The organism is Aquabacter cavernae, from assembly GCF_003993795.1.
GTDB classification, from domain to species: Bacteria; Pseudomonadota; Alphaproteobacteria; order Rhizobiales; family Xanthobacteraceae; genus Aquabacter; species Aquabacter cavernae.
The window spans coordinates 226,947-339,556 of the sequence record NZ_RWKV01000016.1; the positions used below are offsets into that span (position 1 = coordinate 226,947).

Consider the following 112,610-nt stretch of genomic DNA (forward strand, 5'->3'; position numbering starts at 1 on the left):
CTGGACCGCGCCGTGACCGGCTACCTGACCGCGCCCGCGCCGGCGCCTGAAAAGACCCCCGCCAAGGCGCCGGAGAACCGTTCGTGACGGCGCCCGCTATTTTCGCCCGCCTGAGCGGCTTCTTTCTGGTGTTCATGATCATGGCCCTTTCCCTGGTTACCCCGAGCGTGGCGCAATCCCAGACGACCCGGATCACCCGCGTCGTCAGCCCCGGCGGGATCGAGGCGTGGCTGGTGCGCGAGAAGACGCTGCCCCTCATCGCCATGGAATTCGCCTTCATGGGCGGCGCCGCCCAGGATCCCAAGGGCAAGCCGGGAATCGCCAGCCTCACCGCCTCGCTGCTGGATGAAGGCGCGGGCGACCTGACCGCCGCCGCCTTCCATCAGGCGGTGGCCGACAAGGCCATGGAAATCGGCTTCGACGCCAACCGGGACGATCTGCGCGGCTCGCTGCGCACCCTCTCGGAGAACAAGGACGCGGCCTTCGACCTGCTGCGCCTCGCCGTGACCCAGCCGCGCTTCGACACGGAGGCGGTGGAGCGCATCCGCGCCGCCCAGCTCGCCGCCCTGCGCCGCCGCTCCACGGACCCCAATTCCATCGCCAGCGAGACCTGGTTCGCCCGCGCCTTCCCGGACCACGCCTATGGCCGCCCGGTGGACGGCAGCCTTGCGACCGTTCCCACCATCACCCGCGAGGACCTCGCCGCCTTCGCCAAGCGCACCATGGCGCGCGACAATCTCAAGGTGGCCGTGGTGGGCGACATCAGCCCCGAGGATCTCGGCCGCGTGCTGGACCATGTGTTCGGCGCCCTGCCCGCCAAGGCCGATCTCGTCCCCATCACCGACGTGGCCCCCAAGGGCATCGGGACGGTGGACGTGGTGCCGCTGGATGTGCCCCAGTCCGTGGTGCTCATGGGCTCCACCGGCCTGAAGCGCCAGGACAAGGACTTCATCCCGGCCTATGTGCTGAACCACATCCTGGGCGGCAGCGCCTTCTCCTCGCGCCTGTTCAAGGAAGTGCGCGAGGCCCGTGGACTTGCCTATTCGGTCTATTCCTACCAGGTGGCGCTCGACCATGCGGGCCTCTGGTTCGCCGGAACCGCCACCAAGAACGAGCGAGCGGGCGAGTCGATCCGGATCATCGGCGAGGAATTCGCCAAGATCCTCGCCGAAGGCCCCACCAAGGAAGAGCTGGACGAGGCGAAGAGCTACCTGACCGGCAGCTACGCCCTGCGCTTCGACACCTCCTCGAAGGTGGCGGGGCAACTGCTCCAGATCCAGATCGACGATCTCGGCATCGACTATATCGACAAGCGCAACGCCCTCATCCAGGCGGTGACGCTGGACGATCTGAAGCGAGCCGCCAAGCGCCTCACCGATGCCAAGGATGCCCTCACCGTGGTGGTGGGCCGCCCCCAGGGGCTGTCCGGCGGCTGATCTTCGCGCCTTAACCATGCGAGACGATAGTCCCGCCGCAACGGCCTCTGCCGACTGCAGGGGCCGTTAACAGTCTGTTATACAAATCCGGCATGTCCGTCGGATTGGGAGTTCCGTCATGTGGTTGCCGTCCTCTGCGTCCTCGCTCTGCCGCGTGCTGGCGCCAGCCGCGCTGGCGGTGATGCTTGCCGGCTGCGGCGGCAATTCCCAGGGCCTGTTCGGCGCTCCGGGCGTGGATGTGGACCCCGTCACGGGCGGCCAGCGCATCTCCGATCAGGCGGTGGCGGGCGTCGGCGGTTCCGCGCCGCGCGGCCCCCAGCCGCTCACGCTGGGTTCCGGCCCGGATGCCATCGAATTCTCCTGCCCCATGGTGGATGTGCGTTCCGGCGCCTCGGCCTGGCAGGTTCCCGCCGCCGGCGGCGGCCTGCGCTACCAGGGCTCCATCAGCAATCTCGCCCGCGAATGCTCCATCGATGCGGCCAGCCGCACCATGACCATGAAGGTGGGCATCGAGGGTCGCGTGCTGCTGGGCGACAAGGGCTCGCCGGGCGCGGTCAATGTGCCGATCCGCGTGGCCGTGGTGCAGGAAGGGCCCGCGCCCAAGACCATCCTCACCAAGTTCTTCAACGTGCCGGTCAATGTTCCGGCCGATGAAGGCCAGATCACCTTCTCCGTGGTTGAGGACACCATCTCCTTCCCCGTGACCACCCCCGCCGAGATCGAGCGCTACATCGTCTATGTGGGCTTCGATCCCAAGGGCACGCCCGAGCAGCGCCCGGCGCGCCCGCGGCCGCCGCGTCCCGCAGCGCCCGCAGCAAGCGCCGCTCCGGCCGCCGCCCCGGCCCCGGCCGCGGTCGCTCCGGCCATGGCACCGCCGCCTGCCGCAGCCGCGCCCGCAGCCCCCGCCCCGGCCCCGGCTCCCGCCGCCGCGTCCGGTTCGTTCGGGCCCGCGCCCGCCGGCACGTTCGGCCCGCCGCCTTCCACGTTCGGCCCGCCCCCCGCGGCGCAATGAGCGGGCGCCCCACCGGGCGTACGCGTCTGGCACTGTTCCAATTTTAGCGGTGATCCAATGCCGCGCCGCGTTGACGCGGCGCGGCATTCTTCTATGCTCCTGCGCGTCGGAGGCTCGGCTTTGAGGCTGGGCCTGCGGCTATCGGACGATCCCTGCGGGAGAGACCGGCTGTTCCGGAAGGCTTGCCTTTCGGAATGAGGCCGGCGCCGAAGGCGCAACCGCCCCGGAACCGCTCAGGCAAAAGGGCCGCAGGGGGACGAGCCTCTGGAAAGCAGTGGCAGGGCTATGCCCTGGCGCTCACCGAAGGAGTAAGCCGGATACCGTCTTGCGGGTCCGCGTGAAATCTCTCAGGTTCCGGTGACAGAGGGGGCGCCCCCGGACCGAAAGGTCCGGTCCCTAAGGCGCGACCCAGGATGTCCCGGAATGACCGACCAAACCGTTCCCTCCCTGCGCACCGCACTGCACGACGCCCATGTGGCGCTCGGCGCACGCATGGTTCCGTTCGCCGGCTATGACATGCCGGTCCAATATCCTGACGGCATCCTGGCCGAGCACAATTGGACCCGCACCCATGCCGGCCTGTTCGATGTCTCCCATATGGGCCAGGCGCTGCTGATCGGCGCCTCCCACGCGGCCGTCGCCGCTGCCCTGGAGACCCTCATCCCCGCCGATATCCTCAACCTGAAGCTCGGCCAGCAGCGCTACAGCCAGCTGCTCACCGACGAGGGCGGGATCATCGACGACCTCATGGTCACCCGCCCGCTGGACCCGGGCCTGGACGGCACGCTGTTCCTGGTGGTGAACGCCGCCCGCAAGCAGGTGGACTACGCCCATCTGCGCGCCCGCCTGCCTGCCACGGTGCGCCTCGTGCCCAAGGACGAACTGGCGCTGATCGCCCTCCAGGGGCCCGACGCCGCCGCCGTGCTCGCGCCCCACGCGCCGGAAGCTGGGGAGTTGGGCTTCATGGGCGCCACCTCTGCCACTCTGGACGGGGTGCCCTGCCACATCTCGCGCTCGGGCTATACGGGCGAGGACGGCTTCGAGATTTCGGTCGCCTCTACCGCGGTGGAGAAGGTGTGGAGCCATCTCCTCTCCGACAGCCGCGTGAAGCCCATCGGCCTCGGCGCCCGCGACAGCCTGCGGCTGGAGGCCGGGCTCTGCCTCTACGGCCACGACATCGACACCACCACCTCGCCCATCGAGGCGCGGCTCGCCTGGTCCATCCAGAAGCGGCGCCGCCAGGAAGGTAGCTTTCCCGGCGCGGCGCGCATCCAGCGCGAGCTGGCCGAGGGGGCCGCGCGGGTGCGTGTCGGCCTGAAGCCCGAAGGCCGCGCACCCGCACGCGAGGGCGCCGAGATCGTGCATGACGGGGCCGTGGTGGGCATCGTCACGTCCGGCGGCTTCGGACCCAGCTTCGGCGGCCCGCTGGCCATGGGCTATGTGCCCGCCGCGTTGGCGGAAGTCGGCACCGTTGTTCAACTCATGGTGCGCGGCAAGCCGCTGCCCGCCACCATCTGTCACGTCCCGTTCGTGGCCCCGCGCTACGCCCGCAATTCCTGAAAGAGGGGGAAGGTATGAGCGAGATCCGTTATTCCAAGGACCATGAATATGTGCGGATCGAGGGCGACATCGCCGTCATCGGCATTTCCCACTATGCCCAGGAGCAGCTCGGCGACGTGGTCTTCGTCGAACTCCCGGGCGTTGGCGACACGGTGGCCCAGGGCAAGGAAGCGGCCGTTGTGGAGAGCGTGAAGGCCGCGAGCGAAGTGTTCGCGCCCGTCTCCGGCGAAGTGGTGGAAGTAAACGGCGCGCTGGAAGGCACGCCCGCCACGGTGAACGAGGATGCGGAAGGCGCCGGCTGGTTCCTGAAGGTGCGCCTCACCAACCCCGCCGAACTGGACGGCCTCATGAGCGCCGCCGCCTATGAGGATTTCCTCAAGACCATTTCCTGAGATCCCGGAGCCAAGCCCGCATCATGCGCTATCTCCCTTTGACCCCCGAGGACCGCGCCGAGATGCTTGCCCGCATCGGCGCGGCCGGGGTGGACGAGCTGTTCGCCGACATTCCGGCGGACAAGCGCCTCGCCGCGCTGCCCGACCTGCCGCTCCATAAGAGCGAGTTGGAGGTGGAGCGCACCCTCGCCCGCCTCGCGGCGCGCAATGTGCCGGCGGGCTCCGTGCCCTTCTTCGTGGGGGCGGGCGCCTATCGCCACCATGTGCCGGCGACCGTGGATCATCTGATCCAGCGCTCGGAATTCCTCACCTCCTACACGCCCTACCAGCCCGAGATCGCCCAGGGCACGCTGCAATATCTGTTCGAGTTCCAGACCCAGGTGGCGGAGATGACCGCCATGGAGGTGGCCAACGCCTCCATGTATGACGGCTCCACCGCCGCCGCCGAGGCCGTGCTCATGGCCCACCGCGTCACCAAGCGGAACAAGGCGGTGCTGGCGGGCAATCTGCACCCCCATTACCGCGAGACCATCGCCACGGTGTGCGCCCATGCGGAGCAGCCTCTGGTGAGCCTGCCCCCGGCGCCCCAGGGCGAAGACGATTTGCTCGGCGCCATCGACGGCACGGTGTCCTGCGTGGTGGTGCAGAGCCCGGACGTGTTCGGCAATCTGGTGGACCTGAAGCCCATCGCCGAGAAGGCCCATGCGGCGGGCGCGCTGCTCGTCGCCGTGTTCACGGAAGCGGTGTCGCTGGGCCTCGTGGAGCCGCCGGGCGCCCAGGGCGCGGACATCGTGGTGGGCGAGGGCCAGTCCATCGGCAATGCGCTGAATTTCGGCGGTCCCTATGTGGGCCTGTTCGCCACGCGCCAGAAATTCGTGCGCCAGATGCCGGGGCGCCTCGCGGGCGAGACCGTGGATGCGGAAGGGCGGCGCGGCTTCGTGCTCACCCTCTCCACCCGCGAGCAGCATATCCGCCGCGAGAAGGCCACCTCCAACATCTGCACCAATTCCGGCCTCTGCGCGCTGGCCTTCACCATCCACTTGTCGCTGCTGGGCGAAAAGGGGCTGACGCGGCTTGCCCGCCTCAACCACGCCGCCGCCTGCGACCTTGCGGACAAGCTGGCCGCGCTCGACGGCGTGGCGGTGCTCAATTCCAGCTTCTTCAACGAATTCACCATCCGCGTGCCCGGTTCGGCGGCGGACGTGGTGGAGACGCTGGCCGCCAAGGGCATCCTGGGCGGCGTCCCCTATTCCCGCCTCGCGCCCGAGGCCGGGCTCGACGATCTCATCCTCGTGGCCGCCACGGAGACCACCACGGCAGACGACCGCATGGCCTATGCCGCCGCGCTGAAGGAGGTGCTGGCATGACGGCGCCCCTCGACGCGACGCGCCCCCTCTCCCGCTTGCGGGGGAGGGAGGGGGAGCGGGCCTGCGCCCTCCCCGCCTGCGGGCCGTCATCCCTTTCGTTCCGGCCTTTCCCCCTCCCTAGCCCTCCCCCGCAAGCGGGAGAGGGAATCCGGGCGCGCGCGGACGCTGCCCTTGTCACCGCATGCCAGGAGGTTCGCCCATGAACCGCGAAGGACGTGGCGCGACGGCGCCCATGGACACCCTGTCCCCCGCCCCCACCACCTTCACCGGCAACCGGGCGCTGGACTTGGAAGAGGGCCTGCTGTTCGAGATCGGCCGCGCCGAGGTGACGGGCATCGATCTGGAGGAGCCGGAGGCCTTCTCTCCCCGCCTCGGCGGGCTGGAGCGCACCGCCCCCCTGCCCCTGCCCGGCCTCGCCGAGCCGGAGGCCATGCGCCATTATGTGCGCCTCTCGCGCATGAATTACGGGATCGACAGCGGCCTGTTCCCGCTGGGCTCCTGCACCATGAAGCACAATCCCCGCCTCAACGAGCGCATGGCGCGCCTCGCCGGGTTCGCGGACGTGCATCCCCTCCAGCCGGTCTCCACCGTGCAGGGCGCGCTGGGCGTCATCGCCGAATTGAACCGCTGGCTGCTGGAATTGACCGGCATGGCGGCCGTGGCCTTCACGCCCAAGGCGGGCGCCCATGGCGAACTCTGCGGCATGATGGCCATCAAGGCCGCCCATGCGGCCAAGGGCGAGGCGCGCTCCGTGGTGCTGGTGCCCGAGAGCGCCCACGGCACCAACCCCGCCACCGCCGCGCTGCTGGGCTATGAGGTGAGGTCCATCCCCGCCCGCACGGACGGGACCGTGGACGCCGAGGCGGTGAAGGCGGCGCTGACGCCGGACGTCGCCGCCCTCATGCTCACCAACCCCAACACCTGCGGCCTGTTCGAGCGGGACGTGGTGGCCATCGCGGCGGCGGTGCATGAGGCGGGCGCGTATTTCTACGCGGACGGCGCCAATTTCAACGCCATCCTGGGCAAGGTGCGCATCGGCGACCTGGGCGTCGATGCCATGCACATCAACCTGCACAAGACCTTCTCGACGCCCCATGGCGGCGGCGGGCCGGGCGCGGGTCCAGTGGTGCTCTCTCCCGCGCTCGCCCCCTTCGCGCCGGTTCCGGCGCTGGTGGCGGACGCGGACGGACTGCACCTGAAGGAGCAGGACGAGGGTGGTACGTCGCTCGGGCGCATGAGCGCCTTCCACGGGCAGATGGGCATGTTCGTGCGCGCCTTGTCCTGGATGCTCTCCCACGGCGCGGACGGCATGAAGCAGGCGTCGGAAGATGCGGTGCTCTCGGCCAATTACATCCGCGCCTGCCTCATGGACCTCATGAGCGCGCCTTACGCCGAACGCCCCGCCATGCACGAGGCGCTGTTCGACGATACCTGGCTGGAGGGGACGGGGCTCACCACCCTCGACTTCGCCAAGGCCATGATCGACGAGGGCTACCACCCCATGACGGTCTATTTCCCGCTGGTGGTGCACGGGGCCATGCTCATCGAGCCGACGGAGAGCGAGAGCAAGGCGTCGCTCGACCTGTTCATCGGCGCGCTGCGCGACCTCGCCATGGCCGCCAAGGCGGGGGACAAGGACCGTTTCCAGGGCGCGCCTTATTACGCGCCTCGCCGTCGCCTGGACGAGACGCGGGCCGCCCGCTCCCCCGTCCTGCGCTGGACTCGTCCCGCGCCGGTGCCACGCGCCGCGGAATAGCGTCCCCTATCCCCTGCCGCGCTTCTGGCGCGGCAGGGCGATGACCAGAAGTCCGGCCAGGATGAGGGCCATCCCCGCGATCCGCAGCGGCGGAAACTGCTCGCCCAGGACGAGGGCCGCCGTCACGGTGCCGGTCAGCGGCACCAAGAGGGAAAAGGGCGCCACGAGCCCGGCGGGATAGAGCTTCAGCAGCTTGCCCCACATGGCGAAGCCGAACAGGGTCGCCGCCACCACCAGATAAGCCAGCGTCCACAGCCCCTCGAAAGACGGGGCGAGCAGCGCCGCGCTTATGGCCGGCCAGCCTTCCACCGTCAGCGACAAGACCAGCGCCGGTAGGATGGGCACGAGGCTCAGCCACACCACCAGAGCGAACATGTCCGCGGGCGGCGCGCGGCGCACCAGCACATTGCCGATGGCCCAGCTCAGCGCCCCCAGAAGGCAGAAGCCCAGCCCCGCGAGTGTCATGTCCCCGCCGACGCTGGCACCGATGAGCAGGACGCCGAGAAAGGCGACGCCGGTGCCCGCCATCTGTCGCGCGCTCGGCTTCTCGTGCAACACGAGGGTCGCGATGAGGATGGTGAAGAAGGCCTGCGACTGAAGCGTGAGCGAGGCAAGGCCCGGCGGCATGCCGTTGGCGACGCCCCAGAACAGGAAGGCGAACTGGCCGAGGAACCAGGTGAGCCCCATGGCGAGCATGAGGCCCAGCGGAATGCGCGGGCGCGGCACGAAGAAGACCGGCAGCGCCGCCAGCAGGAAGCGCAGCGTGATCAGCAGGAGCGGGGGATAATGATCCAGCCCCTTGCGGATGACGACGAAATTCAAGCCCCAGACGATCGTCACCAGGACGGCGAGGGCGATGTGGCGGGGCGCCATGGAAGGTTCCGGCAGGCAGGACGGACCAGCGCGGCCCGCATGGGCTCTCCATAGGCCAGCGGCGCGCTGGCCTCAAACGACTTTCCGTGAACCCACCCATCGCCCCACGCGATAAGTGTTACTCAGTCCGCGCCCGGTTCCGCCAAAGGCAGGGGGATGGTGGAGGGCTGGGGCACCGGCACGGAATAATATTTCCGCTGGGTGATGGAGCCGGTGGCGAACGGTCCCGCCGAGGGGCCCGTCTCCGGCGCGTAGGACCGCCCCCCCGCGCCGTAGGATTGGCCCGGAAGCGACGACATGGGTCCCGGCGGGCGCAGCGTGTTGGGCTGCGGCACCGCGCCCGGCGGCATCAGCACCGGCTGGTTGGGATCCCCCGACGCGGGATAGCCGCGCGGCGGAGAATAAGGCGGAGCATAGGACGGGCCGCCGGAATACGGGGGCGGAGCCACGGCCTGCGGCATCTGCTGCGCGGCAGGCGCCTGGGGCGCACCCGGGACAGTGGCCTCTTCCTCATCCTCCATCCCCTGCTCGGGCGGATGGGGCATGATGTCCATGGGCGCGCCCAAAGGCGCATTGGACGGCGCGCTCACCGGCGCCGGACGGCCCATGAGCGGGGGCGGCCCGGAGGGCGGGGCGACGCCGGGGAACGGGGCCGGGCCCGAAGGCGGCGCGATGCCCGGCGGATAGGCCCCAGCGGGCTGGCGCGCCATGAGCACCGGCGGCGGCATGGGCCGGGGCGCCGGCTGGCAGATGACCGGCCGCTTGGCACGGCGCATCAGGTCCACATGGATATGGTCGTAATGGTAGATGTTGGAGCCCGGCGCCAAAGTGGTGGTGAACACCTCGCAGGCGCCCGCCTGCACCTGCAGCAGGAAGCCGCGCGCATCCTGCGGTCCGCGCCAATTCTCCTTGATGGTGATGGTGCGCCCGTCGGCGAAGGTGAAGGAGCCGATGTCCAGGGCATTGCCGAAGGCATGCTCGGAAATCCGCGCGGTGGCGCTGCCGTTCATGCCGCGGCAGGAATAGGACGACATCTGCTTGATGCCCACCACCGGCTGGCCCATCCAGGCCATGGCGGCGGGCTGCACCACATTCTCCAGCCAAATATTAAGGTCGCGGATCACCGGGCAGGCGAGCGTCGCGCGCGGCGACACTTCCACCGTGCCCTCGCCCAAAGCCGTCACGCGGAAGGGATGCTCCATGCCGCAGGCGCCGCGCCCGTCAATGGCGCTCATGGGCTCCACATAAGCGGAAACGGTCACGCCTTTTTCGGCGAGGCACTTCTCCTCCGCCTCGGCGCGCCAGGGCTCCCGTCGGTCGAACATATCGAAACGACAGCCCGACAACAGGAGCCCCACGCAGACGAGCGGGGCTACGAGATACCTGAATACACCGCGCGTCATGCCCTCAGCATGGGCGGGGGTGGTTGAGATGGGGTTAAGGACGATCGCCTTCCGGGGATGTGGCCCTTATTTCCGCGCCGGCTGTCTTGCGCACGGCGAAGCGAGCCGATATAGAGCGACCTCCCGGCGGATGGGCGCGTAGCTCAGCGGGAGAGCACTACGTTGACATCGTAGGGGTCACAGGTTCGATCCCTGTCGCGCCCACCATCCGCACCCTTCCCGGCAGCCTGCATTGGCAGAGCGCCCTCAGATGAGGACGCCCGAGCCTGCCGCGCTGGTGAAGTCGAGCTGGACCACGAGATCGTTATAGTCCTGGTCCCCGCCGCCATAGAGGTCTTCCCACCCCCAGGTGTTGAGGCCGTAATTCCACAGATGCGCCACCTGCTGCCCGTCCACCGTCTCATTGGCGGCGGCGAAGGCGTAATAGGTATGGGCGGTGCCGCCCGTGGGAGCATTGGTGAGGATCATGGCGATGATGTCGCCCTGGTCCACATCCAGCAAAGTGGACTGGGCATATTGGCCGAAGCCGGGACCGTGGAGTTGCGTGCCGCCGTCCGCCAGTTCATAGGCCCGGCCCAAAGCGAGGGCGCCGTAGCCCGCCTCCCCAGGCCGCACCCCGCCGATGATGCCGCCGAGATCGTCCACCTTGTAGAAGGTGACCGAGAGGCCGTCGCTGGCCCCGCTCTGGCGCACGCGCACCACCGCCTCCGCATCGTCCAGCCCGCCCGCATTGGCCGCGATGGCCACGGGGCGCGCCAGTTCCATGGCGCTGGTGCCCGATGAGGTGACAAGGTCCACGAAGCCGTAATCCAGGCTGAGGCTGGACTGGGGCGCCGTGGTGCCGAGCCCTCCGATGACCGCAGACAGGGACGCGCCGACCCCGGCCCACGCTTCCTGGGGCCGGGCCTGGGACAGGCCGTCGAACAAGGTGACGAGGCCGGGATCGAAATCGTCCTGCAAAACCTGCTGGGCGAACTGGCGCGACCAGGCTTCCGGCGCGGCGAAGACGCCCGTGGCGGAATAGGTCTGCAGTCCGATGGTGACATCATAAGAACCCGTGCCCGCAAAGACGGGCTGGAGCAGCAGCGCCTGCTCCGCCCCGCTCTGGAGCCCGCCGACACCATCGGAGACCGCGAGCGCGGGTGCGTCCGACCAGATCTGGGCATGGGTGATGGCGGAAAGCGCGCGCGCCAGCAGCACGCCGTTGGGCGTGCCGAGGCCCGATACGAGGTCGTAGCCCGGGCCCGCCGAATAGCCGATGCCCAGCGGGGTGATGTCGTCCGTGCCGCCGTCGCCGTCGGGCGTGTGGATGTCGCCGCCATAGACGAAGGTGCTGGTATTGTTGCCCACCCGCACATCGTTGAAGGCGGCGGGCGCGATCACGGCCGCGTTGTAGAGCAGGTCCGTCATGTAGCCGAGGGAATAGGGCAGCCCCTGGTCAGCCAGGATGGCGTTGATCTGGAGCCCCAGAGAGGCCCAGAGCGGCGTCGCGGCGCTGGTGCCGAAGCCGCCCTGCTCGAAGGTCTCCATGTCACTGCTGGGCAGGTTGTAGAACATGTTGCCGCCGGCCAGCGCCGACACGTCCGGCGAGCCGCGCCCCGTGCCGGAGGAGGCGCCCAGCCCCTGCGGGTTCAGCCCGAACGCCTGCTGGTAGGACGGCACGCCTTGCGTGATATCCACGCCCCCGCCCGTGGTCTCGTTGGTGACATAGCCGGGATCGAGATGGGCGCCGGAGAGCCGATACTGGTTCCAGACCGTCTCCATGAAAACCGAGAGGTCGGCCGCATCGGTGGGCAGGGTCTTCAGCCCGCCCGCCACCAGGGCCGCCAGGGTGGTCTTGTCCAGCGCGCGGGCGGAGGCGACATAGTCCGCGAGGGTCGCGTCCGCCTGGGCCGAGACCGGCGTGCTCAGCGAACTGCCGCCCACCACCACCACATAGGGGCTGGTATTGTTCTGCCAGACATTGGTGAGGCCGTTGCCGATCTGGGCACTGGAGCCGCCGTCGGAGGCGTCGTTGAACATGGTGATGCCGCGCAGCGCGGCGTCCACGAACAATTCCCGGTAGGCCACATAGAAAGGCGAGCCGGGCGCGGGGGACATCTCGTCGGTCCAGGACGAGGAGAGCACGGCGGGATTGTTGACCGTGTCCCAGATCGCCCCCTGATAGCCGGTGAAATTGCTCTGGTTCGCAAGGCCGGGCCCGCTATAGAGCGCCATGTCCGCACTGGGATTGACCGCCGCCGCCACGCCCACGTCCAGCGAGCGCTCGCCCGCCCGGTCCCAGGAATCCGCCCAGGGTGCCGAATTGCCCACCTGGAAGACGCTGCCGCCAGAGGTGAACCCGGCCCCGAGCCGGAACTGGTCCAGGAGGGTCTGGAAATCGGCGGTGGCATCGAGCGGCAGCGCCGCCCCCACGGACGGCTCCACCAGCCCCAGAAGCCCCAGGGACAAGGTCGTGTCGCCGGAAAGCGGGAAATTATAGAGGTCGGCGATGGTGTTGGCGTAGTAGCTGACGGCCTCGTAATCGAGGCTCGTGGCATTGCCCGGGCTTTGCGGGCCCTGGCCCAGCGTCACGCCCGTGCCCGTGCCGGTCTGGCTGGGGATGTTGAAGACATCCACCCACAGGCCCTTCACGAGGTCGCCCCAGGCATCCGGCAGATTGAGATTGCCCTGCCAATAGACAGCCCAGGGATCGTCCGCCGTGCCGCCGACCCAATGCAGGCGCTGGCCCGTGAGATCGAAGAATTCCTGTGGTGTCAGGCTGACCCAGACGGTGCGGGCTTCCGCCGTGTTCACATAGCCGCTGCCCGTGCCTTCCGGCGTGATGCCCCGATCGGCGAGGCCGTTCACCACCGCATTGTAATGGTCCTGCCGCCCGCCATAGAGGTCCCAGAGGGTTCCATCGGCATTCAACTCCGCCAAAGCCTGCTGGCGGCCGGCCCAGTCCAGCGCGAGGAGCGCCGCCGGATTGCTCGCCCGGTCGATCACCAAGGCGAGGTTCAGGGTGATGTCGGCGGCGAGGCCGTATTCATGGCCGGTATCGAACCCGAAGGCCTCCGGCACGGTCTCCGCGTTGTTGTACCGCCAGGCAACGAAGTTCAGATAGGAGGAGTTGGCGATCTCGACCATGTCTCATCTCCCGCTTCTGGGGCAATCCATCGAAGCGTGTACGCAATATGCGCGGCAGACAAGCACGGATCCGGCGGGAAACCAATGGATGGCCGGCACAGTGTCCCCGTGCGGGGAGATGCGCACCGCCGAAAGCTGAAGCTCAAGACTTCAGATAGGCGTCGAACTCATCGCGATAGTCGGGATGCCAGCGCGAGAGCGGCGGACGGTTATGGGCGAGATCCCCCGCTGCCCACAGGATGCGCTTCTCGTCCATGGCGCGCGTCACGTCATTGTCCGGGCACAGCACATAGAAGTCGCCCGCATCCACCCGGCCGAGCATGAAGTCCACGGTCTCGTCCGCCGTCCAGGCTCCGGCGGGCTTCTCGGTGCGCCCGCGCACCGCCAGGGGCGTGAAGACGAAGCCGGGGATGAACAGATGCGCGCGCACCTGGCAGTCCGGCCGGTTGCGCAGGTCGTGCTCAAGCGCCTCGGTGAACACCTTCACCCCGGCCTTGGAGACATTGTAAGCCGGGTCGCCGGGCGGCGTGGTGATGCCCTGCTTGGAGCCGGTATTGATGACGAGCGCCGGCGACCCTTGAGCGATCATGCCGGGCAGGAACACCTGGGTCCCCTCGATCACCCCGAACAGGTTCACGTCGAGGATACGGCGCCAGTCCGCCCCGTCGGACAGGACGGCGGAGCCGGGCTGGATGCCCGCATTGTTCATCAGCACGTCGATGCGCGAAAAACGCGCGCGCACCGCGCGCTCCAGCCGCTCCAGGTCCGCGCGGCGGCTCACATCCGCGTCAATGGCGAGCACGTCACCGCCGATGAGGTCCGCGGCCGCCTGGAGCCGGTCGGCGCCACGGTCGGCGATGCACACCTTCATGCCGAGCGCGGCAAAACGCTGCGCGGCCGCAAGTCCGAGCCCCGAGGCACCGCCCGTCACCACCGCCACGCGGTCCTGGGAAAGGGCGGGATGGGCATAGGGCGATGTCATGGGCGCGCTCCGGTCGGGGTCGGTGCGAACAAGAGCGCCCTTGCGCCCGCCGCGCAAGGACGGGATAGAGTCCCCCGCACACAAGCACGGCACCGCCCGGCGGGCGAGGGCCGCACCAGTCCCGGAGAGCCCCATGTTCATCGCCATGAACCGCTTCAAGGTGAAGCCCGGATCGGAAGCCGAGTTCGAGCGCATCTGGCGCGAACGGGACAGCCATCTCTCCAGCGTCCCCGGCTTCGTCGCCTTCGACCTCCTGAAGGGCCCGACGAAGGAGGACCATGTGCTCTACGCCTCCCATACCCTGTGGCAGAGCAAGGCGGACTTCGAGGCCTGGACCCGCTCCGACGCCTTCCGCGCCGCCCATCGCAATGCCGGGGGGACCAAGGTGAGTTATCTCGGCCATCCCGAATTCGAGGGCTTCGAGAGCATCCTCTCCCAGACCGCCGGCTGAGGGGCGCATGCCGCAATCCCCCTCCACTCCCGCAGCGCTTCCGCCCGAGCATCCCAAGGCCCCGTTCGGGCGGATTGGCGTGCTGCTGGTCAATCTCGGCACGCCCGAGGCGACCGACTACTGGTCCATGCGCGCCTATCTGAAGGAATTCCTCTCCGACCGGCGCGTGATCGAGGCCAATCGCGTGGTCTGGTGGCTGGTGCTGAACCTCATCGTCCTCACCAAGCGGCCGGGGCCGAAGGGCAAGGACTACGACACCATCTGGAACAAGCAGCGCAATGAGGGGCCGCTGAAGACCATCACCCGCGCCCAGGCGGAGAAGCTGTTCGCCGCCATCGGCCCCGGCGATGACCGTATCGTGGTGGACTGGGCCATGCGCTACGGCAAGCCGCCCATCGCCGAACGCCTCGCCGCCCTCCAGCAGCAGGGGTGCGAGCGCATCCTCATCGTGCCGCTCTATCCGCAATATTCCGCCGCCACCTCGGCCACCGTGTGTGACAAGGCGTTCGACGCGCTGAAGACCATGCGCTGGCAGCCCAGCATCCGCGTGGCGCCGCCCTGGCATGACGACCCGGTCTATATCGAGGCGGCTTGCGCGTCCCTCAAAGGCCATCTGGCGGCGCTGGATTTCGAGCCCGAGGTGATCCTCGCCTCGTTCCACGGCGTGCCCCAGTCCTACCTTCGGAAGGGCGACCCCTATCACTGCCAGTGCGTGAAGACCGCCCGGCTCATGCGCGAGCATCTGGGCTTCAGCGAGGAGCGCTTCCGCCTCACCTTCCAGTCGCGCTTCGGCAGCGAGGAATGGCTCCAGCCCTATACGGACAAAACCGTGGAGGCCCTGGCCAGGAGCGGCGTGAAGCGGCTCGCCATCGTCAATCCCGGCTTCACGGCGGACTGCCTGGAGACGCTGGAGGAGATCGGCGGCGAGAACCGGGAAATCTTCCTGCATGCCGGCGGCGAGAAATTCGCGGCCATCCCCTGCCTCAACGACACGCCCGACGGCATGCGGGTGATCGAGGCTGTGGTGCGGCGGGAGCTGATGGGCTGGGTGGGATAAAAGCGCCCCGTCACCCCGCAATCCCCTCCCCCGCACGCGGGAGAGGGGCGCACGGCGGACCAGAAGCTCACAGGTCCAGGTCCACCCGCACCAGGGTCGGGTCATCGCTGCCCGCGCGCACCGTGAAGCCGAGATCCTCCGCCACGCGCAGCATGGCCTGGTTCTCGCGCAGCACGTCGCCATAGACCTTCTTCATGCCCTGCTGGCGGGCATAGTCCAGGATCTGCGTCATCAGGCCGAAGCCGAGGCCCCGCCCCTTCTGGTCCGAGCGCACCATGATGGCGTATTCGGCGACCTCGTTGTCCGGGTCGGCGATGACATGCACCGCGCCCACGATCTCCCGCTCGTCATTGACCGCCACCAGCGCCATTTCCCGGTGATAGTCGATCTGCGACAGGCGGGCCGCCATGAGATGGGGAAAGTCCTTCAGCGCACCGAGGAACCGCATGCGCACGTCGGCGGGCGCGGAACGCCGCACCATCTCCACGAGGCCGGGCTCATCCTCCGGCCGGATCGGCCGCAGCTCCAGCGACTGCCCGTCCGAGACCGTGATGCGACCCACAAGGCGCGTGGGATAGGGCCGGATGGCGAAGCGCCGCGTGCCGACGCCGTCGGATTCGTGGGCGACGATGCGCGCATCCAGTGCGATCACCCCGCTCGCGTCCGCCAGCAGCGGATTGATGTCCAGCTCCGTGATCTCCGGGATGTCGCCCAGCAGGTCGGAGATCTTCACCAGCGTGGCCTCGATGGCCTCGAAATCCGCCGGGGGCCGGTCGCGATAGCCCGCGAGGCGCTTGGCGACACGGGTGCGCTCGATCATCTCGCGCGCCAGACGCCGGTTGAGCGGCGGCAGCGCCACCGCCCGGTCCGCGATCACCTCCACCGCCACCCCGCCCTCGCCGAACAGGATGACAGGGCCGAAGGTGGCGTCGTTGGAGATGCCGACGATGAGTTCCTGGGCCTGCGGTCGGTGGATCATCTCCTGCACCGTGAAGCCCTCGATGCGGGCGTCCGGCCGGCGCTGGGCCACGGTCTCCAGCATGGTGCGGGCCGCCTCCTCCACCGCCTCGGGCGAGCGCAGGTCCAGCCGCACGCCGCCCACATCGGTCTTGTGGGAGATGTCGTGGGAGAGGATCTTGAGCGCCACCGGGCGGCCGATCTCGGCGGCCTGACGGGCGGCATCCTCCGGGGACGTGGCCCGGCGGGTCGCCACCACCGGAATGTCATAGGCCGCGAGCACGCCCTTGGCCTCGAACTCGGTGAGGGTGGTTCGCCCGGCCGCCACCGCCGCCTGCACGATCTCCCGCGCCTTGGAGCGGTCCGGCTCCTCGAAGCCGCGCGCGGGCGGGGTTTCCATGAGCAGCGTCTGGTTGCGCCGGTAGGAGGCCAGATGCACGAACGCCTGCACCGCCTCGTCGGGCGTCTCGTAGGTGGGAATGCGCTTGGCCGCGAACCGGCGGCGCGCCTCGGCCACCGCCGTCTCGCCCAGCCAGCAGGTGAGCACGGGCGCGCCGGGGCGCTGCGCCAGCGTATTGATGACCGCGTCCGCCACCTCGGTGGAATCCGCCACCGCCGTGGGGCAGTTCAGCACCAGCACGGCGTCCGAGCCGGGATCGGACAAGAGGACGGACAGGCTGTCCGCGTAGCGCTTGCCCGGCGCGTCGCCGATAATGTCCACGGGGTTGCCCCGCGACCAGGTGGAGGGCAGCACCTTGTCCAGCGCCTCCACCGTGGCGGGCGCGAGGCTCGCGATCTGAACCGGCGTGCCTTCCAGCGCGTCGGTGGCCAGAACGCCAGCCCCACCGCCATTGGTGAGGATGGAGAGCCGTTCGCCCTTCAGGCGCAGGCCGGATGAGAGCGTGGTGACCGCCTCGAACAGCTCGCGCAGCTCATAGACCCGCAGCATGCCCGCGCGCCGGAAGGCGGCGTCATAGACGATGTCGGAACCGGCAAGCGCGCCGGTATGGGAGAGCGCCGCCTTGGCACCCGCGGCGCTGCGGCCGGACTTGATGACGATGACCGGCTTGGTGCGCGCCGCGATGCGCCCGGCCGACATGAACTTCCGGGCGTCCGTGATGCTCTCCACATAGAGCAGGATGGCCTTGGTCTGGCTGTCGAGGGCGAGATAGTCCAGCAGGTCGCCGAAATCCACGTCCGCCATGTCGCCCAGCGAGGCGATGTGGGAGAAGCCGAAGCCGCGCGCATGGGCCCAGTCCAGAACGGCGGTGGCCATGGCGCCGGACTGGGTGACGAAGGCCACGTCCCCCTGCTTGGGCATCACATGGGCGAAGGACGCGTTGATGCGCGGCTTGGTGGAGATGAAGCCGATGCAATTGGGGCCGACAATGCGCAGCAGATGGGGCTTCGCCGCATCCAGCATCTGCTGGCGCAACTCCCGGCCTTCCACCTTGTCGCCCTCGCCGAACCCGGCGGTGATGACCACCGCCGCCCGACACCCCTTCGCGCCCAGTTCCGCGATCACGCCGGGAATGGCATCGGGGGGCGTGGCGATAACCGCGAGATCCACCGGGATGGGGAGATCCGCGACGCTGGCATAGTTCAGGGAGGAGCGGATCGCCCGCTCCTTGGGGTTCACGGTGAGGATCGGCCCGTCGAAGCCCGCCTCGAACAGGTTGCGGGCGATGACCGAGCCCACGGAGCCGGGCCGGTTGCTGGCGCCGATGAGGGCGATGGAGGACGGGTGGAACAGCGCGTCGAGATTACGGGTCGTCATGTGCGACTTACCTTCCTCGCTTCGCCCGCCGGGGGCTGCCTCGCTTCGCCCGCCGGGGGCTGCCTCGCTTCGCCCGCCGGGGGCTGCCTCGCTTCGCCCGCCGCGGGCTGCCTGGCTTGCCCCCTGCCGGGGCCTGTGCCTCTGCGTGCCTCCTCCGGCCGCGTGCCGCTTTGATGCGGCGCAACATGAGCCGGCTCAAATCTCCTTCATACGGATGAACGCCATCCCGCCGGTCAGTGCTTGAAGTGGCGCACGCCGGTGAACACCATGGCGAGGCCCGCCGCGTCGGCGGCCGCGATCACCTCATGGTCGCGCATGGAGCCGCCCGGCTGGATCACCGCCGTCGCTCCCGCCTCCACAGCCGCCAGCAGGCCGTCGGCGAAGGGGAAGAAGGCGTCGGACGCCACCACGGAGCCGTTGGTGAGCGGCTCGGAGAGGCCCGCCGCCTCGGCGGCGTCCATGGCCTTGCGGGCGGCGATGCGGGCGCTGTCCACCCGGCTCATCTGCCCCGCGCCCACGCCCACGGTGGCAAGGTCACGCGCATAGACGATGGTGTTGGACTTCACATGCTTCGCCACGCGGAAGGCGAAGCGCATGTCCGCCAGTTCGCGATCGCTGGGCGCGCGCTTGGTCACCACCTTCAGCTGCATCTCGTCCACGCTGGCCGCATCGCGGGACTGCACCAGCAGGCCCCCGGCGACGCTGCGGATATTGAGGCCCGGCGCCTTGGGATCGGGCAGGCCGCCGGTGAGCAGGAGGCGCAGATTCTTCTTCGCGGCGATGATGGCGATGGCCTCCTCGCTGGCGTCCGGGGCGATGATCACCTCGGTGAAGATCTCCGTCATGGCCCGCGCCGCTTCGGCATCCAGCAGGCGGTTCACGGCGATGATGCCGCCGAAGGCCGAGACGGGGTCGCAGGCCAGCGCCTTCTTGTAGGCCTCTTCCAGCGAGCCCCCCTCGGCCACGCCGCAGGGATTGGCATGCTTCACGATCACCACGGCGGCGGTGCGCGCCGGGGCGAACTCAGCCACGCACTCGAAGGCGGCGTCCGTGTCGTTGATGTTGTTGAAGGAGAGCTGCTTGCCCTGCACCTGCCGGGCGGTGGAGACACCCGCGCGCTGTTCCGAGGTGGTGTAGAAGGCCGCCGTCTGGTGCGGGTTCTCGCCGTAGCGCAGTTCTTCCTGCAGCTTGCCCCCCACGGCGCGGTAGGCGGGCGCGGTCAGCTTCAGCTGGTCGGCGAACCAATTGGAGATGGCCGCGTCATAGGCGGCGGTGCGGGCATAGGCGGTCTGGGCGAGGCGGCGGCGCAGCGCGCCCGTGGTGCCGCCATGCAGCTCGATGTCGTGGATCACCGCGTCATAATCTGCCGTGTCCACCACAACGGCCACGTCGTGATGGTTCTTGGCCGCGCCCCGGATCATGGAGGGGCCGCCAATGTCGATATTCTCGATGGCGGTCTCGAAATCAGCGCCGCGCGCGATGGTGGCCTCGAACGGATAGAGGTTCACCACCACCAGATCGATGGGGACGATGCCGTGCTCGGCCATGGAGGCCTGGTGGCCCGCATCGGCGCGGATGGCGAGGATGCCACCATGTACCTTGGGGTGCAGCGTCTTCACGCGCCCGTCCATCATCTCGGGAAAGCCGGTCAGCTCGGACACGTCCATCACGTCGAGGCCGGCCTCGGCGATCGCCTTCGCGGTGCCGCCCGTGGAAATGAGCTGCACGCCATGGCGCACCAGCGCCTGCGCGAAGGGAATGAGGCCGCTCTTGTCGGACACCGAGATCAGGGCACGGGTGACAGGACGGACATCGACGGGCATCGGGCTGAACTCCTCAAAAAGGCTGGCCCGGCCTATCACGGCGCGCGGCGCGCGTCACCCGGCGCGGCGCGCGCTCCGCCCATGCCCCGGGCGCGGCTCTTCGCTGTCGCGGGTGCGCACCAGCGTCCAGAGGAGTCGCGGGGCCTCGGGGAGCGCGGCCGTCACGGACAGCTGGAGCGTGCGGCGCGGCCCGTCCGGGGCGGCGAGATAGACGCTCTCCTCAATCTGCACCGTCTGGCCGGGAGCGACGAACGCCCAGGTCTCCCCGCCCGGCACCAAGATGAGCATGGTGGAGGGATCGTCCAGCCGCTCCACCTCGATGGCGGGGTGCAGGTGGAAGCGGGCCGTATAATTCACTTTCTGCAGCGTCTCCCGGCCGGGCGCGGGGGAGAACAGGTCTTCCCCGTCCAGCCGCGCACCGTCCGGCGCGAGCCGCCAGGAGCGCTGGTGCAGCACGCCGAAGGGCTCGGCATAGCCATCCTGCCGCGCGCGCACCAGGATGGCGCCGTCCCGCCCGCCCCGTTGCACGCTCACCTGTCGCGGGCCGGAGACGATGGGCGTGCCCACCGCCTTGGAGAGCCGCCCTGCCTGGAGGAAGCGGCAGGAGGAGGTTTCGCCCACCACCACCGTGGAATGGGCGGCCGTCGCCCGCGCCGCCTGCCGCCAGCGGTCGCGGTTCACATCCGTCATGCCGCAATTGACGATGATGCGGTGCCGGCCGCTGGACATCTCGAAGGCGAGGCAGGAGGCATGGGCCTCCCCCGAAACGGAAAGCGGCGGGGGCGTGCCGGTATCGGCGATTACCACCGTGCCCTTGGCCTCCAGGCGCTGGAAACCCGCATGGGGGGCATTGGCCACGGGCGCGCCGCGCGCATCGTCATAGGCGAGGATGGTGGCGAGCTGGTCCGCCGCCGTATGGCTCATGCCGTGGAACAGCGCGAAGGCGCCGTCGCCGTGCCGGAAGAAGCGCAGCATGGGCATCATGCGGTCGATGGCGTTCATGAGCGCGGGCGGCGCGGGCTGGTTGCGCGCGGCATAGGCATGGCGCAGCGGCAGCAGGTCGAGCAGCAGCGCGATCAGCATGCCGGGGCTGCGGCTCAGCGGCCCGCCATCGGGCAGGATCTGCCGGTCCAATTCCTCCACGAGGCGCTTCTGGGCGGCCCGCAGCAGGCGCGACTGGTCGGACATGCACAGGCCCGCAAAGACCAGCGCCACCAAAGCGAGAAGGCGCGGATAGCCGTCCGGCGCGTCCGACACCGCCCGGCGCAGCGCGCGCACCTGCCGGGCCAGGGAGCGCATGAAGCGCTTGTAGAAATCGTGGTCGGCGTCCTGGAGCACGAAGGGCGCCTGGGTGAGCCAGGAGATGATGCGCCGGGCCGACACGTCCGAGCGCGCCGCCACCTGCCGCGCCACGCCGGGATCGCGCATCCAGTCGCCCACCAAGGCGCGGGCATTGGCGCGGGCGATGGTGGTGCCCGCCGCGCGCATGTGGCGCAGCCAGCCGAAGCCGTGCAGCACCTCGGCCCATTCCTCGGAGGGCGGCTCCAGCTCGAAGGGGCTCTTGCCCTCCAGCATGGCGATCTTGCCCGCGAAGGCGAACCGCCCCGCATAGATCTCGCTCGCGCGGGTGGGATCGCCGGTGCGCAGATCCTGGGGGGCGATGACCAGCCGCTCGGGCACCGGGACGGTGACATTGCCGAGCGTGAGCGGCGGGGCGGGCGTGCGGGAGAGCAGCGAACGCAAAGAGCGCCCCGCGAGAAAGGCCGCGAGGCGCAAGCGTTCTGCCATGGCTCCCCGGGTCATTCCGAGTTGACCGCCCTCAATTGCGTTTGCGCAGGCGGGCCGCGAAGAAGCCATCCAGGCCGGACCGTTCCGGCTCCCCACGCACCCAGTCACAGGGCAGAGTGCGCAAATCACCTTGAGGAGTGATGAACGCCGCAAGCGCGGCATCATCTTTCTCACCGAGCGGCAGGCGTTCCATGTCGGAATTGCGCGCCAGCAGGGCCTCTATTTGCCCTTCGCCCTCCTCCGGCTCCAGGGAGCAGGTGGAATAGACCAGGGTGCCGCCGGGCCGCAGCAGGCTCACCGCCCGGTCCAGCAGACGCGCCTGGAGGAGCGTGAGCGAGGCGATGTCGCCCGGCCCCTTGGTCCAGGCGATGTCGGGATGGCGCCGCAGCGTGCCGGTGGCCGAGCAGGGCGCGTCCAGCAACACCGCGTCGAACGGGCCGCCATCGTACAGCGTGGCATCCGCCTCAGCCACCTCGGCGGTCAGCCTCAGGCGGACCAGATTCTCCCTCAGCCGCCGCAGGCGCGGGCCGGAGCGGTCCACCGCCACCACAGCGGCCCCGGCCTGCGCGAGCTGAGCGGTCTTTCCGCCCGGCGCCGCGCACAGGTCCGCTACCCTCAGGCACCGCACATCGCCCAACAGCCGGGCGGGCAGCGCGGCGGCCGCATCCTGCACCCACCAGTCGCCGTCGTCGAAGCCCGGCAGCGCACGCACTTGCCCTGCTTCCAGAATGCGGACGCTGCCGGTGGGCAGCACTTCGCCCGAGAGGCGTTGCGCCCAGCCTTCGGGATCACTCTTCACCGTCACGTCCAGGGCCGGCTGGTGCGCATTGGCGGCGGCGATGGCGCGGGCCTTCTCCTCCCCATAAGCGGCGATCCAGCGCGCGCGCAGCCAGTCGGGCGTGTCGGTGAGGAAGGGGTCGAGGGCGGCGAGGCGCTCCTTCCCTTCCCGCGCGAGGCGGCGCAGCACCGCATTCACCAGCCCGGCGAAGCCGCCCGTGGTGCGGTCATGGCGGGCGATCTCCACGCTGAGGCCCACGGCGGCATGGTCCGGCACGTCCATGAACAGGATCTGCGCGCCACCCGCCAGCAGCAAAGCCTCCAGCTTGGGGGCCGACTTGGGCAGGCCACGCTCCAGGAGCTGCCCGATCACCGCGCGCAGCGAGCCGAGGCGCCGCAAGGCTGTGGCGAGGATGTTGAAGGCCAGCGCCCGGTCCCGAGGCTCCAGGCCCGGCACGTCCTGCAACGCCTCGTCGAGGGGCACGCCCCCGCGCAGCACGCGGTCAAGCGCATCGGCGGCGAGCAGACGGGGCATGAAGCCCGGCGGCTCGGCGGAGGCGCGGGGACGGGACGCGGAGCCGGGCGCGGAGCCGGGCTTTCCTGGGCGGCGGGGCGTAGTCATCCCACGCAGGTAAGGCCCCGCGCGGATTTAGGCAACCGCTTCCCCTTCCAGCAGCCCCGCGAAGCCGCTCCGCGCCTCAGCCCCAGGGGCCCCGGCGCCGGTCGCTATCGGCCCCCTGCCAGGGTCCGCGTGGCGGCGTCGGTTGCGCGTTGGGCATGGCGTAACCCGGGGCGCGCCCCATGGTCTGGGCCAAGGCCTGCAAGGCGGCGATGCGGTTCTCGGTGGCGGGGTGGGTGGAGAAGAGATTGTCCATCCTCTGCCCCGACAGGGGGTTGATGATGAACATGTGCGCGGTGGCGGGGTTGGCCTCCGCCTCGTAATTCTGCACCTGATGGGTCGCGCCGGAAATCTTCGCCAGAGCCGAGGCGAGCGCCAGCGGCTGGCCGCAGATTTCCGCGCCGGTTCGGTCCGCCACATATTCGCGCGAGCGCGAGATGGCCATCTGCACCACCATGGCCGCGAGCGGCGCCAGGAACACCATGAGGATGGTGCCGATGGCCCCGAACGGCGAGCCGTTATTCTCCCGGTTCCCGCCGCCGCCGAAGAACAGGCCGAAATTGGCCAGCATGGAGATGGCGCCCGCAATGGTCGCGGTGATGGTCATGGTGAGCGTGTCGTGATGCTTCACATGCGCCAGTTCGTGCGCCATGACGCCCGCCACCTCATCGCGATTGAGCATGTGCAGCAGGCCCGTGGTGGCCGCCACAGCCGCATTCTCCGGATTGCGCCCGGTGGCGAAGGCGTTGGGCTGGGGATTGTCGATGATGTAGACCTTGGGCATGGGCATCTGGGCCCGCGCAGCCAGGTCGCGCACCATATGGACCAGATCGGGCGCGGTGCGCTCGTCCACTTCCTGCGCGCCGTACATGCGCAGCACCAGCTTGTCCGCGTTCCAATAGCTGAACAGGTTCATGCCCGCCGCCACCAGGAAGGCGATCATCATTCCGCTGGTGCCGCCGATGGCGAAGCCCACCACCATGAACAGGGCGGTCAGACCCGCAAGCAGGATGGCCGTCCTCACATAATTCATTCCGTCCTCCAAACGGCAGGTGCCGCGATATCCGGCGATCCGGCTGAAAGCTCCGACGCCGCTGCATTAAGGATGGGAAGGCGGGGCTGGTGCCGCAAGGGGAGGAGGCACGCCCGGACGAAGCCGGAACGCCATCCCGCCCACGATTCGGACACGATGCGTTCCCCACCCGTACCCTTTGCCGGATCAAGGTCGTCCCGGTTCGGGACGAGAGAGCGGGGCGGCAAGAGCCGTGCGGCCGGACTGGCACGGAGCAGGAACACCGCGCGGCCCGCGATTCGGACATGATGCGTTCCACGCCCGTACCCTCTGCCGGGCCAGGGTCGTCCCGGTTCGGGACCGAGGAGCGGAACCGCCAGAGCCGTGTGGCGGGACTGGCACGGAGCAGGAACACCGCGCGGCCCGCGATTCGGACATGATGCGTTCCGCACCCGTACCCTCTGCCGGACCAGGGTCGTCCCGGTTCGGGACGACGAAGCGGAACGACTGGAGCAGCACGGCGCGACAGGCACGGAGCGGGAACACAGCACGGCTCACGATTCGGACATGGTGCGTTCCGCTCCCGTACCGCATGCGGAATCGGGGCCGTCCCGGCTTGGGACACGCCTCAGGGCGCGGCGGGGGCTGCGGGCGCGCGGGGCGGCCAGGAATGATCGTCCGCACGCCCCATGACGGGCGCGAGGGGGGAGCCGTCCTTCAGCACGCGGCTGCTCTCTCCCGCCAGCGCGGAGACCGGCACCACCGGTGACGGAGCGGGTGCCGCGCTGCCTCCCGCCAGAATGCTCGCCCGGCGCGGGCTGTCGGAGAGGGATTGGGCGGGCAGCGTGCCGTCCGGAAGGGGCTGGCCGCCCGGCCCGTCCGTCTTGGCGGGATCGCTGAGCAGGCGCGTCACCTCTTTCTGGGTGAAGAAAGCCAGCTTGCGCCCGCCCGCCTTGGTGAACTTCATCCCGTCATTGGTACGCAGGCGGCGACGCTGGCCGTCCACTGCGGCGCCGAACACCGCATACTTGCCTTCCTCGTCCACGAAGCCATCCCAGACCGGCACGAAGGTGGCGCCGGCCCGTGCCGCATGGGTGCGCAGCAGATCGTTGAGCTTCTCATAGGAGGCGGAGGTGGCCGTATTCTGGACCGGCGCGGTTCCCACCACGACGATGCTCCCCGCCCCGCGTTGGCGCAGGGCTGCCAGGACCTCGTCCAGACGGCGGCCATATAATTCGTTCCAGCGGTCGGTTAGCGGCTCAACCATCTGGTCCCCGTCCCGCAGGGGGCGAAGGTCGTTGGAGCCCACCACGAGAAGGGTGGCGCTGGGCCGGGAGGCCGTCACCGCCTCGGGAATGCGGGTCATGAGTTCCGGCCCGGCGGCCTGCTCGGGCGGCAACACGCCCAGATCATCGTCGGTGCGCGCCACCACGGCCGGATTGGCGCGCCCGGTGACATAGAGATCGGCAAGGCCCTGGGCCAGTTGCGTGCCGAGGCCGTCGCCGATGACCAGAACGAACTTTTCCGGCGCCTGCTTCTTGCCCTGGGCGGCGGCATCGGCGCTGTCATAGACCACGCCGTCCGGCTCGGGCGGAGGCTTCTTCGGCGCGGGCGCCTGCTCCGGGGGCTTCTGCGGATTGAACAGGGTCCACCCACCGAACAAATTGAACGGATTGTTTTGCGGCACATTGGCCGGCGGCCGGGGCACCATGCCCGGCGGGCGCAGCACATCCTGCGCCCAGGCGGGGCCGTCTCCCCCAGCACTGAGTGTCACCGCGCAGGCCAGCACCACGCAGGCCAACGCCTTGCGGGCGGCGCGGGCAACCGTGCGCGGAGCACAGGTCAGGCTCATCGGGGTCATGCGAACGGCCATGCTCATGGATGCACAGATGACATGAGCATGCGGGCCGTTTCAAGACGGCAGAAGCCGAGAGACACGCCGGGCGCCGTCGTGGCCGCGATCAGCGCAGGGGGCTGTCTGACGGACAGGTCCCGGACCGGGCAATGCAGACTTCACGTCCGGAATGCATCGGATGCGGCGGAAGCGGATCAGGGAAAAAGGCCCGAAGGCAGGCAGGACATTTCACCGCTCTGGCGGAATACTGAAATGCCGGAGGCGGGAGCGCGGACGCTCCCGCATAAAAACTCAGTTGAGCTTCGACTTCACGTCGCTGATGGCCGAGCCGACGAGACGGTCGGCGATGCCGACGTCGCGGGCCGCGCTGGCCAGCAGACCTTCGGCGGCCCTCACCGCGGCATCGGCGGCGAAAGCCTTCACATCGGCCAGGGCCTGGGTCTCGGCCTGGGCGATCTTCTCTTCCGCCATGCGGGTGCGGCGGGAGATGAAATCCTCAAGCTTCGCGCGGGTCTCGGAAGCGAGGCGCTCGGCTTCGGCCTTGGCGGCGGAAACGATGGATTCGGCTTCCGTCTCCGCCTCGCGCTGCTTGCGCTTGTACTCGGCGACGAGCTTCTGCGCTTCTTCCTTCAGGCGGCGCGCCTCGTCCAGCTCCGCGGCGATGCGGGCGCCGCGGGCGTCAAGGGAAGCGGCGAGGGCCTTGTGGACGCCGTAATAGAGCAGGATGCCGACGAACACCAAGAAGGCGACCGCGACCCAGACTTCGGCCAATCCCATCTCACTCATGGCGGATCCTCGATCACCCGTCTCAAGGGCTCTCGGCGCCGATGGCTCGCTCATCCGAGCCCGGCGCCGGGATACCCGTAGCTTTCAAACTCAATGCCGAAACTCACGCTTCGGCACCTCGGCCCGGTCTCAGGCGGCAAGCGCCCTTACGCGGCAGACGCCTTACGCAGCAGGTGCCTTACGCGGCAGGCTTGGCGGCGAGCGCCTTGTCCACCGCGCCTTCCACGTCGCCCGTCGAGGGCTGCGTGCCGACCAGGGCGCTGACAATGGCCTGCGCCGTGTCCACCGCGATGCCGCGCACATGGGACAGGGCCTGCGTCTTGGTCGCCTCGATGCGCCGCTCGGCTTCCTCAAGCCGGGTGGCCAGGGTGGCCTCCAGGCTCTTGCGGTTGGTTTCGCTCTCGGCGGACAGCCGATTGCGGGCCTCGCCGGCGATGGTGTTGGCCTTACCACGGGCCTCCACCAGCGCCTTCTCATAGGCTGCCTGCGCCGCTTCGCTTTCCGCGCGCCGCTGGCTGGCTTCTTCCAGGTCACGGGCGATGCGGTCGTGACGCTCCTCCAGGATGCGGCCGATGCGCGGAAGCGTCACGCGGCTCATCAGGAAGTAGAGGGCGCCGAACGTCAGCAGCAGCCAGACGATCTGGGAGAAGAAGTGCCGTACATCGAACGGCGGGAACCCGCCTTCGCCATGACCGTCCGCCCCCGCGGCCACAGCCAGCACCGTGCTTCCCAGAAGGACGCACGCGTTGAGCGCGACGGACAAGGTCAGTTTTGAAATCTTGGTCATGGTATGCGTTCCCGCTCGCCCGATATCACAGGTCCCGAAGGCTCCGGTCGAACCGGAGCCCAACGGGCTCAGGCCACGAACAGCAGGACGAGAGCGACGACCAGCGCGAAGATGCCGAGACCTTCCGCGAGCGCCGCGCCGATGAACGCGCGAGCGAACTGGCCATCGGCCGCAGAGGGGTTGCGCAGCGCGCCGGAGAGGAAGTTGCCGAAGATGTTGCCCACGCCGATGGCGGCGAGGCCCATGCCGAGGCAGGCGAGACCGGCGCCCAGGAACTTAGCTGCAGTCGCGTCCATTGTTCTGCTCCTTGAGAAACTGAATAGGCTTGAAGGAAGAGCGGGCCGGGTCAGTGACCCGGATGCACCGCGTCGTTGAGATAGATCGAGGTGAGCACCGCGAAGACGTAGGCCTGGAGGATCGCCACCAGGACTTCCATCGCGGTCAGCGCGACGATCATCGCGAAGGGCAGCACCGCCCCGAACATCCCCGCGACGCCGGCAGAGGCAAGACCCACCACGAAGAAGGCGAACACCTTCAGCGCGATATGGCCGGCCAGCATGTTCGCGAACAGACGCAGCGAGAGGGAGATGGGCCGCGAGAGGAACGACACCACTTCGATCACGACGATGAAGGGCAGCAGGAAGGACGGCACACCCGACGGAACGAAGAGCTTCAGGAAGTGCGTGCCGTGCTTGAAGAAGCCGTACACGACCACGGTGCCCATCACGAGCAGCGCCAGCACCGCGGTGACCACGATATGGGCCGTGACGGTGAAGGTGTAGGGAATGATGCCGATCACGTTCGCGACGAACACGAACATGAAGAGCGAGAAGACGAACGGGAAGAAGACCATCCCCTGGGTGCCGGCGGAATCGCGCACCATCTTGGCGATGAATTCGTAGCTCATCTCCGCCACCGACTGCATCCGCCCGGGCACCAGGGTGCGGCCGCGCGTCGCGAAGGTGAGGAAGAAGAAGATGATGGCGACGATGCCAACCATGAACGCCGCGGAATTGGTGAAGGAGAAGGACACCCCGCTGACGTGCAGCAGCTCGACATAGCGCTGCACTTGAAACTGGTGGATCGGATCTATGGTCATCCGACGCGCGCCCTTCGTGTCGTGCGGCTTCCGCCGCGCCTCGCCATGAACTCCCGGCCTGCGGGCCCCGCCCGAAGACCGTCCTGTATACCGACCGGCCTACTTGCCGACCGGCTTCTTCCCGATCTCGCCCGCCGCCCGCATCATATTGACGATGCCCGCGCCGAACCCGACCAGGGTGAACACCAGAATGCCCCAGGGCGCCATGTTGAACACCTGATCGATGCCCCAGCCGATGGCGGCCCCCACGAGAACTCCGGCGACAAACTCGGACCCCAACCGAAAGGCCAGGGCCATGCCAGATGCGTTCGACGTACCCGCCGAACTGCCCGGCTGCGATTGGTCTTTTGGCCGCGCCTTGTCAAGCGCGGCATTGAGACGCTGAAGCCGTTCGGAAAGCGCGGGATCCCCCGCTTCCGACGCCCCGCCCGCCTCAGGCACGCCCGTCTCCCGGAAATCGGAATCCGAACGTTTCGTCATGCGGGTTACTCCGGTTCCGGAATGAAGACCTCGACGATCGCGGCCATCCGAAACCGCGCGGCACCATAGTTGCGCCCCAAATGCGTGTCAAGGATCGGAAACAGCAATTTAAGCGATTGATTTCAAAGCGATATTTTCGATTTCGCAACTGCGGCCGAAAATCAGCTCACCTCGCGTAAGCGCTCCGCCGCCTGAAGGTCCACGGAGACGAGCCGCGAGACTCCGCGCTCCGCCATGGTGACGCCGAACAGCCGGTTCATGCGCGCCATGGTGATGGGGTTGTGGGTGATGCTCAGAAAGCGGGTGTCGGTAAGCCGCGTCATTTCGTCGAGCAGGGTGCAGAAGCGCTCCACATTGGCGTCGTCCAGCGGGGCATCCACCTCGTCCAGCACGCAGATGGGCGCGGGATTGGTGAGAAACACCGCGAAGATCAGCGCCATGGCGGTCAGCGCCTGCTCGCCGCCCGAGAGCAGAGAGAGGGTCTGCGGCTTTTTGCCCGGCGGCTTGGCGATGATGTCCAGCCCCGCCTCCAGCGGGTCTTCCGCGTCGGTCAGCACCAATTGGGCCTCGCCGCCGCCGAACAGCGTGTCGAACAGCTTGCGGAAATGGCCGTCCACCACGGTGAAGGACGCCTGAAGGCGTTCGCGCGCTTCCCGGTTCAGGCTCTGGATGCCCGAGCGCAGCCGCTTGATGGCTTCGATCAGGTCGTCCCGCTCCGTGGTCAGCGTGCCGAACTGGGCTTCCGCCTCCTGCAATTCCAGCTCCGCCCGCAGGTTCACCGCGCCGAGCCGCTCGCGCTCGCGCCGCGCCCGGTCCAGAGCCGCCTCGATCTCCACCACGGGCGGCGGCTCCGTGCCGGGGGCGATGCCCGCCGTCTCGCGGGCCACCTCCGGCGCGCCGCCGAAAGCTTCGGCAATCTCGCGCTGCGAATCATCGCGCCGCTGGCGCGCGCCTTCGAGCCGCGCCTCCCCGCGCGCCGTGGCCTCGCGCGCGGCGGAGAGCGCCTCCAGCGTATCGCGGGCGGCACGGTCCGTGGCGGCGAGGGCCGCCTCGCCCTCCACCAGCCGGTCGGACGCGGCGCGGCGCGTGGCCTCCGCCGTTTCCAGCTCCGACAGCAGGCCGCGTCGCTTGAGAATCAATTCCGCGGGCGCCTGCTCCAGGCCGTCCAGTTCCTCCGCGGCTTCGCTGCGGCGGTCCTCAAGGGCGGCGATTCGCTCTCCCGCGCCGCCCGCCCGGCCGCGCCAGGAGCGCTCCTCCCCGGCAATGGCCTCCAGCCGCTTCATCCGCGCCCCGCGCTCGCGCTCCAGCGCCGCAGCCGCCGCACGGGTCTCGGCCAGAGCTGCGCGAGCCTGCGCCGCCTCGCCACGGGCCGTGGCCAGTTCCGCATCGATGAGGGCAGGCGCGTCCAATGCGGCCATGCCGGCCTCGGCGTCGCGCACCGCCTCTTCCCCCTCTTCCCGGCTGGCGGCGATGCGCACCCGCGCCTCCTGCAGCGCGGAGAGGCGCGCGGCATGCTGGCTCGCCTTGCGCTCGGCGGCGGCTTCCGCCTCCCGTGCCGTCTCGGCGGCCCTCAGGGTGCCGCGCCGGGCCTCGCGGGATTGCAGTTCCTGTCCTGCGGCCTCGCGGGCACGGGCCTCCCGGTCCGCCGCCTCGTCCCGCACGGCGGCGAGGACGTCGCGCGCCGCCTCCACCTGGTCCAGGAGATCGGCGAGGCGGTTGCGCTCGGCGAGGCGCCGGGCGGCGGCGGTGGGGGCATCGGCCGCCGCCACCACGCCGTCCCAGCGCCACAGGTCGCCCTCGCGGGACACGAGGCGCTGGCCGGCGCGCAGCAGAGGCTGGAGCCGTGCGCCGTCTTCCCGCGCCACGATGCCTACCTGGGCCAGCCGCCGCGCCAAAGCCGGCGCGCCGCTCACATGACGCGCCAGAGGCTCGGCGCCCTCGGGCAAAGGCGGGTCGGAGGGCGCCGCCTGTGCCCCGCCCCAGCGGGCCGGAGCCTGGGCATCCACCGGCAAATCGAGATCGTCGCCCAGCGCGGCGCCCAGTGCCACCTCATAGCCCTTGGCCACGGTGATGAGGTCAGCCACCGGGGGAAAGCGCCGGTCGGCGTTCGCCAGCAGCTTTTCGAGGGTCCGCGCCTCGGCATCGAGCCGTCCGAAGCTGCGCTCAGCTTCCGCAAGGCGCGGGCGCAGCGCCTCCAAAGCCTGCCGGGCGGCGAGATGGGCCGCCTCCGCGTCCGCCGCCGCCTCTTCCGCCGCCGCCAGCCGGTCGCGGGCGATCTCCGCTTCCTCGCGCCGCCGCTCCAGGTCCGCGCTGCCCGCCTCCTGCTTCAGGCGCGCCTCTTCCGCGTCCACCGAGGCCCGCTCGGCGGCATTGCGGGCGAGCCGCGCGCGGGCATCGCGCATCTGCGCTTCCAACGCCGAGCGGCGCGCACCCACATCCGCATAGATGCGCGTGCGCGTCTCCAGGTCCGCTTCCGCCACCAGCAGGCGGCGTTCCGCATCCGCCACGGCGAAGGCGGCATCGCCCGCCGCGTCGGCGGCCACGGCCTCGTCCTCGCGCAGCACCTCCGCCTCTTCGTCGAGGCGCGCGATCACCCCTTCCGCATCGGCCGAAAGCGCGCGCTCGCGCTCCATGTCCTGTCCGAGCTGGGCAAGGCGCCGCTCCAGTTCCTGGCGCCGGGTGGCGAGGCGCGCCTCCTCCCGGTCCAGTTCCGCCCGCGCCAGCGTGAGGCGCTGGACCCGCGCGGCCGCTTCCGCGTCCGCCTGCCGCAGGCCGGGCAGATGATGGGCGGCCAAAGCCTGGAGGCGCGCGGCCTCCGCCTGATCGCGCGTGCGCTCGGCCACTTCACGAACCGCCGCCTCGGAGGCCCGCTCCGCCTCGGCGAGCTGACGGGCCGTCTCGCGCCAGCGGGTCCAGAGAAGCGCGGCCTCCTGGCGGCGCACCTCCTCCGCCACCAGCCGATAGCGGGCCGCCTGCCGCGACTGGCGCCGCAGGCCCTCGATCTGGCTGCCCATCTGGCCCACCACATCCTCGACCCGCAGCAGATTCTGCTCCGCCGCCTTCAGGCGCAGTTCCGCCTCATGCCGGCGGGCATGGAGACCGGCGACGCCGGCCGCCTCCTCCAGGATGCGACGGCGGGCGGCGGGCTTGGCGCCCACGATCTCGCCGATCTGCCCCTGGCGCACGAGCGCGGGCGAGCGGGCGCCCGTGGAGGCATCGGCGAACAAGAGGTGCACGTCGCGGGCGCGCACGTCGCGCCCGTTGATGCGATAGCTCGACCCCGCTCCGCGCTCGATGCGGCGCACCACTTCCAGCGCGTCATTGTCATTGAAGGCCGCGGGCGCGGTGCGGTCGGAATTGTCCAGGTGCAGCGCCACCTCCGCCGCATTGCGCGACGGCCGGGTGGTGGTGCCGGAGAAGATCACGTCGTCCATGTCCTGCGCGCGGAACGCCTTGTGGGAGCTTTCGCCCATGGCCCAGCGCATGGCTTCCACGAGGTTGGACTTGCCGCAGCCGTTCGGGCCCACGATGCCGGTAAGGCCGGGCTCGATCAGGATCTCGGTCGGCTCCACGAAGGTCTTGAAGCCGAGGAGCCGGAGGCGGGTGAACTTCATGGCGCGGCGATGTGCCAGCCTTTCCCCGTTGCGGTCAAATCGCAGCGTGGGGCGCGAATCGTCCGCCCGCAAGGCGTTGCACCCGCGATCCACAGGCCGCGCGGCGATTTTTGCCGCAAACACAACCAAGGCATGCATATCCGGGCGCCGGTTCCCGGTTTCCACAGTCGCGCGCACCCTCGGCCGGGCTTTGAGCCCGCATCCGCCCTCAAACCCTTGGCGGGGGAGGATTCATGGCCCGAGAGCACGCGCAATGGCGCTTCCCTCCGGGTCGATGGCGCTCTAGAACCGGCATCGATTGCGTTTCGCAGGCGCCGCCCCATCTAAGGGACGCGGCGACGGACGGCGCTTAAAGCCGCGCGGGTTGGAGGAACGAAGACAGATGCTGCTCAATCAGGGCGACACCCAGGGCGCGACCTCGGGCGGTTCCGCCGACATCATCGACACCACCACCCAGACCTTCATGGCGGACGTGATCGAGGAATCGCGCAGCCGGCCGGTGCTCGTGGATTTCTGGGCCCCCTGGTGCGGCCCGTGCAAGACCCTCGGCCCGGTGATCGAGAAGGCGGTGAAAGCCGCCAAGGGCAAGGTCAAGCTTGCCAAGATGAATATCGACGACCACCCGGCCATTGCCGGGCGGCTCGGCATCCAGTCCATTCCCGCCGTCTATGCCTTCGTGAACGGCCAGCCGGTGGACGGCTTCATGGGCGCGCTGCCCGAGAGCCAGGTGGCCGCCTTCATCGAGCGCCTGACCGGCGGAGCCGCCGACGCGGACATGGCCGAAGTGCTCGCCGCCGCCGAGCAGGCGCTGGCCGAGGGCGATGCCCCCGGCGCGGCGGAAGTCTTCGCCCATGTGCTGGCGGAAGAGCCGGACAATCTGAAGGCCCTGGGCGGCCTGGTGCGCGCCCAGATTCTGGGTGGCGCGCTGGAGCAGGCCAAGGCGACCCTGGACATGGTGCCCGCCGGCAAGGAGGGCGACGCCGCCATCGCGGCCGCCCGCGCCGCGCTGGAGCTGGCCGAGCAGGCCGCCTCGCTGGGCGACATCGCCCCTCTTGAGGCGGCGGTGGCGGCTGACCCGGCCGATTTCCAGGCGCGCTTTGACCTCGCGCTGGCCTATAATGCCCGCAACAAGCGCGACGTGGCGCTCCAGCACCTGCTGGACATCGTCCGCCGCGACCGGGCCTGGAACGAGGACGGGGCGCGCAAGCAGCTCCTCCAGCTTTTCGAGGCCTGGGGCCCCACTGATCCCCATACGGTGGCGGGGCGTAAGAAGCTCTCGACCATCCTGTTCTCCTGACCCCTCAAGGACCATCGTGGCCGCGCACCGCACCTATCACGCTCCCGACGACGTTCCCGCGGTCGTGCCCGTCTTTCCGCTGGCGGGCGCGCTCCTGTTGCCGCGGGCGGAACTGCCGCTGAACATCTTCGAGCCGCGCTATCTCGCCATGGTGGATGCCGCGCTCGCCGGGGACCGGCTGATCGCCATGGCGCAGCCGGACGAATCCCGCGCGGCCGGGGCGCGGGGACCGGCCCTGTTCACGGTGGGCTGCCTCGGGCGGCTCACCCAGTTCGCCGAAACCGATGACGGGCGCTACCTCATTACCCTGACGGGCATCTGCCGGGTGACCATCGGCGACGAACTGCAGGCGGGCACGCCCTTCCGGCAGTTCAACGTGGATGCCGCGGCCTTCGCTGGGGATTTCGAGGAAGGCGTCGGCGAGGAGAAGGTGGACCGCTCCGCCTTGCTCGGCGCGCTGGCCGACTTCCTGGAGGCCAACAAGCTGGAAGCGGACTGGGACGGCATCCAGCAGGCGGGCACCGAGACGCTGGTGAACGCACTCTCCGTCATGTCCCCCTATGGGGCGCTGGAAAAGCAGGCGCTGCTGGAAGCCTCAGACCTGAAGGCGCGCGCCGACATGCTGGTGGCCATCACCCAGATGATGCTGGCCCGCATGCCCGGCGGCGATGACGGCGAACCGTCCATTCAGTGATGTCGGCTTACGGCTCCGCGGCGAAGCGCATGCGCCCGGCCGGAGCCAGCGTGGTCAGGTGATAGGTGCGCACCTCCACGAGGCCGCCCACATCGAGGGTGAGAACCAGCAGCCCATCGGAAACCGCCGTGGAGACGATGCGGCTGTCCTTGGGCAAGGTGGCGGTGATCTCGCCGGGGCTCGGGTTCTTGCTCGTCAGCATGCGATAGGCGATGACACCGAGCACGCACATGACACCCAGCACCATCACCAGAATGGACACGCTGGAAAAGCGCCGCACCTTGCGCAGGACACGCTCCTGCTCAGGCGTCAGCGGCTCCTGGGACTCTGGCTCGGACGGGCTGAATAACATGGGTCAACCTGAACACTACGAGGACGACGGGGTTGAGGTGGACGGCCTCGACGCGGAGGGCCTGGAGCCCGCCGACGGCGAAGAGGAGGTCCGCTCCGTCACCGTCGCGGCGGCGGAGACCGGGGAGCGCACCGACCGGCTCCTGGCCGCCCGGCTCGCACCCCTGAGCCGGACCCGCATCCAGCGCCTCGTGACGGAGGGGCGGATCCTCAATGGCGGGAGAGTGGTAGGAGACGCAGCGGAACGGGTCAATGCCGCAGACGAACTCACGGTCCGCATCCCCCCGCCGGAACCCGCCGCACCTGTGCCGGAAGCCATTCCGCTCACCGTCGCCCATGAGGATGACGCGCTCATCGTGGTGGACAAGCCGGCGGGGATGGTGGTGCATCCCGCGCCCGGCAACTGGACCGGTACCCTGGTGAATGCCCTGCTGCACCATTGCGGCGACAGCCTCTCCGGCATCGGCGGCGTGCGGCGGCCGGGCATCGTGCACCGGCTGGACAAGGACACGTCCGGCCTCCTCGTGGTGGCCAAGACCGATGCCGCCCACCGCGCGCTCGCCGCCCAGTTCGCGGACCATGGCCGCACCGGCCATCTGGAGCGGGCCTATCTGGCCTTCGTCTGGGGCGTTCCCGGCCAGCGCGGCACCGTGAATGCGCCCATCGACCGGCACCCGGCGAGCCGCGTGAAGATGGCCGTGCGCCAGAGCGGCCGGGAGGCGGTGACGCACTGGCGCCTCGTGGAAACCTATCCGGACGCCACCGGTGCCCCCCTGGCCTCGCTGGTGGAGTGCCGCCTGGAGACGGGCCGCACCCACCAGATCCGCGTGCACATGGCCCATCTGGGCCATCCCCTGCTGGCGGACGAGGTGTACGGGACCGGCTTCAGGACCAAGCTGTCTCGCCTCTCCCCCCCGGCGCGTGAGGCGCTGGAGCGGTTGGGACGCCAGGCGCTGCACGCGGCCCGGCTCGGCTTCGAGCACCCGGCGGACGGCGAGATCATGAGTTTCGAAAGCCCCCTGCCGGAGGAACTGGAGCAATTGCGCCGCGCGCTCGCATCGACGTGACGGGATCAAATCTATCGCAGGGCCGTTGCAATCTATATGCTTCACGGCGCGGTCGGCTGTGAGCGGCTGCGGATGCGGCTGCCCGAGCGGGGCCGCGAGGCAAGGAGGCCGCGTATGGCCCAGTCGAACCACATGCCGCTGCCTTCATCGGAAGGCGGACTGACGCGCTATCTGGAGGAGATCCGGCGGTTTCCCATGCTGGAACCGCAGGAGGAGTACATGCTCGCCAAGAGCTGGCGTGAGCATGGCGACCGGGACGCGGCGCACCGGCTGGTGACCAGCCATCTGCGGCTCGTGGCGAAGATCGCCATGGGCTATCGCGGCTATGGCCTGCCCATCTCCGAAGTCATCTCCGAAGGCAATGTGGGCCTCATGCAGGCGGTGAAGCGGTTCGAGCCCGAGAAGGGCTTCCGCCTCGCCACCTATGCCATGTGGTGGATCCGCGCCTCCATCCAGGAATATATCCTGCGTTCCTGGAGCCTCGTGAAGATGGGCACCACGGCCGCGCAGAAGAAGCTGTTCTTCAATCTGCGCAAGGCCAAGAGCCAGATTTCGGCCCTGGAGGAAGGGGACCTGCGCCCCGACCAGGTGAAGCAGATCGCCACCAAGCTGGGCGTGAGCGAGCAGGACGTGGTGGACATGAACCGCCGCCTCTCCGGCGACGCCTCGCTCAACGCGCCCCTGCGGGAAGACGCGGACGGCGGCGGGGAGTGGCAGGACTGGCTCGTGGACGATCAGGAGAGCCAGGAAAGCACGCTTGCCGAGCATGAGGAGCTGGAAAACCGCCGCTCCGCGCTGGCCGGCGCCCTGTCCGTGCTCAATGAGCGCGAGCGCCGCATCTTCGAGGCGCGCCGCCTGTCCGACGACCCGGTGACGCTGGAAGAACTGGCGGCGGAATTCGGCGTGTCGCGCGAGCGCGTGCGCCAGATCGAGGTGCGCGCCTTCGAGAAGGTTCAGAAGGCGGTGGTGGACCGTGTGCGCGCCCTGGAGGAGCCGGAAGTCGAGGCGGTCTGATCCCGGCCCCGGCCTTTACGCGCGTCTCATCTCTTCAAGGCCGCCCCGCCGGGCGGCCTTCTCGTTTTCAGGCGGCCACGTCCAGCATCTTGCCCACTTCCTGCACCAGATCGCGCAGGTGGAAGGGCTTGGACAGCACCTTGGCCTCGCAGGCCGCTTCCATGTCCGCATTGAGCGCGACCGCGGCGAAGCCGGTGATGAACATCACCTTCAGGTCGGGATCCAGCTCCGTGGCGCGCCGCGCCAGCTCGATGCCGTCCATTTCCGGCATCACGATATCCGTGAGCAGCAGTTCGAACGGCTCTTCGCGCATGCGCTCATAGGCGGAGCGCCCGTTGTCGAACGAGGCCACCTGGTAACCGGCATTCTGAAGGGCCTTCACCAGGAACCGGCGCATGTCGTTGTCATCTTCGGCCAAAAGGATCTTCGACACGCTCTCTTCCTCACATCCATGCACGCCGCACGGCCCTGCGGCGATGGCGGCATATCCATGGGCTTCATGCGCCATAACGGGTAAATTCAGAGTGAACCCGATGGCCTCTTCACAAGATGGGTGCGCCTTGCGCATCATATCCGCAGCCGCGCCGAGGCGTCCAACCACCGGCCCGCGCCGCGCGCAGATTGGATCATGCGTTCTCTATCAACAGGTTAGAAACTGATTTACCAATCGGAACGGTTCAATCCGATCGGATCAGGCTTTCGCGCTCGAAGGACCCACCCCAAGTGACCGCCTGCCTCGCAGATTCCATCGATCCGCCCTTCGAGATCCTGGCGCCGGATGACATCGCGGCGCCCTTCATCTTCAATTCCCCCCATTCGGGCCGCATCTATCCGCGCGCCTTCGTGGAGCAGGCGCGGCTCGATTTCGGCGCCCTGCGCCGCTCCGAGGACAGTTTCGTGGACGAGCTGTTCGCCGATGTGGTGGGCGCGGGCATGCCGCTCATGCGGGCCCTGTTCCCCCGCGCCTTCCTGGACCTGAACCGCGAGCCCTACGAGCTGGACCCGCGCATGTTCGACGGGCGGCTGCCGGCCTTCGCCAATACCCGCTCCATCCGCGTGTCGGGCGGGCTCGGCACCATTGCCCGCGTGGTGGGCGATTCCCAGGAGATCTATCAGCGCCGCCTGTCAGTGGAGGAGGCGCTGGAGCGCATCGAGGCCTATTACAAGCCCTACCACCAGGCCTTGCGGCGCTTGATTACCCGCACCCAGCGGCGGTTCGGCATGGCGGTGTTGGTGGACTGCCACTCCATGCCCTCCGGCCCCATGCGGGAGGAAGGCGCGCGGGCCGACTTCGTGCTGGGCGACCGCTACGGCACCAGTTGCGCGCCCATCATTCCGGACCTGCTGGAGCAGGAACTGAGCGCGCTCGGCTATCTGGTGGTGCGCAACAAGCCCTATGCGGGCGGCTACATCACCGAGCATTACGGCAATCCAGGCTCCGGCCTGCATGCGGTGCAGATCGAGATCAATCGCGGCCTCTATATGCATGAGGCCACCTATGAGCGGGCGGGCGGCTTCTACCGGGTGCGGGCGGATCTTGCCGCCGTGATGGGCCGCCTCATGGCGGTAGCCGGAGAGCATCTGATGCCACCACAGGCTGCGGCAGAATAGACATTCTCAATCGGCCGAAAAACGTGCCTTGCGTTTTTCGAATAGCAGATATACGAATTTGCGGGCGGGGCGTTCGAGCTGAAGCGAACGCTTGGCCAAGGCGTTTCGGACGCCCAAAAAAGAAAGGGGCCGTCCGCAAGCGAACGGCCCAAGTCTAGGGAGGAAACGCCCAAGGAGGGCAGCGACACAGCGACGCCAATCGCCATGTCGCAATGCAGCAATAGCCCATTGCGGCGCCGAAAATCAAGTGGTTGTTTGTCGCATTTTTCAGTTTCCGAACAAGCCATTGAAAAATAAGGGCTTTATTTTCACCCTCCGCGCACGGCGAAGCCGCGCGGCTCAACCCGAACTCTCCATTTTGCTGCAGGTGCCGCGAGACTCATCGGCATCGGACGTCGCGCCCGCCTGTCCTGGCCCGCCAAAGCGGCCGGATCACAGGCGCCGAACGGCACAATGAGCGGATCGGGATCGGAAAATGAGGGCCAGGGACGCATCCGCGTGAGCGGGCATGCGCTGCGGGGCTCCAAAAAAGAAAGGGGCCGCTCGGGTAAGACCGGAGCGGCCCAAGTCTAGGGAGGAAACGCCCAAGGAGGGCAGCGGCACCGCAAGGCGATGCCGCGCCCTAATAATATGGGCGCATGCGAAGAGAGCCACAAGACGGCTCACGGCTGATATTTTATGCACGCCGCATTTTTCATCACCCGTTGAAAACCAATACTTTTCCGCACGTGCGCTCAGACAAAAGGCGCCCCGTGGACGCCGCGTGCCCGCAGATGCGCCGGCCGGCGGGCCGATCCTGCACCTGCGAGCCCTCTGGGGACGCGAGGTCGCAGACGGGTTTGCACCGGGACCGCTTCCCTCCCCCCGCGCGCCGGGTTAGGACGCGGCGGGGCGCGCGGCCGGCCGCGCAACCCGAGGAGAGGCTGCCCTCCCCGCCGACCGGCGGGATGCGGATGCGGAGAGACCCATGACCCCCGTCGCCCTGGATGACTTCGTCCATAAGCTCGCAACCGTTTCCGGCGAGGCGATCCTGCCCTTCTTCCGCACGTCGCTCGGCGTGGAGGACAAGAGCCGCGGCCGGGCTTTCGATCCCGTCACCGCCGCCGACCGCGCCGCCGAGCAGGTCATGCGCTACCTCATCAAGCAGCACTTCCCCGATCACGGCATCATCGGCGAGGAGTTCGGCGACGAGCATCGCGATGCCGCCTATGTCTGGGCGCTGGACCCCATCGACGGGACCAAGTCCTTCATCGCCGGCATGCCCGCCTGGGGCACGCTCATCGGGCTGCTGAAGGAAGGCACGCCGGTCTACGGCATGATGCACCAGCCCTTTATCCGCGAGCGTTTCTTCGGCGACGGCGCCACCGCGCGCTACCAGGGCCCGGCGGGCGAGCGCCTGCTCCATGCCCGCGACTGCAAGCGGCTGGAGGACGCCATCCTCTTCACCACCTCTCCCCTTCTCATGGACGGCGAGGACCGCGCGGCCTTCCTGCGGGTGGAGGAGAAGGTGCGCCTCTCCCGTTATGGCGGCGATTGCTACGCCTATTGCATGGTGGCGGCGGGGCTGGTGGACCTGGTCATCGAGACCGGCCTGCAGGATCACGATGTGATCGCCCTCGTGCCCATCATCGAGGGGGCGGGGGGCATCGTGACCGACTGGGAGGGCCGCCCCGCCACCCAGGGCGGACGGGTGGTCGCCGCCGGGAGCCGGGCGGTGCATGAAGCCGCGCTGGACATCCTCAACGGCCGTGCCGCAGGCTGAACGTCGCCGAACATCATCCGAGCATTGCCGTGATACTGCATCACCTCTCTTTGGGCGCCAATGATCTGGCGCGTTCCCGCATATTCTACGACGCTGTTCTGGGCGTGCTCGGACTGCGGCTGCTGAACGCCGACGACCAGTCTCTCGACTACGGGGCCGCCACCTGGTTCTTCAGCCTGGAGCGGCCGGTGAACGGCGCCCCCGCCACGCCGGGCAACGGCGCCCATGTGGCGTTCGCGGCGGAGGTCCGGGCGCAGGTGGATGAATTCCATCGCCTCGCCTTGGCCCATGGCGGCACGGATGCGGGCGCGCCGGGGCTGCGGCCGCACTATGACGCCCATTATTATGGTGCCTTCGTGCGCGATCCGGACGGCAACAAGCTGGAAGCGGTCACCTTCTCCGCCCAATAAGGACGGTCAGTCGCCGGGAATGAAGGCGTCGAACGCCGCCCAGAACTGGGCCCGGATGGGATCCGTCTCCATGAGGATCTCGTGCCGGGCGCCGGGGATGATCACATGGCCACCGGCGATGAGGCGGGCGGAGAGGCGCTCCACCGCGCGGGTGGAGACGATGCGGTCATTCCCCGCCGCCACCAGCAGCAGAGGCTGGCGGATGCGGCGCACCGCCTCGGGGTCGGCAAGCCGGTCCATGATGTCGAAGGCCGCCGCCAGCCAGCCGATGGTGGGCGCGCCGAGGCCGAGGCCGGAATGGGCGCGCACCATGTCGGCGGCCTGGGCATAGCGCTGGGCGTCCGAGGTCACGGGATTGGTGGCGAAGGGCCGCTCGGTGATGGGGCGGTGGGTGCCGCCGGGAATGAAGGCCCAGCCGAGAGCCGGGCGCAGGGTGCGCGACATGGCCCGCGCCACCGGCCCCCCGCGGCCGAGATTGAGCGCCAGCATGGGCGTCAGCAGCACCATGCGGTCGAACCAGCGGTGGCCCTCCAGCACGCTGTCCAGCGCCACCACCGAGCCCATGGAATGGCCGAGGACGAAATGGGGCGCCGGGCAATCGGGGAACAGCACCTGCCGTACGAAGGCGGACAGGTCCTGCTGATACTCCTTGAAGCTGCTCACATGGCCCTTGATGGAATTGCGCAGCAGCCGCTCCGAGCCGCCCTGGCCGCGCCAGTCGAAGATGGCGGCGGCGAAGCCCCGCGCCGTCAGATCCCGCACCACCTCGTAATATTTCTCGATGAACTCGGTCCGCCCGGTGAGGATCGTGACCGTGCCCCGCGCCGGAACGCCCGCATCGGCGGGCCAATGGGCATAGCGGATCTGCACGCCGTCGGCGGTCCGCAGGAAACCGGCCCGTCCGCGCGGCGGCGGCAGGCTTCCGGGAATCCCGCACAGGGGCAGATCAGGGGCGGAGGCGGCCGGAGTTTCGGCCAAGGAGGACGCCGAGGACATGAGGTGAGGATCTTGCTGATTGGAGCATGCCGCCCGCGTGTCGCAGGCTTACACACTCGCAGCTATGGGAGCAATGTGGCGGGGGCAATGCAGCGCGCGGGGGGCAGGCCCCGCCTCAATGGAGCGTGCTCAATAGCGCTTGCCCGCGAAGCCGATGACCTGGACGCCGCTGATCTCGCCGGAGGCCGCGTCCACCACCAGGCGCACCCGCTCGCGCCGGGGGCCCGTGGCCTCGCACACATAGGCGCCGCCGCGCCGGTTGAGATTGCTGATGCTGGTGAAGCCCCGCGCCTTCAGCGATTCCTCCAGGGCCTCAAGGGTCATGATGCCGGGCGCGAGCGTGGGCTCGGCCGCCATATCGTAGAAGGGGGAGACGCCCGCCATGGCGCGCCCGGATTCGGTGGAGCGGAACGGCGTGCCCAAGGTCACGCCCACCACTTGCGCTTCCACACGTTCCGCGAAGAGACAGCCGGTCGCGACGCTGCCCACGCAGGCAACGGTTGCGAAGGAGACACGACGCTTGAACCGGCTCGCCTGCACGCGAATGACCGCCAAGGTTCTGTCCGGCCGAAAGGATTTCCGCCGATGGCTGAAGGCGAAATTATAAACCTCACTTGTGAACAGTTTCCGCGCCCGGCGTTCAGTCGAAGTTCAGAATTCCGCCACCGCCCTTGACGCTTTCGCGGGGCCTTCCCACATGGCGAACAGGCGCCGGTCTTCGGACGGCGCCTGTCCCAGGACCCGGCTTCGGCGGGTCCGCCCCGCATGTCGCTTCAGGAGGATATGCCATGCGAACCTTTGATCTTGCTCCCCTCTACCGCAATACGGTCGGCTTCGACCGCCTCTTCTCCATGCTGGATTCCGGCGGCAACGTGGACAGCGCGCCCACCTATCCGCCCTACAATATCGAGCGCACCGGCGAGACGGACTACCGCATCACCGTGGCGGTGGCCGGCTTCACCCCCGCCGAGCTGTTCATCGAATCCAAGGAGAACAGCCTGTCCATTCGCGGCGAGAAAGCCGACGTCCAGAGCGGCGAGCGCAGCCAGGTGCTGTATCGCGGCATCGCGGCCCGCGCCTTCGAGCGCCGGTTCCAGCTTGCCGATCATGTGGAAGTGAAGGGCGCGCGGCTGGAGAACGGCCTGCTGCACGTGGACCTCGTGCGCAACGTTCCCGAGGCCAAGAAGCCCCGCACCATCTCCATCACCACCAGCGCGCCCGCCACAGCGCAGCAGGTGGAAGCGCAAGTCGCGGCCTGACGCACAGGTCGCAGCCTGACGTAAAACGGCCCGCAACGGCCCCACAGGAACGCCCCGGCCCCGCCGGGGCGTTTCGCGTTTTCACTGCGGCCCTTTCGCACGCCCGTGCGGCTTCCTATGTTGAGGCACGAAGCGGCCCTGCCGCACTTGCTTGAGGCACCGCCATGTTCATCCAGACCGAACCCACCCCCAACCCGGCAACGCTGAAGTTCCTGCCCGGCCGGGACGTCCTCGGCGACGGAACGATGGAACTGCGCTCCCCCATGGAGGCGGGCCGCTCGCCTCTGGCCCAGCGCCTGTTCGAGGTGCCCGGCGTCACCGGCGTGTTCCTGGGCTCCGACTTCATCACCGTCACCAAGGCCGGTGGCGACTGGATGCACCTGAAGCCCGCCATCCTCGGCGCCATCATGGAGCATTTCATGTCCGGCGCGCCCATCCTGTCGGAGGGCGAGGGGGTGGATGACGAGGACGAGGATGAGTTCTTCGAGGAGAGCGATACGGAAATCGTCGGAACCATCAAGGAACTGATCGAGACCCGGGTGCGCCCCGCCGTGGCCAATGACGGCGGCGACATCACCTTCCGCGGCTTCCGCGACGGCGTGGTGTTCCTGAACATGAAGGGCTCCTGCTCGGGCTGCCCCTCCTCCACCGCCACGCTCAAGAACGGCATCGAGAACCTGCTCCGCCACTTCGTGCCCGAAGTGGTGGAAGTGCGCCCCATGTGAGGGTGCCGTCGGGCGCTCATAAGTGATGGCCGCGCGGGAGGGGAACGGCGTTTTTCGGCCATCCCCTTCCGTCAGCGCGCGTTTCGGTGGAATGTGGCCGCGGGATTCGGGGTTTCGCGGGCACTATGTACATTCTCGCTCTGGACACGGCACTGACCGCATGCTCCGTCGCGGTCCTCAACCTTGAGACGGACAGCGTCGTCGCCGGCGATTCCGTCTTCATGGAACGCGGGCATGCGGAAGCGCTCGTGCCCATGGTGGAACAGGTGCTGCGGGATGCGCGCCTGCACTTTTCCGACTTCGACCGCATCGCCGTGACCGTGGGGCCGGGCAGCTTCACGGGGCTGCGTGTGGGCATTTCGGCGGCGCGCGGTTTCGCGCTGGTGGCCGGAAAGCCCGCCGTGGGCGTCACCACCCTGGCGGCTCTGGCGACCCCCTTCCTCGCCTTCGACGATTCGCTTCCCGTCCTCGCCGCCATCGACGCGCGGCACGGGCATGTGTTCATGCAGATGTTCGGCACCGGCGGGCGCACGCTCATCGCCCCGCGCATCGCCTCCACCAAGGAGGCGGCGCGCGCGGCAGCCATGGGGGGCGTTCGGCTCGTGGGCTCCGGCGCGGGCCTCGTCGCGGATGCCTGGCCGCCCGGCGAACAGGCGCCCGTCTCCTGCGAGACCCTGGCGGCGCCGGATATCGCCTGGATCGCGCGCCTGGGGGCGGCGGCGGACCCCGCCACCGCCGAGCCCAAGCCCCTCTATCTGCGCCCGCCCGACGCCAAGCCCCAGGACCGGGCCCGAATCGCCCGCGTGTGAGGCCATCATGAGCCTGTTCGGCCGCCTCCTCTCCGGCACGCCCTCCGAACCGCACCTGCGGGATGCGCGCATGCAGGACGCGCCGGACCTTGCCCGCCTGCACGGCGCGAGCTTCCATCGCGGCTGGGGCGTGGACGAGTTCGAGCGCCTTCTGACCGACCGCGCCGCCCATGCCCATGTGATGACCGACGGCCCCAAGGGTGCGCCCTTCGCCTTCGTCCTCTCCCATGTGGTGCCGCCGGAGGGGGAGATCCTCTCTTTGGCCGTGGCCCCTGCGTCCCGCAAGAAAGGCCATGCGCGCCGCCTGCTGGCGCATCATCTGTCGCGGCTCGCGGCCCTTGGCGTCACGGTCTCCCACCTGGAGGTGGACGCCGCCAACACGGCCGCGCTCGGCCTCTACCACCGCCTCGGCTATGTGGAAGCCGGCCGCCGCAAGGGCTATTACCGGGAGGCCGGGCAGGCCAGCGACGCCCTGGTGATGCGGCGCGACTTCTGAACCGGCAGCGGTCTTGCCGTCCGCGAGGCGGGGGGCCATAGAGAGGGCTCAACCGCCCATGGGCGGGCGGCAGATCAGCGGCGAAGGAGGCCGGAACCCTTGAGCGGGAAGATCAGCGCGATCGAGGAAGCCTGCCATGCCAAGGGCATGCGCATGACCGACCAGCGCCGCGTCATCGCCCGCGTCCTCACGGACGCCTCGGACCATCCCGACGTGGAGGAGTTGCACCGCCGCGCCAGCGCCATCGACGCGAACATCTCCATCTCCACCGTCTACCGCACGGTGAAGATGTTCGAGGATGCGGGCATCATCGCCCGCCACGAATTCGGCGATGGCCGCTCGCGCTACGAGCCCGTGCCGGACGAGCACCATGACCATCTCATCGACCTGCGCTCCGGGCGGGTGGTGGAATTCCGCTCCGAGGAGATCGAGCGCCTCCAGGAGGAGATCGCGCGGCGGCTCGGCTATCGCATCGTCGGACACCGGCTGGAACTCTATGTGGTGCCGGCGAACGAGACCGAGGAATGAGCGAGCCCGGCGGCGGCAACGAGCTTCAGGCCATCTTCCGCGCCACCCCCATGCCGGATCTCGGGCCGGAACCCGCGCGCGGCGCCGGGCTTCTCGCGCGGCTCCGCGTCGGCGCGGTGCTTCTGCTCGTGGGCCTCGCGACGCTCATCGGCATTCCGCTGCAATGGCTTTCGCTGAAGCTCGGCCTGCCCACCCGCCGCTGGATCCCCGCTGTGTTCCACCGCATCGTCCTGCGCCTCATCGGGGTGCGGGTGCGGGTTCATGGCGCGCCGGCGCAGGGACGGCCGCTGCTGCTTCTGTCCAACCATTCCTCCTGGCTGGACATTTGCGTGGTGGGTTCGCTGTTTCCCCTGTTCTTCGTCGCCAAGAGCGAGGTGGAAAAGTGGCCGGTCATCGGCCTGCTCGCCGCGCTCCAGCGCAGCGTCTTCGTGAACCGCCAGCGCCGCAGCGCCACGGGCGCGGTGAACCGGGAGATCGCCGCGCGCCTTGCCCAGGGCGATCCCGTGGTGCTGTTCGCCGAGGGCACCTCCAATGACGGCAACCGCATCCTGCCGTTCCGCTCCGCTCTGGTGGGCGCCGTGCGGGAAGCCTTCGACGGCGAGCGGCAGGTGTTGGTGCAGCCCATGGCCGTCTCCTATGTGCGCCTCCAGGGCATGCCCATGGGGCGCAGCCACCGGCCGGTCGCGGCCTGGACCGGCGACCTGGAGCTGGCCCCCCATTTGATGGAGGTGCTGCGCCAGGGGGCCATCGACGTGGACGTGACGTTCGGGCATGCCCGCATGCTGGACGCCGACGTGGACCGCAAGCGCGTGACCCGCGCCTGCGAGGCGGAGGTGCGGGCCCTGTTCAGCGCGCAGATTCTGGGCCGCGCGCCGCCCCCCGGCTTCGCGCCTTGAGCAGATGGGGCCGCGCGCGAGTTTCCAAATGGCGGGTTTGTCAGTAAAACCTGTGCACGGTGATTTTTCGGACAGGAAGACGTGCGCGCACGATGCGTGGCATGGGCATGATGGAGACCGAGCGTCGGCGTCACGGGACCGTCGCGCCGGTGCACCAGGGTGAGGTTGGCAGAACAGGCAAGATGGACGCGCCCCGCAAGCTGTATGTGAAGTCCTTCGGCTGTCAGATGAACGTGTACGATTCCCATCGTATGGCGGACATGCTGGCGCGCGAAGGCTATGTGGAGACCGCCGAGCCCGCCGAGGCCGACCTCGTCATCCTCAATACCTGCCATATCCGCGAGAAGGCCGCCGAGAAGGTCTATTCGGAGCTGGGACGCCTGCGCAAATCGCAGGAAGAGACCGGCCACTCCACTTTGGTGGCGGTGGCGGGCTGCGTCGCCCAGGCCGAAGGCGCCGAGATCATCAAGCGCGCGCCGGTGGTGGACCTCGTCGTCGGTCCCCAGAGCTATCACCGCCTGCCCGAGCTGCTGGCCAAGGCCCGCGCGGGCGAGCCTGCGGTGGACACCGACTTTCCCGTCGAGGACAAGTTCGACCATCTGCCCGCCCCGAGCGCGGCCGCCACCCGCAAGCGCGGCCCCGCCGCCTTCCTCACCGTGCAGGAAGGCTGCGACAAGTTCTGCACCTTCTGCGTGGTGCCCTATACGCGCGGCGCCGAGGTCTCCCGCCCGGTGGCCAAGATCCTCGCGGAGGCCGAGCGCCTCGCCGAGCAGGGCGTGCGCGAACTCACCCTCATCGGCCAGAACGTCAACGCCTTCCACGGCACCGGCGCGGACGGGCGCACCTGGAGCCTTGCCGACCTGCTCTATCGGCTGGCGGAAATCCCCGGAATCGGCCGGCTGCGCTACACCACCAGCCATCCGCGCGACATGGGCGAGGACCTCATCGCCGCCCATCGCGACCTGCCGGCCTTGATGCCCTATCTGCATCTGCCGGTTCAGTCGGGCTCGGACCGGGTGCTCAAGGCCATGAACCGCAAGCACGGGCGCGAGCTGTTCTTCGACATCGTCGCCCGCATGCGCGCGGTGCGGCCGGACATGGCGCTCTCCTCGGACTTCATCGTCGGCTTCCCCGGCGAGACGGACGCCGAGTTCGAGGACACCATGGACCTCATCCGCCGGGTGGGGTTCGCGGGCGCCTTCTCCTTCAAATATTCCCCCCGCCCCGGCACCCCAGCCTCGGACCTGGGCGCCCAGGTGCCGGAGGCCGTGAAGACCGAGCGGCTGCATCGCCTGCAGGCGGCGCTGGAAGCCTCCAAGCGCGCCTTCGACCTGAGCTGCGTCGGGCGCACTTTCGAGGTCCTGTTCGAGAAGCCCGGCCGCCAGCCGGGCCAATTGATCGGGCGCTCCCCCTATCTCCAGTCGGTGGTGGTCAACACCCCGCCCGCCGGCATCGGGGAGTTCCTGACCGTGACCATCACCGAGGCCGGGCCCAACAGCCTGGCCGGTACCCCGCTTTCCCATACCCCGCTTTCCCACGTCACGGCGCGCGCCCGCCCGCTCGCCGCCTTGGAGGCCTGAGCATTGCGCAGATCCGGTGAGAAGGACCGTTCGCCCCCCGCTCCTCAGGCACCGGCGCGGGAGGGCCCGGCACGGGCCGCCATCGCCGATCCCTGGGCCATCCAGGGCGAGGACGGCCCCACCCAAGTGGTGCTCGCCTTCGACGACAATCGCCTCGCCACCCAATTGTTCGGCCATTACGGCCGCAACCTCGCGATGCTCGAGCGCAAGCTGGGCGTGAAGGCGGATTCGCGCGGCAACCATGTGACCCTGGAAGGCGGCCGGGACGGCTGCGAGCAGGCGCGTCGGGTGCTGGAGCATCTCTACGAGGCCATGAAGCGCGGCCGCGACATCGGCCCCGGCGACGTGGAAGGCGCCATCCGCGAGGCGGTGGCGCAGGGCTCGCTGTTCGACTTCGATCCCGCCGAGACCCGCCAGCATTTTGACGAGATCCAGTTGCGCCGCCGCCCCGTGCGGGCGCGCACCGCCGCGCAGGACGCCTATATCCGCGCTTTGAAGCGCCATACGCTCGTCTTCGGCACCGGCCCGGCCGGCACCGGCAAGACCTGGCTTGCGGTGGCCTATGCGGTGCACCTGCTGGAACGGCGCATGGTGGACCGCATCATCCTCTCGCGCCCCGCCGTGGAAGCGGGCGAGCGCCTGGGCTTCCTGCCCGGCGACATGAAGGAGAAGGTGGACCCCTACCTTCGCCCCATCTACGATGCCTTGCACGATCTGATGGACCGCGCCTTCGTGGAGCGGGCGCTTCAGTCGGGCGAGATCGAGATTGCGCCGCTCGCCTTCATGCGCGGGCGCACGCTCTCCAACGCGGCGGTCATCCTGGACGAGGCCCAGAACACCACATCCATGCAGATGAAGATGTTCCTGACCCGCCTCGGCGAGAATTCCCACATGATCGTCACCGGCGATCCCAGCCAGATCGACCTTCCCTCCGGGCAGACCTCCGGCCTGTTCGAGGCGGTGCGGCTGCTGGAAGGCGTCGAAGGGGTGGGCGTGAGCCACTTCAAGGCCGAGGACGTGGTGCGCCACGAACTGGTGGGCCGCATCGTCACGGCCTATGAGAATGCTGCGGCCGCCCGTCTGGCGGCGAGGGAAGCCTGAGCCATGGACGGCGCGCGAAGTCCGCTCATCGAGATCGACGTCCTCGCCGAGGCGCCGGGCTGGGACGCTCTGCCCGACGCCGACGCCCTCGCGGAGCGTGCCGTGCGCGCCGCCCTCGCCGAGGCGGCGGACCTTGAGGAAGATGTGGATTTCGAGCTGTCCGTGACGCTGACGGACGATGCCCGCATCCGCATCCTGAACCGCGACTGGCGCGGCAAGGACAAGCCCACCAACGTCCTCTCCTTCCCCGCCGCCGACGTGCCGGACGATGTCACGCCGGTGCCACTGGGGGATGTGATCCTCGCGCTTGAAACCGTGCGCGCGGAGGCGGAGGACGAGGGCAAGGCCCTCGCTGATCATTTCACCCATCTCGTCGTGCACGGCACCCTGCATCTCATCGGCTTCGACCATGAGAGCGAGGACGAAGCCGAAGAGATGGAAGACACAGAACGGCGCATCCTGGCAGGGCTCGGCATCGCCGACCCCTATGCCTTGCCCGCCGAACCCTGAAGGGAGACCATGTCCATCACCGACCCGTCGAGCGACCCCGCCGCCTCGGAGCCGCAGAGTTTCATCGACCGATTGCGTGCCCTCCTCGGCGCCTTCCGGCCTCATGCGTCCCTGCGCACCGACCTTGTGGAAGTGCTGGACGCCAATGCCGAGGGTGCGATGGAGGAGGGAAGCGAATTCTCCCCGTCCGAGCGCAAGATGCTACGCAACATCCTGCACCTCAAGGAGGTGGGGATCGGGGACATCATGGTGCCGCGCGCCGAGATCGTGGCCGTCCACAAGGACGTGACCCTCGCCGAGCTGCTGGCCACCTTCGCCAATGCCGCCCATTCCCGGCTCGTGGTCTATGACGACACGCTGGACGACCCGGTGGGGATGGTTCACATCCGCGACCTGCTCGGCTTCATCACCGGGGCCCACAAGAACAAGGACGAGATCAGCGTCGCCGACATCAATCTGGCGGCGGTGGATCTCACCCAGTCCCTGGCGGTCACGGACCTGATCCGGCGCCTTCTCTATGTGCCGCCCTCCATGCCCGCCGCGGACCTTCTGGTGTCCATGCAGGCCGCGCGCGTGCACCTCGCCCTCGTCATCGATGAATATGGCGGCACGGACGGCCTCGTCTCCATCGAGGACGTGGTGGAGGAGATCGTGGGCGAGATCGAGGACGAGCATGACGACGAGGCCGCGCTCATCAAGGCGCAGCCCGACGGCACCTTCCTCGTGGATGCCCGCACCCCCATGGACGAAATATTGAAGACGCTGGGGCCGGACTTCGCGCCGGAAGAGGTCACCGAGGAGGTGGATTCCCTCGGCGGCCTCGTGGTGACGCTGGCCGCGCGCGTGCCGCGGCCGGGCGAGGTCATCGTGACGCCGGGCGCCTTCCGCATCGAGGTGGTGGATGCCGACCCGCGCCGCGTGAAGCAATTGCGCATCCTTCCCCCGGTCTCCGCGGAACCGGACAGCGCAGCCGGCGGCGAGGGGGCGTGAGCGAGGGGGCGCGTCCCGGCGCCGTGGACCGTGTCCGCCGCCTTCAGGGCTGGCGGCGCTGGCTGTTCGCCTTCGGCGCGGGAGCCGTGTCGGCCCTCTCCACGGCGCCCTTCGGCCTGTGGCCGATCCTCTTCCTCACCTTTCCGGCCCTCATCCTGCTTCTGGACGGCCCGCCGTCATCGGGCTGGCGCGCCATCCGGGCGGCGGCGGCCACGGGCTGGTGGTTCGGCTTCGGCTATTTCCTCGCCTCCCTCTGGTGGATCGGCAACGCCTTCCTGGTGGAAGCGGGCGTGTTCGCCTGGCTGCTGCCGTTCGCGGTGGTCTCGCTGCCCGCCGGGCTCGCTCTGTTTTCCGCCCTCGGCCTTGCCACGGCGCGGCTCCTCTGGTCGCGGGGGCCCATGCGCGTGGGCGCCTTCGCCTTCGGCCTCGGCGGGGCGGAATGGCTGCGGGGCCATGTGCTCACGGGCTTTCCCTGGAACACGTTCGGCTATGCGCTGGCGGAAAATCTCGCGCTCGCGCAGAGCGCGGCCCTGGTGGGGCTCTGGGGCCTGACGCTGGCGGCCATTCTCATCTTCGCCGCGCCCATCTTGCTGCTGGACGGATCGCGGCGCGCCCGGCTCCTCGGCCCCGCGCTTGCCGCCGCCGTGCTGCTCGTCGCCTTCGGCTGGGGGTCCTGGCGCCTCGCCCAGCCCGCCGCGCCGCTTCTGCCGGGGGTGCATCTGCGCATCATGCAGCCCGCTTTGCCGCAGGACCAGAAGTTCGCCTATGGGGAGCGGCAGCGCATCCTCGACGATTATCTCGCCCTCAGCGCGCAGCCGAGCCAAGTCTATCCCGGCGGGCTGAAGGATGTGAGCGTTCTGATCTGGCCGGAATCCGCCTTCCCCTTCGTTTATGAGCGCGAGCCCTGGGCACGCGAGCGTATTGAAGAGACGTTGCCGGACACGGTGATCTTGGTCACAGGCGCGGCGCGCTATGGGCCGCCGCCGCCCGGCCAGACATCCTTCTTCTACAACTCCATCCGGGTGATGGACGGGCACGGCACCGTTCTGCAGAACGCGGACAAGGTCCATCTCGTACCGTTCGGAGAATATCTTCCCTTTCAAAGGGTGATGGAGGAGATCGGCTTCGAGCAACTCACGCGCCAGCGTGGCGGCTTTGCTTCGGGCCTTACGCTCAAGCCCCTGCTCATTCCCGGCTTGCCGACAGCCGCTCCACTCATCTGTTACGAAGCGATCTTTCCGGGCGCGGTGATTCCCGAGGGCGAGCGGCCCGGTTTTCTGTTGAACGTGACCAATGATGCCTGGTTCGGTGCAACCCCCGGTCCCTATCAGCACTTTCTCCAGGCCCGTCTGAGGGCCATCGAAGAGGGGCTTCCGCTGGTGCGGGCCGCCAATACGGGGATTTCGGCGGTGATCGACCCGGTGGGACGGATCGTCGCATCCCTATCGCTAGGCGAGAAAGGCAACCTTGACGTGGGTTTGCCGCCGGCTTCGGATATCCCGCCGCCCGCCGCCGGGCACCCTCATCTGGCATTTCTATTATTGCTGATAATGACTTTCATTATTGCGTTGAATGGCCTCCGGAAATCTTAATTTACGCAATCACACGTAAAAGTTGATCGACGCTACATCCTTAAATGCGTATCTTGCCGGCGTCAGGGCAGCCTTCGCTTCGCGAAGTTCACATTCTCTTTTCCGATTCAGCCGGAGAGACCATGGCCAAGAAGGCGCCGAATCCTATCGACAAGCACGTTGGAAGCCGCGTCCGTATGAGACGGATGATGGTGGGTATGAGCCAGGAGAAGCTTGGAGAGAGCCTCGGCATCACCTTCCAGCAAATCCAGAAATACGAGAAGGGCACGAACCGCATCGGCGCGAGCCGGTTGCAGCAGATTTCCATCACGCTTGGTGTTCCCGTCGCCTTCTTCTTCGAAGGCGCCCCGACGCTCGTTCCGAACGAGGAGGGCTTCAGCGAAGCGGCCTCTCCGACCTTCGTGAACGATTTCCTCGCCACGTCCGACGGCCTCGCGCTGACCCGCAACTTCATGCGGATCTCCGACAGCAAGGTGCGCCGGCGTATCGTGGACCTCGTCGCCGCCATTGCGGGAGACGAGCCCGTCCAGGCGTAGAATTCGTTTTTACAAACGCATTCGGCAAGCCGGTCTTGACCGGCTTGCGCGCCTTTGGGAAAAGCGTCGCACTGCCGCGGATGTGGCGCGAGGAAACTATGGCTCGGTCATCTTACCTGTTTACCAGTGAATCCGTCTCCGAGGGTCACCCCGACAAGGTGTGCGACCGCATCTCCGACGAAGTGGTGGACGGTTTCTTCCGCACCGCCGCCGAGCAGGGGATCGACCCCACCCAGATTCGCGTCGCCTGCGAAACCCTGGCGACCACCAATCGGGTGGTGATCGCGGGCGAGACCCGCGGCCCCTCCACCATCACCAAGGACTACGTGTCCCACCTCGCCCGGCTCGCGATCCGCGACATCGGGTACGAGCAGGAGGGCTTCCACTGGGAGACCGCCGACATCGAGGTGCTGCTGCATGCCCAGTCGGCGGACATCGCCCAGGGCGTGGACATTGCCGGCAACAAGGATGAAGGCGCGGGCGACCAGGGCATCATGTTCGGCTATGCGGTCCGCGAGACCCCCGAGCTGATGCCGGCCCCCATCTTCTATGCCCACAGGATCCTGAAGGTTCTGGCGGACGCCCGCCGCTCCGGCGAGACCATGGCGCTCGGCCCGGACGCCAAGAGCCAGGTGACCGTGCGCTATGAGGACGGCAAGCCGGTGGGGGTGACGCAGCTCGTCCTCTCCACCCAGCACCTGGATGCGCACCTGTCCTCCCACGACGTGCGCGCCATCGTGGAACCCTATATCCGCCAGGCCCTTCCCGAAGGCTGGCTGAACTCCGAGACGGTCTGGCACGTCAATCCTACGGGCAAGTTCGTGATCGGCGGCCCGGACGGCGATTGCGGCCTCACCGGCCGCAAGATCATCGTGGACACCTATGGTGGAGCGGCCCCCCACGGCGGCGGTGCCTTTTCCGGCAAGGATCCCACCAAGGTGGACCGCTCGGCCGCCTATGCCGCCCGCTATCTGGCGAAGAACGTGGTGGCGGCGGGCCTTGCGGACCGTGCCACCATCCAGCTCGCTTATGCCATCGGCGTCTCCGACCCGCTGGCTGTCTATGTGGACCTGCACGGCACCGGACAGGTGGCGGAAGGCCGCCTGGAGAGCGTGCTGCGCGAGGTGGTGAACCTGCGTCCGCGCGGCATTCGCGAGCACCTGAACCTGTGCCAGCCCATCTATGCCCGCACCTCCGCCTATGGCCATTTCGGCCGGGCGCCGGAAGCGGACGGCGGCTTCTCCTGGGAGAAGACCGACCTCGTGGACAAGCTGAAGTCCGCGCTGGCCTGATCGCCCCGCCGGTCCTCGGACCGGCGCCGGGCAGGCGGAAACGGGGGTCCATGAGCCCGGCTCATGGGCGCCTCTGGCGCGAAACGCCCTTCCTGTTCATGCCCTGTGCGCGCGAAAAGGGCCGGAAACGGCCCTTTTTTCCGTTTTAGAGTGCGGTCGCCCTTCTCTCCATGCGCTGGAGCCTGATCGCCTCAGGATGAGAAAACCTGAGGCGATCAGGCGCCAGTGGCCCCTCTTCTTCCTGTTCTCGACGGATGATGCTCATGTCCGTGAAAGCTGACGCGGACGGTATAACGAACGCTCTTATGCCTGCCGCAGACGGTCCCCGGCGCGATCCGCAGACCGGGCAGATGGCCTCTTTCCACGGCCGCCGCGTGGGCAAGCCCCTGCGTCCCGTGCAGGCGGAGGCCCATGCGCGGCTGTTCGACCGCTATCGCCTCTCCCTCGATGCGCTGGCGGAGCCCACCGCCTTGTTTTCGCGACCGGTGGAAGCGCTGGGGCTGGAAATCGGCTTCGGCGGCGGCGAGCATCTGGTCCACGCCGCCGGGACCCGCCCCGGCTGGGGCTTCCTGGGCGTCGAGCCGTTCCTGAACGGCATGACCCGCGCGCTCATGGACCTGGAGGCCGCGGGCCTCGACAATGTGCGGGTGTTCGACGATGACGCGGCACTGGTCCTCGCCCGGCTTCCGGCGGCGAGCCTCGCGCGGGTGGACCTCTTTTATCCCGACCCCTGGCCCAAGCGCCGCCACTGGAAGCGCCGCTTCGTGCGGCCGGACAATCTCGACCTCATCACCCGCGCGCTGAAGCCGGGCGGCCTGTTCCGCTTCGCCAGCGACGTGCCGGATTATGTGGACTGGTGCCTGCGGGAAGTGCGCGCCCACGGGGCGCTCGCCTGGACGGCCGAGACGGCGGACGACTGGCGCCGCCCCTTCGAGGGCTGGCCCGGCACCCGCTATGAGGCGAAGGCGCTGAAGGCCGGGCGCGTGGGCACCTATCTCACCTTCCTGCGCCCCTGAGCGGGCGTTTCACGCTTCGCTCGGAAATGCTCTAATCCAGCCGCGTGCCGGGCCGGAAGCCCGGGGCTTCGCCGGGAAGCGGGGTGCCGTGCGCGAATGGGTCGTGCCCCTCGCCCGCATGGGAAGACACGCCGCGCATGGTGGCCCCCTCGCCGTCACGAGCCTGACGCAAAGGCGGCGCGGCCGGATGAGGCGCCCCCGGTGTCTCGATGCCCAATTTGGCGAGCACCCGATTGGGGGGCTCGTCGATGAGAACCTGCACATTGCGCCCGCTGTCGTTGCGCTCCGTGGTGACGATGTGGCACCCGTCCGCCCGCACATAGACCGAAATGATCTGCGACGGATTTATGAACACCCGCGAAGCGCCCGCTGCGCGGGTCTTGAATTCTATCAGCATATGCCTCTCCCTAATGGAGACAGCATATCCTGAATTGATGCAAAATAAAGGCAAGCTAGAAACGGTGCCTTTCAACCTCTCCCGACCTCCTCTGCTGGACGCGGTCTTGCCCACCCTCCATCAAGTCGTGAAGCGGCAAGGCAAGATGAAGATTCCCTTGGCAATTGGCATCGATTCAGTGAAAAATCGATATTATTGAAGGCGATAACCACACCTGTTCCAGCCGTCCTGGAGCGTTTCCGGGCGAAACGTGAAGCGGTTCGCGTGGAGGAAACGCATAGAAACAAAGAGATAGAGCGTCTCTGCGTGTCCATGAAAAGCTCGAACACCCTGAAGGGGCCGCCCCGACCGCTTGACTGTCGACCCAACCCAGGTTGCCGTTTCCGGCCGGGCTTCCGCGCCAGACGCCCTGCCAGACGCCCTGCCACACGCCCTGCCACACGCCCACCGCCCGCGTCCGACTGTCTCAGCCCCTCTTTTTGCGAATGAGTTGCATCTGCAGCCATCCCATGCCATGGTCTTGCAAGTCATTCTCAAGAGCATTCTAAGATGTGCGTTTCCTGAGACGCACATCCCCGGAAGGAGGCGATATGGTTGGGCGGCGGATGGTGATGGCGGGGCTGGTGGCGATGGCCATGGCGCCGGTCTGGGGGCACGGTTCGGCCCTCGCGCAGACGGCGGCGACACCCGCGCCCGACAAGCCGAAACTGAAGGCTGTCACCACCTTCACCGTCATCGCCGACATGGCGCGCAACGTGGCGGGCGACAAGGCGATCGTGGAAAGCATCACCAAGCCCGGCGCCGAGATCCACAATTACCAGCCCACCCCCGGCGACCTGGTGAAGGCGCAGGATGCCGACCTCGTCCTGTGGAACGGGCTCAATCTGGAATTGTGGTTCGAGAAATTCTTCCGGCGCCTGAAGAATGCCCAGAGCGTGGTGGTTTCCGACGGCATCCAGCCCATGGGCATCACCCAGGGCCCCTATAATGGAAAGCCCAATCCCCACGCCTGGATGTCGCCCGACAACGCCCTGATCTATGTGGACAATATCCGCGACGCCTTCGCCAAGGCGGACCCGGCCAATGCCGCCGCCTATGCGGCCAATGCGGAGGCCTACAAGGCGAAGATCAAGGCCGCCATCGGCCCCATCCGCGCGCGCATCGACGAGGTGCCCGCCGACAAGCGCTGGCTGGTCACCAGTGAAGGGGCGTTTTCCTATCTTGCGCGCGATTTCGGCCTGAAGGAGCTTTACCTCTGGCCCATCAATGCCGACCAGCAGGGCACGCCCCAGCAGGTGCGCAAGGTGATCGACGCGGTGAAGGCGGACCATATTCCGGTGGTGTTCAGCGAGAGCACCGTCTCGCCCGATCCCGCCAAGCAGGTGGCCCGGGAAACCGGCGCGCGCTATGGCGGCGAGCTTTACGTGGACAGCCTCTCCCCGCCCGACGGGCCGGTGCCCACCTATCTGGACCTGCTCACCGTCACCACCTCCACCATCGCCGACGGGCTCACGGGCAAGGAAGCGACGCGATGAACATCCATGCGGCGACGGGCGCGGCACAAGCCGAGACCACCGAGACCGAGGGCATCCGCGCCGCCCATGTGACCGTCACCTATCGCAACGGCCACACCGCCCTCACCGACGCCTCCTTCGCCATTCCCACCGGCACCATCACGGCGCTGGTGGGGGTGAACGGCTCGGGCAAGTCCACCTTGTTCAAGGCCATCATGGGCTTCGTGCCGGCGAGCCGGGGCGAGATTTCCATTCTCGGCCTGCCCGTGCCCAAGGCGCTGAAGCGCAACCTCGTCGCCTATGTGCCCCAGAGCGAGGAAGTGGACTGGAGCTTCCCCGTCCTCGTTGAGGACGTGGTGATGATGGGCCGCTACGGCCACATGAACATGCTGCGCATGCCCCGCCCCGCAGACCATGCGGCGGTGTCCGCCGCCTTGGAGCGGGTGGGCATGTCGGACTATCGCAAACGGCAGATCGGCGAACTCTCCGGCGGCCAGAAGAAGCGCGTCTTCCTCGCCCGCTCGCTGGCCCAGGACGCCCGCGTCATCCTTCTGGACGAGCCCTTCACGGGCGTGGACGTGAAGACCGAGGCGGCCATCATCACCCTGTTGCGCGAACTGCGCGCCGAGGGGCGGGTCATGCTGGTCTCCACCCATGATCTCGGCTCCATCCCCGATTTCTGCGACCGCACCGTGCTTCTGAAGCGCACCGTGCTCGCCTGCGGGCTCACCTCCCAGGTGTTCACCCGCGCCAATCTGGAGCGCGCCTTCGGCGGCGTGTTGCGGCACATGGTGTTCGGCGAGGGTGCCGGGCAGGTGGCCCTGCTGACCGACGAGGAGCGCCCCTTGCTGCTGGAGGCGGACGGCGAGCCCGCCAAGGGCCCCAAGGATCCGGGCAAAGACCCGAGCAAGGATCCTCTCCCGTGAGCGATCTCCTGCTCCAGCCCTTCTCCTACGGCTACATGGTCAATGCCATGTGGGTCTCCGCCCTGGTGGGGGCGGTGTGCGCCTTCCTCTCCGCCTTCCTCATGCTCAAGGGCTGGTCGCTCATCGGCGACGCGCTGTCCCATTCCATCGTGCCGGGCGTGGCGGGCGCCTACATGCTGGGCCTGCCCTTCGCGCTGGGTGCCTTCTTCTCCGGCGGGCTCGCGGCGGGGGCGATGCTGCTCCTCAACCAGCGCACCAAGCTGAAGGAGGACACGATCATCGGGCTGATCTTCACCTCCTTCTTCGGGCTCGGCCTGTTCCTGGTGTCGCTCTCGCCCACCTCCGTGAACATCCAGACCATCATCCTGGGCAATGTGCTGGCCATAACGCCCGAGGACACGTTGCAGCTCGCCATTATCGGCGTCGTCTCGCTGGCCGTGCTCACGCTCAAATGGAAGGACCTGATGGTCACCTTCTTCGACGAGAGCCATGCGCGCACCATCGGCCTCAACCCGACGATGCTGAAGGTGCTGTTCTTCACCCTGCTCTCCGCCTGCACGGTGGCGGCGCTTCAGACCGTGGGAGCCTTCCTGGTGGTGGCCATGGTGGTGACGCCCGGCGCCACCGCCTATCTGCTCACCGACCGCTTTCCCCGCCTCATCATCCTGTCCGTGATCATCGGCGCGGGCACCGCGTTCCTGGGCGCCTATGCCTCCTATTTCCTGGACGGGGCCACGGGCGGCATCATCGGCGTGCTCCAGACGCTCATCTTCCTCCTCGCCTTCGTGTTCGCCCCCAAGCACGGCATCCTGGCCGCGCGGCGGCGGACGGCGGCGGCGCTGGCGCAAGGTGAGCGTGACGCCGCGCAGGGAGAGGCCGCATGACCGGGCTTCTCGATCCGCTTCAGTTCGATTTCATCCGCAACGCGCTGCTCATCTCGGTTCTGGTGGCGGTGCCCACGGGGCTCATTTCCTGCTTCCTGGTGCTCAAGGGCTGGTCGCTCATGGGCGATGCCATCTCCCACGCCATCCTGCCCGGCGTGGTGGTGGCCTATATGATCGGCGCGCCGCTGGCGGCGGGGGCGTTCACCGCCGGCATGGGCTGCGCGCTGGCCACCGGCTATCTCAAGGCCAACAGCCGCGTGAAGCAGGACACGGTGATGGGCGTGGTCTTCTCCGGCATGTTCGCGCTGGGGCTGGTCCTCTACACCGCCATCTCCTCGGACGTGCATCTCGACCACATCCTGTTCGGCGACATGCTGGGCGTGGAGGATGCGGACATCTGGCAGAGCGGGATCATCGCGCTGGTAGCCACGGGCCTGATCCTGCTGAAATGGCGCGATCTCGTGCTCCACGCCTTCGACCCCGTGCAGGCCAAGGTCTCCGGCCTGCCGGTGAACCTGCTCCATTACGGCCTGCTGGCGCTGCTCTCCCTCACCATCGTGGGGGCGCTGAAGGCGGTGGGGCTCATTCTCGCCATCGCCCTGCTCATCGCGCCCGGCGCCGTGGCCTTCCTGCTCACGCGCAGCTTCGGTGCCATGCTCGTCGCCTCGGTGGCGGTCTCGGTGGTGACGGGGCTTTCGGGGGTCTATCTGTCCTTCTTCCTGGACAGCGCGCCCGGCCCCACCATCGTGCTCCTCATGACCGGCGCCTTCCTCCTGGCCATGGCCTGGGGGCGCGTGCGGCGGTAAAGCACGTCACTTCGGCAGCACATCGTCGGGGATCTCGAAATCCCCTTCGGCCCTGAGGCCCGCCTGATCGAAAAAGGCCGGGCCCAGTTCGCTGATCACCTTGCCCCGGCAGGCGAGGGTCACGGTCTGCTGGCCTGCCTGTTCCAGGGTCACGCCCGCCACCTCATGCTGGCCGCCCTTGGCGCCCCACTTTCCCGTGGCGGTGAAGACGGTGGTGCGGGTGCCCGCATCCGTGAAGCGCAGCCACGCCCCGCCGCCGCCGGAAAAGGCGAGCGTGCCCACGGTGAAGGCGTCCGCCGCCTTGGTGCCGGGCGCCGGATAGGTGGTCAGCACGCGGTCCAGATGGCCGAAGCGGTATTGAACGACATCCTTCGCCGCGCAGACGGACGCGGTGTGGCTGCCGAAATCGCAGGAGAAGAGGGTGGTCTCGTCCGCCCGGCAATAGCTGGGCACCGGATCCGCATGCGCGGGCGAAAGCGCGGCGGCGAGGGCCATCATGATCCGGGCGGCGAGGCGAAACGTCATGGCGGGTTCCGGGCTATGGCCAACCGGGACGGCTCGCCGCGAATCCAGGAAACGAGGATAGCAGAGGATCCGCCGGCGGCGGCGCGCCGTATGAGGGGCAGGCCCGACCGCATGCCGGAGTGACCGATGCTTCTGTTCGCCATCGCCTATGCCGCCACCGGCCTCGCTTTCCTGCTGCTGGACGGCACATATCTCACGGTCATGGGCGACCTGTTCTACCGCCCCCATCTCGGCCACCTGCTGCAGGAGGGGTTCGACCTTGCCCCGGCCATCGCCTTCTATCTCATCCATGTGGCGGGCCTCGTCCTGTTCGCCGTCCGCCCCGGCCTCATCGCCCGGCGGGCGCGGGTGGCGGCCCTCTACGGCGCGGCGTTCGGCCTCGTGACCTATGCCACCTACGACCTCACCAATCAGGCGACGCTGAAGGACTGGCCGCTCATGGTCTCGCTGGTGGACATGGCCTGGGGCACGCTGCTGGGCGCGGCGGCGGCGGCGGCGGGATGCGCGATCACCCTCAAGGCGCGCCGCTTCGTCTGAACGGCCAGAAGGCGTTCACCCGCGCCTGATAGGCCCGGTAGGCCTCGCCCCGCGAGCGCAGCATGTGGGCTTCCGTGGGCGGGATGCCGGAGGCATGGACCAGAACCCAATACATCATCACCGGCCCCAGCAGCGCCAGCCAGCCCCAGGCCGGACCGCCCGCCCAGGGCGCCGCGATGAGCGGATAGGCCCACCAGCCCAGCCATTCAAAAAAGTAGTTGGGATGCCGCGACAGGCCCCACAGGCCCACGTCGCACACCCGCCCGGCATTGGCCTTGTCCGCGCGGAAGCGGGCGAGCTGGCGGTCGGCGAGCCCCTCCCCCGCCACCGCGACGACGAGCATCGCGAGGCCCAAGAGATCCCAGATGCGCCAGCCCGGCGCGGGATTGCGGGCGGCCAGCACGCACAGGGCCAGCAGCGCGCCCGCCACCGCCTGGGCCTGGAGGAAGAGGAACATGCGGCGGGGTGCATCGGCACCCCATTCGCGCTTCAGATGGGCGTAGCGGGGATCGTCATGGCCCGCCAGCGTCCGCGCCAGGATGTGCCCCGCCAGCCGCGCGGACCACAGGCCGGCCAGGACCGCCAGCAGCAATTGCCGGGGCAGGTAGCCGTCCATGCCGTGAACCGGCACCAAGGCCGCGACCATGGCGGCAAGGCCGGTTCCGGCGGACCAGAGCGTGTCCACCCACCCGCTATTGCCGGTGCGCGCGGCGAGCGCCCAGGCCCCCGCCATCACCAGGCAGAGGCCGAGCACGATCAGGACCACCAGGACATAGACCGGCATGGTGCACCTCGCTCGCGGCGTGGCGGTCGCGTCAGAACCGAACGAAGGGCTGGATCAGCCGGCCCATGAGACCCCGGAACAGCATCCCGCCCTCCAGGGCCACGAGGCAGATGCACTCGCCGTCCCCATCCACCACGGGCGTATGGTCCACATCCTCGTCCGTCTCGGACACGTCGCCCGGCTGATAGCGGCCCATCTCGTCGGAGAAGGAGCCGGAGAGCACCTGCGTCAGTTCCAGCGCGCCATGCCCATGCTCCGGCAGGCTCCGTCCGGGGCCGATGCGCAGCAGGATGGCCCCGGAGCCCGGCGCGCCGGGAATATCCACCCGGCTCATGCGCATGCCCGGCCCCATCCACCGCCAGGGACCGACCTCGCAGGCCCTGAGGGCGGACGGCACGCGCAGGTCGCCGGGAAAGTCCGGCAGAGGACGCTTATTTACGGGACGCTTGCGCGCGGGACGTTTCCGCAGCGGCTGGGGCTCGGCCGGCGCATCGCCGTCGATGCGCGCCAGGAGGCGGGCCAAAGCGTCGGGCGCCATCAATTCGGGCGGGGCCTCGTCCAGCAGCGCGCCGCCCACCGCCTCGAAGGCGGCGACCTTCGCCCGGCAGGCGGGGCAGCCTTCCAGATGCACGGACACCACCAGAGCGGGGCCCGCCGGAAGGCGGCCCGTGGCGTAGCGCAGCAAAGTTGCGTCGGTGATGTGATGGCTGATGGCGTCAGGGCGCATGCGGTGGGGGCTCATGCTCATGCCTCCCCGTCCAGCAAGGCCCGCAGCCGGGCAAGGGCAAGGCGCACGCGCGACTTCACGGTGCCGAGCGGAATGCCCAGCTCCCGCGCGATCTCCACATGGGGCTTCTCGCCGAAAAAGGAGAGATGCACGATGGCCGCCTGCTCCGTGGAAAGGGACTGGAGCGCCCCGCGCACCCGCGCCTCGCGCTCCGCCGTGAGCAGCACCGCCTCGCTGTTCGGCGCGCCGTCCGGCTCGTCGGGCAGGTCGTCGTCGGGCACGCTGGGGATCTTCTCCCGCCGCAGGAAATCGATGCGCAGATTGCGGGCGATGGTGAAGATCCAGGTGCCCGCCCCCGCCTTCTGCGGGTCGAACAAGGCGGCCTTGCGCCAGACCTGGAGCATGGTCTCCTGCGCCAGTTCCTCGGCCACATTGGGCGCGAGGCCGGAGCGCAGGAAGAAGGATTTCAGGCGCGGCGCATAATGCCGGTAGAGCCAGGTGAAGGCCTGCCGGTCCTGCTGGGCGGCGATCACCAGGATGAAGCGCGCGAGAGCGGGCGCGGACGGAACGGTCTCGTCGGGCGCAACGGACGTCACGGCCTTGCCCGCCGGTGCCACAAGGCACAGAGCGGGCCGACCGCGCAGGGGAAAGGTCTCGGCTGCATTCATGCTTCCAGATACGCGCCGGGCGCGCGTTCGGATCATCGTGTGATCCGCCGGCAGGATAGCGACGTAAGTCCCAATCCGTACAGCGGCCTCGACCGACGCGCAAAGGTGGCAGATGAACATCACTCCCGGACGGATCGGGTCCGACGCCCCGTTGCGCATCGCGGTCATCGGCAGCGGCATTTCCGGGCTCTCCGCCGCCTGGCTCCTCTCCAAGCGCCACGAAGTCACCCTCTATGAGGGCGATGCGCGCCTGGGCGGCCACAGCCACACGGTGGAGGCGGACGGGGTGCCGGTGGATACCGGCTTCATCGTCTATAACGAGGCCGCCTATCCCAATTTGACCGCCCTGTTCGCGCATCTCGACGTGCCCACCAAGATGGCCGACATGTCCTTCGCGGTCTCCGCCGAGGGGGGACGGCTGGAATATTCCGGCCACGGCGTGCGGGGCCTGTTCGCCCAGAAGCGCAATCTCGCCAATCCCCGCTTCTACGCCATGCTGCGCGACCTCCTGCGCTTCTATCGCGAGGCCCCCCGCGATGCCGCCACCTGCGCGGGACTGACGCTGGCGCAATATCTCGATGCCGGGCGCTACGGTGCGGCGTTCCGCGACGACCATCTCTTCCCCATGGCCGCCGCCATCTGGTCCACGCCCTCCGCGCACGTGGGCGAGTATCCGGCGGACGCCTTCATCCGCTTCTTCACCAATCACGGCCTGCTGCAATTGCGCGACCGCCCGCTCTGGCGCACGGTGGACGGGGGCAGCCGCGCCTATGTGCGGCGCCTCCTGGCGGCGACATCCGCCACCCTCTCCACGGGCGATCCCGTCACGTTCGTCCAGAGGCTGGACGGGCGCGTGGCGGTGGGCACCAGGGGGGGCGAGGCGCGCTGGTTCGACCATGTGGTGCTGGCGACCCATGCGGACCAGGCGCTGCGCCTGCTCGACCATCCCACGGCAGACGAGACCGCCCTCCTGGGCGCCTTCGCCTATACAAGCAACACCGCCGTGCTCCATGGGGATGCCGGGCTGATGCCGCGCCGCCGGAGCGCCTGGGCGGGCTGGAACTACCTGTCCGAAGGGCGGGGCGCGGACCGGCGCCTGTGCGTGACCTATTGGATGAACGCGCTCCAGGGCCTCGATGCGGCCCGCCCGCTCTTCGTCACCCTCAATCCGGCCCGCCCGGTGCGTCCCGAAAAGGTGCTGCGCACGGACACCTATGAGCACCCGGTGTTCAACCTCGCCGCGCTCGATGCGCAACGCCGCCTCTGGTCGCTCCAGGGGAATGGCGGCGTCTGGTTCTGCGGTGCCTATTTCGGCGCGGGCTTCCACGAGGACGGTCTCCAGGCGGGGCTCGCCGTGGCGGAAGCGCTGGGCGGGGTGCGCCGCCCCTGGTCGGTGCCGGGAGAATCCGACCGCATCACCATCGGCATTCCCGTCGCGACACCTCGCGACGTCGCGACACCTCGTGATGTTGAGGCAGTGGCCGCGGCACAGGAGGCCGTCGTCTGATGAAGACCCCCAGTTCCTGCCTCTATGCGGGCCATGTGATGCACCGCCGGGTGCGGCCCCGGCCCCACCGGCTCGCCTATCGCGTGCTGTCCCTGCTCATCGATCTCGACGCGGCGGACGCGCTTTCCGCCCGGCTGCGCCTGTTCTCCCACAACCGCTTCAACCTCTTCGCCTTCCATGACCGCGACCATGGCGACGGCACGGGGCATGACCTGAAGGGGCAGGTGGAAGCCCATATGCGCGATGCCGGGATCACGCCGGACGGCGGGCCCATCCTGCTCCTGTGCATGCCGCGCATGCTCGGCTTCACCTTCAATCCGCTCAGCATCTATTTCTGCCACGACCGCGGCGGCGCGCTGGTGGCGACCCTCTATGAGGTGAGCAACACGTTCGGGGAGCGCCATTCCTATCTCATGCGCGCGGAGGTGGAAGGCGACGCGCCGGTGCGCCAGAGCGCGCCCAAGCGCTTCTTCGTCTCGCCCTTCCTGGGCATGGGCTTTACCTATGGCTTCCGCCTCAAGCCGCCCGGCGAGCGCTATCTCCTCTCCATCACGGTCAGCGACGAGCGGGGCGCGGTGCTCACCGCCGTGCATTCGGCCGAGCGCCGGGTCATTTCGGACGGCGCGCTGGCGCGCGCATTCCTGTCATTCCCCATGGTGACGCTGAAAGTCGTCGCGGGTATTTATTGGGAAGCCGTGAAGATCTGGGTGAAGGGCATGCCGCTTTACCGAAAGCCCCTTCCCCCGGCCGACCCGGTGACCGTTGCGCCCCCGCAAGGACCGCCGCGCCATGTCTATTGAGCGTTCGTCGCCCCACCCGGCCTCGCTCCTCCACCGGACAGGCCTTCCCCGCATCGCCGCCACGGCCCTGCGCCGTCTCCTGTCGCCGCTGCCCTGCGGCCAGGTTCAGGTGATCTTTCCCGATGGAACCCGGCTGGACCATAAGGGCCCCCTGCCCGGCCCCACCGCTCATGTGCAGGTGCATCGCTGGCGCGCCGTGCGGCGGCTGGTGACGGGCGGCGATATCGGCTTTGCCGAAGCCTTCGCGGCCGGCGACTGGTCCACGCCCGATCTGCCCGCCGTGCTGGAGTTCGGCGCCGTGAACGCCCTCCATCTGGAGCGGCTGGTGGCGGGCTCGGCGCCCGCCCGGCTGTGGAACCGCCTGCGGCACGGGCTTCGGATGAATTCCAAGGCGGGCAGCCGGCGCAACATCACCTTCCATTACGACCTCGGCAACGCCTTCTACCGGCTCTGGCTGGATGCCAGCATGAGCTATTCGTCCGCGCTCTATGCCCGGCCGGACATGAGCCTGGAGGAGGCCCAGCAGGCCAAGATCACCCGCGTGGGCGAGCTTCTGAACCTGCGCGGGGGCGAAAGCGTGCTGGAGATCGGCGCGGGCTGGGGGGCGCTCGCCACCCATCTCGCCGGGCGCGGCGCCCATGTGACCGGGCTCACCTTGTCCCATGAGCAACTGGCCCATGCGGCGGCCCTGCCCGCCCCGCAGCGCGGCAGCATGGCCTTCCGCCTGGAGGATTACCGGGACACGGGCGGCAGCTTCGACCGCATCGTCTCCATCGAGATGCTGGAAGCGGTGGGTGAGCGCTATTGGCCGCGTTATTTCCAGGCGCTGCGGGAGCGCCTGAATCCGGGCGGCCTCGCGGTGCTACAGGTCATCACCATCGCCGAGGAGCGGTTCGAGAGCTATCGCCGCAGCGCCGACTTCATCCAGCGCTACATCTTCCCGGGCGGCATGCTGCTGACGCCCACCATCATCGCCCGCGAGGCGGAAAAGGCCGGGCTCGTCCCCGCCGCCAGCGAGACCTTCGGGCAGAGCTATGCCCGCACCCTGGCGGACTGGCGCCGCCGCTTCCTCGACCAGACCGAGGCCCTGGAGCAGATGGGCTTCGACCGCACCTTCCGGCGCATCTGGGACTATTACCTCGCGTATTGCGAGGCGGGCTTCCGCTGCGGCGCCATCAATGTGGGCCTCTACACGCTCAAAGGCTGAGATAGATGGGCAGTTTGGCGATGGGGAGGGCCTTTTAAGGCGTCACGTCATGGCCGGGTTTGTCCCGGCCATGACGACCCTCGGAAGCTGAAGCCGCCCATCGATCCGAATGTCGATCCGTTCCAAGCTGAAGCTACGTCCTTTCGCGGGGTTTTGCGGTGCGGCCGGGTTCGTATATCCTGGCGAGCTACAGCCTTCATCGCCCGCGCGGGGGCGGGAGGCCCCCATTCGAGACGGCGTATGACAGTTTCCACCCCTCCGGGCGACGCGACGGACCAGGCCTCCAGCGAACTCCTCGACCTCTGCCGCGAGGCGATGCGCGAGGAAGCCAATGCCATGACCACCTATGCGGCGGCCATGGGACAGGAATTCCTGGACGCGCTGCGCATCATGCAGGATGCGAGCGACCCGGTGGTGGTCGCCGGCATCGGCAAGTCCGGCCACATCGCCCGCAAGATCGCCGCCACCTTCCTCTCCATCGGCCGCCCGGCCGTGTTCCTGCACGCGGCGGAAGCCAGCCACGGCGATCTCGGCCTCGTGGGCCGCAACAGCGCGGTTCTGCTGCTCTCCAATTCCGGCGAGACCGCCGAACTGTCCGACCTCATCAGCTATTGCGAAGCCCATGACGTGCCCATGGTGGCCATCACGCGCTCGCGCGAGAGCACGCTGGGCCGCCGCGCCCAGGTGACGCTGGCTTATGGCGCGGTGAAGGAAGTGTGCCCCAACGGCCTCGCCCCCACCACCTCCACCACCCTCATGCTCGCCATCGGCGACGCTCTGGCGGTGGGCCTCACCAGCCTCTTGGGCACCACCGCCGCCGACTTCCGCCGCTACCATCCCGGCGGCAAGCTGGGCGCCCGCCTGCTGCGCGCCCGCGACCTCATGCACCATGGCGACATGCTGCCTTTGGTGAAGCCCGACACCCCCATGCAGGAAGTGGTCATCACCATGTCCTCCAAGGGGTTCGGCGTGGCGCTGGTGATGGACAACGGCGAAGTGGTCGGCATCATCACCGACGGCGACATGCGGCGGAACATCAACCGCCTGTGGCGTGCCCAGGCCGGGGACATCATTCTCGGCAAGCCCATGGCCATCAGCCCCGACATGCTGGCGGGCGACGCCTTGGCCACCATGAGCTCCCAGCGCATCACCTGCCTCGTGGTGGAAGACGAGCGCGGCCGCCTCCAGGGCCTCCTGCGCCTCCACGACTGCGTCCGCGCCGGCGTGGCGGGCTGAGAGACCAACCCTCCCGCGCGACCCGCACGGGAGGGAATAACGCGCATCCGCGCGGCAGTGATGGAGGACGGAATGGCATCATCCGATTCCAAGCCCCCGCAGCCACCCGCGCGCAAACCACGCGCCTCAAAGCCACGCGCAACCACGCCGGGCACGCAAGGCGCCCGTAGCCGCGCGAGCCAGAAGGCCGCTCCGGCAGGCCCTTCCGTCAGCGCTCCCGCGGTGCTCGCGGATCCGGCCGACGCCGGGCCGACCTCCCGCCCCGCCGCGAAAAAAGCCAAGCTCGCCAAGCTCAAAAAGTCCGCCAAGGTCCCCGCAGGCGCCGTGGGGGCGGCGGCCGTGGGGACCACGGCGGTGGGCAGCCTCGTGCTCGGCGCGTTCGCGGTGGGCGCCATCGCCGTCGGCGCCCTGGCCATCGGGCGGCTCGCCATCGGCCGGGCGCGGATCCGCCGGCTGGAGATCGACGAACTGATCATCCACCGCCGAAGCGGCGGCTGATCCGCAGCTCGCAGGTTCCGGGGTTACCGCGTCACAAATGCCTGAGCACCCGCACCGGGGGGACGCTCAGTGCGCGCCAGGTGCCCAGCAGGCCGAAGCCCAGCGTGAAGGCGAGCGCCACCGCCACCGCCCCGAAGGCCGCCAGCGGGGAGAAGGTGAAGCCGATATTCATCACCCGCGTCACCACCACATAGGCCGCGATGGTGCCCGCGCCGATGGCGAACACCGCCGTGGCGAGGCCGAGGCCCGCATATTCCAGGCCATAGGCCCCCACCAGGCGCGGGCGCGTGGCGCCCAGCGTCTTGAGGATGACTGCGTCATAGACCCGGTGCTGATGCCCCGCCGCCAGCGCGCCCGCCAGAACCAGGATGGAGGTGGCGAGGGTGACGAGGCTGGCGATGCGGATGCCCAAGGCGAGGTCGGCGACGATCTTGTTGGCCTGCTCCAAAGCTTCCTTCACGCGGATGGTGGTGACGGCGGGATAGGTGGCGGCCATGGCTTTCAGCAGGTCCACCTCCGCCGCCGGGTCGCCCCCGTCGGGATAGGTGAGAGTGGCGAGCGCGGTGTGGGGGGCGCCCGCGAAGGTGGCGGGCGAGAACACCATGACGAAATTGATGCCCAGCCGCTCCCAGGTCACCTCGCGCAGATTGGCGATGCGGGCGGTCATCTCGCGGCCGAGCACGTTCACCGTCACCGTGTCGCCGATCTTCAGGCCCAGCCCCTCGGCCAGCTTCTTCTCGAAGGACACGAGGGAGCGGGTCTCGTCGGGGGCCCACCAGTCTCCTTCCACCAAGGTGGATCCTTCGGGCACGTCCTTCGCGAAGGAAATGCCCCGGTCGCTCTGCAGCACCCAGGCCGCCTCGGCCGAGGGCTTGGCCTGTTCCACGGGCGTGCCGTTGAGATCGACGATGCGCCCGCGCAGCATGGGCACGGACTGGTAGCGCGCGCCCGGCGCGCGCTCCGCCAGGAAGGCGGAGAAGTCTGCCTCGTCGGCGCTCGGCACGTCCACGAAGAAGAAGCTGGGCGCCCGCTCCGCCAGGGAGCCGCCGATCTCGTCGGTGAGGCTGCGGTCGATGAGCGCGATGGCGGTGAGCAGCGACAGGCCGAGGCCAAGCGAGAGCACCACGGTAGGCGTCAGGGCGCCGGGCCGGTGGACGTTGGCCAAGGCGAGCCGCGCCATGGTGGCGCGCGGGCGGGGCAGCCGCCGGGCGATGGCCATGAGCAGCAGCGCCACGCCGCGCAGCAGGATGAACACGCCCGCCGCCGCCGCGAGGAAGATGGCGGCCGCCCGCTTGTCCTCGGCGGTGACGATGGCGAGCGCCCCGAGCCCGGCCACCGCCAGCGCGCACAGGCCGAGATAGAGGAGCGGCGGGCGCCGCCGTCCCTCGCCCAGCGCATCCCGGAACAGGCGGGAGACCGGCGCCTCCTGCGCCTGCGCCAGGGGCCAGAGGGTGAAGGCCAGGGTCACCAGCGCGCCATAGAGCGCCGCCATGGCCAAGGAGAAGGGACTAAGCTCGGGCGAGAGCGGGAAGGGAATGAGGTGCCCCGCCACCCAGGCCACGAGGAAGGGCAGCGCCGCGCCCAGCACCAGCCCGGCGCCGATGCCCAGCGCCGCCAGCAGCGCCACCTGCACCAGATAGGTGCCGAAAATGGTTCCGCGCCGCGCCCCCAGCGCCTTCAGGGTGGCGATGGTCTCGCGCTTGGCGGCCAGATGGCTGGACACCGCATTGGCGACGCCCACGCCGCCCACCAGCAGGGCCGTGAGGCCCACCAGGGTCAGATATTGCGCGATGCGCCGCACATTGCGCTCAAGCTGGGGCGAGGCCCCGTCGCGGGTGCGCACCTCGAAGCCCGCGCCCGGCGCCTCCGCGCGCACCTTGTCCACGAAGGCCGCAAGGGCGGTGTCGCTGCCGTCCGTGAGCTTCACGCGGTAGATCCAGCGCACGAGGCTGCCCGGCTGGATGAGGCCGGTCTGGGGCAGCGCATCCAGCCCCACCATGAGGCGCGGACCGAAGCCGACGCCGGCGGACAGACGGTCCGGCTCGGAGGCGATCACGCCGCGCAGCACCAAAGTGGCATCGCCCACCTGGATGCGGTCGCCCACCTTCACGTTCAGGCGGGCGAGAAAGGTCTCGTCGCCCAGCGCCCCATAGGCGCCGTCCCGCTGGCCCAGCAAATCGGCGAGCGGAGCGGGCGGCGCCGTTTCCAGCGCGCCCACCAGGGGATAGGTGCCCGGCTCCACCGCCTTCAGCTCCACCAGGGTGGCATCGCCCGAGGGCGCGCGCGCCATGGCCCGCAGGGTGGCGACGCGCGCCACCTCGCCGCCGCCGGCCAGGGCCTCCTGCTCCTGCGGCGTCGCCTCGCGCTGGATGAGGGCGAAGGCCGCATCCCCGCCGAGAATGGAACGCCCTTCCCGCGCGAGGCCCTCCGTGAGGGCACGCGCGAAGGAGCCGACACCCGAAATGGCCATGACGCCCAAAGCGAGGCAGGCGAGGAAGACGAAGAAGCCGCGACGGGCGCCGCGCAGCTCGCGCAGGGCGAAGCGGATGGAGGGAGGCAGGGTAGCGCTCATGAGAGGAGCGTCGCCCGGGCTTCGTCGGCCTCGATGAGGCCGGAGCGCAGCCGCACCACGCGCCCGCAGCGCGCCGCCAGCACGGGATCATGGGTAACGAGAACGAGGGTGGTGCCCCGCGCCCGGTGGGCGTCGAACAGGAGATCCATGATGTGACGGCCCGTGGCCTCGTCCAGATTGCCCGTGGGCTCGTCCGCCACCAGAATGTCGGGCTGGGGGGCCAGGGCGCGGGCCACCGCCACGCGCTGCTGCTCGCCGCCGGACAATTGGGACGGATAGTGCCGCATGCGGGCGCCGAGGCCCACGGCCTCCAGTTCCGCCGCCGCGCGGGCAAAGGCGTCCGGCCGCCCCGCCAGTTCCAGGGGCACCGCCACATTCTCGATGGCGGTCATGGTGGGGATGAGGTGGAAGGATTGGAAGACGATCCCCACATGGGCACCACGGAAGCGCGCCAGCGCATCCTCGTTGAGCCCGGACAATTCCGCCCCGGCCACCTTCACCGAGCCCCGGTCGGCCCGTTCCAGGCCCGCCATCACCATGAGGAGCGTGGACTTGCCCGAACCCGACGGCCCGATGAGCCCCACTGTTTCGCCAGAAGCGATGGATAGAGACAGGGACTTGAGCACATGCACCCGCGCCGCGCCGGCGCCGAGGGACAGGTCCACGTCGGAGAGAGAGATGACGGGCGGAACGGTGAGGACATTCATGCGGTGGGGCACTCGGATGGGGGACGGGCTTCGATATTGCGCCGCCGAAATTACGGCATTGGTGCCATATGGGGCGGCCCGCATGTGCTGCAAAGCCCTGGTCCTTGCCCTCACAGTGGTCACGATCCTGTCATCTGCCGTCCAGGCCGCCCCGCTCAAGGTGGTTGCGCTGGGCGACAGCCTGACGGCGGGCCTCGGCCTGTCGCGGGCGGACAGCTTCGCGGCGAAGCTGGAAGCCGCCCTGAAGGCCAAGGGCTATGACGTCACCATCGTGAATGCCGGCGTCTCCGGCGACACCACCGGCGCGGGCCTCGCCCGGCTGGACTGGAGCGTGCCGCAGCATACCGACGCGGTGATCGTGGAACTGGGCGCCAACGACATGCTGCGCGGCCTCTCCCCGGACATTGCGCGCGGCAACCTCACGGAGATCCTGACCCGGCTGAAGGCGCGGCACATCCCCGTGCTGCTCACGGGCATGCGCGCGGCGCCCAATCTCGGGGCGGACTATCGCCGCAGCTTCGACGCCATCTATCCGGACCTCGCCGCCAAGTTCGAGGTGCCGCTCTATCCCTTCTTCCTGGAGGGCGTGGCGGGCGACCGGGTGCTCAACCAGAAGGACGGCATCCACCCCACCGCCGAGGGCGTGGACCGCATCGTCGCCGCCATCCTCCCCTCGGCGGAAGCGCTGGTGCGCGACGCGCAGGCCCGCAAGGCGAAGGCGCCCGCCGCTCAGTAGCGAATGAGAACCGCGCCGACGATGCCGGTCTCCTGGATGGCGTTGCGGGCGTACCATGTGGTCACGCCCGCCAGCATGAAGGACAGGTGCGCGGTGGCGTCATACATGCCGCCCATCTGCAGCTTGTAATAGGCGTAGGAGACATCGAAGACGGGCCCCTGCCCCGCCCCTTCCGAGACCACGTTGAAGGACTGGGCGAGCAGCAGCCATTGGGGCGCCACCCGCAGGCCGAGCGTGGCGTCGAGGCGGAACTCGTCCGGCGGCGCGCCCTCCCGCAGGCGCTGGGCCGCCTCCAGGTCCACGAAGGCGGGCAGCCCGAACAGGACGAAGGACAGGCCCGCCATGAGCCGCAGGTCGATCTCGCCGTCCGCATAGCCGAGGGCGGCGATCCCCTCGGACGGCCTGGCGCCGGGAATGCGCAGCACGCCTTGGGCCGAGACCACCCAGCCTTCGCCATGGGCAAGGCGCACCCGCGCCCCGAGATCGGTATAGCCGAAGCCGGCATAGCGGGCCGGAGCGGCATCGAGGGCGCCGGGCGTGCCTGCCCCCATCTGGATCTGCAGGAGTTCGGGCGCGGCCAGCAAGGTCAGCCAGTCGGTGGCGCCATATTCGAGGAACAGCTGGGTGCTGACCTTGTCGTAGGTCCGGCTGTCGAACAGCGACCCGTTGCCGTCGAACGCCTTGGAGGACCATGTGGCGGTGGTCTGGAAGAAGGCGGAGCCGTCGAATTCCTTCTGCGTCCACGCGCCGGCGAAAGCGGGAGCGGCGACGCACAGACCCAGCACGACGCGCAGCATGCAGCCGCCCGCCCCGACAACCCGCCCCATCTCACAAACCTGCCCTGACGGGCACAACCTGAACATGCCGAACCGCGCGCGTCCAGCCTCGCCGGAACACATGACCTTACGGAAATTTCATCGCATTCGCCTTGCCCGTTCTCGCGGAAATCCCCATATTGTGCGGAACCGAGACTGGACGGGACTCTACCCAGGCCGCTCGGGGGAATGGAGAGAGACGATGTCCGACTATGATCGCAACGCCGCCGCCCGCTGGGGCTCGACGGCGACGCGCTCACAGGCCGCGATCGATCAAGGTCTGCGGTCGTACATGCTCAGCGTCTACAATTACATGGCGCTGGGCCTGGCCATTACGGGCCTCGCCGCGCTTGGCGTCTTCATGCTGTCGATCAGCGCGACGCCCACGGAATATGCCATCGGCGGCGGGCAGTACCTGACGCAGTTCGGCTACACCATGTTCGTGAGCCCGCTCAAGTGGGTGGTGATGCTCGCGCCTCTGGCCGCGGTGTTCTTCCTGAGCTTCCGCATCCAGAACATGAGCGTGGGCGCCGCGCAGCTGACCTTCTGGGTCTATGCCGCGCTGGTGGGCATCTCGCTGTCGACGATCTTCCTCGTCTACAGCCATGAGAGCATCGGCCGCGTGTTCTTCATCACGGCCGCCTCCTTCGGCGCGCTGAGCCTGTGGGGCTACACCACGAAGCGGGACCTGTCCGGCATGGGCTCGTTCCTGATGATGGGCCTGTTCGGCATCATCATCGCCTCGCTGGTGAACGTCTTCCTCGGCTCCTCGATGCTGCAGTTCATCGTGTCCGTGGTGGGCGTGCTGGTGTTCGCGGGCCTCACCGCCTACGACACGCAGCGCATCAAGGAGATGTATTTCGAGGGCGACGACAGCGCCGTCATGGGCAAGAAGGCCATCATGGGCGCGCTGACGCTCTATCTGGACTTCATCAACCTGTTCATGATGCTGCTGCAGCTCTTCGGAAACCGGAACAGCAACTGAGCCCCACCGGCTCACGCCCGAGCGGCGCTTGAGCTGACCCACTCGGCATCGGTCACAGACCGAGGCCGATGGTACAAGGTCTGAACCAACGAGGCCCCGGCATCCGCCGGGGCCTTTTCTTTTGGGGCCTTCCAAGGTCTTCGAGGGGCCTTCCAGGCGCCCCCGCGCTGGTCTAAAGCGAGGCCATGCTGATCCGCCCCGCCACCCCCGACGACATTCCGGCCATCACGGCCATCTATGACGAGGCCGTGCGCACCGGCACCGCCTCCTTCGAGCTGGAAGCGCCCTCCGAAGAGGAGATGCTGCGCCGCTACCGGGCGATCCTGGACGGGGGCTATCCCTACATCACCGCCCGCGAGGCCGAAGGCGGGCCGCTGCTGGGCTACGCCTATGCCAGCGCCTTCCGCCCGCGCATCGCCTATCGCTTCACGGTGGAGAATTCGGTCTATGTGGCCCCCGCCGCCCACAAGCGCGGCGTCGGGCGCGCGCTCATGGATGCGCTGATTATCCAGTGCGAGGCGGGCGGGTTCCGGCAGATGGTAGCGGTGATCGGCGGCAGCGACAATGTCGGCTCCATCGCCCTGCACCGCGCCTGCGGCTTCTATGACGTGGGCGTGCTGAAGGCCACCGGCTTCAAGTTCGGCCGCTGGCTCGACACCGTGCTCATGCAGCGCGATCTCGGCGAAGGGGACCGGACACCCGGCGGGGCGTGAGCGGCCTAGAACGGCCCGCGGGAATAGATGGATTGCAGCACGCCGTTGATGGTCTTGATGCGCGCCTCATAGGCCGAGGAGAGGCAAGCGGCATTCGCCCCGCAGGCGGTGCGCGTCTTCAAGAAATCGCGCTGCTCGTCCTGCAGCATGCCGCGCTGGCCCATGGCGACCAGATGGCCCGCCACCTCGTAAAGGGTGGCCATCTTCACATCGAGATCGCTGAGCGCCATGGAGGCGCACACCGCTTTTTCGTCCGGCGCGCGCGCCGCATTGCAGTCGAAGCTCGCCGCCTGCGCGCCCGCGACGGACGCCAGCAGCACGAACAGACCCGCCGTCAGCACCCGCATCATCGCGCCGCTCCCCTGCTCGCGTCTCACTTGCTCGCGTCTCACTTGCGCGCCCGATAGCGCGCGAAGCCGTCCGCCCGCAGCTTGCAGGCCGGGCAGGTGCCGCAGCCATAGCCCCAATCGTGGCGGCGGCCGCGTTCGCCCAGATAGCAGGTGTGGGTCTCTTCCACGACGAGGTCCACCAGCCCCGTGCCGCCCAGGTCTTCCGCCATGTCCCAGGTCTGCGCCTTGTCCAGCCACATGAGGGGCGTGTGCAGCACGAAGCGGCGCTCCATGCCCAGGTTCAGCGCCACCTGGAGCGCCTTGATGGTGTCGTCCCGGCAGTCGGGATAGCCGGAATAATCCGTCTCGCACATGCCGCCGACGATGTGCTTCAGCCCCCGCCGATAAGCGAGCGCGGCGGCGAAGGTGAGGAAGATGATGTTGCGGCCCGGCACGAAGGTGTTGGGCAGCCCGCCCTCCTCCATCTCGATGGCCACGTTCCGGGTGAGCGCGGTCTCGGACACCTTGCTCAAGGCGGCGAGCGAGATGGTGTGGTCGTCCTTCAGCCGCCGGGCCCAGGCACCGCTGATGCGGGTGAGCCCGTGGGCCACGTCGCCGCGCCGCTCCAGCTCCACCCGGTGGCGCTGGCCGTAATCGAAGCCCACCGTCTCCACGCGGTCGAAGCGGTCCAGCGCCCAGGCGAGGCAGGTGGCGGAATCCTGCCCTCCGGAGAACAGGACCAGCGCGCCGCCCTCGCCGCTCTCGCTCATTCGCCCGGCGCCTTCGCCTCGATGGCGAGCGCATGCAGGCCCTGCGCGATCTCCCCGGCCAGAAACGCGTTCACGATGCGGTGACGCTCCACCCGGCTCTTGCCGGCGAAGGCCGCCGACACCGCGCGCACCCGCAGATGGGTGATGCCCCCGTCCGGCCGGGACGAGGCGCCCGCATGCCCGGCATGCAGCGCGCTTTCATTCTCCAGCTCCAGCACGAGCGGGTTCAGCCCTCCGGCGAGGGCCGTGCGGATGCGGTCGAGATCAGGATCGGACATGGCCTTACCGGTAGCGCCGGGCCGCCGCCCGCGTCAATGGAGGAGAGAAGGCGCAAGAGGAGACGCAAGCGGCTGGCATCGCGCGCCGGGACGATTATATATGTCCCCGACAGCTCGCTTTGGCGGGCCCTTCACTCCACCGCAGCTTTTCCACCGTGCTCAGCACGCGGAATCGGTACACGGCTCCGTGTTGCCGCGCCGCGGCATCGACCTCATAATCGCGACCATGAAATTCGACTCCCCCCTTTTCGATCGCATCCGCGTCAAGCCGACGGAGGACCGCCTGAAGCAGCGGACCTGCCCGGCCTGCCAGTGGCCGGGCTGCGCGCGCGACGGGACCCACCGGGCGCCCAAGGGGCGGCGGGCGGAAGGGGAATACTTCTTCTACTGCCTCGACCATGTGCGCGAATACAACCAGTCCTACAACTACTTCCAGGGCATGACCGATGATGCGGTCTATGCCTACCAGAAGGACGCGCTGACCGGTCATCGCCCCACCTGGAAGATGGGCCAGCGGGGCGAGGCGAACGCGAACAGCGCCTATCGCGACCCGTTCGGCTTCGGCCAGGAGATGGGCGACCAGCCCTTCGAGGCGCCGCGCGAGGAAAGCCGCACCATCCGCACCACGGAACGGCGGGCGCTGGAACTCATGGGCCTGGAGCTGTCCGCCTCGGCGGAGGAGATCAAGACGCGCTTCAAGGAACTGGCGAAGAAGCACCACCCCGACACCAATGGCGGCGACCGCACCTCCGAGGAGCGGCTGAAGAACGTCATCCAGGCCTATAACATCCTCAAGCAGGCGGGGTTCTGCTGAACCCCACCCCGGCGCGACATCTCGCGCGCCCGCATGAGTTTTTGCCCAAGCGGAAAACCTTTAAGGTGCCGCCCCACATGTGAAGACGAGACGCGCGCCAACGTGCGCAAACGGAGGTTTTATGAGCGGCACGGAGACCATTGCCCCGACCCCGGACATGAAGGTGTCGGTGCGCCAGGTGTTCGGCATCGATATCGACATGGAAGTTCCGGCCTTCTCGAAGACCGATCCCCATGTGCCGGATCTCGATCCCGACTATCTGTTCGACCGGCCGACCACGCTCGCCATCCTCGCGGGCTTCGCCCATAACCGCCGCGTCATGGTCACCGGCTATCACGGCACCGGCAAGTCCACCCATGTGGAGCAGGTGGCCGCGCGCCTGAACTGGCCGTGCGTGCGCATCAATCTCGACAGCCACATCAGCCGTATCGACCTGATCGGCAAGGACGCCATCGTGGTGCGCGACGGCAAGCAGGTGACCGAGTTCCGCGACGGCATCCTGCCCTGGGCGCTGCAGAACAACGTGGCGCTGGTGTTCGACGAATATGATGCCGGCCGCCCCGACGTGATGTTCGTGATCCAGCGCGTGCTGGAAGTGTCGGGCCGCCTTACCCTTCTGGACCAGAACCGGGTGATCCGCCCCCATCCGGCCTTCCGCCTGTTCTCCACCGCCAACACGGTGGGCCTGGGCGACACGACCGGCCTCTATCACGGCACGCAGCAGATCAACCAGGGACAGATGGACCGCTGGTCCATCGTCACCACGCTCAATTACCTCGCCCACGACAAGGAAGTGGACATCATCCTGTCCAAGGCGAAGCACTATCGCACGCCCGAGGGCAAGGACACCGTGAACCGCATGGTGCGCCTCGCGGACCTCACCCGGAACGCCTTCATCAATGGCGACCTTTCCACGGTGATGAGCCCGCGCACGGTCATCACCTGGGCGGAGAATGCCGACATCTTCAAGGATCTCGGCTTCGCCCTGCGCGTCACCTTCCTCAACAAGTGCGACGAGCTGGAGCGCGCTCTGGTGGCGGAATTCTACCAGCGCTGCTTCGGGCAGGAACTGGCCGAAAGCTCCGTGAACGTCGCGCTCACCTGAGCGCGGCGGCCTTCTTCGGAAGGCCGATCACAGGCATGGGGGCGCCCGCTCATGGGCGGCGCCCCGCAGGCAGCCCCAGACCAACGGTGCAGCCGGAACAGCGGTGTAGATATGGCGCCCCCGTCCAATAAGGTCGTGAAGACCACCCCGAAGGAAGCCCCCGTCGAGCCGTTCAAGCGGGCGGTGGCGAGCTGTTTCAAGGCCATTGCCGGGGTGGCCGAGTTCGAGGTGGCCTTCGCCGCCGAGCGCCCCAGCCTCGGCCCGGACCGGGTGCGCCTGCCCGAGCCGCCGCGCCGGCTCAGCGCCCATGACGCGGCGGTGCTGCGCGGACATGCGGATTCGCTGGCGCTGCGCCTCGCCTGCCACGACAACGGCGTGCATCGCCGCATGGCCCCCACCGGGGATGTGGCCCGCGCCGTGTTCGACGCGGCCGAGCAGGCGCGCGTGGAAGCTCTGGGCGGAAACCGCATGGAGGGGGTGAAGCGCAACCTCTCCGCCATGCTGGCCGACAAATATCATCGCGGCCCCTATGCGGACATCACCGACCGCGCCGACGCGCCCATCGAGGATGCCGTGGCGCTGCTGGTGCGCGAGCGCCTGACCGGCCAGCCGCCGCCGCCCGACGCCCGCAAGATCGTGGAACTGTGGCGCGACTTCATCGAGAGCCGCGCCGAGGACGATCTCGCGCGCCTCGCCGACAGCATCGAGGACCAGAAGGCGTTCAGCCAGATCACCCGCGACCTGCTCTCCTCCCTGGAGATGGGCGAGGATTCGGCGCTGGAAAGCGACGATGACGCGGAGCAGGACGACAAGACGGACGGGCGCGACGACCAGGCGGGCGAGGACGGCGACACCCGCGAGGAAGAGAGCCAGCAGGGCGCCACCGAGGTTGAGGCGGAGCTGTCCGACGACCAGCTTCCCGAAAGCGCGGTGGAGAGCGAGGCGGGCCCGCCCGCCGAGATGCCGGACGAATCCGAGATGGGCGACGCCGACGAGGCGTCCGAGCCCTGGCAGCCCCGCACGCCGCCCGGCGGCGACAGGAACGGCCCGGAATATCACGCCTTCACCCCCAAGTTCGACGAGGAGGTGCGCGCCGAGGATCTGTGCGACGCCGAGGAACTGACCCGGCTGCGCACCTATCTGGACAAGCAGCTCTCCAACCTCCAGGGCGTGGTGGCGCGGCTCGCCAACCGCCTGCAGCGGCGCCTGCTGGCGCAGCAGAACCGGGCCTGGGAGTTCGACCTGGAAGAGGGCGTGCTCGACCCCGCGCGCCTCTCCCGCGTGGTGACCGACCCCACCGCCGCCCTCTCCTTCAAGCGCGAGCGCGACACCCAGTTCCGCGACACGGTGGTGACGCTGCTCATCGACAATTCCGGCTCCATGCGCGGGCGCCCCATCACGGTGGCGGCCACCTGCGCGGACATCCTCGCCCGCACGCTGGAACGCTGCGGCGTGAAGGTGGAGGTGCTGGGCTTCACGACGCGCGCCTGGAAGGGCGGGCAGTCGCGCGAGGCGTGGCTGGCGGGCGGCAAGCCGGTCAATCCCGGCCGCCTCAACGATCTCCGGCACATCATCTACAAGGCGGCCGATTCCCCCTGGCGGCGGTCCCGGCGCAATCTGGGCCTGATGATGCGCGAGGGCCTGCTGAAGGAGAATATCGACGGCGAGGCCCTGGACTGGGCGCACAAGCGCCTGCTGGGCCGCCCCGAGGCGCGCAAGATATTGATGATGATCTCCGACGGCGCGCCGGTGGACGATTCCACCCTCTCGGTGAATGCCGGCAATTATCTGGAGCGGCACCTGCGCCACATCATCTCCGAGATCGAGACCCGTTCCCCGGTGGAGCTGATCGCCATCGGCATCGGCCATGACGTGACCCGCTATTACCGGCGCGCCGTGACCATCGTGGATGCGGAGGAGCTGGGCGGGGTCATGACCGAGAAGCTGGCGGAGCTGTTCGCCGAGACCACGGTGGCGCCCCGCGCGCCCTCCCGCAAGCGGATGCATTGAGGGCGCGATGATCCTCTCCCGCCGCAAGACGCTGACGCTCGCGGCCTCCGGCCTCCTGGTGGCCGGGCTCGTGTTCGGGGGCCTGCGCGCCTTCGCCAAGCCCGGCGCGCTGCCGGTCGAGCCCATGGCGATCGAGGTGACGGCGAGCCCCATCGCCACCTTCCGCCCGCAATCCCAGGACACCCGCTTCGGCCGCCTGGAATTTCGCGGCGGCATGCGCCTCACCTCCGACTTTCCGGGCTTCGGCGGCATATCCGGCTTCGTGCTGGCGCCGGACGGCAAGGGCTTCCTGGCGCTCACCGATGCCGGCCTGTTCCTGAAGGGCAATCTCGTCACCGACGGCGACCGGCCCGTGGGCCTGTCGGACGTGATGGCGGCGGCCATGCTGGACGAGAAGGGCCGCGTCCAGGCGACGCGCGGCCGGGGCGATGCCGAGGCGCTGGCGGTGGCGCCCGACGCGGTCTACGTGACCTTCGAGGACATCAACGAATTGTGGTCCTATCCGGGGCCTGATCCCCTGGGCAAGACCGGCGTGCCGGTGCCCGTGCCGCCCGGCGTGAAGACGCTGCGGAAGAATCTCGGCCTGGAGGCCCTGGTCTATGTGCCGGGCCCGCCCATGACGGGCGCGCTCATCGCCATCGGCGAGCAGGGGGCCACGGCCGATGACGACCTGCCCGGCTTCATCATTTCCGGCCCCACGCCCGGCAGCTTCACGGTGCGCAAGAGCGGTTCCTTCAGCGCCACCGACGCGGCGCTGGGGCCGAAGGGCGACCTCTATCTGCTGGAGCGCAGCTTCACGCCCACGGCGGGCGTCGCCATGCAGCTGCGCCGCTTCTCGCTGGCGCAGGTGAAGCCCGGCGCGGTGCTGGACGGGGAGATCCTGCTGACCGCCGACATGGGCTTCGAGATCGACAATATGGAGGGCCTGTCGGCGACGGTGAACGCCAAGGGGGAAACCCTGTTCACCATCGTCTCCGACGACAATTTCAGCCCCCTCCAGCGGACAATTCTGCTGCGTTTCGCGCTGGTGGAGAAGTAGGGCGCGGACCCAGTGGTGCACGTTCAGCCGGCCCCCTCCCAACCCTCCCCCGCAAGCGGGAGAGGGCTTTCCCGTCTGAGGGCGGAAGGCGCACGCCCGTCTCCATCCCGCGCAACAGGTCCCCTCTCCCGCTTGCGGGGGAGGGTTAGGGAGGGGGAAGCCGGGGGGAGGGTTAGGGAGGGGGAACGAGCCGGGAGGCACCCCCGCCGTTCTCAGGCTTCCTTGAAGCCGTATTCCGGCGTGCCCTGCTCGGCGCCGTAATATTTGTAGGGCAGGAACTTGCCGGTGAAGGTCATCTTCACGCGGTCGCCCTTCGGGTTCTCCTGGCGGGAAATGTCGATGTCGAAGTCGATGGCGGACATGATGCCGTCGCCGAACTCTTCCTCGATGATCGCCTTCCAGGCCGGGCCGTTCACCATCACCATTTCATAGAAGCGGTAGATGAGCGGGTCCGTGGGGGGCATGGGCATGCCGCGATAGGGCACCTCGTTCAGCATGCGCTCCTCTTCCTCGGAGAGGCCGAACAGCTCGGCGGCCGCCTTGGCGAGGGGCTTTACCAGCTTCATCTGGCCGAGCAGCGCGCCCACCACCAGCACCGGCGACATGCCGCCGATCTCGCCGGTGATGTACTTCCAGGTCCAGCCGTTCTTACGCTTGATGTCGAGGATCTTCTCGGTGAGGTCGGCGCGCTTCATGGCGTCTCTCCTTTGGGGGCCTTGGTCGGGGGATGTGGGGTTTCGGTGCGGCCTCAGGCCGCCCGCATGTCGCCGTCGGGCGGCGTGCTCAGCCCGGTGGTGGGACGCACCACGGGCGGATGGCGATGGTCGTAGCCGGGGGGAAGCGCGCTCTTGAAGGTCTTGGAGCGTTCCACCAGGAAGTCGATGAGGTGGTTGCGGACGGCGTAGAAGTCGGGCTGCTTGTGGATGTCCAGCCGCCGCCGGTCGCGGGGCAGCGGGTTGTCCACGATCTCGGCCACCACCGCCTGCGGGCCGTTGGTCATGAGCACGATGCGATCGGCCAGATAGATGGCCTCGTCCACGTCGTGGGTGATCATGAACACGGTCTGTCCGGTCTCCAGGCAGATGCGGCGCACCTCGTCCTGGAGCGTGCCGCGCGTCAGCGCGTCCAACGCCGAGAAGGGCTCGTCCATGAGCAGCATCTTCGGCTCGATGGAGAGCGCCCGGGCGATGCCCACGCGCTGCTTCATGCCGCCGGAAAGCTCGGAGGGGCGCTTGTTCTCCGCCCCCTTCAGCCCCACCAGCTCGATAAAGCGCATGGCATGGTCGCGCACCTTCTGCGCGCTCCAGCGGCGATGGCGGGAGGAGACCGCATAGGTCACATTGCCCAGCACCGTGCGCCAGGGCAGCAGCGCGTGGCCCTGGAAGATCACGGCCCGCTCCAAAGACGGCCCCGCGATGGCCTGTCCGTCCATGATGGCGGCGCCCGTATCCGGCGCGTCGAGGCCCGCCAGGATGTTGAGCACCGTGGTCTTGCCGCAGCCGGAATGGCCGATGATGCAGGCGAAGTCGCCCTTGTTCATGGAGAACCAGAGGTCCTCGAACACCGTGGTGGTGCGCCCGCCCGCGGCCGTGTAGCGGCGGGCGATGCCCTCGATGGAGACATAGCGGGAGTCAGTCATCGCGCTCATTCCGGGAAGGTCACGAGCCGGGCGACGGCCGCGAGGATCTGGTCCAGCACCATGCCCGTGACCCCGATGATGAGGATCGCGATGATCACGTTGGTGATGGACAGGTTGTTCCACTCGTTCCAGACGAAGTAGCCGATGCCGGTACCCCCCACGAGCATCTCCGCCGCCACGATCACCAGCCAGGCGATGCCGATGGAGATGCGCATGCCGGTGAGGATGGTGGGCGCCGCCGCCGGCAGGATCACCGTGAAGGCGCGCTTCAGCGGCCCCACTTCCAGGGTGCGGGCGACATTCAGCCATTCCTTGCGCACGCTCGCCACGCCGAACGCCGTATTCAGCAGCATCGGCCAGACCGAGCAGATGAAGATGACGAAGATGGCCGAGATGCCGGAATCCTTGATGGTGTAGAGGGCGAGCGGCATCCAGGCCAAAGGCGAGATGGGTTTCAGCACCTGGATGAAGGGATCGAGCGCCCGGCTCATGAGGGCGGACATGCCGATGAGGAAGCCCAGCGGCACCGCCACCAGCACCGCGATGGCATAGCCCAGCAGCACCCGGCCCAGCGAATAGGCCAGCTGGATGCCGATGCCCTTGTCGTTCGGCCCCTTGTCGTAGAAGGGATCGGACAGCATCTTCATGAGCGCGCCGCCCACATCCAGCGGGCTCGGCATGGCCGACTTGCCGGTGGTGGCGGTGAGGCCCATCAGCTTGGCATATTCGGGGTCCATTCCGGCGGGAAGCCCGCCGGACGTACCGCCGAACCCCGCCGTGGCGCCCTGCCAGACCAGCAGGAAGGCCGCCAGCAGCAGGAAGGACACCAAGGCGGCGCGGAGGTTGAGACTGGTGGCCATGGGTCAGGTCCGCTTGATGGCGAAGCTGTCCACATAGGCTTCGGGCTTGGACGGATCGAACGGCTTGCCCATCACCACGATGGTCTTGGTGGGCGCGGGCGGGGTCATCCCCATGTCCTGCATCACCTTCGCGCACTCGGTGGCGAGGAACACCTGCTTGGCGATGCCGGCATAGTCCACATCGCCCTTCACCTGTCCCCAGCGCTTCATCTGGGTGAGGATCCAGATGGCGAAGGAATCGTAGGGGAAGGGCTCGAAGGCGACGCGGTTCGGGTCCTTCTTGATGTTGCCGAGGCCGTCCGCATAGGTGCCCGTGAGCACCTGGTCGAGCACCGTGACCGGCGCGTTCAGATAGTTTGCGGGGGCGATGACTTCCGCGATCTGCTTGCGGTTCTCCGGCTTCTGGGCATAGGCGCTGGCATCGATGATGGCGCGCAGCAGGGCCGCATAGGTGTTGGGATTGGCGGTGACGAATTCCTTGCTGGCCGTGAACGAGCAGCAGGGATGGCCGTCCCAGATCTCCTTGGAGAGGATGTCGATGAAGCCCACCCCGTCATAGACGGCGCGCTGGGCGATATTGTCGGGGGCGAGGAAGCCGTCGATATTCTCGGCGCGCAGGTTGGCGACCATTTCCGGCGGGGGCACGGAGCGCAGCTGAACGTCCGTGTCGGGATCCAGGCCGTTCTGCGCGAGATAGTAGCGCAGCAGGTAATTGTGCATGGAATAGTCGAAGGGAATGGCGAACTTCATCCCCTTCCAGTCCTTGGGATTGCGCCGGTCCTTGTGCTTCATGGCCAGGGTGATGGCCTGCCCGTTGATGTTCTCGATGGCCGGCACCGAGAAGGGGATCGGGGTCGATCCGAGGCCCATCGAGATGGCGATGGGCATGGGCGAGAGCATGTGGGAGGCGTCGTATTCCTTGTTGATGGTCTTGTCGCGGATCACCGCCCAGCCGGCGGTCTTCACCACGTCCACATTCAGGCCCTGCTTGGAATAGAAGCCGAGCGGATGGGCCATGATGATGGGGGTGGCGCAGGTGATCGGGATGAAGCCGACCTTCAGGTCCTTCTTCTCCAGCGCGCCGGACCCTTGGGCAAAGGCGTCGGTGACGCTGCCCAGCGGCAGGAACTGGGACACGGCGGCGAGCGCCGTGGCGGAGCCCACCGTCTTCAGGAAGGCGCGGCGGGTGGGGGTGTGCGGGAACACCGCGCGCATGACCGCCGTCTCGACGAAGCTGGAATAGCGCTCGTCCTCGCTGCCCGTCACCTTGCAGGCGAAGTCGTGCTCGCTTTGGGAGGCATGCTCGCCGCACGAGCAGCCCGAAGAGATGCCGGAACCGCGCCGGAATGTGTCGAAGCTCGCCATCTATCGCCTCGCTTATGGTGGGCCCCTGCGGGGCACTCGGGAAGGTCGCCTTACCCAACGCAAGAGGTGTGCCACGCCGCCCCGACCGCGCTGTCCCGCGCCAGTGCTGGAAAATCGGAAAGTGGGCCAATTCACGAAATTTCGTGATTTACGATTTTTCGGGATCGCGTTACGATTTTTCGTGACCTGAGGAGACGCCGTGCCCCCCGCCCCTTCCCTTGCCGCCGCCCATGCCGGCCCGTTCGGCCCGGCCTTCGACGGCGGCATCGAGGCCCAGCTCGCCATCGACCTGGATACGGGCGCCATCGTGGATGCCAACGGCGCGGCGGCCCGGCTCACCGGCCATGACCGAAGCCGCCTCAAGGCCATGCAGATCTTCGACCTGCATCCCGGGCAGGCCTCGGCCCTGGTGGTCTTCACCCAGGCCGTGCAGGCCCACGGCACCTATTGGACACGCTCCCTCTCACCCCGGCGCGCGGACGGCACGGCGCTGCGGGTGGAATGCGCCGGCACCATCGCCAACACGCCGCGCGGCCCCCGCCTCATCCTGACCCTCTGCGACCTGGACGCCCGCGCGCGGCGCGACATCGATGCGGACGCCGAGAGCTTCATGCGCGAGGGCGTCGCCGAATGGCAGCGCGTGGAGCGCGCCTTCCGCGACATCGAGCGGGAGAACCGCCTGCTGCTGGGCGCCGTGGGCGAGGGCATTTACGGCGTGAACACTGAGGGCAAGACCACCTTCGTCAATCCCGCCGCCGAGCAGATCCTGGGCTGGACCGCCGAGGCCATGATCGGCCGGGACATGCACGCCATGGTGCACCATCACCACCCGGACGGCTCCCACTTCCCCCACGAGCAATGCCCCATCTATGCGGCCTTCCGGGACGGGATCGTGCACCGGGTGGACAATGACGTGTTCTGGCACCGCTCGGGCAAGCCGGTCTGGGTGGAATACACTTCCACCCCGCTGCGCGACCGGGGCGTGCTCATCGGCGCCGTGGTGGTGTTCCGGGACGTGACCCAGAAGCGCGAGGCCCACGAGCAATTGCGCCTCGCGCTCGACGAGGTGGACAGCCTGCGCAAGCGGCTGGAACTGGAGAATGCCTATCTCCAGGAGGAGATCCGCGCCGAGACCAGCCATAGCGGCATTATCGGCCGCTCCGCCGCCGTCCAGAAGGTGCTGCGCCAGGTGGAATTGGTGGCCCCCACCGAGGCGACCGTGCTCATCACCGGCGAGAGCGGCACCGGCAAGGAGCTGATCGCGCGCGCCATCCACGAGGCCAGCGAGCGCAACCAGCGCCCGCTGATCCGGGTGAATTGCGCGGCCATCCCGCGCGAATTGTTCGAGAGCGAATTCTTCGGCCATGCCAAGGGGTCGTTCACCGGCGCGCTGCGCGACCGCATCGGCCGGTTCGAGCTGGCCGACCGCGGCACCCTGTTCCTGGACGAGGTGGGGGAAATTCCCCTGGAGCTTCAGAGCAAGCTGCTGCGCGTGCTGCAGGAGGGGCAGTTCGAGCGGGTGGGCGAGGAGCGCACCCGCTCCGTGGACGTGCGCATCATCGCCGCCACCAATCGCGACCTCAGGGCCGAGGTGCATGCCGGGCGCTTCCGCGAGGATCTCTTCTACCGCCTCAACGTGATGCCCGTGGAGTCCGCCCCCTTGCGCGAGCGGCGCGAGGATATCCCCCTGCTGGCGCTCCATTTCCTCGTCTCCCTGCGCAAGCCCGCCCATGGCGCCCTCCAGCTGAGCGAGGGGGATATGCAGCGCCTCGCCGCCTATGACTGGCCGGGCAATGTGCGCGAGCTGCAGAACGTCATGGAGCGGGGCATCATCCTGGCGCGCGGCGGACGGGTGATGATCGACCTGCCCCGCACCGAGCGCCCCGCCCCCGCCCGCTCCGCGCCCGCCCAGCAGCCGGCGGTGGAGACGGAGGACGAGCGGCGGGCGCGCATGAAGGCGAGCATCCTCGCCGCCCTGGAAGCGGCGGGCGGACGGGTCTCCGGCCCCGGCGGGGCGGCGGAGCGGCTCGGCCTGAAGCCCACCACCCTCGCCTCCCGCATGAAGACGCTGGGGATCACGCGCCCGTCCTGAAGCCATGATATTTTTTGCGGAAGGCGTGTCGGAACGCCGGACGCAGGCCCGTCTTCACATCATGGCGGCCACGCTCCGGCGTCGGAACCACGCCGCGCAAGGAGAGGGCACGCTATGGTGGATCAGATCTTCGTCAACCTTCCGGTCGCGGACCTTCCCGTGGCCAAGGCGTTCTGGGAGAAGCTGGGCTTCTCCTTCAATCCCCAGTTCACCAATGACGATGCCGCCTGCCTCGTGCTGGGCGAGCATGCCTTCGTCATGCTGCTCACCAAGCCCTTCTTCTCGGGCTTCACGGACAAGGCCATCCTGGACACCAAGACCCATATCCAGGTGATCAACGCGCTGTCCGTGAAGGACCGCGAAGCGGTGGATGCCATGGTGTCCGCCGCCATCGCCGCCGGAGGCCGCTCCCCGCGCCCGGCGAAGGATTACGGCTTCATGTACCAGCACAGCTTCGAGGACCCGGACGGGCATCTCTGGGAAGTCTTCTTCATGGGCGCCATGCCGCCCCAGACCCCGGCCTGAACGCCGGCCATCCCCTTATCTCACCGGAGACACCCACATGCTCGTCCAGCCCTATCTCTCCCTCGAAGGCCGCGCGGAAGAGGCCATCGAATTCTATGTGCGCACCCTCGGCGCGCAGGTGGAGATGATGATGCGCTTCTCCGAAGCGCCGCCCATGCCGGAAGAACCGGCAGGCTGCGCCATGCCCGAGGGGGCGGCTCCGCCGCCCGCCCACAAGATCCTCCATGCCAGCCTGCGCATCGGCAACAGCGTGGTGATGCTCTCCGACGGCCTGTGCCAGGGCACGGCGGACTTCAAGGGCATGGCCCTCTCGCTCACCGTGGCTGATCTTGCGGAGGCGGAGCGCGTGTTCGCGGCGCTGGCGGAGGGCGGCACCGTGCAGATGCCGCTGGCCGCCACCTTCTTCTCGCCCGCCTTCGGCATGCTGGCTGACCGGTTCGGGCTCGGCTGGATGGTGGTGGTCGCCGCGCCCGCGTGAGGGCGGCGGGGCGTGACTGTCGGTCAACCTAGACCGTCTTCGTCCTGCGCAGATGGATGATCTGGGCGGTCAGGCCGACCACGAGCAGGGCCAGAAGCGTGAGTTGGGCGCCCACCAGAAGCGGGGCGCCCATCTGCGTCACCAGAGGGTGACCGTCCGGAACGCGGCGCAGCGTTTCCGACACGGCGGGCACCATGAGAAGGAAAGCGCTCAGGCTGAGGCACACCGTCTCCACATAGCGCGCCGCGCGCGGCAGGCCGGGAATGCGCCCGACCCCGTATCCAGCGATGAGAACCAGGAGCGTGACCGCGCCGATGACGCCGCTCACCGGCTGATGGGCCACAAGGAACACGGTCACGGCGCCGATGACCATGGAGACAAAATAGACCACGCCCGCCGGGGATCGCGGCACGATGCGCCCGTACCGCGCGAACATGTAGAGCGCGACGGGGATGGCGGGCAGGCTGCCGAGGGTGTGCAGCCAGCCGAGGGGGGAGATGCCGAACATGGGCCTGATCCTTTTCAGGAAGGACGGCAGGATGCGGGGTCCGACGGCAGAGAGGTGACGGCCGACGCATCTACCTACTAGTTGATAGTTAGCCAGGGCATGCGAACACGGACGCGACGGGCCGGCCCCGTCAGCCTTTGGACGTGAGCCGGTCCAACAGAGGACGCAGAATGAGGGGATAGGTTTCAGGCTTGCCGTAAGCGCGGGCCGACAGCATGGCGCCATGGACGGCCGAGAGCAGAATTTCCGCCTCCACCTCCGGCGTATCACGCAGCGTCAGCGCGCCCGCCGCCGCGCCGCGCCGCAAGACCTCCGCCAGCCAGGACGACACGACCTGAAAATGCGCGCGCACCTCCCGCACGATGTCCTCGGGAAGCACCGGCGCCTGACTTGCCAGGAGGGCGTTGATACAGAAAGGGGCGCTCCCATCGGCGATGCAGGCCTGCCAATAGCCCACATAGGCACGCAATTGGTCCGCCGGGGCCGGCACGCTCCGCTCCAGTTGGGCCAGCCCTTCAATCGCGGCCTCGCGATACCGGACGACGAGGGTGCGGACGAGATCCACCTTGCTGGGAAAGTGGTGGTGAATGCTCGCATTGCGAATGCCCACCACCTTGGAGATGTCGGCATAGCTGAAGCCGTTATACCCACCCGCCATGAGGAGCGTGTGCGCGCAGCTCAGTATGGTGTCTGCTGTGGTCGAAGGAGCGCCCATGCGCCTACTTACCTTCTAATAGGTAGGCACACAAGTCCTGATACACCGCTTGCCGCCGCCGCCCGGAAAGACCGGCGCGACGCCCGCGCAATGGGGCGCCGCGACGGCCGGGGCGTGGATGTTCAGGCGATGCCCCCGTGCGAGGGGGCGTCCGCTCAGGAGGCCAGGAGGTTCACCTTGCCGGTGGACAGGTCATAGACCGCGCCCACCACCTGCACCTTTCCGTCCGCCACCATCTTGGAGAGGATGGGGCGGGCGGTCTTCAGCCGCTGCACATTGAGCACCACATTGGCGGCGATGGACGCATCCAGCAGGTTGGCCGGCTTCTGCGCCTTCGCCTTTTCCACCGCCGGCTTGATGGACTTGACCAGGTCCGGCAGGTGGCCGGGCAGCTTGGCATTGTCCTTCAGCACGTTGATGGCCGCGTCCACCGCCCCGCAATTGCTGTGGCCGAGCACCATGATGAGCGGCGTGCCCAGGATTTTCGCACCGAATTCCAGGCTGGCGAGGCCGTCCGTATTCACGAAATTCCCGGCGAGCCGCACCACGAACAGTTCGCCCGGCCCCTCGTCGAAGGCCAGTTCCGGCGCCACGCGGGAATCCGCGCAGCTCAGGATGGCGGCGAACGGAAACTGGGCGGAAGCGCGCGCCGCCCGGCCCGCCGACATGTCCTTCTGGTTGGGCGTGTTCGCCACATAGCGGGCATTGCCCTCCATGAGGCGCTTCAGCGCCGCATCGGGCGCAATGGCATTGGGGGCGGTCTGCGCCACAGCCGGCAGGGTCACCCCGCCGGAAAGCGCCACCGCAGCACCCGCGGCAAGAAAGCCGCGCCGGGACAATCCGAACCCATGATTTTCACACACGGCCGTAGTCCTCACGTCAAAGGAGAAGCCCGCCTGGGCGGATATCGCCCGAAGGTTCAAGGCACCGTATCTTTGGCACGAGGTTGCGGGCGGGAAAACTGGAACTTTACCAGACGCTTCACATTGAGACGGCGCCCCATGAAGCGCCCGGTCGCGCCTCGGCGACCGCCGCAATGGTCACGCCCGGATAATGAGCCGGGCACCTAATTTTCCTCTCAGGCCGTCAGGACGGAAAACCGGCCCGTGGCCAACGTGTAGAGGGCGGGCACCACGGCGAGCTTTCCCGCTTCCAGCGTCGCCCCGATCACCGGCTTGGAGGCCCGCAGCCGGTTCGCATTGATCCGCGCATTGGCCTCCACCGCCGCCGTCAGGAGATCGCTGCCCGTCTGCGTGCCGATCTGCGCGCGGGCCTGCGCCACGGCCGGGCGGAGCGCATCCACGAGGCGCGGCAGGGAGCCGGGAAACGCCACCTTCTCTTCCACCATCTCGATGGCTGCCGCGACCGCGCCGCAGCCGGTATGGCCCATGACCACGATGAGCGGCACGCCGAGCATCTTCACCGCATATTCGAGGCTGGCGACGCCATACTCGTCCACCACATTGCCCGCCACCCGCACCACGAACAGCTCGCCCGGCCGCTGGTCGAAGACCAGCTCGGGCGCCACGCGGGAATCCGCGCAGCTCAGGATGCAGGCGAACGGAAACTGCTTCTTCGCCCGCGCATAGACATCCACCGAGAAGCTTTTCTGGATGGGCCGGTTGCGCACATAGCGCTCATTGCCCTTCCGCAGCTTTTCCAGCGCCGCCAGGGGCGCGATGGCATTGGGCGGCGGCACCGGCTCGCGCAGTTCGGCGCGGGCGAGGCCGCCGCAGAACAGGCTGCCCGCCAGGGCCGCTGCCCCCGTGACCACCGCCCGACGACTGAGCGTCCCGCATCGCGCGCACATGATGTCCCTCCCCCTGGATCAGACGCACCATAGCACCGTCACACCAGCGCCATCAGGCTCGCATTGCCGCCCGCCGCCGCGGTGTTGGTGGAAACCACCTGCTCGTGCAGCAGCCATTCCAGCGGATAGTCGGCCCCCGCCGCCAGTTCACCCGCCGCAAGGCCGTGGACCGCCAGGATGGGGCCTTCCCGCGCGGCGATCTCACCGTCGAGGGTCAGCAGCGCGTCGCTGTCGCCCTCGAACAGAACGGCATCGAACGCCGCGTTCGCCCGCTCTCCCGGCCCGAGCCGCCGGACGCGCCCGGAGAGGGACACGGGCAGGCGCGCCAGGGCGTCTCCCACCGCAGGACCGGCATCCACGAGCGCTGTATTTCCCGTGGCGAGAGCGGTGCCCAGTTGGAGCGCCAGCCCCAGCGGCGTCGCCGCCACGCACAGGACCGTGCCGCGCGCGTGGAGGGAATAGACATTGTCCTCGCCCACCGGGCCGGGCAGGTGCCGCTCCGCCGACCGCGCGCCCCGTTCCGCCAGCGCCCGGCAGCGCGCCGCCGCCGCCGCATCGCCGGACGCCGCCAGATGATCGGCGAGGGCCAGCGCCGCCGGGTCCGCCACGCCGCCTTCGGACGCCACCGGCGGGCGCACGGTCAGCAGGCGGCGCAGATAGAGCGGCCCGCCCGCCTTCGGCCCGGTGCCGGAGAGGTTCATGCCGCCGAAGGGCTGCACGCCCACCACCGCGCCGATGAGGTTGCGGTTCACATAGAGATTGCCCGCCGCGATGCGCGCGGACACGTCCGCGATGGTCTCGTTTATGCGGGTATGAAGCCCGAAGGTCAGGCCGTAGCCGGTGGCGTTGAGCGCATCCACCAGCGCGTCCCGCTCGGCCCGGGCATAGCGCACCACATGGAGCACGGGGCCGAACACCTCCCGCTTCAGTTCGCCGACATGGCCGATCTCGATGAGGGTGGGCGGCACGAAGGTGCCGTGGCGGGCGGCCTCCGGCAAAGCGGCCTGCGTCACCCCGTGGCCCTTCTGCGCCATGGCCGCCACATGGGCGAGGATGGTGTCCCGCGCCTCGCCGCTGATGATCGGCCCCACATCGGTGGACAGGTATGCGGGATCGCCCACCCGCATTTCCGCCAGGGCCCCCTTCAGCATGGCGAGGGTGCGTTCCGCCGTCTCCTCCTGCAGGCACAGGATGCGCAGGGCCGAGCAGCGCTGCCCGGCGGAATCGAAGGCGGAGGCGAGCACATCCGCCACCACCTGCTCGGGCAGAGCGGAGGAATCCACCACCAGCGCATTCTGCCCGCCGGTCTCGGCCACCAGCGGAACCGGGCACCCGTCCGGCCCCAGGCGCGCTGCGAGGGTCCGGCGGATGAGCCGCGCCACCTCCGTGGAGCCGGTGAACAGAACGCCGCACACGCCCGGCTCCGCCACCAAGGCGGCGCCCACCGCGCCGTCGCCGGGCAGCAGCGCGAGGGCGCCGGGCGGCAGGCCCGCCGCCTGCAAGATCTCCACGGCGGCGGCGGCGATGAGCGGCGTCTCCTCGGCGGGCTTGGCGATCACCGGGTTTCCGGCAGCGAGCGCTGCGGCCACCTGCCCCGTGAAGATGGCGAGGGGGAAATTCCAGGGGCTGATGCAGACCACCGGGCCGAGGGGTCGGTGCGTGTCATTGTCGAAGGTTTCCGCCTGCCCGGCATAATAGCGCAGGAAATCCACCGCCTCGCGCACCTCGCCCACCGCATTGGGGAGCGTCTTGCCCGCCTCGCGCACGATGAGCCCCAGCAAGGCGGGCATGCGCGCTTCCAGCAAATCGGCGGCGCGACGCAGGCAGGCGGCCCGCTCCGTGGGGGGCGTGGCGGACCATGTGGCACCCAGCGTTTGCGCCTCGCGCACGGCTTCCGCCGCAAGCTCCGGCGCCGCCTCGGTGACGCGACCCACCTCGTCCCGCAAGTCGGCGGGATTGCGCACCGCCCGCCCCTCTTCCGGCCGGGGACCGCCCGCGAGCACCGGCGCCGCATGCACGGGATCGCGCGCGGTTGAGAGAAGCGAGACCGCGAGCGAGGCAAGGCGCTGCTCGCTGGAAAAATCCAGCCCTTCCGAATTCAGCCGCCCGTCCGGGAACAGGTGGCGCGGCAGGCGAATGTGCGGATGGGGCGCGCCCATGGGCGTGAGCGCGGCGGCCTCGGCCACCGGGTCCGCCACCAGCGCGTCCAGCGGCACGGCGGCGTCCGCGATGCGGTGCACGAAGGAGGAATTGGCGCCGTTCTCCAACAGGCGGCGCACCAGATAGGCCAGCAGCGTCTCGTGGCTGCCCACCGGGGCATAGATGCGGCACGGCCGGTTCAGCTTCTCGCGGCCCACCACCTCCTCATAGAGCGGCTCGCCCATGCCGTGGAGGCACTGGAACTCGTACTGGCCGGGATAATAATCCGGCCCCGCCGCCGTGATGATGGCGGACAGGGTCTGCGCATTGTGGGTGGCGAACTGAGGGAAGACCGCGTCCGGCGCCGCCAGCAACCGCCGGGCGCAGGCGAGATAGGCGACATCCGTGTGCAGCTTGCGGGTATAGACCGGGAAGCCCTCCAGCCCGTCCACCTGCGCGCGCTTGATCTCCGAATCCCAATAGGCCCCCTTCACGAGGCGCACCATGATGCGGCGGCGGGCGCGGCGGGCGAGATCGATCACGAAGTCGATCACGAAGGGCGCGCGCTTCTGATAGGCCTGGATGACGAAGCCGAGGCCGTTCCAGTCGGCAAGCGCGGGGTCGAGGGCCAGCGCCTCCAAGAGGTCCAGCGACAAATCGAGCCGGTCCGCCTCCTCGGCATCGATGTTGAAGCCGATATCGTGGCTCCTGGCGATGCGCGCCAAGGCGGCGGCGCGGGGCAGCAATTCCGCCAGCACGCGCTCGCGCTGGCCGCGCTGATAGCGGGGATGGAGCGCGGACAGCTTGATGGAGATGCCCGGCCCCTCATAGATGCCGCGCCGGGCCGCCGCCTTGCCGATGGCATGGGCGGCCTGCTCATAGGCAGCAAAATAGCGCTGCGCGTCGGCCTCGGTCACCGCCGCCTCGCCCAGCATGTCGTAGGAATGGCGGAAGCCCTTGGCTTCCATGCGCCGGGCGTTGGCCAGCGCCTCGGCGATGGTCTGGCCGGTCACGAACTGCTCGCCCATCATGCGCATGGCGATGTCCACGCCCGCGCGGATCACCGGCTCCCCGCTGCGCCCCACCAGCCGGGTGAGCGCGGCGGTGAGCCCCGTCTCGCTGGAGGTGGCGGTGAGCGCGCCGGTGACGAGAAGCCCCCAGGTGGCGGCATTCACGAACACGGAGCGGCTCTGGCCGAGATGGGCCGCCCAGTCGCCCTTGCCCACCTTGTCGCGGATCAGCGCGTCGCGTGTCGCCCGGTCGGGAATGCGCAGCAGCGCCTCCGCGAGGCACATGAGCGCCACCCCCTCCTGGCTGGAGAGGTCATATTCGCGGATCAGCGCCTCCACCGCGCCGCGCCCCGCCTTGTCGCGCACCGCCTGCGCCAGATCGCGGGCGCGGGCCGTGGTCTCCGGCCCGGCAAGGCCCGCTTCGGCCACCAGAGGCGGCACGCATTGCTCTTCCGGCAGGCGATAGGCGGAGGTGATGCGCCCGCGCAGCAGGCTTTCCGGCTGCACCGAGCGGGCGAAATCCAGGAACGGCATGGCGGGCGGGGCGGCGGCCAGCAGATGGGCAAGGCTGGCATCGGGCTGGGAGAGGTCGGCACCGCCGCCCGCCTCCAGCGTGTCGAGCAGAGAGAGGATGGCCTGCTTGGCGAGCCAGTGCGGCGTGCGCCCATGCCGCTCCGCCGCCACCCGCAGCCGCTCGCGCAGCGCCTCGTCAACCTTCACGCCAATGGTGGTTGCCATATCAAGCCCTCCCGGTTGCACCTTTCTTATCAGAGAAGGACAACCCGTAAAGGGCCGGACACTCGATACCGCCGTGCGCGCCCTGTCGGAACTTTTGTCCCCCGCGGCGCATTGTGGCGGGCACGGAGCCCGACCCATCCCGAACCCGCATGAAACCTGAATCAAACTTGGGCTGCGCCGCATATTGCGTGCCGCAATTCCATGCTATCGGGCTTTCGCCAGACTATCCCGCCCAGCGGAGAGGCCGTTCATGTTCCCGACGCCGAAGCCGTCCCTCGTGCCGAACACCTATGCGTATGAGTCCGAGCCCATGGTGAAGCCCACGGGCTTCCGGGAATATGACGCGCGCTGGCTGTTCCAGAAGGAAATCAACCTGATGGGCATTCAGGCGCTGGGCATGGGCCTCGGCACCTTGATGCATGAGATGAAGGTGCGCCCGGAGATCGTCACCGGCCACGACTTCCGGGGCTATTCCGCCTCCATCAAATATGCCCTCGCCTCCGGCCTCATGGCGGCGGGCATCAAGGTGCACGATATCGGCCTCGCCATGTCGCCCATGGCCTATTTCGCCCAGTTCGCGCTGGACGTGCCCGCCGTGGCCATGGTCACCGCCTCCCATAACGACAATGGCTGGACCGGCGTGAAGATGGGCGTGAACCGCCCCCTCACCTTCGGCCCCGACGAGATGACCCGCCTGAAGGACATCGTGCTCGGCGCGAAGTTCGACCTGCGCGGCGGCGGCGCCTATGTGTTCGTGGAGGATTTCCCCGCCACCTACTTCAAGGACCTCACCGACCGGCCCAAGCTGAAGCACCCCATCAAGGTGGTGTGCGCCTGCGGCAACGGCACGGCCGGCGCCTTCGCGCCCCAGGTGCTGGAAGCGCTGGGCTGCGAGGTGATCCCGCTGGACACCGACCTCGACCATTCCTTCCCCAAGTACAATCCCAATCCCGAGGACATGGAGATGCTCCATGCCATGCGCGACGCGGTGCTCGCCCACAAGGCGGACGTGGCGCTGGGCTTCGACGGCGACGGCGACCGCTGCGGCGTGGTGGATGACGAGGGCGAGGAGATCTTCGCCGACAAGATGGGCGTGATGCTCGCCCGCGACCTCGCCAAGCTCCATCCCGGCGCCACCTTCGTGGTGGACGTGAAGTCCACGGGCCTGTTTGCCACCGACCCCGAGCTGATCAAGCTGGGCGTGAAGGCGGACTATTGGAAGACCGGCCATTCCTACATGAAGCGCCGGGTGAACGAGACCGGCGCGCTGGTGGGCTTCGAGAAGTCCGGCCACTATTTCTTCAACGCCCCCGTGGGGCGCGGCTATGATGACGGCCTCGTCTCCGCCATCGCCATATTGGACATGCTGGACCGCAACCCCGGCAAGAAGCTCTCGCAGCTGCGGCAGGCTTTGCCCAAGACCTGGTCCTCGCCCACCATGTCGCCCCACTGCCCGGACGAGGCCAAGTACGGCATCGTCGCGCAGGTGGTGAAGCATTTCGAGGATCTGGCGGCGCAGGGCGCACTGGTGACCGGCCAGAAGATCCGCGACCTCGTCACCGTGAACGGCGTGCGTGTCACCACGGAGGACGGCTCCTGGGGCCTGGTGCGCGCCTCCTCCAACAAGCCGGAACTGGTGGTGGTGGTGGAGAGCCCGGTCTCGGAAGGCCGCATGCGCGAGATGTTCGAGGCCATGGACAGCGTGCTGCGCACCTTCCCCGAGGTCGGCGAATACAACCAGAAGATCTGATCGAGGGCGCACCTGGAAACGGGTGCGCCTTTCATCCCGGCCGGACCGCGCGAGAGAGAGACGCGCCATGGGCGGGCGCGCCCCGCCTGCCCGTCACATCGGCGTTGCCGGACTTTCAGGATGCCGGACTCGGAGAAACCGGCCCGGGACGATCCCCGGCATCGAAGCCGCCGGCGGCCGGCGATCCGCCGCCTTCGCGCACCCATACGGCCTGTTCAGGAGCCCCAGCCCGTGGCATCGGCTCCGCTCTCGGCACCAATACGGCTTTCCGAAACCAATAATTCCGAATAGACCGGCGGCGTCCATGGCAGACGTGCGATCGGGCCATTTTGCGCTTGAGCATCGTTCGGCCTCTGACGACCAGAATCTATTGATCCGACAGAGTCTGAAGGATGGATCGACACTGGTGTAGACGCCATTGAACCGACAACCTCAACCATCGCGCAGAGAATTCATTTGCCAGGGAAGTGATATATTTTAGATACAGGCAAAAATTGCAACCTATGAATTGACACGCAAATTCCCCTCCGTCAACCTGCCGCTCGGCCGCCAGAGGTACAACAGTAGATCGGAGGGGCTGATGGAAGAGGATTGGTACCTGGGGGAAATTCGCCTTTTTCCTTATGCCGACGATTGGGCTCCGTCGGGCTGGCTGCCCTGCGAGGGGCAATTGCTGGGCATCTATTCATACCAAGCCCTCTTCTCCCTGATCGGCACCACCTATGGCGGCGACGGGCGGAGCACATTCAAGCTCCCGGACCTGCGCGGACGCACGCCCCTCGGCTTGGGCCAGCTCACCACGGCCGCGGGCGCGGGCGACACCTATGCCCTCGGCCAGTCCGGCGGCGTGGAGCGGGTCCGGCTCGCCGCGCGGGAACTGCCGGTCCATAGCCACGGGGTGCGGGCGGTGCGCAGCGCCGGGGCCACCGGAAATCCCACCGACGCCTTCTTCGCCATGCCGAAAGCGCCCGGCTCCACCGGCACGACCAAGCCGCTCTTCCAGACGGGAGCCGGGGACCTCGTCTCCCTGGACCCGAACGTCGTGACCCCCGCCGGCCATGTGGATCCCCTCGACCCGGAGGGACGGGCGGCGGCGCACGACAACGTGCAGCCCTTCCTCGTGCTGGGATATTTCATCGCCACCACCGGCCTCTATCCGGAGGGATGAGCCACCATGGCCTATATCGGACAGATCATCCTCTATGCGGGCAACGTGGTGCCCAGAGACTGGGCGCCGTGCGATGGCAGGATCCTTCCCATCCAATACTATCAGGCGCTCTACGCTCTGCTGGGGAACCGCTTCGGCGGCGATGGCAGGACGACCTTCGCCCTGCCCGACCTGCGCGGCCGGGTGGCGGTGGGCCGCGCCGCCCAGAGCCGCGGGGACGATGTCATTCCCGCCACCGTCGGCGCGACGGGGGGAAACGACACCGTCGCCCTCGTGAGCGATCAGATGCCCCGGCATAACCATGCCTTCCAGGCCAGCACCGCCGTGCAGACCACGCCGACCGCCCCTCCCGGCGCGGTGGCGGCCGCGGTGCCGAACCATGCCTATTTCTATCTCGAGCCTCCGGCCACCGGAACGACCCTGGCCCTCCTCAGGGGCTCCGCCGTGCGGGAGGTGGGGGACAACACCCCGCACAACAACCTCATGCCGTGCCTTGGCCTGTCCTACCTCATCTGCCTGTCCGGCGATTTTCCCTCCCCCAATTTCGAGATGAAGTGAGGTTCGCCATGATCTCCGATGCCTTCGTCGGTGAAATCAGGTTTTTTCCCTACAGGCACAAATCGCCGGACGGCTGGCTGCCCTGCAACGGGCAGGTCCTGTCCATCGCGCAGTACCAGACCCTCTACTCGGTCATCGGCACCGCCTTCACGAATTTCTCCAGCCCGAGCACCTTCGCCATACCGGACCTGCGGGGGCGCGCGCCCATCGGCGCGGGAGCGGCCCAGGGCGCCATGCCGGTCGCGCGGGGGGACCGCCTGGGCACGGAGCGGGTCACCCTCGACCCCTCCGAACTGCCGGCGCACGCCCATTCCATCGGCACGCGGGGGATCAGCTACACCTCGCATCAGAGCGCGTTCAAGTCCGCCCCCACCGCCACGTCATGGCCCGGCCGCTATCTGGACAACACCACCGGCGCCATCGCGGTGGTCAACGCCTATCTGGTCGCGCCGGAATTCGAGACCGAGACCATGGACCCACGCACGCTCGCCGAAACCGGCGGCTCGCAGGCCCATGAGAACCGTCAGCCCTACCTCGCCCTGGCGCCGTATATCTGCGTCAGCGGCAATTATCCCTTCGCCGAGGACGCGCCGCCGGAGATCTGATGGGGACGGCTCCTGTCGTGATGGCGGTCGATCGCACGTCAGGAGGCATTCGCCGGCGGACCACCCCATCGTATAGGAGTGGTCGCCACAGCGGGGCGCTCGCCATCCGGCGCCGCCTTGCCCTTTCGACGGATATCCCCATGCCCGCCACGCCCGCCGCCCTGCTCGCCTTCCTTCAGGACAACGGCATCGCGGCGACCACCTACGACCATGCCCCGCTGCACACGGTCGCGGAGTCCAAGCTGCTGCGGGGCGACATCCCCGGCGCGCACACCAAGAATTTGTTCCTGCGGGACTCGAAGAAGAACTACTTCCTCGTCACCCTCGGCGAGGAGACGCCGGTGGACCTGAAGGCCCTGCGCCCGCTCATCGGGGCCAAGGGCGGGCTGTCCTTCGGCTCGGCCGAAGCGCTGTTCGAGAAGCTGGGCGTGCTGCCCGGCTCGGTGACGCTGCTGGCCGCCCTGAACGACCACAATCACGCGGTGACGGTGGTGATCGAGGCGGCGCTGCTGGCCGCGCCGCTGGTGAACTGCCATCCGCTCACCAATGAGAAGACCACCGCCCTCACGCCGGACGCGCTGCTCGCCTTCCTGGCGCTGACCGGGCACACGCCCCAGCGCCTCACGCTCGACGCCGCGCCGCAGACGGCGTGAGCGAGAGCGTTTCAGCTTTTCACGGAAATGCTGAAACGCTCACTCTCTTTGTTTTTCCGCGTTTCCGTCACGCGAACCGCTTCACACTTCGCTCGAAAACGCTATGCGGCGCGAGCTATTCCGCCTTCTCATGGGCGAGGCGGTGCTCGTTCACCGCCTGGGTGATGCGGCGGCGGATGGGCCAGGTGGCGAGGCCCACCAGCATCACCAGAAGGATGCCGCCCACCACGCCCCACATGCGCGCCGTGCCCTCGGCGGGATCCACATGGGGAATGGGCTCCTGCACGAAGATCAGCAGGAAGCAGATGCCCGCCTGAACGCCGGTATAGGAGACGATGCTGCCGCCGTGGCAGACCTGGGTGAACAGGAACAGCCCCAGAGTGAGGAAGGCGAGCCACGGCAGGTAGCCCGCATCCCCCACCAGCGCCACGCCCGAGAGCCCCACAATGGCCCCGAGCGCGCAGCCCACGATGCGGTTGAGCGACTTCCAGCCGATGCCCTCGCGGGCCGCGCTCACCACGATGAAGGCGGTGATGGGCGTCTGGTCGAAGCCCGGCAGGTGGAACACGGTCCAGATGAGCGGCACCAGGGTCACCGCGATGCCCACCGTGAGGGCATGGCCGATGAAGGCGGGATCCACCGGGCCGAACAGCGGCTTCAAGGGCTTGCGGACCGACTGGCGGCGCGAGGTGAGATAGTCCACCAGCGTGGCGATGGTCACGCCCAGGCACACCTCCGCGCCGCGCATGAGGATGGTGTGGGTGATCGGGTTTTCCGACGCCATGGCGTGATAGGTCATGAGCGGCACGGTGAAGCCCACCAGGATGAAGGCGTAGCTGTAGCGCGTGATGGCCTGGGCATAGACGGCGAACGCGCTGGCGAGCCCCGTGGCCACCCAGACCAGGGCCGCATTCTTCCCGTCCATCATGATGGCATAGGAGATGATGCCGCCGAGCACCGTGCCGGCGATGCGCTCCAGGCCCCGGCGCAAGGTGGCGTTCCTGTCGTTCTGGAACACGCGCAGCACGCTGATGGCGGCCCAGACCGGCATTTCGAGGCCCAGCATATGGGCGATGAGGATGGAGGCCACGATGGCGAGCGTCACGCGCCCGGCCACCAGCCCCCGCTCGCCCCACAGGGTGAAGGCCTTCAGATCCTCCCAGACGGAGCGCTCGAACCGCTCCACGGCGCGCAGCGGCGCCTCCAGAAGCTGCGCCGCCCCTTCGAGCGCCGCCTCCTCCAGGTCCGCCAGTCCGTCCCGCTTCTCCCGATCCTGCCCGTTTGTATCCAGCCCCTGCCCGGCCCCGCACCGCCCGGTCATTTCAAACTCCCCTTTCGCCCCAAAGCGATGATGCCGTTCGTCATCTTCTCATGCTATCGATTTCGGAGTCGCGTTGACGAAGGAGCGGGGCATGGCACCCAGGGTTGCGGATGTGATGGCGCGTATACTGGCCTCCGCCGGAGTGGAGCGCGTCTGGGGCGTGGTGGGCGACAGCCTGAACGGCTTCACCGATGCCCTGCGCTCGACCCCCACGGTCAAGTGGATGCATGTGCGCCACGAGGAAGTGGCCGCCTTCGCCGCCGGGGCGGAAGCCCAGCTCACCGGCAAGCTGGCGGTGTGCGCGGGAAGCTGCGGCCCCGGGAACCTCCATCTCATCAACGGCCTGTTCGACTGCCAGCGCACCCGCACGCCGGTGCTGGCCATCGCCGCCCATATTCCCAGCCCCGAGATCGGCTCGGGCTATTTCCAGGAGACCCATCCCGAGAACCTGTTCCGGGAATGCTCGCATTATTGCGAGCTGGTCTCCAGCGTGGAGCAGATGCCGCGTGTGCTGGAAATCGCCATGCGCACGGCGATCCAGAAGCAGGGCGTGGCCGTGATCGTTATTCCCGGCGACGTGGCACTGCGCCCGGCCGTCGGCTCCACCGCCGGCACCTTCACGCCCATTGAGCCGCCGGTGATCGTGCCGGAGGATTCCGAGATCCAGAAGCTCGCCGCCATGCTGGACGGCGCGCCGCGCATTACCATGCTGTGCGGCGCGGGCTGCGCGGGCGCCCATGACGAGGTGGTGGCGCTGGCCGAGGCCCTCAAGGCGCCCATCGTCCACACCCTGCGCGGCAAGGAGCATGTGGAGTTCGACAATCCCTATGATGTGGGGATGACCGGCTTCATCGGCTTCTCCTCCGGCTACCATGCCATGCGCGAAGCCGACCTGCTGCTCATGGTGGGCACCGACTTCCCCTATCGCCAATTCTATCCCACCGACGCGCAGGTGGCGCAGATCGACATCCGCGCGGACGTGCTCGGGCGGCGTACCTCGCGCCTCGATCTCGGCCTCGTGGGCGACGTGAAGCCGACCCTCCAGAAGCTGCTGAAGGTGGTGGAGCCGCGCTCCGACGACGACTTCCTGAAGGCGGCGCAGAAGCACTACATCACGTCCCGCAAGGACCTGGACGCGCTGGCCGTGCCCGCCGGGCCGAAGAAGGCGATCCACCCGCAATATCTCGCCAAGATGGTGGACGAGGTGGCGGCTGAGGACGCGGTCTTCACCTGCGACGTGGGCGAGACCACGGTGTGGGCCGCCCGCTACGTGAAGATGAACGGAAAGCGCGCGCTCCTGGGCTCGCTCATCCATGGCTCCATGGCCAATGCCATGCCCCAGGCCATCGGCGCCCAGGGCGCCTATCCCGGCCGCCAGATCGTCTCCATGTCCGGCGACGGCGGCTTCACCATGCTCATGGGCGACATCGTCTCCCTGCGCCAGCTGGACCTGCCGGTGAAGATCGTCGTGTTCAACAACGGCCTGCTGGGCTTCGTGGACATGGAGATGAAGGCGGCGGGCTTCCTGAATGTGGGCACCGACCTCCAGAATCCCGATTTCGCGGCCATGGCCAATGCCATCGGCATCCTCGGCATCCGGGTGGAGGATTCGGCGGACGTGAAGCCCGCTCTGGAGCGCGCCTTCGCCCATGACGGCCCGGCCCTCGTGGACGTGGTCACCGACAAGATGGAACTGGTGATGCCCCCCGCCATCAAAGCGGAGCAGGCCATCGGCTTCTCGCTCTATGCCGCCCGCGCCATCATGAACGGGCGCGGCGACGAGCTGCTGGAACTGGCCAAGAGCAACCTGTTCCGCAAGTGAGCCTCCCCTGCGCCTGTGGGGGAACCCGCGCAGGCGCCGCCCGGTTGGACCACGACAGCTGAAGCCTGATCCGGGCGGACCCACATCCGCCCGGATCAGGCCGGCAATCCTTGACAGAGAACGTGGAGCGGCATGCGCAAGGTCCTCATCACGGCCCTCGCAGGCTTGGCCGGTCTCCTGGTTCTCGTACCCATCCTCGGGTTCCTGGCCTTCGCCCAATTGCCCGCCTTCGGCGACCTGCGGCGACAGGTTCTGGAGCGCAGCCTTGCCGCATATTGGGGCGAGAGCGTCACCGTGGCCGGGGAGGTGGAGGTGGCGCTCTGGCCGCGCCTCATCATCACCGCCAACGAGGTTTCCTCCACCACGGACGGAACGTCGCCCGCGCACGCGGCGCAATTGCGCATCCTGCTCGCCCGCTGGGAGCGCCTGCCCTTCGCATCCACTTTGTTCGCGCTCTCCGTCTCCAATGCGCGCTTCCAGTTCGCCCTCACCTCCCGGTCCGATGCCGCGCCGGGGTCGATCCTGTCCTCCCCCGTGGCCTTCTTCTCGGTGCTGCCGCGGCTGCGGCTGGACACCGTGACCTTCGACATCTCCGCGCCGCAGGACGGCTGGCAGTTCACGCTGGACGTGGATCACGTCCTGAGCCGCCTGCGCGACGGCGTCGAATATATGGAGGCCCGGGCGCAGCTGAACGGCAGGCCCCTCGCTTTCAAGTTCCAGTTCGACCGGGAGCCGCGCCCGCCCGCACCCGGCGACCTGCCCTATGGGGCGGTCCTCTCGGTGACCTCGGACGGCCTCGAAGGGCAGATGACCACCCGCTCGGCCCGTGCCGCGTTCGACGACGACCTGACCATGGCGGTGCAGCTCTCCTCCGGCTCCATCGCCGATTTGCTCTCCGTGGCGGGCCTCGCGCGCACCGTGGACGGCACCGCAAAGCTCACGGGCGCGCTGCATGCGGATGCGCGGCACCTGTCGCTGCGCAACCTCGCCCTCGACACGAGGTTCACGGAGGGCAGCACCACCCGCATCACCGGCTCCATCGCCGATCTGTCCGACTGGAGCGGCGTGGATATCTCGGCGGTGGCCGACATGGCCCCCGTCACCCCGGCCCAGGAGGCCACCGCGCGCCACGACATCGCGATCACGCGCCTCGCGGGTCATTTCCGGGACGGGCCGGAGGGCCTCATGCTCACGGATGCAAGCGTGGACACCAATGCCTTCGCCCAATCCCTCCAGGAGATCGGCCCCATCAGCGTGGCCGCCATCCGGCGGGACGAGGCGGGACGGCTGTCGCTGAACGACATCCGGGTGAAGAGCAATCCCGGCCCCAATCCCCTGTTCCAGCTCCATGGGGATATCCGGGACGTGCTGGACTGGTCGGGCATCACGCTGGATGGTCGTTTCGACCTCCCCGTCGCCGATGTCCTCTCCGTACCGGCCGCCGCCAAGGACATGCTGGGCCGCCTCAGCGGAACCACCGCCCTGTCCGACGCCCGCGGATCGCTCGAAATCGAGAGCCTCGCCGCCGAGGTGAAGAGCGACGCGCTCACCGCCACCGTGCGCATCGATCCCGCGCCGGCCACCTCCAAGGAGGCCGGGCCCATCGCCCTGAAGATCGACGTGCCGCGCCTCGGCCCGCTCCTCACCGCGCTGGGCACCCCCACGGAATTTGACGGTCCCTTCTCCTATGACGGCACCTTCACCCATGGCGGAGGCACGGCGACGGCGAAGGGCGCCCTCGTGGTGGGCGCCACCGACCTGAAGGGACAGCTGGCCGCCACCCGGCAGGAAACGCGACAGGAAGCACGACAGGACGCGCGGCCGGACGCGCGGATCCATGTGAAGGGCGAGCTGACCTCCACCCGCATCGCGGCCGACCAGATCCTGGCCCTTTTCGAGGGCATCGCGGACGAGGCCCGCGCCCCGGACGTGCACATTGCCGGAACCTCCCTGAAGCAGGGCGCACAGCCGCACGACCTTGTGGAGCGCACGGATCTCGACGTCACGCTCTCGGCCGATCGGGTCCAGGGGATCGGGCGCGCCGCCACGGCGTTGAGCGCGCGACTGCGCATGGATAACGGGCGCTTCAGGGCCGATCCGGTCAGCCTCAGCATGGGGGCCGGGCGCATCAAGGCGGCCATCTCGCCCGCCGGCGACGGCCGGTTCGCCGCCAAGGGCACGGGCGAGGGATGGCCCTTGTCCGATGTCATCGGGCCGGGAGCGCCGTTTTCCGTGTCCGGCTCCGCCAGCTTCTCCTTCGACGTGACCGGAGGGATGTCCCAGGCCGATCCCTTGCGGACCCTGGACGGCACGCTCACGGGCCGGCTGCATGGCGCGCGGCTGGGCACCGGCATGCTGGACCTCGCGGGGCTCGGCGTGCTGGGCGGCATCTTCAATCCCGCCGTGCTGAGCGGAGAGACGCGCGTGCGCTGCGCCACCATTCCCCTGCGCTTCGACAAGGGCGTGGCGCAGACCGCCCCCGCCATCGTGCTGGAGACGGAGAATGTGGAGGCGGAGGCGCGCGGCACGGTGAATTTCGCGCGGGGCACCATCGACCTGTCGGTCATTCCCCGCCCGCTGAATTCAAGCGTGGACGGCTATCCCTTCACCATCTCGGGCAGCCTCTCCTCCCCGAAGGTGGCCTTGAACGGCACCACGCGCCATGGGCATTCGCGGCGCGGGGGGGACTGCCGGGAATGAGATCCCCCGCTCAGGGTGAAGCGCCCTGAGCGCGTCAGGCTCCGGCCGGCGAGAGGCCGTGCCGCCCGGCACGCGAACGCAGCGGGCGGCAAGCGGTCAGGCGGTCAGGCGGCGATGGCGATTTCCTCGTCCCGGTCGTCGCCGCCGCGGTCCACGTCCTCGCCTTCCCACTTCGCCACGACGGTCGTGGCGATGCCGTTGCCGATGACGTTGGTGGCCGAGCGGCCCATGTCGAGGAACTGATCGACGCCCAGCACCAGCAGCAGCCCGGCGGCCGGCAGGTGGAACATGTCCAGCGTCGCGGCCACCACCACCAGCGATCCTCGAGGCACCGCGCCCATGCCCTTGCTGGTGATCATGAGCACCAGAAGCATGATGAGCTGCTGCCCCCAGCCGATCTCGATGCCATAGGCCTGCGCGATGAACATGGTCGCGAAGGTGCAATACATCATCGAGCCGTCGAGATTGAACGAATAGCCCAGCGGCAGCACGAAGGAGACGATCTTCTCGCTCACCGGCACCCGCTCAAGCTGGCGCATCATGGAGGGATAGGCCGCCTCGCTCGATGCCGTGGTGAAGGCCACCACGAAGGGCGCGCGCACCAGCGAGAGCACCCGCAGCGCCGTCTTGCGCAGGATGAGGTAGCCCACCCCGAACATCACGCACCACAGGATGAACAGGCTCAGATAGAAGGAGGCGATGTACTTGCCGTAGATGACCAGGATGCCCGGCCCGTGCTCGGCCACGATGGCGGCGATGGCGGAGAACACCGCGAACGGGGCCAGCGACATCACATAGCCCGTCACCTTCAGGATGACGTGGGAGCCTTCCTCGATCAGCGCCACCAGCACCTTCGCCTTGTGCCCCACCGAGGCGGCAGCGAGGCCGAACAGGATGGAGAAGATGACGATCTGCAGCACCTCGTTATTGGCGAGGGCGCCCACCGCGCTGTTGGGAATGGCGTGCTTGACGAAATCGTCCAGCGAGAACGAGCCGGTCTGGATGCCCGTGGAGGCGCCGGCCTGGGGCAGGGGGATGTTCAAGTTGGCGCCCGGCTGAAGCAGGTTCACCATCACGAGGCCGATGAGCAGCGAGCACAGGGACGCGCTGATGAACCACACCATGGCCTTGCCGCCCACGCGGCCGATGGTCTTCATGTCGCCCATATGCGCCACGCCCGCCACCAGCGAGGTGAAGACCAGCGGGCCGATGATCATCTTCACGAGGCGCAGGAAGATCTCGGTGATGATGGAAATGTGGTCCGCCACGGACTTGGCGGCTTCCGGCTCCAGGGCCACATGGCTGATATAGCCCACGGCGACACCCAGAACGAGCGCCACAACGATATACAATGTGAGTTTGTGCTTCACGAATTCCCCCGTCCCTGGATCGGCGCGCACAGGGAGGCTGGAAAGCCTTCCAGGCACTGGGCGGACCAGCGGGGCACACCGAAGCGTGCGGGCAGGCTCGCATTTTGTCAGAAATGTGTCGAGCGTGAGTTATGGGCAAATGGCGCCCAGAAAGCAGTCCCGCCGCCGCCATCCAGGCGGGGAAATACGTGGAATCATGAACTTAACATTTGGGTTTGGTTAACGACGTTGGTCCTCCCGGCATGGACGCAGCGGCAAGGTCCGGCTAGATTGGCACGTCAGGCAGACGTTGCGGGCTCAAGCTGTTGCGAGCATCTCTCCGGCGCCCGGCGTCGAGATCCTATTTCCCCATTTCGGTCGGGGGGCCTTTCGGTCCCGGCGGTCGCGCGCGTGCGTCCCGCACCCTGCGCGCCGGCCTGATCCTGTGCGCCCTCAGTGCGGGCGTCGGCCCTGCGGCGGCCGCGGATGACGTCACCTTCTTCGACCAGGCCATCGCCTGGTTCAATCCGTCCAACTGGTTCAATCCCGACGCGGGCAAGCCGTCCGAGCCGCCGCCGGCCGATGCGGTCCCCTATGCGGTGACGTTCGAGGTGACCGGCGACACGTCGGTGCGCGGCGCCGTGCAGGACGCCTCCAACCTCGAAAGCCTCAAGCGCACGCCGCCCGCGGGCGCGGCGGGGCTGGTGCGCCGGGCGCTGGCCGACCAGGACCGCATCGTCGCCGCCCTCTATTCGGAAGGCTTTTACGGCGGCACGCTCAACATCCTCATCGCCGGCCGCTCGCCCACCTCGCCGGACATCTTCAATGTGGTGGAAGCCGCCCGCGCGGCCGGGCCGGTGCCCGTGACGGTGCAGGTCAATTCCGGGCCGCGCTTCACCTTCGGCACCGTGCGGGTGCTCGACACGGCGGGCCGCCCGCTTCCCGATCCGCCCAGCCTGCGCGCCATGCGCCTCGTGGCGGGCGAGCAAGCGCGGGCCGGCAACGTGCTGGAGGCGGAAAACGTCATCATCACCCGCCTGCGGGAAGCCGGCTATCCCTTCGCCAAGGTGGCCGACAAGGACGTGGTGGCCGACCACGCCACCACCGCTCTGAACATCACCTTCAAGGTCGCGCCCGGCCCGCTCGCCACGTTCGGCCCCTTCACCGTGTCCGGCGCCACCTCGCTGCCGCCGAACTTCGTCTCCGAGCGCATCGACATCCGCCCCGGCGAACCCTTCACGCCCACCCGGCTGGCGGACCTGCGGCGGCGGCTTCTGGGCTATGAGATCATCGGCTCCGTGCGCTTCGTGGAGGCCGACCGGCTGAATGCGCTCGGCCAGTTGCCGATCGAGGTGCAGGTGAGCGAGCGCAAGCAGCATTATGTGGGCTTCGCCGCCAATTACTCGAACACGGACGGCTCCACCGCCAACGCCTTCTGGGGCTCGCGCAACCTGTTCGGCGGCGGCGAGACGCTGCGGCTCGACGCCCAGGGCACCTGGTTCACGGAAAAATCCGACGCCGTGCCCAATGCCGATCCCTACGGCTACAATTTCTCCGCCACCTTCATGAAGCCGGGCATCTTCACCTCCAACGAGGATCTGGTGGCCAGGGCGGCGGTGCTGCGGGAGGTGACCAACGCCTATGTGCGCGAGGCCATCACCTTCCTCGGCGGCATCCGCCACCGCTTCAACGACGACCTCAACATGCAGGTGGGCATCGACCTCGAAGCCTCGCGGGTGGAAAGCTCCACCGGCACGGGGGACTATCCCATCGCGGGCGTGCCCATCGACGTGAATTTCGACAATACGGATTCGCTGCTGGACGCCTCGCGCGGGGTTCGCGCCTCGGCCACCGTGGAGCCCTTCGCCTATTTCGGCGAGGCCGGGGCGGGGCCGGTGATGATGAAGGCCTCCATCGCCACCTATCATGCCCTCGACGAGGACAAGCGCATCATCCTCGCGGGCAAGGTGGCCGCCGGCTCCATCTTCGGCGCCAGCATGACGGAAGCCCCGCCCCAGCGCCTGTTCTATGTGGGCGGCGGCGGCACCCTGCGCGGCTATGACTACCAGGCCGCCAGCCCGCGCAACGAATACGGCATCATCGTCGGCGGCCTCAGCTATTTCACCGGCTCGGTGGAGGCGCGCCTGCGCATCACGGATACCATCGGCATCGTGCCCTTCTTCGACATCGGTGCCGCCTTCGCCTCGGAATGGCCGGAATTCTCGGGCCTTCAATATGCCTACGGCATCGGCCTGCGCTATTACACGGCGGTGGGCCCGCTGCGCATCGACCTCGCTTTCCCCGGCAATCCGGATGTGGCGGGAACCAATTACGGCATCTATGTCAGCCTGGGGCAGTCCTTCTGATGCGCGCCCTTCGCACCGCCCTCCTCTCCCTCGCCGCTTTGATGGCGGTCATCCTGGTGATCCTGGGCGGCCTGTTCGGCCTCGCCCAGACCGGGTTCGGCCGGGCCTATCTGGCGGAGCTGGCGAGCCGCCTCGCCTCGGGCAACGGGCTGAAGGTGGAGGTGAGCGGCCTGTCGGGCTTCGTGCCCTCCAATCTGCGGGTCGCGCGCATCGTCCTGTCGGACCCCGACGGCCCCTTCGCCAGCATCGACGACCTCGCCTTGCGCTGGCAGCCCTCGGCCCTCCTGTCGGGCACGGTGTTCGTGGAGACGCTGGAGGCGGGGCGCGTGGACATGCAGCGCGCGCCCGTTCTGCCGCCCGCCGCACCCACGTCCGGCGGCGGCCGCATGCCCGCGCTGCGGGTGGTGGTGGATCGCCTCGCCGCCCCACATATCGTGCTCGGCGAAGCGCTGCTGGGCCAGCCGGCGGAACTGGCCTTCGAGGCCGGGCTGCGCCTCATGGAGCCCTCGCGCGGCCTCTCCCTGCGCTTCGGGGTGAAGCGGCTCGATGCCGAGGGGACCGTGTCCGGCAATGTGGCCTACGCGCCCCAGAGCCGCACCCTCGACCTGGACATCACCGCCCATGAGCCGCCGGGCGGCGTGGTCGCCCGCCTCGCCCATCTGGAAGGCCTGCCCGCCCTCGACGCCAACGTAAAGGGCGCAGGCAGCCTGGACGACTGGCGCGGCACCCTGTCCGCCACCGCCGGAAGCCTCATCCGCCTGGACGGAACGGCGGCCATCCGCGCCGCCGCCGCCGGGGGCCATCTGGTCACGCTCACCACCGGCGGCGAGTTGGCGGGCGCGCTGCCCGCGAACGTCGCCCCGCTGTTCGAGGGCCGCTCGGACCTCAATGCCGAGATCGGCGTCGCCCCCGATTTCGCCCTCGACATCCGCCGTCTCGTCCTGACCTCGGCGGGCCTGCGCGGCGAGGTAAGCGGCACGCTCTCCGCCGACCGCCGCGCCAATCTCGCCTTCACCGCCTCGCTGGGCGAGGCGAAGCGCTTTGAAGCGCTCACCCCCGGCATCTCCTGGGCCACCGCCCGCGCCAGCGGCACGGTGCGGGGCGAGCCCTCCGCCCCCACCATCGCGGCCCTGTTCGACACGGAGCACATCTCCGGGCTCGGCTATGGCGCGCGGCGGCTCAAGATCACGGCAGGCACCGCGCCCGGCCCGGCCCGCCTCGTGCTGCTCACCGCCACCGCCAATGCCGAGGGCCTGAGCGCGCAGGATCCCGCCGTGTCCCGCGCGCTGGGCGGCACCGCCACTGCCAGCCTGCGCGGCCAATGGACCGCGGATACCGACCCCACCTTGACCGATGCGCGCGTGCAGCTTGAAGGCATCGACCTCTCCTTCATGGGGCGGGCGGGCGAGCATGCGGTGCGCGGCCGCCTCGACCTCGCCCGGCTCGACCTCGCCGCTCTGTCCCCGCTGGCGGGACGGCCCCTGAAGGGCATCGTGGCGCTGAAGGCCGACATCGTCCGCGACGGACGCCAGGGCGAGATCGGCCTGGACGGGACGGGCACCGGCCAGGGCATCGCCACCGGCGACCCGGCCCTGGACGGCATCGTGGCGGGCGACGTGCGCTTTTCCGGCGGCCTCTCCTACGCGCCGGGCGGAGCCGTCACGGTGCGGCGGCTGGAAGTGACGGCGCCTGGCGCGACGCTCTCCATGGACGGGCGCATCGACACCACCACCGCCAATCTGGCGGGCACCGCCACCTTGCCCGACCTCGCGCGCATCGACCCCCGCGTCACCGGCGCCGCCCGGGTGGAGGCCGCCTTCACCGGCCGCCTCGCGGCCCTCGGCGTGACCGCCCGCGCCACCGTGCCCCAGGGCACCGCCATGGGGCGCCCGGTGCGCGACCTCGCGCTCGACCTCACCGCCCGCGACCTCACCGGGCGACCTGCCGGAACGGCGGGCCTCACGGGCAGCGTGGGCGGCAAGCAGGCGCGCGGGGCCATGGCCTTCGCCACCGCCGATGACGGCGGCCGCTCCCTGTCCGGCCTCGACCTCGCGCTCGGCTCGGCGCGCCTCACCGGCGATCTCGCCGTCGCCCCCACCGGCCTTGCCACGGGTCAGCTCGCCTTCTCCGCCAAGGACCTGTCGGACCTCACGCCGGTCCTGCTGCAGGAAGTCTCCGGCCGCGCCGATGCGCGGGTCCGGCTCGATGGGACGGGCGGCGCCCAGCGGGTGGCGGTGGACGGCACCATGGGCAACCTCGTCGCCTCCGGGCAACGGGTGGACGACGCCCGCTTCGACTTCACCGTGGGCGATCCCCGCACCACCACCGACATTGCGGGCACCGTGGAGGCGCGCGGCATCGTCTCCGGGGGCGTCGATATCGAGCACTTGAAGCTCGCCGCGACCCCCGGCGCGGGCGGCATCGGCCTCACCCTCGACGCCGCCGCCCAGGGCGCGCAGATCACCGCCGCCGGGCGCGCCGCCGCCCAGGGCGAAGCCCAGACCTTCCGCCTCGACACCCTGCGCGTGACCCGCGAGCGCACCACCGTGGCCCTCTCCGCGCCCGCCACCTTCACCTATCGCGACGGCGCCACCACCCTGGACAAGCTGGCGCTGACCGCAGGCGGCGGCACGCTGGTGGCGCAGGGCCGGTTCGGCGACACGCTGGACCTCTCCCTGGACGCCCGCGCCATTCCCCTGGCGCTGGCCGCCATGGCGCAGCCCGGCCTTGCCTTGTCGGGAACGGCGAACGCCTCCGCCCGCATCACGGGCACGCCCGCCGCGCCCGCCGGGCGCTATGACGTCACCATCTCCCGCCTGAATGCCCCGGAGATCGCCGCCGCCGGCGTCGGCCCCTACGACATTCGCGCCAACGGCACCCTGGACGGGGGCCGCGCGCGGGTGAACGCCACCATTTCGGGTCCGTCTCTGTCCGGCGTCACGGTGAACGGCTCGGTGCCGGTCTCCGGCGGCGACCTGGATCTCGCCGTGCGCGGCACCATCTCGCTCGCCATCGCCAACGCCATGCTGGCCACCACGGGCGCGCGGGCCGGCGGCAATGCCGCCCTCGACGTGACCTTGCGCGGCACCTTCGCGGAGCCGCGCGCGGGCGGAACCGTGCGCATCACCAACGGGCGCTACGAGGATGCGCCGAACGGCGTCACCATCGAGCGCATCGAGGCCGTGCTCACCGGCACCGACCGCAGCGTGACCCTCACCAGCCTGCG

The 112,610-nt window shown here is 68.7% G+C and carries 101 protein-coding genes, 1 tRNA gene and 2 riboswitches (2 of these 104 cut by a window edge); of the genes, 60 read left to right on the forward strand and 42 right to left on the reverse strand.

The window, feature by feature from the left end; translation table 11 throughout:
- The 7 genes from EJJ38_RS16800 to gcvPB all read left to right on the forward strand — a co-directional run.
- On the forward strand, window positions 1–87 hold the 3' end of the coding sequence (locus EJJ38_RS16800) for a M16 family metallopeptidase (RefSeq protein ID WP_127091331.1). Its footprint begins 1,278 nt before the window's first position; only the last 87 of its 1,365 coding nucleotides appear in the window; its start codon lies beyond the left edge, outside the window; its stop codon occupies window positions 85–87.
- Complete coding sequence (locus tag EJJ38_RS16805) at window positions 84–1,436, forward strand: M16 family metallopeptidase (RefSeq protein WP_245454296.1); 1,353 nt, start codon at window positions 84–86, stop codon at window positions 1,434–1,436. The genes EJJ38_RS16800 and EJJ38_RS16805 overlap by 4 nt, the downstream gene beginning before the upstream one ends.
- Before the next feature lie 118 nt (window positions 1,437–1,554).
- Window positions 1,555–2,448, forward strand: a complete 894-nt coding sequence (locus tag EJJ38_RS20495) for a hypothetical protein (RefSeq protein WP_205666200.1) — start codon at window positions 1,555–1,557, stop codon at window positions 2,446–2,448.
- A 145-nt stretch (window positions 2,449–2,593) separates the two neighbouring features.
- Window positions 2,594–2,707: riboswitch (glycine riboswitch) on the forward strand.
- Window positions 2,708–2,709: 2 nt separating this feature from the next.
- Window positions 2,710–2,815, forward strand: a riboswitch (glycine riboswitch).
- Between the two features lie 56 nt (window positions 2,816–2,871).
- Complete coding sequence (gene gcvT, locus EJJ38_RS16815; RefSeq protein WP_127091333.1) at window positions 2,872–4,008, forward strand: glycine cleavage system aminomethyltransferase GcvT; 1,137 nt, start codon at window positions 2,872–2,874, stop codon at window positions 4,006–4,008.
- Between the two features lie 14 nt (window positions 4,009–4,022).
- The gene (gcvH, locus tag EJJ38_RS16820; protein ID WP_127091335.1) at window positions 4,023–4,400 is read left to right on the forward strand and encodes a glycine cleavage system protein GcvH; all 378 of its coding nucleotides are present in this window, start codon (window positions 4,023–4,025) and stop codon (window positions 4,398–4,400) included.
- A 23-nt stretch (window positions 4,401–4,423) separates the two neighbouring features.
- On the forward strand, window positions 4,424–5,767 hold the full coding sequence (gcvPA, locus tag EJJ38_RS16825; protein ID WP_127091337.1) for an aminomethyl-transferring glycine dehydrogenase subunit GcvPA: 1,344 nt from the start codon (window positions 4,424–4,426) through the stop codon (window positions 5,765–5,767).
- Window positions 5,768–5,966: 199 nt separating this feature from the next.
- Entirely contained in the window at window positions 5,967–7,523 is a 1,557-nt protein-coding gene (gene gcvPB, locus EJJ38_RS16830; protein WP_127091339.1) for an aminomethyl-transferring glycine dehydrogenase subunit GcvPB, read from the forward strand.
- A 6-nt stretch (window positions 7,524–7,529) separates the two neighbouring features.
- Here gcvPB and EJJ38_RS16835 read toward each other — a convergent pair whose 3' ends face one another.
- Both EJJ38_RS16835 and EJJ38_RS20700 read right to left on the reverse strand, forming a co-directional pair.
- On the reverse strand, window positions 7,530–8,396 hold the full coding sequence (locus EJJ38_RS16835) for an EamA family transporter (RefSeq protein WP_127091341.1): 867 nt from the start codon (window positions 8,394–8,396) through the stop codon (window positions 7,530–7,532).
- 122 nt (window positions 8,397–8,518) lie between these two features.
- Window positions 8,519–9,721 (reverse strand): extensin-like domain-containing protein, encoded by a 1,203-nt coding sequence (locus EJJ38_RS20700; protein WP_245454297.1) that lies wholly within the window; start codon window positions 9,719–9,721, stop codon window positions 8,519–8,521.
- 210 nt (window positions 9,722–9,931) lie between these two features.
- On the opposite strand from EJJ38_RS20700, the gene EJJ38_RS16845 reads away from it, so the two are divergent.
- Window positions 9,932–10,006, forward strand: a tRNA-Val gene (locus EJJ38_RS16845).
- Window positions 10,007–10,045: 39 nt separating this feature from the next.
- Here EJJ38_RS16845 and EJJ38_RS16850 read toward each other — a convergent pair.
- Both EJJ38_RS16850 and EJJ38_RS16855 read right to left on the reverse strand, forming a co-directional pair.
- The gene (locus EJJ38_RS16850; protein ID WP_127091345.1) at window positions 10,046–12,928 is read right to left on the reverse strand and encodes a DUF4114 domain-containing protein; all 2,883 of its coding nucleotides are present in this window, start codon (window positions 12,926–12,928) and stop codon (window positions 10,046–10,048) included.
- Window positions 12,929–13,070: 142 nt separating this feature from the next.
- Entirely contained in the window at window positions 13,071–13,910 is an 840-nt protein-coding gene (locus tag EJJ38_RS16855; RefSeq protein ID WP_127091347.1) for an SDR family oxidoreductase, read from the reverse strand.
- Window positions 13,911–14,043: 133 nt separating this feature from the next.
- Between EJJ38_RS16855 and hmuQ the strand changes: the two genes are divergently transcribed.
- Entirely contained in the window at window positions 14,044–14,361 is a 318-nt protein-coding gene (gene hmuQ, locus EJJ38_RS16860) for a heme-degrading protein HmuQ (RefSeq protein ID WP_127091349.1), read from the forward strand.
- Between the two features lie 7 nt (window positions 14,362–14,368).
- Entirely contained in the window at window positions 14,369–15,418 is a 1,050-nt protein-coding gene (gene hemH, locus EJJ38_RS16865; RefSeq protein WP_127091351.1) for a ferrochelatase, read from the forward strand.
- 67 nt (window positions 15,419–15,485) lie between these two features.
- On the opposite strand, the gene EJJ38_RS16870 is transcribed toward hemH, so the two are convergent.
- The 12 genes from EJJ38_RS16870 to smc all read right to left on the reverse strand — a co-directional run bounded on the left by EJJ38_RS16870 (window position 15,486) and on the right by smc (window position 32,792).
- Window positions 15,486–18,152 carry a bifunctional acetate--CoA ligase family protein/GNAT family N-acetyltransferase gene (locus EJJ38_RS16870; protein WP_127091353.1) on the reverse strand — a complete coding sequence of 889 codons (2,667 nt, stop codon included), beginning with the start codon at window positions 18,150–18,152 and terminating at the stop codon, window positions 15,486–15,488.
- 233 nt (window positions 18,153–18,385) lie between these two features.
- Window positions 18,386–19,975 (reverse strand): bifunctional phosphoribosylaminoimidazolecarboxamide formyltransferase/IMP cyclohydrolase, encoded by a 1,590-nt coding sequence (gene purH, locus EJJ38_RS16875; RefSeq protein ID WP_127091355.1) that lies wholly within the window; start codon window positions 19,973–19,975, stop codon window positions 18,386–18,388.
- A 54-nt stretch (window positions 19,976–20,029) separates the two neighbouring features.
- Window positions 20,030–21,763, reverse strand: coding sequence for a heparinase II/III family protein (locus EJJ38_RS16880; RefSeq protein ID WP_245454298.1), 1,734 nt, complete (start codon window positions 21,761–21,763; stop codon window positions 20,030–20,032).
- 31 nt (window positions 21,764–21,794) lie between these two features.
- A complete protein-coding gene (locus EJJ38_RS16885) occupies window positions 21,795–23,075 on the reverse strand; it encodes an RsmB/NOP family class I SAM-dependent RNA methyltransferase (protein ID WP_127091358.1) in 1,281 nt (426 codons plus the stop codon).
- 163 nt (window positions 23,076–23,238) lie between these two features.
- Complete coding sequence (htpX, locus tag EJJ38_RS16890) at window positions 23,239–24,192, reverse strand: zinc metalloprotease HtpX (RefSeq protein WP_127091360.1); 954 nt, start codon at window positions 24,190–24,192, stop codon at window positions 23,239–23,241.
- A 607-nt stretch (window positions 24,193–24,799) separates the two neighbouring features.
- Window positions 24,800–26,032 (reverse strand): SGNH/GDSL hydrolase family protein, encoded by a 1,233-nt coding sequence (locus EJJ38_RS16895; RefSeq protein ID WP_164738553.1) that lies wholly within the window; start codon window positions 26,030–26,032, stop codon window positions 24,800–24,802.
- Window positions 26,033–26,317: 285 nt separating this feature from the next.
- Window positions 26,318–26,803, reverse strand: coding sequence for a F0F1 ATP synthase subunit B family protein (locus tag EJJ38_RS16900; protein WP_127091803.1), 486 nt, complete (start codon window positions 26,801–26,803; stop codon window positions 26,318–26,320).
- Window positions 26,804–26,990: 187 nt separating this feature from the next.
- Complete coding sequence (locus EJJ38_RS16905; protein WP_127091364.1) at window positions 26,991–27,599, reverse strand: F0F1 ATP synthase subunit B; 609 nt, start codon at window positions 27,597–27,599, stop codon at window positions 26,991–26,993.
- Window positions 27,600–27,667: 68 nt separating this feature from the next.
- On the reverse strand, window positions 27,668–27,895 hold the full coding sequence (locus EJJ38_RS16910; protein WP_127091366.1) for a F0F1 ATP synthase subunit C: 228 nt from the start codon (window positions 27,893–27,895) through the stop codon (window positions 27,668–27,670).
- Window positions 27,896–27,945: 50 nt separating this feature from the next.
- A complete protein-coding gene (locus tag EJJ38_RS16915) occupies window positions 27,946–28,698 on the reverse strand; it encodes a F0F1 ATP synthase subunit A (RefSeq protein WP_127091368.1) in 753 nt (250 codons plus the stop codon).
- 99 nt (window positions 28,699–28,797) lie between these two features.
- Entirely contained in the window at window positions 28,798–29,139 is a 342-nt protein-coding gene (locus EJJ38_RS16920; RefSeq protein ID WP_245454299.1) for an AtpZ/AtpI family protein, read from the reverse strand.
- Window positions 29,140–29,339: 200 nt separating this feature from the next.
- The gene (smc, locus tag EJJ38_RS16925; RefSeq protein WP_127091371.1) at window positions 29,340–32,792 is read right to left on the reverse strand and encodes a chromosome segregation protein SMC; all 3,453 of its coding nucleotides are present in this window, start codon (window positions 32,790–32,792) and stop codon (window positions 29,340–29,342) included.
- 382 nt (window positions 32,793–33,174) lie between these two features.
- Between smc and trxA the strand changes: the two genes are divergently transcribed.
- Together trxA and EJJ38_RS16935 are read left to right on the forward strand one after the other, a co-directional pair.
- On the forward strand, window positions 33,175–34,089 hold the full coding sequence (trxA, locus tag EJJ38_RS16930; RefSeq protein WP_127091373.1) for a thioredoxin: 915 nt from the start codon (window positions 33,175–33,177) through the stop codon (window positions 34,087–34,089).
- A 16-nt stretch (window positions 34,090–34,105) separates the two neighbouring features.
- On the forward strand, window positions 34,106–34,783 hold the full coding sequence (locus EJJ38_RS16935) for an LON peptidase substrate-binding domain-containing protein (protein ID WP_127091375.1): 678 nt from the start codon (window positions 34,106–34,108) through the stop codon (window positions 34,781–34,783).
- Between the two features lie 7 nt (window positions 34,784–34,790).
- On the opposite strand, the gene EJJ38_RS16940 is transcribed toward EJJ38_RS16935, so the two are convergent.
- Window positions 34,791–35,135, reverse strand: a complete 345-nt coding sequence (locus tag EJJ38_RS16940; protein WP_127091377.1) for a hypothetical protein — start codon at window positions 35,133–35,135, stop codon at window positions 34,791–34,793.
- Here EJJ38_RS16940 and EJJ38_RS16945 point away from each other — a divergent pair.
- Window positions 35,134–36,201, forward strand: coding sequence for an RluA family pseudouridine synthase (locus EJJ38_RS16945; RefSeq protein ID WP_127091379.1), 1,068 nt, complete (start codon window positions 35,134–35,136; stop codon window positions 36,199–36,201). The genes EJJ38_RS16940 and EJJ38_RS16945 overlap by 2 nt on opposite strands.
- 114 nt (window positions 36,202–36,315) lie before the next feature.
- Window positions 36,316–37,215, forward strand: a complete 900-nt coding sequence (rpoH, locus tag EJJ38_RS16950) for an RNA polymerase sigma factor RpoH (RefSeq protein ID WP_127091380.1) — start codon at window positions 36,316–36,318, stop codon at window positions 37,213–37,215.
- 67 nt (window positions 37,216–37,282) lie between these two features.
- On the opposite strand, the gene cpdR is transcribed toward rpoH, so the two are convergent.
- Complete coding sequence (cpdR, locus tag EJJ38_RS16955; RefSeq protein WP_127091382.1) at window positions 37,283–37,648, reverse strand: cell cycle two-component system response regulator CpdR; 366 nt, start codon at window positions 37,646–37,648, stop codon at window positions 37,283–37,285.
- 290 nt (window positions 37,649–37,938) lie between these two features.
- Here cpdR and EJJ38_RS16960 point away from each other — a divergent pair, with 290 nt between their 5' ends.
- The 3 genes from EJJ38_RS16960 (at window position 37,939) to EJJ38_RS16970 (ending at window position 40,998) form a co-directional block, all read left to right on the forward strand.
- Window positions 37,939–38,826: an N-formylglutamate amidohydrolase gene (locus EJJ38_RS16960; RefSeq protein ID WP_245454300.1), complete on the forward strand. Its 888-nt coding sequence runs from the start codon at window positions 37,939–37,941 to the stop codon at window positions 38,824–38,826.
- A gap of 967 nt (window positions 38,827–39,793) precedes the next feature.
- Window positions 39,794–40,588 carry a histidinol-phosphatase gene (gene hisN / locus EJJ38_RS16965; RefSeq protein WP_127091386.1) on the forward strand — a complete coding sequence of 265 codons (795 nt, stop codon included), beginning with the start codon at window positions 39,794–39,796 and terminating at the stop codon, window positions 40,586–40,588.
- Window positions 40,589–40,617: 29 nt separating this feature from the next.
- Window positions 40,618–40,998, forward strand: coding sequence for a VOC family protein (locus EJJ38_RS16970; RefSeq protein WP_420836891.1), 381 nt, complete (start codon window positions 40,618–40,620; stop codon window positions 40,996–40,998).
- A gap of 6 nt (window positions 40,999–41,004) precedes the next feature.
- Here EJJ38_RS16970 and EJJ38_RS16975 read toward each other — a convergent pair whose 3' ends face one another.
- Window positions 41,005–41,994 carry an alpha/beta fold hydrolase gene (locus tag EJJ38_RS16975; RefSeq protein ID WP_127091388.1) on the reverse strand — a complete coding sequence of 330 codons (990 nt, stop codon included), beginning with the start codon at window positions 41,992–41,994 and terminating at the stop codon, window positions 41,005–41,007.
- Window positions 41,995–42,123: 129 nt separating this feature from the next.
- On the reverse strand, window positions 42,124–42,549 hold the full coding sequence (locus tag EJJ38_RS16980) for a hypothetical protein (protein WP_127091390.1): 426 nt from the start codon (window positions 42,547–42,549) through the stop codon (window positions 42,124–42,126).
- Window positions 42,550–42,782: 233 nt separating this feature from the next.
- Between EJJ38_RS16980 and EJJ38_RS16985 the strand changes: the two genes are divergently transcribed.
- The 14 genes from EJJ38_RS16985 (at window position 42,783) to trmB (ending at window position 55,324) form a co-directional block, all read left to right on the forward strand.
- A complete protein-coding gene (locus EJJ38_RS16985; RefSeq protein WP_127091392.1) occupies window positions 42,783–43,253 on the forward strand; it encodes an Hsp20 family protein in 471 nt (156 codons plus the stop codon).
- Between the two features lie 164 nt (window positions 43,254–43,417).
- On the forward strand, window positions 43,418–43,978 hold the full coding sequence (locus EJJ38_RS16990; RefSeq protein WP_127091394.1) for a NifU family protein: 561 nt from the start codon (window positions 43,418–43,420) through the stop codon (window positions 43,976–43,978).
- 125 nt (window positions 43,979–44,103) lie between these two features.
- A complete protein-coding gene (tsaB, locus tag EJJ38_RS16995) occupies window positions 44,104–44,787 on the forward strand; it encodes a tRNA (adenosine(37)-N6)-threonylcarbamoyltransferase complex dimerization subunit type 1 TsaB (protein WP_127091396.1) in 684 nt (227 codons plus the stop codon).
- Window positions 44,788–44,794: 7 nt separating this feature from the next.
- Window positions 44,795–45,283 carry a GNAT family N-acetyltransferase gene (locus EJJ38_RS17000; RefSeq protein WP_127091397.1) on the forward strand — a complete coding sequence of 163 codons (489 nt, stop codon included), beginning with the start codon at window positions 44,795–44,797 and terminating at the stop codon, window positions 45,281–45,283.
- Between the two features lie 147 nt (window positions 45,284–45,430).
- Window positions 45,431–45,811: a Fur family transcriptional regulator gene (locus tag EJJ38_RS17005; RefSeq protein ID WP_205666210.1), complete on the forward strand. Its 381-nt coding sequence runs from the start codon at window positions 45,431–45,433 to the stop codon at window positions 45,809–45,811.
- A complete protein-coding gene (gene olsA / locus EJJ38_RS17010; RefSeq protein ID WP_245454301.1) occupies window positions 45,808–46,707 on the forward strand; it encodes a lyso-ornithine lipid O-acyltransferase in 900 nt (299 codons plus the stop codon). Before EJJ38_RS17005 ends, olsA begins: the two co-directional genes overlap by 4 nt.
- A gap of 182 nt (window positions 46,708–46,889) precedes the next feature.
- On the forward strand, window positions 46,890–48,287 hold the full coding sequence (miaB, locus tag EJJ38_RS17015; protein WP_127091401.1) for a tRNA (N6-isopentenyl adenosine(37)-C2)-methylthiotransferase MiaB: 1,398 nt from the start codon (window positions 46,890–46,892) through the stop codon (window positions 48,285–48,287).
- A gap of 81 nt (window positions 48,288–48,368) precedes the next feature.
- Window positions 48,369–49,388, forward strand: a complete 1,020-nt coding sequence (locus EJJ38_RS17020) for a PhoH family protein (RefSeq protein WP_164738563.1) — start codon at window positions 48,369–48,371, stop codon at window positions 49,386–49,388.
- A 3-nt stretch (window positions 49,389–49,391) separates the two neighbouring features.
- On the forward strand, window positions 49,392–49,898 hold the full coding sequence (gene ybeY, locus EJJ38_RS17025) for an rRNA maturation RNase YbeY (RefSeq protein ID WP_127091403.1): 507 nt from the start codon (window positions 49,392–49,394) through the stop codon (window positions 49,896–49,898).
- A 9-nt stretch (window positions 49,899–49,907) separates the two neighbouring features.
- A complete protein-coding gene (locus EJJ38_RS17030; protein ID WP_127091405.1) occupies window positions 49,908–50,888 on the forward strand; it encodes a hemolysin family protein in 981 nt (326 codons plus the stop codon).
- A complete protein-coding gene (gene lnt, locus EJJ38_RS17035; RefSeq protein WP_127091407.1) occupies window positions 50,885–52,480 on the forward strand; it encodes an apolipoprotein N-acyltransferase in 1,596 nt (531 codons plus the stop codon). The genes EJJ38_RS17030 and lnt overlap by 4 nt, the downstream gene beginning before the upstream one ends.
- A gap of 122 nt (window positions 52,481–52,602) precedes the next feature.
- Entirely contained in the window at window positions 52,603–53,016 is a 414-nt protein-coding gene (locus tag EJJ38_RS17040; RefSeq protein WP_127091409.1) for a helix-turn-helix domain-containing protein, read from the forward strand.
- A 98-nt stretch (window positions 53,017–53,114) separates the two neighbouring features.
- Window positions 53,115–54,308 (forward strand): methionine adenosyltransferase, encoded by a 1,194-nt coding sequence (metK, locus tag EJJ38_RS17045; RefSeq protein WP_127091411.1) that lies wholly within the window; start codon window positions 53,115–53,117, stop codon window positions 54,306–54,308.
- Between the two features lie 305 nt (window positions 54,309–54,613).
- Window positions 54,614–55,324 (forward strand): tRNA (guanine(46)-N(7))-methyltransferase TrmB, encoded by a 711-nt coding sequence (gene trmB / locus EJJ38_RS17050; RefSeq protein WP_205666201.1) that lies wholly within the window; start codon window positions 54,614–54,616, stop codon window positions 55,322–55,324.
- Between the two features lie 31 nt (window positions 55,325–55,355).
- On the opposite strand, the gene EJJ38_RS17055 is transcribed toward trmB, so the two are convergent.
- Window positions 55,356–55,721: a hypothetical protein gene (locus EJJ38_RS17055; protein ID WP_127091413.1), complete on the reverse strand. Its 366-nt coding sequence runs from the start codon at window positions 55,719–55,721 to the stop codon at window positions 55,356–55,358.
- Between the two features lie 590 nt (window positions 55,722–56,311).
- Here EJJ38_RS17055 and EJJ38_RS17060 point away from each other — a divergent pair.
- The 4 genes from EJJ38_RS17060 to EJJ38_RS17075 are packed head-to-tail and all read left to right on the forward strand — an operon-like array spanning window position 56,312 to window position 59,851.
- Window positions 56,312–57,256 (forward strand): metal ABC transporter substrate-binding protein, encoded by a 945-nt coding sequence (locus tag EJJ38_RS17060; RefSeq protein WP_127091415.1) that lies wholly within the window; start codon window positions 56,312–56,314, stop codon window positions 57,254–57,256.
- Window positions 57,253–58,161, forward strand: a complete 909-nt coding sequence (locus EJJ38_RS17065) for a manganese/iron ABC transporter ATP-binding protein (RefSeq protein WP_127091417.1) — start codon at window positions 57,253–57,255, stop codon at window positions 58,159–58,161. The genes EJJ38_RS17060 and EJJ38_RS17065 overlap by 4 nt, the downstream gene beginning before the upstream one ends.
- Window positions 58,162–58,196: 35 nt before the next feature.
- A complete protein-coding gene (locus EJJ38_RS17070; RefSeq protein ID WP_164738565.1) occupies window positions 58,197–59,045 on the forward strand; it encodes a metal ABC transporter permease in 849 nt (282 codons plus the stop codon).
- A complete protein-coding gene (locus EJJ38_RS17075) occupies window positions 59,042–59,851 on the forward strand; it encodes a metal ABC transporter permease (RefSeq protein ID WP_127091421.1) in 810 nt (269 codons plus the stop codon). Before EJJ38_RS17070 ends, EJJ38_RS17075 begins: the two co-directional genes overlap by 4 nt.
- 6 nt (window positions 59,852–59,857) lie before the next feature.
- Here EJJ38_RS17075 and EJJ38_RS17080 read toward each other — a convergent pair whose 3' ends face one another.
- Complete coding sequence (locus tag EJJ38_RS17080; protein WP_127091423.1) at window positions 59,858–60,376, reverse strand: hypothetical protein; 519 nt, start codon at window positions 60,374–60,376, stop codon at window positions 59,858–59,860.
- A 126-nt stretch (window positions 60,377–60,502) separates the two neighbouring features.
- On the opposite strand from EJJ38_RS17080, the gene EJJ38_RS17085 reads away from it, so the two are divergent.
- Complete coding sequence (locus tag EJJ38_RS17085; protein WP_127091425.1) at window positions 60,503–60,913, forward strand: DUF2177 family protein; 411 nt, start codon at window positions 60,503–60,505, stop codon at window positions 60,911–60,913.
- Here the strand turns inward: EJJ38_RS17085 and EJJ38_RS17090 are convergent.
- Genes EJJ38_RS17090 through EJJ38_RS17100 form a run of 3 tightly spaced genes read right to left on the reverse strand, consistent with a single transcriptional unit; the run spans window position 60,891 to window position 63,092 of the window.
- A complete protein-coding gene (locus tag EJJ38_RS17090) occupies window positions 60,891–61,697 on the reverse strand; it encodes a DUF1295 domain-containing protein (protein ID WP_127091427.1) in 807 nt (268 codons plus the stop codon). The genes EJJ38_RS17085 and EJJ38_RS17090 overlap by 23 nt on opposite strands.
- Window positions 61,698–61,728: 31 nt before the next feature.
- Window positions 61,729–62,439 carry a ChrR family anti-sigma-E factor gene (locus EJJ38_RS17095; protein ID WP_245454302.1) on the reverse strand — a complete coding sequence of 237 codons (711 nt, stop codon included), beginning with the start codon at window positions 62,437–62,439 and terminating at the stop codon, window positions 61,729–61,731.
- A gap of 2 nt (window positions 62,440–62,441) precedes the next feature.
- The gene (locus tag EJJ38_RS17100) at window positions 62,442–63,092 is read right to left on the reverse strand and encodes a sigma-70 family RNA polymerase sigma factor (RefSeq protein WP_127091429.1); all 651 of its coding nucleotides are present in this window, start codon (window positions 63,090–63,092) and stop codon (window positions 62,442–62,444) included.
- Window positions 63,093–63,204: 112 nt separating this feature from the next.
- Between EJJ38_RS17100 and EJJ38_RS17105 the strand changes: the two genes are divergently transcribed.
- The 5 genes from EJJ38_RS17105 (at window position 63,205) to EJJ38_RS17125 (ending at window position 68,340) form a co-directional block, all read left to right on the forward strand.
- Window positions 63,205–64,599, forward strand: coding sequence for an NAD(P)/FAD-dependent oxidoreductase (locus EJJ38_RS17105; RefSeq protein WP_127091431.1), 1,395 nt, complete (start codon window positions 63,205–63,207; stop codon window positions 64,597–64,599).
- Entirely contained in the window at window positions 64,599–65,399 is an 801-nt protein-coding gene (locus EJJ38_RS17110; RefSeq protein WP_127091433.1) for a DUF1365 domain-containing protein, read from the forward strand. The genes EJJ38_RS17105 and EJJ38_RS17110 overlap by 1 nt, the downstream gene beginning before the upstream one ends.
- Window positions 65,389–66,606, forward strand: a complete 1,218-nt coding sequence (locus EJJ38_RS17115; protein WP_127091435.1) for an SAM-dependent methyltransferase — start codon at window positions 65,389–65,391, stop codon at window positions 66,604–66,606. The genes EJJ38_RS17110 and EJJ38_RS17115 overlap by 11 nt, the downstream gene beginning before the upstream one ends.
- A 240-nt stretch (window positions 66,607–66,846) precedes the next feature.
- On the forward strand, window positions 66,847–67,842 hold the full coding sequence (locus tag EJJ38_RS17120) for a KpsF/GutQ family sugar-phosphate isomerase (protein ID WP_205666202.1): 996 nt from the start codon (window positions 66,847–66,849) through the stop codon (window positions 67,840–67,842).
- Between the two features lie 72 nt (window positions 67,843–67,914).
- The gene (locus EJJ38_RS17125; RefSeq protein WP_127091437.1) at window positions 67,915–68,340 is read left to right on the forward strand and encodes a LapA family protein; all 426 of its coding nucleotides are present in this window, start codon (window positions 67,915–67,917) and stop codon (window positions 68,338–68,340) included.
- Between the two features lie 31 nt (window positions 68,341–68,371).
- On the opposite strand, the gene EJJ38_RS17130 is transcribed toward EJJ38_RS17125, so the two are convergent.
- Window positions 68,372–70,912, reverse strand: coding sequence for an ABC transporter permease (locus EJJ38_RS17130; protein ID WP_127091439.1), 2,541 nt, complete (start codon window positions 70,910–70,912; stop codon window positions 68,372–68,374).
- Window positions 70,909–71,619, reverse strand: a complete 711-nt coding sequence (locus EJJ38_RS17135) for an ABC transporter ATP-binding protein (protein ID WP_127091441.1) — start codon at window positions 71,617–71,619, stop codon at window positions 70,909–70,911. The genes EJJ38_RS17130 and EJJ38_RS17135 overlap by 4 nt, the downstream gene beginning before the upstream one ends.
- A gap of 82 nt (window positions 71,620–71,701) precedes the next feature.
- Here EJJ38_RS17135 and EJJ38_RS17140 point away from each other — a divergent pair, with 82 nt between their 5' ends.
- Complete coding sequence (locus EJJ38_RS17140) at window positions 71,702–72,355, forward strand: arylesterase (RefSeq protein WP_127091443.1); 654 nt, start codon at window positions 71,702–71,704, stop codon at window positions 72,353–72,355.
- Here EJJ38_RS17140 and EJJ38_RS17145 read toward each other — a convergent pair.
- Window positions 72,349–73,182, reverse strand: coding sequence for a hypothetical protein (locus EJJ38_RS17145; RefSeq protein ID WP_127091445.1), 834 nt, complete (start codon window positions 73,180–73,182; stop codon window positions 72,349–72,351). The genes EJJ38_RS17140 and EJJ38_RS17145 overlap by 7 nt on opposite strands.
- 190 nt (window positions 73,183–73,372) lie before the next feature.
- Between EJJ38_RS17145 and EJJ38_RS17150 the strand changes: the two genes are divergently transcribed.
- The gene (locus tag EJJ38_RS17150) at window positions 73,373–74,155 is read left to right on the forward strand and encodes a Bax inhibitor-1/YccA family protein (protein ID WP_127091447.1); all 783 of its coding nucleotides are present in this window, start codon (window positions 73,373–73,375) and stop codon (window positions 74,153–74,155) included.
- 185 nt (window positions 74,156–74,340) lie between these two features.
- Window positions 74,341–74,868, forward strand: coding sequence for a GNAT family N-acetyltransferase (locus tag EJJ38_RS17155; protein ID WP_127091448.1), 528 nt, complete (start codon window positions 74,341–74,343; stop codon window positions 74,866–74,868).
- 5 nt (window positions 74,869–74,873) lie between these two features.
- Here EJJ38_RS17155 and EJJ38_RS17160 read toward each other — a convergent pair whose 3' ends face one another.
- The 3 genes from EJJ38_RS17160 to EJJ38_RS17170 are packed head-to-tail and all read right to left on the reverse strand — an operon-like array spanning window position 74,874 to window position 76,245.
- Window positions 74,874–75,218 carry a lysozyme inhibitor LprI family protein gene (locus EJJ38_RS17160; protein WP_127091450.1) on the reverse strand — a complete coding sequence of 115 codons (345 nt, stop codon included), beginning with the start codon at window positions 75,216–75,218 and terminating at the stop codon, window positions 74,874–74,876.
- A 38-nt stretch (window positions 75,219–75,256) separates the two neighbouring features.
- Window positions 75,257–75,967, reverse strand: a complete 711-nt coding sequence (gene queC / locus EJJ38_RS17165) for a 7-cyano-7-deazaguanine synthase QueC (protein ID WP_127091452.1) — start codon at window positions 75,965–75,967, stop codon at window positions 75,257–75,259.
- Complete coding sequence (locus EJJ38_RS17170) at window positions 75,964–76,245, reverse strand: BolA family protein (RefSeq protein WP_127091454.1); 282 nt, start codon at window positions 76,243–76,245, stop codon at window positions 75,964–75,966. Before EJJ38_RS17170 ends, queC begins: the two co-directional genes overlap by 4 nt.
- Before the next feature lie 226 nt (window positions 76,246–76,471).
- Between EJJ38_RS17170 and EJJ38_RS17175 the strand changes: the two genes are divergently transcribed.
- From EJJ38_RS17175 to EJJ38_RS17190, 4 genes are all read left to right on the forward strand, one after another.
- Window positions 76,472–77,059: a J domain-containing protein gene (locus EJJ38_RS17175; protein ID WP_127091456.1), complete on the forward strand. Its 588-nt coding sequence runs from the start codon at window positions 76,472–76,474 to the stop codon at window positions 77,057–77,059.
- Between the two features lie 121 nt (window positions 77,060–77,180).
- Window positions 77,181–78,164: a cobaltochelatase subunit CobS gene (gene cobS, locus EJJ38_RS17180; RefSeq protein ID WP_127091458.1), complete on the forward strand. Its 984-nt coding sequence runs from the start codon at window positions 77,181–77,183 to the stop codon at window positions 78,162–78,164.
- Window positions 78,165–78,275: 111 nt separating this feature from the next.
- Complete coding sequence (gene cobT, locus EJJ38_RS17185) at window positions 78,276–80,174, forward strand: cobaltochelatase subunit CobT (RefSeq protein ID WP_127091460.1); 1,899 nt, start codon at window positions 78,276–78,278, stop codon at window positions 80,172–80,174.
- A 7-nt stretch (window positions 80,175–80,181) separates the two neighbouring features.
- A complete protein-coding gene (locus EJJ38_RS17190; RefSeq protein WP_127091462.1) occupies window positions 80,182–81,213 on the forward strand; it encodes an esterase-like activity of phytase family protein in 1,032 nt (343 codons plus the stop codon).
- A gap of 212 nt (window positions 81,214–81,425) precedes the next feature.
- On the opposite strand, the gene cynS is transcribed toward EJJ38_RS17190, so the two are convergent.
- From cynS to EJJ38_RS17210, 4 genes are read right to left on the reverse strand one after another with little or no spacing between them, the layout of a single operon-like run.
- A complete protein-coding gene (gene cynS, locus EJJ38_RS17195) occupies window positions 81,426–81,908 on the reverse strand; it encodes a cyanase (protein ID WP_127091464.1) in 483 nt (160 codons plus the stop codon).
- Between the two features lie 53 nt (window positions 81,909–81,961).
- Window positions 81,962–82,852 (reverse strand): ABC transporter ATP-binding protein, encoded by an 891-nt coding sequence (locus tag EJJ38_RS17200; RefSeq protein WP_127091466.1) that lies wholly within the window; start codon window positions 82,850–82,852, stop codon window positions 81,962–81,964.
- Window positions 82,853–82,857: 5 nt separating this feature from the next.
- Window positions 82,858–83,712 carry a nitrate ABC transporter permease gene (gene ntrB, locus EJJ38_RS17205; RefSeq protein ID WP_127091467.1) on the reverse strand — a complete coding sequence of 285 codons (855 nt, stop codon included), beginning with the start codon at window positions 83,710–83,712 and terminating at the stop codon, window positions 82,858–82,860.
- A gap of 3 nt (window positions 83,713–83,715) precedes the next feature.
- On the reverse strand, window positions 83,716–85,077 hold the full coding sequence (locus tag EJJ38_RS17210) for a CmpA/NrtA family ABC transporter substrate-binding protein (RefSeq protein WP_127091469.1): 1,362 nt from the start codon (window positions 85,075–85,077) through the stop codon (window positions 83,716–83,718).
- 199 nt (window positions 85,078–85,276) lie between these two features.
- Here EJJ38_RS17210 and EJJ38_RS17215 point away from each other — a divergent pair, with 199 nt between their 5' ends.
- The 3 genes from EJJ38_RS17215 to EJJ38_RS17225 all read left to right on the forward strand — a co-directional run bounded on the left by EJJ38_RS17215 (window position 85,277) and on the right by EJJ38_RS17225 (window position 88,172).
- Complete coding sequence (locus EJJ38_RS17215; RefSeq protein WP_127091471.1) at window positions 85,277–87,169, forward strand: sigma 54-interacting transcriptional regulator; 1,893 nt, start codon at window positions 85,277–85,279, stop codon at window positions 87,167–87,169.
- A 114-nt stretch (window positions 87,170–87,283) separates the two neighbouring features.
- A complete protein-coding gene (locus EJJ38_RS17220) occupies window positions 87,284–87,694 on the forward strand; it encodes a VOC family protein (RefSeq protein WP_127091473.1) in 411 nt (136 codons plus the stop codon).
- A gap of 37 nt (window positions 87,695–87,731) precedes the next feature.
- Window positions 87,732–88,172: a VOC family protein gene (locus EJJ38_RS17225; protein ID WP_127091475.1), complete on the forward strand. Its 441-nt coding sequence runs from the start codon at window positions 87,732–87,734 to the stop codon at window positions 88,170–88,172.
- A gap of 28 nt (window positions 88,173–88,200) precedes the next feature.
- Here EJJ38_RS17225 and EJJ38_RS17230 read toward each other — a convergent pair whose 3' ends face one another.
- From EJJ38_RS17230 to putA, 5 genes are all read right to left on the reverse strand, one after another.
- Window positions 88,201–88,680, reverse strand: coding sequence for a hypothetical protein (locus tag EJJ38_RS17230; RefSeq protein ID WP_127091477.1), 480 nt, complete (start codon window positions 88,678–88,680; stop codon window positions 88,201–88,203).
- 130 nt (window positions 88,681–88,810) lie between these two features.
- The gene (locus EJJ38_RS17235; RefSeq protein WP_127091479.1) at window positions 88,811–89,395 is read right to left on the reverse strand and encodes a TetR/AcrR family transcriptional regulator; all 585 of its coding nucleotides are present in this window, start codon (window positions 89,393–89,395) and stop codon (window positions 88,811–88,813) included.
- A 155-nt stretch (window positions 89,396–89,550) separates the two neighbouring features.
- Window positions 89,551–90,258, reverse strand: a complete 708-nt coding sequence (locus EJJ38_RS17240) for a carbonic anhydrase (RefSeq protein ID WP_127091481.1) — start codon at window positions 90,256–90,258, stop codon at window positions 89,551–89,553.
- Between the two features lie 215 nt (window positions 90,259–90,473).
- Window positions 90,474–91,205 (reverse strand): carbonic anhydrase, encoded by a 732-nt coding sequence (locus EJJ38_RS17245; RefSeq protein WP_127091483.1) that lies wholly within the window; start codon window positions 91,203–91,205, stop codon window positions 90,474–90,476.
- Between the two features lie 38 nt (window positions 91,206–91,243).
- Entirely contained in the window at window positions 91,244–95,092 is a 3,849-nt protein-coding gene (gene putA / locus EJJ38_RS17250) for a trifunctional transcriptional regulator/proline dehydrogenase/L-glutamate gamma-semialdehyde dehydrogenase (RefSeq protein WP_127091485.1), read from the reverse strand.
- A gap of 250 nt (window positions 95,093–95,342) precedes the next feature.
- Between putA and EJJ38_RS17255 the strand changes: the two genes are divergently transcribed.
- The 5 genes from EJJ38_RS17255 (at window position 95,343) to EJJ38_RS17275 (ending at window position 99,826) form a co-directional block, all read left to right on the forward strand.
- The gene (locus EJJ38_RS17255; RefSeq protein ID WP_127091487.1) at window positions 95,343–96,842 is read left to right on the forward strand and encodes a phosphomannomutase/phosphoglucomutase; all 1,500 of its coding nucleotides are present in this window, start codon (window positions 95,343–95,345) and stop codon (window positions 96,840–96,842) included.
- Window positions 96,843–97,422: 580 nt separating this feature from the next.
- A complete protein-coding gene (locus EJJ38_RS17260; protein WP_205666203.1) occupies window positions 97,423–98,010 on the forward strand; it encodes a phage tail protein in 588 nt (195 codons plus the stop codon).
- 6 nt (window positions 98,011–98,016) lie between these two features.
- A complete protein-coding gene (locus EJJ38_RS17265) occupies window positions 98,017–98,568 on the forward strand; it encodes a phage tail protein (RefSeq protein ID WP_127091489.1) in 552 nt (183 codons plus the stop codon).
- Window positions 98,569–98,576: 8 nt separating this feature from the next.
- Window positions 98,577–99,173 carry a phage tail protein gene (locus EJJ38_RS17270; protein ID WP_127091491.1) on the forward strand — a complete coding sequence of 199 codons (597 nt, stop codon included), beginning with the start codon at window positions 98,577–98,579 and terminating at the stop codon, window positions 99,171–99,173.
- 140 nt (window positions 99,174–99,313) lie between these two features.
- Window positions 99,314–99,826, forward strand: coding sequence for a prolyl-tRNA synthetase associated domain-containing protein (locus EJJ38_RS17275; RefSeq protein ID WP_127091493.1), 513 nt, complete (start codon window positions 99,314–99,316; stop codon window positions 99,824–99,826).
- Between the two features lie 115 nt (window positions 99,827–99,941).
- On the opposite strand, the gene EJJ38_RS17280 is transcribed toward EJJ38_RS17275, so the two are convergent.
- A complete protein-coding gene (locus tag EJJ38_RS17280) occupies window positions 99,942–101,147 on the reverse strand; it encodes an FUSC family protein (protein WP_127091495.1) in 1,206 nt (401 codons plus the stop codon).
- 91 nt (window positions 101,148–101,238) lie between these two features.
- On the opposite strand from EJJ38_RS17280, the gene poxB reads away from it, so the two are divergent.
- Both poxB and EJJ38_RS17290 read left to right on the forward strand, forming a co-directional pair.
- Window positions 101,239–102,969, forward strand: coding sequence for a ubiquinone-dependent pyruvate dehydrogenase (gene poxB / locus EJJ38_RS17285; protein ID WP_127091497.1), 1,731 nt, complete (start codon window positions 101,239–101,241; stop codon window positions 102,967–102,969).
- 132 nt (window positions 102,970–103,101) lie between these two features.
- Window positions 103,102–105,669 carry an AsmA family protein gene (locus EJJ38_RS17290; protein ID WP_127091499.1) on the forward strand — a complete coding sequence of 856 codons (2,568 nt, stop codon included), beginning with the start codon at window positions 103,102–103,104 and terminating at the stop codon, window positions 105,667–105,669.
- A gap of 104 nt (window positions 105,670–105,773) precedes the next feature.
- Here EJJ38_RS17290 and EJJ38_RS17295 read toward each other — a convergent pair whose 3' ends face one another.
- Window positions 105,774–107,039, reverse strand: coding sequence for a dicarboxylate/amino acid:cation symporter (locus EJJ38_RS17295; RefSeq protein WP_127091501.1), 1,266 nt, complete (start codon window positions 107,037–107,039; stop codon window positions 105,774–105,776).
- A 305-nt stretch (window positions 107,040–107,344) separates the two neighbouring features.
- Between EJJ38_RS17295 and EJJ38_RS17300 the strand changes: the two genes are divergently transcribed.
- Together EJJ38_RS17300 and EJJ38_RS17305 are read left to right on the forward strand one after the other, a co-directional pair.
- The gene (locus tag EJJ38_RS17300) at window positions 107,345–109,384 is read left to right on the forward strand and encodes an autotransporter assembly complex protein TamA (RefSeq protein ID WP_245454303.1); all 2,040 of its coding nucleotides are present in this window, start codon (window positions 107,345–107,347) and stop codon (window positions 109,382–109,384) included.
- Window positions 109,384–112,610: the 5' portion of a translocation/assembly module TamB domain-containing protein gene (locus tag EJJ38_RS17305; protein ID WP_245454304.1), read on the forward strand. Its footprint extends 1,051 nt past the window's final position; 3,227 of the gene's 4,278 nt are visible here — the first part of the coding sequence; the start codon lies at window positions 109,384–109,386; its stop codon lies beyond the right edge, outside the window. The genes EJJ38_RS17300 and EJJ38_RS17305 overlap by 1 nt, the downstream gene beginning before the upstream one ends.

Excerpts from the sequence above, each read along its gene's own strand:
- EJJ38_RS20495 (WP_205666200.1), top strand. The coding sequence starts at position 1,555 with ATGTGGTTGCCGTCCTCTGCGTCCTCGCTCTGCCGCGTGCTGGCGCCA.
- gcvT (WP_127091333.1), top strand. The coding sequence starts at position 2,872 with ATGACCGACCAAACCGTTCCCTCCCTGCGCACCGCACTGCACGACGCC.
- gcvH (WP_127091335.1), top strand. The coding sequence starts at position 4,023 with ATGAGCGAGATCCGTTATTCCAAGGACCATGAATATGTGCGGATCGAG.
- gcvPA (WP_127091337.1), top strand. The coding sequence starts at position 4,424 with ATGCGCTATCTCCCTTTGACCCCCGAGGACCGCGCCGAGATGCTTGCC.
- gcvPB (WP_127091339.1), top strand. The coding sequence starts at position 5,967 with ATGAACCGCGAAGGACGTGGCGCGACGGCGCCCATGGACACCCTGTCC.
- EJJ38_RS16835 (WP_127091341.1), bottom strand. The coding sequence starts at position 8,396 with ATGGCGCCCCGCCACATCGCCCTCGCCGTCCTGGTGACGATCGTCTGG.
- EJJ38_RS20700 (WP_245454297.1), bottom strand. The coding sequence starts at position 9,721 with ATGTTCGACCGACGGGAGCCCTGGCGCGCCGAGGCGGAGGAGAAGTGC.
- EJJ38_RS16850 (WP_127091345.1), bottom strand. The coding sequence starts at position 12,928 with ATGGTCGAGATCGCCAACTCCTCCTATCTGAACTTCGTTGCCTGGCGG.
- EJJ38_RS16855 (WP_127091347.1), bottom strand. The coding sequence starts at position 13,910 with ATGACATCGCCCTATGCCCATCCCGCCCTTTCCCAGGACCGCGTGGCG.
- hmuQ (WP_127091349.1), top strand. The coding sequence starts at position 14,044 with ATGTTCATCGCCATGAACCGCTTCAAGGTGAAGCCCGGATCGGAAGCC.
- hemH (WP_127091351.1), top strand. The coding sequence starts at position 14,369 with ATGCCGCAATCCCCCTCCACTCCCGCAGCGCTTCCGCCCGAGCATCCC.
- EJJ38_RS16870 (WP_127091353.1), bottom strand. The coding sequence starts at position 18,152 with ATGACGACCCGTAATCTCGACGCGCTGTTCCACCCGTCCTCCATCGCC.
- purH (WP_127091355.1), bottom strand. The coding sequence starts at position 19,975 with ATGCCCGTCGATGTCCGTCCTGTCACCCGTGCCCTGATCTCGGTGTCC.
- EJJ38_RS16880 (WP_245454298.1), bottom strand. The coding sequence starts at position 21,763 with ATGGCAGAACGCTTGCGCCTCGCGGCCTTTCTCGCGGGGCGCTCTTTG.
- EJJ38_RS16885 (WP_127091358.1), bottom strand. The coding sequence starts at position 23,075 with ATGCCCCGTCTGCTCGCCGCCGATGCGCTTGACCGCGTGCTGCGCGGG.
- htpX (WP_127091360.1), bottom strand. The coding sequence starts at position 24,192 with ATGAATTATGTGAGGACGGCCATCCTGCTTGCGGGTCTGACCGCCCTG.
- EJJ38_RS16895 (WP_164738553.1), bottom strand. The coding sequence starts at position 26,032 with ATGACCCCGATGAGCCTGACCTGTGCTCCGCGCACGGTTGCCCGCGCC.
- EJJ38_RS16900 (WP_127091803.1), bottom strand. The coding sequence starts at position 26,803 with ATGGGATTGGCCGAAGTCTGGGTCGCGGTCGCCTTCTTGGTGTTCGTC.
- EJJ38_RS16905 (WP_127091364.1), bottom strand. The coding sequence starts at position 27,599 with ATGACCAAGATTTCAAAACTGACCTTGTCCGTCGCGCTCAACGCGTGC.
- EJJ38_RS16910 (WP_127091366.1), bottom strand. The coding sequence starts at position 27,895 with ATGGACGCGACTGCAGCTAAGTTCCTGGGCGCCGGTCTCGCCTGCCTC.
- EJJ38_RS16915 (WP_127091368.1), bottom strand. The coding sequence starts at position 28,698 with ATGACCATAGATCCGATCCACCAGTTTCAAGTGCAGCGCTATGTCGAG.
- smc (WP_127091371.1), bottom strand. The coding sequence starts at position 32,792 with ATGAAGTTCACCCGCCTCCGGCTCCTCGGCTTCAAGACCTTCGTGGAG.
- trxA (WP_127091373.1), top strand. The coding sequence starts at position 33,175 with ATGCTGCTCAATCAGGGCGACACCCAGGGCGCGACCTCGGGCGGTTCC.
- EJJ38_RS16945 (WP_127091379.1), top strand. The coding sequence starts at position 35,134 with ATGGGTCAACCTGAACACTACGAGGACGACGGGGTTGAGGTGGACGGC.
- EJJ38_RS16940 (WP_127091377.1), bottom strand. The coding sequence starts at position 35,135 with ATGTTATTCAGCCCGTCCGAGCCAGAGTCCCAGGAGCCGCTGACGCCT.
- rpoH (WP_127091380.1), top strand. The coding sequence starts at position 36,316 with ATGGCCCAGTCGAACCACATGCCGCTGCCTTCATCGGAAGGCGGACTG.
- hisN (WP_127091386.1), top strand. The coding sequence starts at position 39,794 with ATGACCCCCGTCGCCCTGGATGACTTCGTCCATAAGCTCGCAACCGTT.
- EJJ38_RS16975 (WP_127091388.1), bottom strand. The coding sequence starts at position 41,994 with ATGTCCTCGGCGTCCTCCTTGGCCGAAACTCCGGCCGCCTCCGCCCCT.
- EJJ38_RS16985 (WP_127091392.1), top strand. The coding sequence starts at position 42,783 with ATGCGAACCTTTGATCTTGCTCCCCTCTACCGCAATACGGTCGGCTTC.
- EJJ38_RS16990 (WP_127091394.1), top strand. The coding sequence starts at position 43,418 with ATGTTCATCCAGACCGAACCCACCCCCAACCCGGCAACGCTGAAGTTC.
- tsaB (WP_127091396.1), top strand. The coding sequence starts at position 44,104 with ATGTACATTCTCGCTCTGGACACGGCACTGACCGCATGCTCCGTCGCG.
- EJJ38_RS17000 (WP_127091397.1), top strand. The coding sequence starts at position 44,795 with ATGAGCCTGTTCGGCCGCCTCCTCTCCGGCACGCCCTCCGAACCGCAC.
- EJJ38_RS17005 (WP_205666210.1), top strand. The coding sequence starts at position 45,431 with ATGCGCATGACCGACCAGCGCCGCGTCATCGCCCGCGTCCTCACGGAC.
- olsA (WP_245454301.1), top strand. The coding sequence starts at position 45,808 with ATGAGCGAGCCCGGCGGCGGCAACGAGCTTCAGGCCATCTTCCGCGCC.
- miaB (WP_127091401.1), top strand. The coding sequence starts at position 46,890 with ATGGACGCGCCCCGCAAGCTGTATGTGAAGTCCTTCGGCTGTCAGATG.
- ybeY (WP_127091403.1), top strand. The coding sequence starts at position 49,392 with ATGGACGGCGCGCGAAGTCCGCTCATCGAGATCGACGTCCTCGCCGAG.
- EJJ38_RS17030 (WP_127091405.1), top strand. The coding sequence starts at position 49,908 with ATGTCCATCACCGACCCGTCGAGCGACCCCGCCGCCTCGGAGCCGCAG.
- EJJ38_RS17040 (WP_127091409.1), top strand. The coding sequence starts at position 52,603 with ATGGCCAAGAAGGCGCCGAATCCTATCGACAAGCACGTTGGAAGCCGC.
- metK (WP_127091411.1), top strand. The coding sequence starts at position 53,115 with ATGGCTCGGTCATCTTACCTGTTTACCAGTGAATCCGTCTCCGAGGGT.
- trmB (WP_205666201.1), top strand. The coding sequence starts at position 54,614 with ATGCCTGCCGCAGACGGTCCCCGGCGCGATCCGCAGACCGGGCAGATG.
- EJJ38_RS17055 (WP_127091413.1), bottom strand. The coding sequence starts at position 55,721 with ATGCTGATAGAATTCAAGACCCGCGCAGCGGGCGCTTCGCGGGTGTTC.
- EJJ38_RS17060 (WP_127091415.1), top strand. The coding sequence starts at position 56,312 with ATGGTTGGGCGGCGGATGGTGATGGCGGGGCTGGTGGCGATGGCCATG.
- EJJ38_RS17065 (WP_127091417.1), top strand. The coding sequence starts at position 57,253 with ATGAACATCCATGCGGCGACGGGCGCGGCACAAGCCGAGACCACCGAG.
- EJJ38_RS17070 (WP_164738565.1), top strand. The coding sequence starts at position 58,197 with ATGGTCAATGCCATGTGGGTCTCCGCCCTGGTGGGGGCGGTGTGCGCC.
- EJJ38_RS17075 (WP_127091421.1), top strand. The coding sequence starts at position 59,042 with ATGACCGGGCTTCTCGATCCGCTTCAGTTCGATTTCATCCGCAACGCG.
- EJJ38_RS17080 (WP_127091423.1), bottom strand. The coding sequence starts at position 60,376 with ATGACGTTTCGCCTCGCCGCCCGGATCATGATGGCCCTCGCCGCCGCG.
- EJJ38_RS17085 (WP_127091425.1), top strand. The coding sequence starts at position 60,503 with ATGCTTCTGTTCGCCATCGCCTATGCCGCCACCGGCCTCGCTTTCCTG.
- EJJ38_RS17090 (WP_127091427.1), bottom strand. The coding sequence starts at position 61,697 with ATGCCGGTCTATGTCCTGGTGGTCCTGATCGTGCTCGGCCTCTGCCTG.
- EJJ38_RS17095 (WP_245454302.1), bottom strand. The coding sequence starts at position 62,439 with ATGAGCCCCCACCGCATGCGCCCTGACGCCATCAGCCATCACATCACC.
- EJJ38_RS17100 (WP_127091429.1), bottom strand. The coding sequence starts at position 63,092 with ATGAATGCAGCCGAGACCTTTCCCCTGCGCGGTCGGCCCGCTCTGTGC.
- EJJ38_RS17105 (WP_127091431.1), top strand. The coding sequence starts at position 63,205 with ATGAACATCACTCCCGGACGGATCGGGTCCGACGCCCCGTTGCGCATC.
- EJJ38_RS17110 (WP_127091433.1), top strand. The coding sequence starts at position 64,599 with ATGAAGACCCCCAGTTCCTGCCTCTATGCGGGCCATGTGATGCACCGC.
- EJJ38_RS17115 (WP_127091435.1), top strand. The coding sequence starts at position 65,389 with ATGTCTATTGAGCGTTCGTCGCCCCACCCGGCCTCGCTCCTCCACCGG.
- EJJ38_RS17120 (WP_205666202.1), top strand. The coding sequence starts at position 66,847 with ATGACAGTTTCCACCCCTCCGGGCGACGCGACGGACCAGGCCTCCAGC.
- EJJ38_RS17125 (WP_127091437.1), top strand. The coding sequence starts at position 67,915 with ATGGCATCATCCGATTCCAAGCCCCCGCAGCCACCCGCGCGCAAACCA.
- EJJ38_RS17130 (WP_127091439.1), bottom strand. The coding sequence starts at position 70,912 with ATGAGCGCTACCCTGCCTCCCTCCATCCGCTTCGCCCTGCGCGAGCTG.
- EJJ38_RS17135 (WP_127091441.1), bottom strand. The coding sequence starts at position 71,619 with ATGAATGTCCTCACCGTTCCGCCCGTCATCTCTCTCTCCGACGTGGAC.
- EJJ38_RS17140 (WP_127091443.1), top strand. The coding sequence starts at position 71,702 with ATGTGCTGCAAAGCCCTGGTCCTTGCCCTCACAGTGGTCACGATCCTG.
- EJJ38_RS17145 (WP_127091445.1), bottom strand. The coding sequence starts at position 73,182 with ATGGGGCGGGTTGTCGGGGCGGGCGGCTGCATGCTGCGCGTCGTGCTG.
- EJJ38_RS17150 (WP_127091447.1), top strand. The coding sequence starts at position 73,373 with ATGTCCGACTATGATCGCAACGCCGCCGCCCGCTGGGGCTCGACGGCG.
- EJJ38_RS17155 (WP_127091448.1), top strand. The coding sequence starts at position 74,341 with ATGCTGATCCGCCCCGCCACCCCCGACGACATTCCGGCCATCACGGCC.
- EJJ38_RS17160 (WP_127091450.1), bottom strand. The coding sequence starts at position 75,218 with ATGATGCGGGTGCTGACGGCGGGTCTGTTCGTGCTGCTGGCGTCCGTC.
- queC (WP_127091452.1), bottom strand. The coding sequence starts at position 75,967 with ATGAGCGAGAGCGGCGAGGGCGGCGCGCTGGTCCTGTTCTCCGGAGGG.
- EJJ38_RS17170 (WP_127091454.1), bottom strand. The coding sequence starts at position 76,245 with ATGTCCGATCCTGATCTCGACCGCATCCGCACGGCCCTCGCCGGAGGG.
- EJJ38_RS17175 (WP_127091456.1), top strand. The coding sequence starts at position 76,472 with ATGAAATTCGACTCCCCCCTTTTCGATCGCATCCGCGTCAAGCCGACG.
- cobS (WP_127091458.1), top strand. The coding sequence starts at position 77,181 with ATGAGCGGCACGGAGACCATTGCCCCGACCCCGGACATGAAGGTGTCG.
- cobT (WP_127091460.1), top strand. The coding sequence starts at position 78,276 with ATGGCGCCCCCGTCCAATAAGGTCGTGAAGACCACCCCGAAGGAAGCC.
- EJJ38_RS17190 (WP_127091462.1), top strand. The coding sequence starts at position 80,182 with ATGATCCTCTCCCGCCGCAAGACGCTGACGCTCGCGGCCTCCGGCCTC.
- cynS (WP_127091464.1), bottom strand. The coding sequence starts at position 81,908 with ATGAAGCGCGCCGACCTCACCGAGAAGATCCTCGACATCAAGCGTAAG.
- EJJ38_RS17200 (WP_127091466.1), bottom strand. The coding sequence starts at position 82,852 with ATGACTGACTCCCGCTATGTCTCCATCGAGGGCATCGCCCGCCGCTAC.
- ntrB (WP_127091467.1), bottom strand. The coding sequence starts at position 83,712 with ATGGCCACCAGTCTCAACCTCCGCGCCGCCTTGGTGTCCTTCCTGCTG.
- EJJ38_RS17210 (WP_127091469.1), bottom strand. The coding sequence starts at position 85,077 with ATGGCGAGCTTCGACACATTCCGGCGCGGTTCCGGCATCTCTTCGGGC.
- EJJ38_RS17220 (WP_127091473.1), top strand. The coding sequence starts at position 87,284 with ATGGTGGATCAGATCTTCGTCAACCTTCCGGTCGCGGACCTTCCCGTG.
- EJJ38_RS17225 (WP_127091475.1), top strand. The coding sequence starts at position 87,732 with ATGCTCGTCCAGCCCTATCTCTCCCTCGAAGGCCGCGCGGAAGAGGCC.
- EJJ38_RS17230 (WP_127091477.1), bottom strand. The coding sequence starts at position 88,680 with ATGTTCGGCATCTCCCCCCTCGGCTGGCTGCACACCCTCGGCAGCCTG.
- EJJ38_RS17235 (WP_127091479.1), bottom strand. The coding sequence starts at position 89,395 with ATGGGCGCTCCTTCGACCACAGCAGACACCATACTGAGCTGCGCGCAC.
- EJJ38_RS17245 (WP_127091483.1), bottom strand. The coding sequence starts at position 91,205 with ATGTGCGCGCGATGCGGGACGCTCAGTCGTCGGGCGGTGGTCACGGGG.
- putA (WP_127091485.1), bottom strand. The coding sequence starts at position 95,092 with ATGGCAACCACCATTGGCGTGAAGGTTGACGAGGCGCTGCGCGAGCGG.
- EJJ38_RS17255 (WP_127091487.1), top strand. The coding sequence starts at position 95,343 with ATGTTCCCGACGCCGAAGCCGTCCCTCGTGCCGAACACCTATGCGTAT.
- EJJ38_RS17260 (WP_205666203.1), top strand. The coding sequence starts at position 97,423 with ATGGAAGAGGATTGGTACCTGGGGGAAATTCGCCTTTTTCCTTATGCC.
- EJJ38_RS17265 (WP_127091489.1), top strand. The coding sequence starts at position 98,017 with ATGGCCTATATCGGACAGATCATCCTCTATGCGGGCAACGTGGTGCCC.
- EJJ38_RS17270 (WP_127091491.1), top strand. The coding sequence starts at position 98,577 with ATGATCTCCGATGCCTTCGTCGGTGAAATCAGGTTTTTTCCCTACAGG.
- EJJ38_RS17275 (WP_127091493.1), top strand. The coding sequence starts at position 99,314 with ATGCCCGCCACGCCCGCCGCCCTGCTCGCCTTCCTTCAGGACAACGGC.
- EJJ38_RS17280 (WP_127091495.1), bottom strand. The coding sequence starts at position 101,147 with ATGACCGGGCGGTGCGGGGCCGGGCAGGGGCTGGATACAAACGGGCAG.
- poxB (WP_127091497.1), top strand. The coding sequence starts at position 101,239 with ATGGCACCCAGGGTTGCGGATGTGATGGCGCGTATACTGGCCTCCGCC.
- EJJ38_RS17290 (WP_127091499.1), top strand. The coding sequence starts at position 103,102 with ATGCGCAAGGTCCTCATCACGGCCCTCGCAGGCTTGGCCGGTCTCCTG.